Genomic DNA, 83,316 nt, shown 5'->3' on the forward strand with positions numbered 1-83,316 from the left:
CCCGGCGACCGGCGGCGCCGGTACGGCCGGTGCCGGCACCGCGGGCGCCGCGGGCGCCGCGGGCGGTGGCGCCGGCGGCGGCAAGCTGCCGCAGGCCGGCACCTCGGTGAAGTTCGGCCAGCCCGCGACCGTGACCTACGTCGACAAGACCTCGAACACCGACGCCAAGCTGGAGTTCACCGTCACCGGCGTCGCCCCGGGCTCGCTCAAGGACTTCCAGGACGCCAAGGCCAACACCGCCGGCCTGGACGGGCGCACGCTGTTCTACGTCAGCTGGTCGCTGAAGAACCTCGGGGACACCAAGCTGTCCTTCACCGCCCCCGACTCCAAGCTCAAGGTCTACGACGCCGCCGGCGGCACCGCGTCGTTCGCCAACCCGGTCGGCTCGACCCCGATCGCCAAGTGCACCACCCCGAGCTTCTCGGGCGCCACCAAGGGCGTCGAGTTCAAGGGCTGCGACATCGTCAGCTTCCCGGCCGGCGGCTCCCCGGCGATGGTCGGCTACGGCGACTCGGTCGACATCACGAAGGTCCAGGCCGCCTGGACCAAGTGACACCGCGCCGGCGCCGGACACGCGGACGGCCCCCGCCACCTGTCGAGGTGGCGGGGGCCGTCCGTACGAGCGGGGGGCTCAGTCCTCGTCGTCGTCGCTCTCGATGGCGGCCTGGCGGCCGCTGGCGAGCGCCTCGAAGGCGAGGAACTCGGCCTCGGCGGCGTCCCGGCCCTTCTGCTTCTCGCGGCGGCGGTCGACCGCCGGGCGCTGGGTCTCCATGCGGTGGTCCTCACCGCGGCGGCCGAGCATCTCGGCACCGGCGGCCATGGTCGGCTCCCAGTCGAAGACGACGGCGTTCTCGTCCGGGCCGATGATGACGGTGTCGCCCTCCTTCGCGCCGACCTTCCACAGCTTCTCCTCGACGCCGAGGCGGGCCAGCCGGTCGGCGAGGTAGCCGACGGCCTCGTCGTTGGAGAAGTCGGTCTGGCGGACCCAGCGCTCCGGCTTGACGCCGCGGATGCGGAAGTCGCCGTCCTCCTCGGTGATGGTGAAGCCGGCGTCGTCGACGGCCTTGGGCCGCAGCACGATCCGGGTGGACTCCTCGGTCGGCTTGGCGGCGCGCGCCTCGGCGACGATCTTCGCCAGCGCGAAGCTGAGCTCGCGCAGGCCCTTGCGGGAGGCGGCGGAGACCTCGAACACCTGGTAGCCGCGCTCCTCCAGGGAGGTGCGGGTCAGGTCGGCGATGTCCTGGCCGTCCGGCACGTCGACCTTGTTGAGCGCGACCAGGCGCGGCCGGTCCTCCAGGCCGCCGTACTCGGCGAGCTCGGCCTCGATGGTCTCCAGGTCGGTCAGCGGGTCGCGGCCGGGCTCCAGGGTGGCGGAGTCCAGCACGTGCACCAGCACCGAACAGCGCTCGACGTGCCGCAGGAACTCCAGGCCCAGGCCGCGGCCCTGGCTGGCGCCCGGGATCAGGCCGGGGACGTCGGCGATGGTGTAGACGATGTCGCCGGCGGTGACCACGCCCAGGTTGGGGATCAGGGTGGTGAACGGGTAGTCCGCGATCTTCGGCTTGGCGGCGGAGAGCACCGAGATCAGCGAGGACTTGCCGGCACTCGGGTAGCCCACCAGGGCCACGTCGGCGACGGACTTGAGCTCCATGACGATGTCACGGGCCTCGCCGGGCTCGCCGAGCAGCGCGAAGCCGGGGGCCTTGCGGCGGGCCGAGGACAGCGCGGCGTTGCCGAGGCCGCCGCGGCCGCCCTGGGCGGCGACGAAGCTGGTGCCGTGCCCGACGAGGTCGGCCAGCACGTTGCCCTGGCGGTCCAGCACCACGGTGCCGTCCGGCACCAGCAGGACGAGGCCCTCGCCGTCCGCGCCGGTGCGGTTGCCGCCCGCACCCGGCTTGCCGTTGGTGGCCTTGCGCTTGGGCGAGTGGTGGTACTCCAGCAGGGTGGTGACCTGCGAGTCCACGGTGAGGACGACGCTGCCGCCCTCGCCGCCGTTGCCGCCGTCCGGGCCGCCGAGCGGCTTGAACTTCTCCCGGTGCACGGAGGCGCAGCCGTGGCCCCCGTTACCTGCGGCGACGTGAAGTTCGACGCGGTCCACGAAGGTGGTCATGGGTGTGCCTCCAGTGCGAGAGTCTGCTTGCTACCTGCTAAAGCGTGAAGGGTGGACCGGAGAATTCCGGCCCACCCCTCACTGTGAGTCGTCACACGACTCGGGAGTCCGCGGGGACTCAGGCCTCGACGGCCACGATGTTGACGACCTTGCGGCCGCGACGGTTGCCGAACTGCACGGCACCGGCGGTCAGCGCGAACAGGGTGTCGTCGCCACCGCGACCGACGCCCGCACCCGGGTGGAAGTGGGTGCCGCGCTGGCGGACGAGGATCTCGCCGGCGGAGACGACCTGGCCGCCGAAGCGCTTCACGCCGAGGCGCTGGGCGTTCGAGTCACGGCCGTTACGAGTAGAGCTTGCGCCCTTCTTGTGTGCCATTTTTCGCTATCCCCTTACTTGCTGACCGAGTCGATGCTCGTGATGCGCACCGCGGTGTGCTGCTGACGGTGACCCTGGCGACGGCGGTAGCCGGTCTTGTTCTTGTAGCGCAGGATGACGATCTTGTCACCCTTGGTCTGGTCGACCACCTCGGCGTGAGCCTTGACGCCGGCCAGGACCCACGGGTCGGAGGTGACAGCGTCACCGTCGACGACGAGGAGGGTCGAGAGCTCGACCGAGTCACCCGGCTTGGCCTCGATGCGGTCGATCTCCAGCACGTCGCCGACGGCGACCTTGTGCTGGCGGCCGCCTGCGCGAACGATCGCGTACATGCGGTACCTGCTTTCCTTGCTCGGTCTGAACCCCCGACGCCAGCTGCCTGGGTACGGACACAGGAGCCTCCTCCCGATTCCCCGCGCGAACGCGGTGACCCGGGAAGGTGATGTGCTCGGGAGCATGGCGTAGACACGCCGATGGTCAAGAATACGGACCGGCCGCCCGGGGGGCAAACCGGCCCGTACGGCCCGGGGCGGAATGGCTCCCGCCCCGGGCGTGGGCACTACTCGGCCGCCGTATCACCCTCGGCGGCCGCGGCCTTCTTGGCCGCCGCGCTCGTCCGCTTGGTGGCGGTCTTGCGGGCGGTGGTCTTCTTGGCCGCCGTGGTGGTCTTCTTGGCGGCGGTCTTCTTCGCGGCGGTCTTGCGGGCGGCCCGCTTCTTCGGCGCTGGCGCCTCCTCGGCGTCGGCCTCCTCGACCGGGGCCTCGGCGGCGGGAGCCTCGGCGGCCTCCGCGGCCGGGGTCTCGACGACCACGGCCTCCGCGACCACGACCGGCTCGGCAGGCGCCTCGGCGGCGGCCTGGGCGGCAGCCTCCGCGACAGCCGGGGCGGCGGCCACCAGGGCCGCCTCCAGGGCCGCCTCGGCCTTCGCCTGGAGCACCACGATCTCGGCGGCGACCGGCGAACCGGCCGGAGCCGTCGCCTTGCGCACCGCGCGGCGGCGCGGACGGCCCGCCGGGGCGGCCGCGGGGGCCTCCACGACGACCGGCGCCTCGACGGCCGGAGCCTCGGTGACGGCCTCGACGCCCGGGACCTCCAGGGCCAGCTGGCCCTCGATCTCCTCGCGCACCGGCTCGGCCGGCAGCTCGTCGGCGGCCGCCACGGCGGCCCGCTCGACCGTCTCGACGGCCTCGGCCAGTGCCTCGGCGACCTCGGACCCGACGGCCTGCGGCTCGTCCTGGCCCGCACCGCCCTTGCCCCGGCGACGGCGCTTGCCGCCTGCGGCAGCCTCGCCCGCCGCGGCGGACGGGGTGTGGACGTGGGCGCTCGGCTGCTCCATGTGGACGATCACGCCACGGCCGTTGCAGTGCACGCAGGCCTCGGAGAAGGACTCCAGCAGGCCCTGGCCGACCCGCTTGCGGGTCATCTGGACCAGGCCCAGCGAGGTGACCTCGGCCACCTGGTGCTTGGTCCGGTCCCGGCCCAGGCACTCCAGCAGACGGCGCAGCACCAGGTCCCGGTTGGACTCCAGCACCATGTCGATGAAGTCGATCACGATGATGCCGCCGAGGTCGCGCAGCCGCAGCTGGCGCACGATCTCCTCGGCCGCCTCGATGTTGTTCCGGGTGACCGTCTCCTCCAGGTTGCCGCCCTGGCCGACGAACTTCCCGGTGTTGACGTCGATGACGACCATCGCCTCGGTGCGGTCGATCACCAGCGAACCGCCGCTGGGCAGCCATACCTTGCGGTCCAGCGCCTTCATCAGCTGCTCGTCGATCCGGTAGGTGGCGAACACGTCCACCTCGGAGGTCCACCGCTGGAGCCGCTGGGAGAGGTCCGGGGCCACGTTGGAGACGTACTCGTGGATGGTCTTCCACGCCTCGTCGCCGGAGACGATGACCTTGGTGAAGTCCTCGTTGAAGATGTCGCGGACGACCCGGACGGTCATGTCCGGCTCGCCGTACAGCAGCGCCGGGGCGTTGCCGGTCGCGGCCTTCTTCTTGATGTCCTCCCACTGCTGCTGCAGCCGCTGGACGTCGCGGGTCAGCTCGTCCTCGGAGGCGCCCTCGGCGGCGGTGCGCACGATGACGCCCGCGTCGTCCGGGACGATCTTCTTGAGGATCTGCTTCAGACGGGCGCGCTCGTTCTCGGGCAGCTTGCGCGAGATGCCGGTCATCGAGCCCTCGGGCACGTAGACCAGGTAGCGGCCGGGCAGCGAGATCTGGCTGGTCAGGCGGGCGCCCTTGTGGCCGATCGGGTCCTTGGAGACCTGGACCAGCACGGACTGGCCGGACTTCAGCACCGACTCGATCCGGCGCGGGCCGCCGTGGCCGCCCAGCGCGCCGAAGTTGACCTCACCGGCGTACAGCACCGCGTTGCGGCCCTTGCCGATGTCGACGAAGGCGGCCTCCATCGACGGCAGCACGTTCTGGACCTTGCCCAGGTACACGTTGCCGACGTACGAGGTGGCCTGCTCCTTGTTGACGTAGTGCTCGACGAGCACGCCGTCCTCGAGGACGCCGATCTGGGTCCGCTGGCCGTTCTGGCGCACCACCATGACGCGCTCGACCGACTCGCGGCGGGCCAGGAACTCGGCCTCGGTGATGATCGGCACCCGGCGGCGGCCCAGCTCACGGCCCTCACGGCGGCGCTGCTTCTTCGCCTCCAGACGGGTCGAGCCCTTGATGGACTGCACCTCGTCCGGGTCGAACGACGGCTCGGTCGAGCGGCGGCGCGGCTCGCGCACCTTCACGACCGTGCGGACGCCGTCCTCGGTGGTCTCGGCGGTCTCGACGGCGCCGGCCTCACCGCTGCGGCGACGGCGACGGCGACGGCGGCGCGACGAGGACAGGCCCGCGGCCAGGTCGTCGTCCTCGTCCTCGTCGTCCTCCTCGGCGACGGCCCGGGCCGACACCTCGGCGGCGGGCTGCTCGGCCTCGACGGCCTCGACACCCTCGACGTCCTCGGCCTCGCCACGGCGGCGGCGACGGCCGCCCCGGCGGCGACGGCGCGACGGACGGCCGTCCTCCTCCCAGTCGCCCTCGGTCTCCGGACCGGCGACGGGGGCCTCGACGACCGGAGCCTCGACGACCGGGACCTCGACCGGGGGCGCCTCGACGACCGGGGCCTCGACCGGGGCCTTGGCGGCCTGCTTGCGGCGGGACGACTGGGCCGGAGCCTCGGCGGCGGCCTGCCGGCGACGGTTCGGCTCGACCCGGGCGCGGACCCGGCGACGGCGGCCGACGCCGCTGTACTCGAACTCCTCGTCCTCGTCGCGCTCGGCGACGACCGGGGCCTCGACCGGCGCCGGGGCGGCGGCGGGCTGCTGCTGCGGCGGCTGCTGCGCGGCCGGCGCGGCGTAGGGGGCCGGCTCCTGGAAGACCGGGGCCTGGAAGACCGCGGTGGCCGGGCGGACCGCGCGGCGGCGCACCCGGTGGTGCGGCTCGGCCTCGGCGGCCGGCGCCGGAGCGGCAACGGCGGGAGCGGCGGCGGGGGCCTGCGCGGCGGCGGGGGCCTCGACGGCCTCCTCCTCGACGGGCTCCTCCTCGACGGCGGGCTCCTCGGCCACCGGCTCCTCGACCACCGGCGCGGCCTCGACCACGCGACGGCGGCGCGGGCGGCGGGCCGGAGCGGCGGGGGCCTCCTCGGCGGCCGGGGCGGCGGCGACGGGCTGAGCGGCGGCGGGCTGAGCCGCGACGGGCTCCTCGGCGGGGGCCTCGGCAACGGGCGCCTCGGCGGCGGGCGCGCCGGCCGGGGCCTCGGCACGCTTGCGTGCCCGGCGGGCCCGGGCGGGCTTCTCCGCCTTCTCGTCCTTGGGCTCGGCCGGCGCCTCGACGGGGGCCTGCGCCGGGGCCGCGGCGGCCTCCGGGGCGGTGACCACGATCGGGGTCGCCTCCGGCGCTCCGGCCGGGGCCTCGGCGCGCTTGCGGGTCCGGCGGGCCCGGACCGGCTTCTCGGCCACGGGCTCGGCGGCCGGCTCGGCGGCCGGCTCGGCTGCCGGAGCCGGTGCGGCCTCGGCCGCCGGCGCCTCGGCCGGGACGACCGTCTCGGCCGTCCCGGTGGCCGCGCCCTGCGGGGTGCCCGCCGGGCGGGACACCGCACGGCGGCGGCGGCGCGGCGGCGCGGCGGACGCGCCGTCCCCGGTGGTTTCGTTCGGTTCCGTGGCCGCGGTCTGCTGCGGATCGGTGTTATCGAGCATGCGGGTGGATCTCCCGTCAGGCCCCCGGGCTCCACATCCGGGCACGGCACGGTACCGGTGGGCGGCCGGCATCGCGAGGATGCTCGGGCCGGACCCTTTCACGGTGCCGCCGCGCGGACGCGAGGCCGCACAGGGGCTCGTAGTCTCGCTCGGCGCCCCGCACTCGGCGGGGTGTCGAAAGTCTTCTGGTCTGACCAGTCTTCTGAAGGTTTTCCCAAGCTGCGCCGGGCCCCAACCCCGGGTGGCTCCCGGACGGGGTCCCGGGCCGACCGGCCTTCCTGGCCGGCAGGCCCCGGAGTGGCAGGCCTGTGCTGCGACGACGCTCGCTCCCCTGGGGAGCCGCGGGAACCCTGGAAGACCGTGTCGGGTCCAGTGAAGGCACTGGACCCGGTCTCCGCCCGCTAGGCGGGCGCGGTAGCGCGCGGCCCGGCGCCCGGCTCCGAGCCGGCCTGGGCCGCGGCGCGGTCGAGCGCCAGCGGGTCGGTCACCGTGCCGGTCTCCTCGTCGAGCGGCCCCTGCGCCAGCCTGGTCACCTCTGCGGGGACCGGCGGCGCCAGGTCGGCCGTCACACGGAGACCGGACAATACGTCGTCGGGTCGTACGGCTGGTGTGGCGTGTCGTACTACCAGGCGCAGTATCGCACAGGGACGGCCGGTCCGAACATCGTGCCCGGTTCCGGCCTCCGTGTCCGCACCGCCGTCGACCTGGGACGGGACGATCTCGAGCGCCGCCACCGCGCCGCGCGCGTCGAAGACCCGCACGCCGTTCTTGGTGAGGCGTTCGACCTCGACCCGCTCCTCGGCGAGGAAGGCCGACGCCGCGCGGGCCGCCTCCTCGGGCTCGACGCCGTCGAGCCGGACGAGCCACTCGGAGGCCTCCAGGCGCTCCACGAAGTTGGGCGTCCGCACCTCGACCGCGTCGATCACGTCCAGGCCGGTCGGCAGCGACGCGTCCAGCTGCGCCCGCAGCTGCTCGGGGTCGCGCACGGCGGCCAGGCCGATCTCCAGGTACTCCGCCTCGCTCGCCACCCCGGTCGGGGCCGCGTTGGCGTAGGAGACCTTCGGGTGCGGGGTGAAGCCGGCCGAGTAGGCCATCGGAACGGCGGACCGGCGCAGGGCGCGCTCGAAGGCGCGCTGGAAGTCGCGGTGGCTGGTGAAGCGGAGCCGGCCGCGCTTGGTGTAGCGGAGACGAATCCGCTGCACCGTCGGCGCGGGCGGCGGACCGTCGGGCGTACGGCGTGCCAGGGTCGCTCAGTCCTTAGTCAGTTGTCCCCGTCCGGCGCGGCGCATTCCCGCCACTGTCCGGACTCTGTCACCTCAAAGGGTACGCGCCCCGCCGCCCCGCTCGTTCCGCCCCTGGTCAGCAGTGTGCCTGCGACCCCCGGCCGGGGGTCGCAGGCACACGGGAACCGCCTCGGTCGACGGCTACTTGTTGACGACCGTCAGGGGCAGCATCTTCTTGCCGGTGGGGCCGATCTGGATCTGGGTGTCCATCTGCGGGCACACGCCGCAGTCGAAGCACGGCGTCCAGCGGCAGTCGTCGACCTCGACCTCCTCCAGGGCGTCCTGCCAGTCCTCCCAGAGCCAGTCCTTGTCGAGGCCGCTGTCCAGGTGGTCCCAGGGCAGCACCTCCTCGTAGGTGCGCTCGCGGGTGGTGTACCAGTCGACGTCGACACCGGTGCCGACCAGGCCCTTCTCGGCGCCGGCCATCCAGCGGTCGTACGAGAAGTACTCGCGCCAGCCGTCGAAGCGGCCGCCGTCCTCGTAGACCGCGCGGATGACCGCGCCGATCCGGCGGTCGCCGCGGGAGAGCAGGCCCTCGACGATGCCCGGCTTGCCGTCGTGGTAGCGGTAGCCGATGTTCTTCCCGTACTTGCGGTCGCCGCGGATCGAGTCGCGCAGCTTGGCCAGACGGGCGTCGGTGGCCTCGGCGGACAGCTGCGGGGCCCACTGGAACGGGGTGTGCGGCTTGGGCACGAACCCGCCGATGGAGACGGTGCAGCGGATGTCGTTCTGGCCGGTGACCTCGCGGCCCTTCTGGATGACGTTCTTCGCCATCTCGCCGATCTGGAGGACGTCCTCGTCCGTCTCGGTCGGCAGGCCGCACATGAAGTACAGCTTCACCTGGCGCCAGCCGTTGCCGTACGCGGTGGCGACGGTGCGGATCAGGTCCTCCTCCGACACCATCTTGTTGATCACCTTGCGCATGCGCTCGCTGCCGCCCTCGGGGGCGAAGGTGAGGCCGGAGCGGCGCCCGTTGCGGGACAGCTCGTTGGCGAGGTCGATGTTGAAGGCGTCGACGCGGGTGGACGGCAGGGACAGGCCGATCTTGTCCTCGGTGTAGCGGTCGGCCAGGCCCTTGGCGATGTCGCCGATCTCGGTGTGGTCGGCGCTGGACAGCGACAGCAGGCCGACCTCCTCGAAGCCGGTGGCCTTCAGCCCGCGCTCGACCATCTCGCCGATGCCGGTGATGCTTCGCTCCCGCACGGGGCGCGTGATCATGCCGGCCTGGCAGAAGCGGCAGCCGCGGGTGCAGCCGCGGAAGATCTCCACGGACATCCGCTCGTGGACGGTCTCCGCGAGCGGGACCAGCGGCTGCTTCGGGTACGGCCACTCGTCGAGGTCCATCACGGTGTGCTTGGACACCCGCCACGGCACGCCCGGGGCGTTCGGCACGACGCGGCCGATCCGGCCGTCGGCCAGGTACTCCACGTCGTAGAACTTCGGGACGTACACCCCGCCGGTCCGGGCCAGGCGCAGCAGCACCTCGTCGCGCCCGCCGGGGCGGCCCTCGGCCTTCCAGGCGCGGACGATCTCCGTGATGTCGAGCACGGCCTGTTCGCCGTCGCCGACGACGGCGCAGTCGATGAAGTCCGCGATCGGCTCGGGGTTGAAGGCCGCGTGGCCGCCGGCCAGGACGATCGGGTCGTCGACGGTGCGGTCCCTGGCCTCCAGCGGGATGCCGGCCAGGTCGAGCGCGGTCAGCATGTTGGTGTAGCCGAGCTCGGTGGAGAACGACAGCCCGAACACGTCGAAGGCCTTCACCGGACGGTGGGCGTCGACGGTGAACTGGGGGACGCCGTGCTCGCGCATCAGCGCTTCGAGGTCCGGCCAGACGCTGTAGGTGCGCTCGGCCAGGACGCCCTCGCGCTCGTTGAGCACCTCGTAGAGGATCATGACGCCCTGGTTGGGCAGCCCGACCTCGTAGGCGTCGGGGTACATCAGCGCCCAGCGGACGTCGCAGGCGTCCCAGTCCTTGACGGTCGAGTTGAGCTCGCCGCCGACGTACTGGATCGGCTTCTGGACGTGCGGGAGGAGGGCCTCCAGGCGTGGGAAGACCGATTCGACAGTCATGTACTAGGAACCCTTACGACGTGATTCGGTGCCGCTGGTCGGCACAGGAGGGGTGACCCTCAAGGGTAGCCCAATCCGGGGATCGGGCTGTCTGCCCCGGTGCACGGGACGTCCGCGCTCCGGCGCGACCCGGCCGTCCGGTGCCCGCTCCGGTACGCGCAGTGCGCGCCCGCCGCCCGGCGCCGTCCGCCGTTGACACGCCCGGAAGGCCCGTGCGGTACTGACAGGGCTCCGCCAAAGCCGCCGGTACCCCTTCCGGACAGGGGAGTTGGGTCGTACGCTCGGCCCTCGTCGGAGTTCCCCCCGGCGTTGCCCTCTCCCCTCACGCACGGCCCCGTCCACCCTCACCAGGCCCGTCCCGTGTCCGCCCGGCCGCCGCCCCCGGCCCGCGGTGCCCCGTACCCCGCCCGCACCCCGTGCCCGGCGGCGCACCCGCGCACCCCCGCGCCCGCGCCCCGGCGGCCGTACGGGTCGCAGGACCGGCGCAAGGAGAACCATGACCGACACCGGTCGGCGGATCCGCCCGCTCCGGCCCCTCGACGTCCGGCCGGCCCGCTACCCCACGCCGGCCCAGGCGGAGTCCGCGGCCCGGCGGCTCGCCCTGCGCCACCCGGACCGCTGCCGGCTGCGCGAGGTGGGCCGTTCGCGGGCCGGGCGCCCGCTGCTGCTGCTCTCGGTGGACCGCGGGCCGCGCGCCGCGCTCGTGGTCGGCGGCCCGCACCCGAACGAGCCGATCGGCACCGCCGGGGCGGTCCGGCTGGCCGAGGTGCTGCTGGAGCGCCCCGCCCGTCCGGGCCTGTCCTGGCACCTGCTGCTCTGCCTGGACCCGGACGGCGCCGCGCTGAACGCCGGCTGGCTGGACGGGCCGCTCACCATGGGCCGCCACTACGAGCACTTCTTCCGCCCGGCCTTCGAGGAGCAGCCGGAGCTGCTGCCCGCTCCGGGCTCGGGCCGGCGGCCGATGCCGGAGAGCCTGGCGCTGACCGGCCTGATCGACGAGTTGCGCCCGTTCCTGCAGTGCTCGCTGCACGGGGTGGACTTCGGCGGTGCCTTCGTCCAGCTGACCGGCCCGGTCCCGGGCCTGTCCGAGCGCTTCGCCCGCTCCGCCGAGCGGGCGGGCCTGCCGCTGGACGTGGACTCCTACGACGCGATCGGCTGGGCGAGCCCCGCTCCGGGCACCTATCTGATGCCGGCGCCGGGCAGCCGCGAGGCGTCCCGGGCGCTGCCGGACGAGCCGGAACTGTCGACCTGGTCGCACGCCGCCCGGTACGGCGCGGTGACGGCCGTCCTGGAGGTGCCGATGTGGGCGGTCGACGCGGTGGGCGACGCCCGTCCGCACCCGGCCGGGCCGCAGGTCCTGGCGGCGGCCGCCCACGACCTGACCGTCCGGGCCGGGGAGCTCGCCGCGCTGCTCTCCCGGGTCCCCGCGCGCGGTCACGAGGCGCACGGCCCCTTGGTGCGCAGCGCCGAGTTCAATCTGGCGGTGGCTCCGCGGGTGGCCGAGGAGTGGCTGGACCGGTGGCGCTCCCAGCCGCTCTCCTGGTCCCGGGCGACCACGGCGGGGCTGGTCGCGGCCCGGGTGCCGCTGCGGGTCGCGTCGATCCTGCTGCGCCTGCTCGCGGACGTCCGCGGCCCGGGCGCGGAGGCCGCCCGGGAGCGGGCCCGGGCGGTCGTCGCGGACAGCCTGGACCGGCTGCGGCTCCGGTTCGGCGCCCGCTGGGTGCCGGTCCAGGAGCAGTTGGCGCATCAGACCCGTGCCGTCCTGGCGGCGGCGGACTGCCTGCTCCAGGCGACCTGACGACCCGGCCCCCCACGCCGGAGGGGCCGGCCCGGGAATCCCCGGACCGACCCCTCCGCACGACCGCGACCGCGACCGCCGACGCGCAGCGCCTAAGCCGCTATCGGCCGCTGGCTCCGCACCGCCTGGAGCAGCCCGATGGCCAGCCAGTTCGCGAACATCGACGACCCGCCGTACGAGACGAACGGCAGCGGGATGCCCGCGACCGGCATGATGCCCAGGCACATCCCTATGTTCTCGAAGGCCTGGAAGGACAGCCAGGCGATGACCCCGGCCGCCACGATCGTCCCGTACAGGTCGGTCGCCTGGCGGGCGATCCGGCAGGCCCGCCACAGCACCACGCCGACCAGCAGGATGATCGCCAGCGCCCCGACAAAGCCCAGTTCCTCACCGGCGACGGTGAACACGAAGTCGGTCTGCTGCTCCGGCACGAACTGGCCGGTGGTCTGCGTCCCGTGGAACAGGCCCTTGCCGGTCAGGCCGCCCGAGCCGATCGCGATCCGGGCCTGCGCGGTGTTGTAGCCGACGCCGTTCGGGTCCAGCTGCGGGTTGGCGAAGGCGGCGAAGCGGTCGATCTGGTACTTGCTCAGCAGCCCGAACTTCCAGATCGCCACGCACCCGCCGGTGCCGGCCACCAGCAGTCCGAGGACCCAGCGGTTCGCCGCGCCCGAGCCGAGCAGGATGCCCAGCACGATCGCGGCCATCACCATCACCGAGCCGGCGTCGGGCATCAGCAGCACTATGCACATCGGCAGTCCGGCCCAGACCAGGGCCCGGAACACGGCCCGGTGCGAGGGGAACTCCCGCTCCCCCGCGTCCACCTGGTCCGCCAGCACGACCGCCATCGCCAGCACGATCGCGAGCTTGGCGAACTCGGCGGGCTGGATCGAGAAGCCGCCGCCGAGCTGGATCCAGGAGTGCGCGCCGTTGATGGTGGAGCCCAGCGGGCTGAGCGTCGCCAGCAGCAGCAGGATCACGCCGACGTACAGGAACGGCACGATGGTGCGGAAGCGGCGACTCCCTATCGCTATCACCACCGCGCACAGCACCAGCCCGACCACGAAGTTGGTCAGGTGCCGGTAGAGGAAGTACTGCGGGTCCCCGTGGGTGAGCGAGTCGCGTCCGCGGGTGGCCGACCAGACCAGCAGCGAGCTGCCGGCCGAGAGGGTCAGCGCGGCCAGCAGCAGTATCCAGTCCAGCCGCCAGAGCGGGGAGTCCTTGGCGAGGGCCTTGGAGACCCCGCTGCGCTGCGGGGCCAGCCGCAGCTGCCGGTAGGAGCCGTAGGAGGTCATGCCCGTCCCCTTCCCGGGCCGCGGCCGGGTTCGAGCGCGGCGTCGGTCGCGGTGTACGACGTCGGGCGGTCGGTCGGCGGCGCCTGGTCGAGGAAGGCCGCTGCCGGAGCCGGTGCCGCCTCCTGGAGCGCCACCGGCACCAGAGCGGGGGCGGGGGCCTCCGCGCCGGGCGCCGGCTCGGCCGAGTACGCGGCCGGCTTGATGATCGCGGTGCCGTCCGGGTTGAACTTGGGCAGCTCGGCCTGCGGGGCGGGCAGCAGCGCCTTGCCGTTGTCGATGTTGCCCTTGTCGTCCACGCCGTACAGCGCCTGGTAGATCCGGCGGACGGAGTCACCGGAGCCGCCGGAGCCGGTGCCGCCCTGGCTGATCGTCATGATGATCGCGTAGTCCTTGCTGTACGTGGCCAGCCAGGAGGTGGTCTGCTTGCCCTCGACCTCGGCGGTGCCGGTCTTGGCGTGCAGCGCGATCTTGTCCTGCGGCCAGCCGGCCTGCGAGAACTTCCAGGCGGCGGTGCCGCTCTTCACGACGCCCTCGGTGGCCTGGTTGATGTAGCTCAGCAGCTTCTCGTCGCCGGGGAACTTGGCGTCGGCCTGCGGGGCGACCTCGCGGACGAGGTCCCCGCCCGGGCTTATCACCGCCTTGGCGATGGTCGGCCGGTAGAAGGTGCCGCCGTTGGCCAGCGCCGAGTAGATCCGGGCCATCTGGACCGGGGTGACGAGGGTGTCGCCCTGGCCGATCGCGAAGTTGACGGCGTCACCGGCGCGCATCTGGTAGCCGTCGACGCAGTTCTCCCGGGCGATCTGGTCGGAGAAGCTGTTGCCGCCCTTCTTGGCCTGCGCGCACCAGGCGTCCTTGTTGTTGTCGTAGAAGGACTGCTTCCACTGCCGGTCCGGCACCCGGCCGGCCACCTCGGCCGGCAGGTCGATGCCGGTCTTGGCGCCGAGGCCGAACTCGTGGGCGGTCTTGAAGAACCAGTCGCCCGGGTCCTTCTTCGGCTTGATGCCGCCGTCCTTCACCCACTGGTCGTTCGCCAGGCCGTAGAAGACGGTGTCGCAGGAGACCTCCAGCGCCTTCTCCAGCGTGATGGAGCCGAAGCTCTCGCTCTCGAAGTTCTTGAACTCGCGGCCGCCGATGGTCATGCTCTTCGGGCACGGGTAGGTGCCGTCGAGCGAGTAGCCGGCCTGGACGGCGGCGGTGGTGGAGATGACCTTGAAGGTCGAGCCGGGGGCGGACTGACCCTGTATGGCCCGGTTCAGCAGCGGGAAGTTGGACTCCTTGCTGGTCAGCGCCTGGTAGTCCTTGCCGCTGATGCCGCCGACCCACTGGTTGGGGTCGTAGGTCGGCGCGCTCGCCATCGCGATGATCCGTCCGGTGTGGACGTCCATCACGACGGCGGCGCCGGAGTCGGCCTCGTAGTTGCGGTTGGTGACCTTGTCGAAGGTGTTGCGGGCGTCGGAGATCGCCTGCGCCAGGTTGTCCTCGACCACCTTCTGCACCCGGGCGTCGATGCTGGTGACCAGGTTGTCGCCGGTCTGCGGGGCGACGGCGCCGGCGGTGCCGATCACCCGGCCGAGGTTGTCCACCTCCAGCTTGGTGATGCCGGCGGTGCCGCGCAGGTCGCGGTCGTACACCGACTCCAGGCCGGCCCGGCCGATCTGGTCGGCCGGCAGGTAGCGGTCCAGGCCGGTCTTGCCGGCGGTCTTGCCGACCTCCTCGTCGGTGACCGGCGAGAGGTAGCCGAGCACCTGGGCCATGTTGGCGCCCTCGGCGCCGGTGTAGCGGCGCACGGCGGTGGGCTGCGCGGTGATCCCGGGGAAGTCCTCGCGGCGCTCCATTATCTGCATCGCCTGCTGGGTGGTCGCCTCCTTGGTGACCGGGATCGGCTGGTAGGGAGAACCGTTCCAGCAGGGCTGCTGGGTCTTGGCGTCGCAGAGCCGGACCTTCTCCTGCACGTCCTTGGCGGGCATCCCGAGGACGTCGGCCAGCCGGGAGAGCACCGCCTTGCCGCCGTCCTTCTGCTGGAGCAGCGAGGTACGGCTGACCGAGACCACCAGCCGGGTCTCGTTGCCGGCCAGCACCCGCCCGGAGGCGTCCAGGATCTCGCCGCGGACGGCCGGTTCGACCACCTCGCGGATGTGGTTGCCGGTCGCCTTGGCGGTGTACTCCTTGGCGTTGCGGATCTGCAGGTACCACAGCCGCCCGCCGAGGGTGGCGAGCAGCGACAGCACCAGGATCTGCAGCACCACCAGACGGATCGTCACCCGCCGGGTACGGCCGGTCTCGGGGATGTTGCTCACGTCTCGTGCGCTCCAGGGTGCGGGGAGGTCGGGAGGTCGGGGCCGGTCCGGGTTACGGACGGCGGGCGAAGCCGGGCACGCGCCGCTTCTTGTAGGACGGCCCGGAGGAGACCTCGCGGGTGGTGCGGTAGCGGGCCAGCGAGCCGAGGCCCAGGCCGGGGCCGCTCTCGTCGTCGTCGGCGGCGGTCACCGGGTCGCGGCCGAAGCGGCGGCCGAGCATCATCACCAGCGGCACCACGAAGGGCGCCAGCAGCAGGTCGTACAGCAGGGCGCTGATCACCAGGCCGCCGAGGCCGACGTGCCGGGCGGCGGTGTCGCCGACGAGGGCGCCGACGGTCGCGTACAGCAGGGTGGAGGCGACCGCGGCGGCGCCGACGACCAGCAGCGCGCTGGAGACCGAACGCTGGCGGCCGTGGTCGGGGCGCAGCAGTCCGGCGGCGTAGCCCATCAGGCAGAGCACCAGCGCGTAGCGGCCGATGGCGTGGTCGGAGGGCGGTGCGAGGTCGGCGAGCAGGCCGGCCGAGAAGCCGACCAGGCAGCCGCCGGAGGGCCCGTAGACCATGGCCAGGCCGACCACGACGAGCAGCAGTATGTCCGGGGTGGCTCCGGGGAGCTGGAGCCGGCCGAAGACGCTGACCTGGAGGATCAGGCCGAGCAGGATCAGGCCGGCGGAGACGGGGATGCGGGCGAGGCGCATGGCTCAGTTCCCCCCAGTGGGCTTGGCGGGCGGGGCGGCGGGCGCGCCGGCCGGGGCCTGGCCCGGGGCGGGCGCGGCGGGGGCCTGGCTCTGGCCCGGGGCGGGGGCGGGCGGCAGGACGGCGTCGCGCGGGTCGGCGCGCGGCGGGACGACGACCACGCCGACCAGGTCGAGCCGGGTGAACTGGACGAAGGGCTCGACCAGGACGGTCTTGGTCAGCTGGCCGGCGTTGGCCTGGACCTCGACGACCTTGCCGACCGGGACGCCGGGCACGAAGGGGCGGCCGCTCTGCGAGCCGAAGGTGACCAGCCGGTCGCCGGCCTTGACCTGGGCCTTGCCGTTGAGCAGGGAGACCTTCATCGGGCTGTCGCCGCCGCCGGAGGCGAAGCCGATCTCGCCGGTGCCCTCCAGCCGGGTGCCGGCCGAGAAGCCGGGGTCGGAGGCGAGCAGCACGGTGGCGGTGGTCGGGGCGACGGTGGTGATCCGGCCGACCAGTCCCTGGCCGTTGATCACGGTCATATCGCGGGTGAGGCCGTCGTCGCTGCCGGCGTCGATGGTGATGGTCCAGGAGAAGCCCTGGGCCGGGCCGATCGCGATGACCTGGGCGGCCTTGACGGTGTAGCCGCCGGCGCCGGCGGTGCGCAGCAGGTCGTCCAGTTGCTTGGTGCGCCCGGTGGCCATGTCGGAGGAGGCCAGTTTCTGCCGCAGTTCGGTGTTCTCGCGGGCGAGCTGGTCGGTGCGGCCGCTGTCGGTGGCGGCGTCGCGGAAGGCCCGGACGGTGTCGGCGACCGGGTCGACGACGGTGGCGGCGCCGCGTTCGACCGGGCCGAGGACGCCGGCGGCGGCGTGCCGGGCGGGGCCGAGCGGGGAGTCCTCACCGCCCTTGATGTCGACGGTGATCAGCGCGAAGGCGACGGCCACCAGCAGGATGAGCAGCAGCCGGCTCTCTCGTGTGTCCCTCACGGTGCTGGTACTGCCCCTTCGTACCTGGCGGCCGCCCGGGGCTGTGGGGCCCGGGCGGCGGCCCGTTCAGTCGAGTGTCGGATGGGTGCCGCGGTGCTAGCGGCGCGGCTGTGCGTCGAGGACCTGCTGGAGTGCCTCGAACTCCTCGACGCACTTGCCGGAGCCGAGCGCGACGGAGTCGAGCGGGTTCTCGGCGATGTGGATCGGCATGCCGGTCTCGCGGCGCAGCCGCTCGTCCAGGCCGCGGAGCAGGGCGCCGCCGCCGGTGAGCACGATGCCGCGGTCCATGACGTCGCCGGCCAGCTCGGGCGGGCACTGGTCGAGGGTGGTCTTGACCGCGTCGATGATCGAGTTGACCGGCTCGTCGATGGCCTCGCGGACCTCGGCGGCGGAGATGACCACGGTCTTGGGCAGGCCGCTGACCAGGTCGCGGCCGCGGATCTCGGCGTGCTCGTCCTTCTCGCCCTCCAGGCCGAATGCGCTGCCGATGCTCATCTTGATCTGTTCGGCGCTGCGCTCGCCGAGGAGGAGCGAGTACTCCTTCTTGATGTGCTGGACGATCGCGTTGTCCAGTTCGTCGCCGGCCACCCGGATGGACTGGGCGGTGACGATGCCGCCGAGGGAGATGACGGCGACCTCGGTGGTGCCGCCGCCGATGTCGACGACCATGTTGCCGGTGGCCTCGTGGACGGGCAGGCCGGCGCCGATCGCGGCGGCCATCGGCTCCTCGATGATGTGCACCTGGCGGGCGCCGGCCTGCGAGGAGGCCTCGATGACGGCGCGGCGCTCGACTCCGGTGATGCCGGAGGGCACGCAGACGACGACGCGCGGGCGGGCGAGGTAGCGGCGGCGGTGGATCTTGAGGATGAAGTAGCGCAGCATCCGCTCGGTGATCTCGAAGTCGGCGATGACGCCGTCCTTGAGCGGGCGGATGGCGACGATGTTGCCCGGGGTGCGGCCGATCATCTTCTTGGCCTCGGCGCCGACGGCGAGGATGCCGCCGGTGTTGGTGTTCACCGCGACCACCGACGGCTCGTTCAGGACGATGCCCTTGCCCCTGACGTACACCAGCGTGTTGGCAGTTCCGAGGTCGATCGCCAAGTCGCGGCCGATGAACGACAGGTTGCTCGCCATGGGGTGTGGGTGCCTTCCCGGGCTCGGAGTTCTTGGGGGGTGGACGACTGCGCGCCCACGCATGGGCGGAGACCAGCTGAGCTGCCTTACCGGGCCCTTGAGTCGCGTCCATCGTAGTCACGCCGCGCGGTACGGACGTCGACGTGGGGCATACCGTCCATTGTCCGGAGCGTGATCGCTTCTCCCCGGATTGGGACGCCGTGTCGGCCCCCCCAGTTCCCTATTTCACGATAAGAATGCCCCGGCCGGGCCAATGGTCCCGACCGGGGCAGTACGAAGGTCCTCCGGGCGTGTCGCCCGGACCGGCTCAGGCGTGAGCCGGGAAGAAGATCTTGATCTCGCGCTCGGCGGACTCCGGGGAGTCGGAGGCGTGGATCAGGTTCTCGCGGGTGATCGTCGCGTAGTCGCCGCGGATGGTGCCGGCCCCGGCCTCCAGCGGGTTGGTGGCGCCGGCCAGCATCCGGATGCCGGGCACGACCTCCTCGCCCTCGACGATCAGCGCGATCGACGGGCCGGAGGTCATGAACTCGAGCAGCGGCTCGTAGAACGGGCGGCCGACGTGCTCCGCGTAGTGCTGCTCCAGCGTCTCCCGGTCGAAGGTGCGCAGCTCGACGGCGGCGAGGCGCCAGCCGGCCTTGCGCTCGATGCGGCTGATGATCTCGCCGGCCAGGCCGCGGCGGACGGCGTCGGGCTTGAGCAGGACGAGAGTGCGCTGGGACACGGTGCGTCTCCTGGGGATTCGGTTCGGCAGACAGTCGGGTCCGACGAGTGGGCCGACACGGCAGAGATTACCTTGCGTACACGGCGTGTCGGTGCGCCGGCCGGGGGCCTCAGACCTGTACCGCGACCGCCTCGGCGGCCGCGCGGGCGGCCTTGAACTCGTCCACCTTGCGGCCGTAGTGCACCGAGCACCACCACAGGCCGGCGAAGACCACGCCGAGGCCGAACATGGTCGGCAGGATGAAGCCGGTGGCGATCAGGCCGATCTGCAGGGCCCAGCCGATCTGCACCGCGCCGGGGCGGTTGATCATGCCGCAGAGCGCGATGCACAGGGCCATCGCGATGCCGCTGACGGTCCACACCGTGGCCGTCGGGACGCTGGAGAGCTGCATCGCGACCAGGGCCGCGAAGAGGATCAGCAGCGCCTCGCCGATCAGCGTCGAGGAACAGAGCGTCCTCATGTCACTTCCTCCCGAGCAGCAGGCGGGCCTCGCCCACCGTGATGACCGAACCGGTGACCAGCACCCCGGCGCCGCCGAGGTCGCCCTCCTCCTCCGCGATGGTGACGGCGGCGGCGATGGCGTCGTCCAGCCGCGGCTCGACCTGGACGCGGTCCTCGCCGAAGACCTCGACGGCCAGGGCGGCGAGCGCGTCGACGTCCATCGCGCGGTGGGTGGAGTTCTGGGTGATGACGACCTCGGCCAGGACCGGCTCGAAGGCCTCCAGCACGCCGGCCACGTCCTTGTCGCCGGAGGTTCCGATCACGCCGACGAGCCGGGTGAAGCCGAAGGACTCGTTGAGGGCGGCGACGGTGGCGCGGGCGCCGTGCGGGTTGTGCGCGGCGTCCAGGAGGATGGTGGGGCTGCGGCGGACGACCTCCAGGCGGCCGGGCGAGGAGACGCCGGAGAAGCCCTGGCGGATCTTGTCCACGTCGAGCTGTCCGCCGCGGGCGCCACCGACGCCGAAGAAGGCCTCGACCGCGGCGAGGGCGAGCGCCGCGTTCTGCGCCTGGTACTCGCCGTGCAGCGGGATGAAGATGTCCTCGTACTCCTCGCCGCCGAGCCCGCGCAGCGTCACCAGCTGGCCGCCGACGGCGAGTTCACGGCGGATCACGCCGAACTCCATGCCCTCGCGGGCGACCGTGGCCTCCACCTCGACGGCGCGGCGCAGGATCACCTGGGCGGCGTCCAGCTGCTGCTGGGCGACGACGGCGACGGCGTCGGCCTTGATGATCCCTGACTTCTCGCCGGCGATCTCGCCGGTGGTCTCGCCGAGCTTGTCGGTGTGGTCCAGCCCGATCGGGGTGATCACGGCGACGCCGGCGTCGATGACGTTGGTGGCGTCCCACGAGCCGCCCATGCCGACCTCGACCACGGCGACGTCCACCGGGGCGTCGGAGAAGGCGGCGTAGGCCATCCCGGTCAGCACCTCGAAGAAGGACATCGGCACCGGCTGCGCCGCGTCGACCATCCGCACGTAGGGCTCGATGTCGCGGTAGACCTCGACGAAGCGCTCGGGGCTGATCGGGGCGCCGTCCAGGCTGATCCGCTCGGTGACGGACTCCACGTGCGGGCTGGTGTAGCGCCCGGTGCGCAGCTCGAAGGTGTTGAGCAGCTGCTCGATCATCCGGGCGGTGGACGTCTTGCCGTTGGTGCCGGTGATGTGGATGGACGGGAAGGACCGCTGGGGCTGGCCCAGGATGTCCATCAGCGCCTCGATCCGGTCGAGCGAGGGCTCCAGCTTGTTCTCCGGCCAGCGCTCGGAGAGTGCCATCTCGACGTCCCGCAGGGGGTCGCCGGTGCCACCGTCGGCGGGGCGGATGGTGTACGGATTCGGGTCGGCCTTGTCGCTCACGACCACAGTCTACGGAGCGGCGGCGGGCCGTCCTCACAGGGTGAGGGCGGGGGTGAGAACGGCCACTTTGCCCCGCCTTCCCCCACACCTGCCGGTTTGCTCCCTTTACTATCCTTTTAGCGAACTTGAATCGCAATGAAGCATCGATTCGCAACTGACAGGAGCCGCCCGCCTTTGATGACGAGGAGCACCGCGCCATGCCCGACGCCCTGCACGACTGGATCGTGCTTCGCCAGGACGCCATCGTCTGGGTCGCCGGACTGATCTCCCTGGCCCTCGTCGGCTACATGGCGCTCGTCTTCGGGCGCTTCCTCGTGTACTGGGCCGGCTCCCGCCACGCCTTCCGGCACGACCGTCCCGCCGAGCCCGGCGACCCCGCCGCCTTCCGGTGGCACCTGGTGGTCCCCTGCCGCGACGAGGAGGCCGTGGTCACCCAGACCCTGGACGGACTGCGGGCCGCCGCGCCCGAGGCCCACCTGTGGGTGATCGACGACGACAGCGAGGACGCCACCCGCGACCTCGTGCTCGCCGCCGCCGACCGCGACCCGCGCGTCCACCTCGTCCAGCGCCGCCGCCCGCACGCCCGGATCGGCAAGGGCGCCGCCCTCAACGCCGCCTACCGGGAGATCTCCGCCTGGCTGCCCGAGGGCACCGACCGCTCCCGCGTGGTGATCGGCGTGGTCGACGCCGACGGCCGGCTCGACCCGGGCACCCTCGGCCGGGTCTGCAACGACAAGGCCCTCGGCCGCCCCGACACCGGCGCCGTCCAGATCGGCGTCCGGATGCGCAACGCCGACGACGAGCTCCCGCTGCCCGGCCGCGGCCGGGTCGCCAACGCCCTCGCCCGCGCGCTCGTCCGGATGCAGGACGTCGAGTTCCAGGCCAACAACGCCGGCATGCAGCTGCTGCGCCGCCGCACCGGCAGCGTCGGCCTCGGCGGCAACGGCCAGTTCGTCCGGCTCACCGCCCTCGACTCGCTCACCGCCGAGGAGGGCCGGGCCGGCCGCCCCTGGCCCGAGCGCGCGCTGCTGGAGGACTACGAGTCCGGCCTGGACCTGCGGCTGGCCGGCTGGCGGCTCACCCACGTCACCGAGACCCAGGTCTCCCAGGAGGGCCTGGTCTCGCCGCGCCGCTTCCTCACCCAGCGCACCCGCTGGGCCCAGGGCAACATGCAGTGCCTGCGCTACACCGGCCGGGTGCTGCGCTCCCCGCACTACACCTGGTCCGGCAAGGCCGAGGTGATGTACACCTTCCTGCAGCCCGTGGTCTGCGTGCTGCTGGTGCTGCTCTTCCCGCTCTCGCTCGGCATCACCACCGCCGGGCTGGTGCTCTTCCCCGCCGAGACCGCCGACTTCCAGCTCAGGTTCGGCCCGTGGATGCTGCTGGCCTTCGTGCTCGCCACGCTGCCGATGGTGTTCTGGGGCTTCGCCTACCGCAAGGCCGTCCACCCCGACCGCTCCCGGTTCACCGGGCTGCTCTGGGGCCTGCTGGTCTGGCTCTACACGTACCACCTGTTCGTGGTCGCCGCCCGGGCCGCCGTCCGGATGCTGCTCGGGCGCAACGGCTGGGCCAAGACCCGCCGCAACGCCGAGAAGGTCGCCCTCGGCGCCCCCACCGCGCTCGAATCCTGAGCCGCCGCCACCCCCGCGCCGCCGCGCCCCGCCCCTCCCGCCCCGCCGGTCACCGGAGTCCCGTCATGAGCACCTGCCTGCCCCCGTCCAGCGTCGCCGTCGTCCTCGGCACCCGCCCCGAACTGGTCAAGCTCGCCCCGCTGATCCACGAGCTCGGCGACGCCACCCGACTGGTGCACACCGGCCAGCACTGGGACGAGGCCATGTCCGGCCGCTTCCTGCGCGACCTCGACCTCCCCCGGCCCGAACTGCTCACCGGCGTCGGCGGCCGCCCCCGGGCCGGCCAGATCGCCCAGTCCCTGGGCCAGCTGGACGCCGCCTTCGCCGAGGACCGCCCCGCCGCCGTCGTCGTCCAGGGCGACACCAACGCCACCCTCGCCGGGGCCCTGGCCGCCAACGCCCGGGAGATCCCGCTGGTCCACGTCGAGGCCGGACTGCGCAGCTTCGACCGGGCGATGCCCGAGGAGCACAACCGGGTGATGGTCGACCACGTCTCCGACCTGCTCTGCGCCGCCACCGACGACAACGTCGCCAACCTGCGCGCCGAGGCCCTCGCCGACGAGCGGATCGAGCTCACCGGGAACACCGTCGTCGAGGTGGTCCGCCGCCGGCTGCCGGACCGGGCCGCCCGCGCCGCGCTGCTCGCCGCGCACGGGCTGCGCCCCGACGGGTACGTCCTGGCCACCGTGCACCGCCCGGAGAACACCGACACCGCCGAGGCGCTCGGCGCCGTGCTCGCCGAACTGGACCGGATCGCCCGGGCCGGCACCCCGGTGCTGTTCCCGATGCACCCGCGCACCCGCTCCGCCGTCGAACGCTTCGGCCTGGACGGCCTGTTGGAGCACCTGGCCGTCACCGGCCCGGTCGGCTACGCCGACTTCCTGGGCCTGGCGAGCCACGCGGCCCTGCTGGTCTCCGACTCCGGCGGCGTGCAGGAGGAGTGCACCGTGCTCGGCCGGCCGCTGCTGGTGGTGCGCCGCTCCACCGAGCGCCCGGAGGCCGTCGCGGCGGGCTTCGCCGCACTGGTCGGGCCGGGCGAGGAGTTGGGCGCACTGGCCCGCGACTGGCTCTCCGACACCCCCGAGCGCCTCGCCCGGCTCGCGGCCACCCCGAGCCCGTACGGCGACGGCCTGGCCTCGGCCCGGATCGCCGCACTGACCGCCGCGCTCGCCGGCACCGCCGGTGAGCAGGCCCTGCCGGCGGCCGCCTAGCGCCCAGGCGCCCTTGACAGCCGGATTGGTCTACTCCACCTTGTGAGGCAAGTCCCCTTTCCCGAAGTGGACTTGAGTCGTCGGTAGCTCCCGCACGCGCACCATCGACACCCCGGACGGCGCACCGCCCCCACGCGGCGCCGCCGGGCCTCCCCCACTGGAGACGGAGTCATGCCACCTGCCCGACACCGGCGCCCGCGCGCCCTGTACTCCCTGCTCGCCGGAGCGAGCGCCGTCGCCATCGGCCTGAGCGGACTCGTGCTCGCCGACAGCACCGGAGCCCATGCCGCCGACACCGACCTGATCGCCAACGGCGGCTTCGAGACCGGGGACCTGTCCGGCTGGAGCTGCACCGGCGGCACCGTCCAGAGCGCCACCGCGCACTCCGGCCGGTACGCCCTGCAGTCCGCCCCGGGCGCGGGCGACACCGGCGAGTGCACCCAGACCGTCCCGGTGAAGCCCTCCTCCGCCTACACGCTGAGCTCCTGGGTACAGGGCTCGTACGTCTACCTGGGCGCCCGCGGCACCGGCGGCACCGACCCGAGCAGCTGGACGTCCTCCACCGGCTGGACCCAGCTCAGCACGAGCTTCACCACCGGCCCGGGCACCACCAGCGTCACCGTCTACCTGCACGGCTGGTACGGGCAGCCGGCCTTCCTCGCCGACGACGTCTCGCTGCTCGGCCCCGGCGGCCGACCGTCCCCGAGCCCGACCGCCACCGCCTCCCCGAGCCCCAGCCCGACGGCCACCGCGACGGACACCGGCAGCCCCTCCCCCACCGGCACCGGCAGCCCGACCGCCACCGGGACCCCGACCAAGCCCCCGGGCCTGCCCAAGCACATCCTCACCGGCTACTGGCAGAACTTCGACAACGGCGCCACCGTCCAGCGGATCAGCGACGTCCCCGACGCCTACGACATCATCGCGGTCTCCTTCGCCGACGCCACCGCCACCCGCGGCGGGCTGAGCTTCACCCTCGACCCCGCCCTCTCCTCCCGCCTCGGCGGCTACACCGACGCCCAGTTCAAGGCCGACATCGCGGCCAAGCGGGCGGCCGGCAAACGGGTGGTGCTCTCGATCGGCGGCCAGAACGGCACGGTCTGGGTCGGCGACTCCGCCTCGGCCGCGACCTTCACCAGCACCGCCTGGGCACTGATGCGGAGCTACGGCTTCGACGGGATCGACATCGACCTGGAGAACGGCATCAGCTCCACCTACATGGGGCAGGCCCTGCACGCCCTGGCAGCACAGGCCGGCAGCGGATTCATCCTCACCATGGCGCCGCAGACCATCGACATGCAGTCGACCGGCATGGAGTACTTCAAGCTGGCGCTGACCGTGAAGGACATCCTCACCATCGTCAACATGCAGTACTACAACTCCGGCGCGATGAACGGCTGCGACGGGAACGTCTACTCGCAGGGCACCGAGAACTTCCTCACCGCGCTGGCCTGCATCCAGCTCAAGGGCGGGCTGCGGCCCGACCAGGTCGGCCTCGGGGTGCCGGCCTCGACCAGCGCGGCGGGCGGCGGGTACGTCGACGCCGGCACGGTGAACAACGCGCTGGACTGCCTGGCGACCGGCACCCACTGCGGCAGCTACAAGCCTGACACCACCTGGCCCGGCATCGGCGGGGCGATGACCTGGTCCACCAACTGGGACGCCAAGGCGGGCAATCCGGTCTCCGGCACCATCGGCGCGCACCTGCACGCCATGCCGTAGCGGCCCGGGCGGAAGGGCCGGCTACGGCAGGCCCTTCCGGAGCCCCGGCTCTGACGCCGGCTCGGGCTCAGGCCCCGGCCCGGGCCTCCGGCACGTGCGCGGCGCCGCCGTGCCGGCGGCGCAGCTCGGCGGTGATCTCGGCCAGCTCGCCCTCGGGCAGCAGCGGCAGCATCATCGCGACGCCCTGGAGCAGGCCGCCGAGCAGGAAGGTGGTGTCGGCCGTCGAGGCGACCAGGCTGCGGACCTCGGCCACCTCGCCCGCCGCCACCGCCTCGATCAGCCGGGCGGCGCTCGCGCTCTCCTCGTCCACCGCGACCGCGCCGGTGTCGGCCGGGGCGCGCCGGGCCAGCGCCCGCAGCACCTTGTCACCGACCTCGGGGGCGTAGGCCTTGCGGACGGCCTCGGCTGCGATCCAGGCGAGCAGGGTGGTCACCTCGCGCTCGGCCTGCTCGGCGAGCAGCAGGTCCAGCTCGTGGTCGAACGCGAGCTGGTTCCCGTGCCGGAAGGCGAGCAGCAGGGTCGCCGCCCGGCCCTTGGCCTCCTCGACCACCTCGGCAGGCAGTTCGTCGGCCAACTCCTCGGTCACCACCACGCCATGCCCTCCCGTCCGTCGCTCGGCTGGAACGCTCAGCAGAAACGCCCATTCGGAAACTCCGTGCACACCGTACACACCGGACCTGAAAACTTCCGCGAACGCGCGCGGGCAAGACCGGAATCAATTCGCTCGGAATAGGACCTCACCCGGTCCAGGATGAATATTCGCCAGAAGGGAGCAATGTTGCTGCGCTATTAGGCGTAACGAAAGCGGACCCGGAGCGGGAACCCGGAAAACGCCGAGGGGCCGCACCCCGCGTGTCGCGGAGTGCGGCCCCTCACGGGCCGGTGCGGGCTCAGCCCTGCGGCAGCGCCGCGAGCTGGGCGGTGATCCGGACGATGTCGGCCTCGGCGGCCTCCTGGCGGCCCCGGATCTTGGCGACCACCTCGTCCGGCGCCTTGGCGAGGAACGCCTCGTTGCCGAGCTTGGCGGTGGTCTGGGCCTTCTCCTTCTCGGCGGCCGCGAGGTCCTTGGCGAGGCGCTTGCGCTCCGCCGCGACATCGATGGTGCCGGAGAGGTCCAGCGAGACGGTGGCGCCGGCGACCGGCAGCGAGGCGGTGGCCGCGAAGCCCTCCTCGGGGACGGTCAGCCGCAGCAGCGAGCGGATCGCGTCCTCGTGGACCGGCAGCACGGTGCCGGCCAGCTCCAGCCGGGCCGGAACGCGCTGCGCGGGCTGCAGGCCCTGGTCCGAGCGGAAGCGGCGGACCTCGGTGACCACCTGCTGCAGCGTGGCGACCTCGGACTCGGCGGCCGCGTCACGGTAGCCGCTGTCCTTCGGCCACTCGGCGACCACCAGCGACTCGGCGCCGGTGAGCGTGGTCCACAGCGCCTCGGTGACGAACGGGACGACCGGGTGCAGCAGGCGCAGCGTGACGTCCAGGACCTCGCCGAGCACCCGGCGGGAGGCGTCGGCCTGCGGGCCGCCCTTGGCCAGGGTGGTCTTGGAGAGCTCGACGTACCAGTCGAAGACCTCGTCCCAGGCGAAGTGGTACAGCGCGTCCGAGCTCTTGGCGAACTCGTAGCCCTCGTACAGCCCGTCCACCTCGGCGACGGTGGCGTTCAGCCGCGACAGGATCCAGCGGTCGACCGCGGTCAGCTCCTCCGGCGCGGGCAGCGGGCCCTCGACGGTGGCGCCGTTCATCAGCGCGAAGCGGGTCGCGTTCCAGATCTTGTTGCAGAAGTTGCGCGCGCCCTTGACCCAGTCCTCGCCGATCGGCACGTCGGCGCCGGGGTTGGCGCCGCGGGCCAGGGTGAAGCGGACCGCGTCGGCGCCGTAGGCGTCCATCCAGTCCAGCGGGTCCACGGCGGTGCCGGAGGACTTCGACATCTTCTTGCCGAACTCGTCGCGCACCAGGCCGGTGAGGGCGACGGTCTTGAACGGCGCCTCGCCGTCCATCGCGTACAGGCCGAACATCATCATCCGGGCGACCCAGAAGAAGATGATGTCGTGGCCGGTGACCAGGACGTCGGTCGGGTAGAACTTCTCCAGGTCCGGGGTCCGCTCCGGCCAGCCGAGCGTGGAGAACGGCCACAGGCCGGAGGAGAACCAGGTGTCCAGGACGTCCGGGTCCTGGTGCCAGCCCTCGCCGGTCGGCGGCTGCTCGTCGGGGCCGACGCAGACGACCTCGCCGTCGGGGCCGTACCAGACCGGGATCCGGTGGCCCCACCAGAGCTGGCGCGAGATGCACCAGTCGTACATGTTGTCGACCCAGTCGAAGTAGCGGCGCTCCAGCTCCTTCGGGTGGATCTCCACCTTGCCGTCGCGGACGGCGTCGCCGGCGGCCTTCGCCAGCGGCTCGACCTTGACCCACCACTGCAGCGACAGCCGCGGCTCCACCACGGTGTGGCAGCGCGAGCAGTGGCCGACGGCGTGCATGTACGGGCGCTTCTCGGCGACGATCCGGCCCTGCTCGCGCAGCGCGCCGACGACGGCCGAGCGGGCCTCCAGCCGGTCCATGCCGAGGAACGGGCCGTGCACGGTGATCGCACCGCGGTCGTCCATGACGGTCAGGTTGGGCAGGCCGTGGCGCTGGCCGATCGCGAAGTCGTTCGGGTCGTGCGCGGGCGTCACCTTGACGGCGCCGGTGCCGAACTCCGGGTCGACGTGCTCGTCCGCGACGACCGGGATCTCGCGGTCGGTCAGCGGCAGCTTGATGGTCCGGCCGATCAGGTGCCGGTACCGCTCGTCCTCGGGGTGGACGGCCACGGCGGTGTCGCCCAGCATGGTCTCGGCCCGGGTGGTGGCGACGACGATCGAGTCGTCGCCCTCGCCGTAGCGGATCGAGACCAGCTCGCCCGGCACCTCCTCGTGCTCGACCTCGATGTCGGACAGCGCGGTGAGGCAGCGCGGGCACCAGTTGATGATGCGCTCGGCGCGGTAGATCAGGCCGTCGTCGAAGAGCCGCTTGAAGATGGTCTGGACGGCCTGGGACAGGCCCTCGTCCATGGTGAAGCGCTCACGCGACCAGTCCACGCCGTCGCCGAGGCGGCGCATCTGGCCGAGGATCCGGCCGCCGTAGTTCTTCTTCCACTCCCAGACCTTCTCGACGAAGGCCTCGCGGCCCAGGTCGTGCCGGGACAGGCCGGCCTCGGCGAGCTGCTGCTCGACCTTGTTCTGGGTGGCGATGCCGGCGTGGTCCATGCCGGGCAGCCAGAGCGTCTCGAAGCCCTGCATGCGCTTGCGGCGGGTCAGCGCGTCCATCAGCGTGTGCTGGAAGGCGTGGCCCAGGTGCAGCGCGCCGGTGACGTTCGGCGGCGGGATGACGATGGTGTACGGCGGCTTGTCGCTCTTCGCGTCCGCCGTGAAGTACCCACGCTCCACCCAGCGCTCGTACAGCTCGCCCTCTACGTCCGCGGGGGTGTAGGTCGTCGGGAGAGTCGCGGCTTCGTCCCCGGCAAAGGTGCTCACGGGGCGCTGGTTCGTCGTGTCGGTCACGACGCACAGTTTACGTAACCAGGGGGGCTGGTCACGAACCGCTTTCGGTCCGGGGGCCCGCCCCGCCCGGACGGGCCCCTGCCGGGCGCCGTGCGGTAGCGTGCGCGAACACTCGTCCGGTTCATTGGGCCGGACGGGCAGGGATCGACTCCACACCGAGACAGGCCGCGGGCGCGGCGGGGGAGCACAGACTCACATGTACGGCCAGGGACAGCAGTATCCGCAGGGCCAGCCGCAGCCGTACGGGGGCCAGCCGCCGTACGGCCAGCCGCCCCAGCAGCCCTACGGCGCCCCGCAGCCCCCCTACGGCCAGCCCCAGCAGCCCCAGTACGGCGCGCCCCAGCCCCAGTACGGCGCGCCGCCCCAGCAGCCCTACGGTGTGCCGCCGCAGGCGCCGTACGGGCAGCCCGGCTACCCGGTCGCGCCGCCGCCGAAGGGCAAGGGCGGCCTGGTCATCGGCCTGGTGATCGGCGCGCTGGTGCTGGGCGGCGGCGGTTTCGCCGCCTGGAAGTACCTCGGCGGCAGCGACGCGGGCGGCAGCTACAAGATCTCCACCCCGCAGAGCCTCCCGGACGGCTACACCCAGAAGTCGGCCAAGGAGGAGGCGGTCGACCCGTCCAAGTCCGACGCGAAGGACGCCGAGAAGTACGGCAGCAACCTGACCGTCGTCGTCGCGAGCTACAGCAAGAGCGCCGACCCGACGGACGGTCTCTCGGTGGCCGGCCTGTACGGGACGATCAACAACCCCGACCAGATCATCGAGGAGTCCAAGAAGGGCGGGGAGGGGCTCACCTGGGCCTCGCCGCTGACGGACTTCCCGGCCCAGGACAGCCACAGTTCCTCGGGCCGGCTCGCCTGCGGCGTCTACTCGATGCTGTCCGGCAAGACCCAGTCCACGGTCTGCATCTGGGCCGACAAGTCGACCTACGCCCGCGTGACCTTCACCAAGGTCAGCCTGAGCGGGGGCGGCAAGTCGGCGCTCACCCCGGCCCAGGCCGCCGAGAGCACCCGGGAGATCCGGGACGCCATGAAGGTCACCAAGTAGCGCCCGCCGTCATGCGAAGGGGCCCCGCACCGGATCGGATCCGGTGCGGGGCCCCTTCGTATGACGTCGTCTGACGGCGCGTGACTCCGTGCGGGTCCGCGTGACCGCCGTCGAGTCAGGCGCTCTTGTCGCGGCGCTCGCGCTTGATCATGTCGCGCGGGACCAGGGTGGGGATGGCGTGCTTGGACACCACGTCTCCGGTGACCACCACGCGGGCGACGTCCTGACGCGAGGGGACCTCGTACATCACGGACATCAGCACCTCCTCCATGATGGCCCGCAGCCCGCGCGCGCCGGTGCCGCGCAGGATCGCCTGGTCGGCGATCGCCTCCAGCGCGTCCCGGGAGAACTCCAGCTCCACGCCGTCCAGTTCGAAGAGCTTGCGGTACTGCTTGACCAGCGCGTTCCGCGGCTCGGTGAGGATCTGCAGCAGCGCCTCGCGGTCCAGGTTGTGCACGCTGGTGATGACCGGCAGACGACCGATGAACTCGGGGATCATGCCGAACTTCACCAGGTCCTCGGGCATCACCTGGCGGAAGTGGTCGCTGGCGTCCGCCTCCCGCTTGGAGCGGATGTTGGCGCCGAAGCCGATGCCCTTGGCACCCGCGCGGCCCTCGATGATCCGCTCCAGGCCGGCGAACGCCCCGCCGACGATGAACAGCACGTTGGTGGTGTCGATCTGGATGAACTCCTGGTGCGGGTGCTTTCGCCCGCCCTGCGGCGGCACCGACGCGGTGGTGCCCTCCAGGATCTTCAGCAGGGCCTGCTGCACGCCCTCGCCGGAGACGTCCCGGGTGATCGACGGGTTCTCGCTCTTGCGGGCGACCTTGTCGATCTCGTCGATGTAGATGATCCCGGTCTCGGCCTTCTTGACGTCGTAGTCGGCCGCCTGGATCAGCTTGAGCAGGATGTTCTCGACGTCCTCGCCGACGTAGCCGGCCTCGGTCAGCGCGGTGGCGTCGGCGATCGCGAACGGCACGTTGAGCATCCGGGCCAGGGTCTGCGCCAGCAGCGTCTTGCCCGAGCCGGTGGGGCCCAGCAGCAGGATGTTGGACTTGGCCAGCTCGATGGCGTCCTCGCGGCCGTTGCCCCCGCTGCGGCCCGCCTCGCCTGCCTGGACGCGCTTGTAGTGGTTGTAGACGGCCACCGACAGCGACTTCTTGGCGAGGTCCTGGCCGACCACGTACTGGTCGAGGAACTCGTAGATCTCGCGGGGCTTCGGGAGCTCCTCGAAGCGGACCTCGGAGGTCTCGGCGAGTTCCTCCTCGATGATCTCGTTGCACAGGTCGATGCACTCGTCGCAGATGTACACGCCTGGGCCGGCGATCAGCTTCTTCACCTGCTTCTGCGACTTACCGCAGAACGAGCACTTGAGCAGGTCGCCACCGTCTCCGATGCGTGCCACGAGGTGCTTCCCCTTCGCCAGGGGCCCCGCAGGGGTTCCGGGGCCTGGTGCTGTGGACCGTCAACGCCGACGGCGCTCGGTCTCGCTATCCGACGGTACTCTGCCGGGCCCGTGATTCCGTCCTCTTCGCCAGGTCTGCCCTACGCCCTGGGCGAATTGATACCGAACAGATGCCGTGGCACGGACCCGCCCCGACGGCCGCTCCCCGCCCGCCGGACGGCGGGGAGGAGGGAGCCGGCCTCAGGAGGTCAGCGAGGTCTTGCGGGTGGAGATGATCTGGTCGATCAGGCCGTACTCCAGGGCCTCCTCGGCGGTGAGGATCTTGTCGCGCTCGATGTCCTCGCGCACCTGCTCCACCGGCTTGTTGGAGTGCTTGGAGAGCATCTCCTCCAGCTGCTCGCGCATCCGGAAGATCTCCTTGGCCTGGATCTCCAGGTCGGACACCTGGCCGCGGCCGGTCTCGGTGTACGGCTGGTGGATCAGGATCCGGGCGTTCGGCAGCGCCATCCGCTTGCCGGGGGTGCCGGCGGCGAGCAGCACGGCCGCGGCGGAGGCCGCCTGGCCCATGCAGACCGTGGTGATGTCCGGCTTCACGTACTGCATGGTGTCGTAGATGGCCGTGAGGGCCGTGAACGAGCCGCCGGGCGAGTTGATGTACATCTGGATCTCGCGGTCCGGGTCCATCGACTCCAGGCACAGCAGCTGCGCCATGATGTCGTTCGCCGAGACGTCGTCGACCTGCGAGCCGAGGAAGATGATGCGCTCCTCGAACAGCTTGGCGTACGGGTCGTACTCGCGGATGCCCTGCGTGGTGCGCTCGACGAAGCGCGGGACGATGTAGCGGCCCTCGGCGCGCATGTCCTCGACGCGGGCCTGGGCGGCCGACAGGCTGGGGATGTTCATGGGGGTTCTTGTCCTCCGGGGCGTTGGGGCTGTGGTCTCGTGGGCCGGGCCGAGGCTCAGGCGCCCGTGCCGCCGCCGCCGGGGACGTCCGCGGCGCTGTGCATGATCGCGTCGATCAGGCCGTACTCCAGGGCCTCCTCCGGCGTGAACCAGCGGTCGCGGTCGGAGTCCTTGGTGATCTGCTCGAAGGACTGGCCGCTGTGGAAGGCGATCAGCTCGGACATCCGCTTCTTGGTGCGCAGGAGCTGCTCGGCCTGGATGCGGATGTCGGTGGCGGAGCCGCCGAGGCCCGCGGAGGGCTGGTGCATCAGGATGTTGGCGTTCGGCAGCGAGAAGCGCTTGCCCTTGGCGCCGGCGGTCAGCAGGAACTGGCCCATCGAGGCGGCCATGCCCATCGCGATGGTGACGACGTCGTTCTTGATGTACTGCATGGTGTCGTAGATCGCCATGCCGGCCGAGATCGAGCCGCCGGGGGAGTTGATGTAGAGGAAGATGTCCTTGTCCGGGTCCGCGGCCAGCAGCAGCAGCTGCGCGGTGATCTTGTTCGCGATGTCGTCGTCGACCTGCTGGCCGAGGAAGATGATCCGCTCGTTGAGCAGCCGGTTGTAGACCTGGTCGCCAAGGCCGCCGAGCACGTCGCCGGAGGCGGCGTGCGGCGCCATCAAGCCAGGCATCTGCATCTGCGGGAACGTCACTTAGCCACCTGCTCAGTCGGTTTCGACGGTCGATCCACGGCCGTCACGATGTCGCACAGCTTTCGGCTACCACGTCGTGACAGCCGCTGTCCAAGGACCCTAACGCGCAGGCCCGGCCGCAGAATCCCTCACGCAGAACTGTTCGCTGTGAGCGCAGGGTCGCGGCGCCCGGAGACGGGACGACGACGGGCCCGGACACCTTGCGGCGTCCGGGCCCGTTGCGTGCCTCAGGGGGTTACCGGGGCTCAGGCCTCGGTCTTCTCCTCGGCGGCCTCGGCGGCCTCGACGGCGGCGGCCTCAACGGTCTCGGCCGTCTCGTCCTCATCGTCGAAGTTGACCTCGTTGCCCTCGGTGTCGACGACCTTGGCGGCCTCGACCACGGTGGCCAGCGCCTTGCCGCGGGCGACCTCGCCGACCAGCAGCGGCACCTGGCCACCCTGGACGACCTGCTGCGCGAACTGGTCCGGGGTGAGGCCCGAGCCGGCGGCGCGGCGGATGAGGTGCTCGGTCAGCTCCTCCTGGTTAACACCCAGCTCCTCGTCGGCGACGATCTGGTCCAGGACGAACTGGGTCTTGATGCCCTTCTTCGCCTGGTCCTCGATCTCCGCGTCCCACTCCTCGCGGGTCTTGCCCTGGGTCTCCAGGTAGGCGTCGATGTTCAGACCCATCGGCTCCAGCTGGTGGTGCTCGACGTTGTGCTTGCGGGTCTCGACCTCGTCCTTGAGGAGCTTCTCGGGGTACTCGATGTCAACCAGCGCGAGGAGGGCGTCCAGCACCTTCTCCTGGGCCTGGGTGGCCTGGTCGTACTCCTTCATGCGCTCCAGGCGCTTGCGGGAGTCGGCGCGCAGGTCCTCCAGGGTGTCGAACTCGCTCGCGAGCTGGGCGAACTCGTCGTCCAGCTCCGGCAGCTCCTTCTCCTGGACGGCGGTGACGGTGACGGTGACCTCGGAGGTCTTGCCCGCCTGGGTGCCACCCTTGAGCTCGGTCTCGAAGGTCTTGACCTCGCCGGCCGACAGGCCGACGACGGCCTCGTCGATGCCGTCGATCAGACGGCCCGAGCCGATCTCGTAGCTCACGCCGGTGGCGGTGCCGTCCTCCGGCACCTCACCGTCGACCTTGGCCTCCAGGTCCACGACGACGATGTCGCCGGCGGCCGCGGCGCGCTCGACGTCCTTGACGGACGAGAAGCGCTCGCGCAGCTGCTCCAGCGACTTGTCGACGTCCTCGTCGGTGACGACGATCGGGTCGACGGTCACCTCGATGGAGGAGAACTCCGGCAGGGTGATCTCGGGACGGATGTCCACCTCGGCGGTGAACTTCAGGTCACCGCCATCGGCGATGGTCTCGACACCCTCGATGTTCGTGATGTCGGGCTGGCCGAGGACCTCGATCTTGCCCTCGTCGACGGCCTGCGTGTAGAAGCGCGGCAGGGCGTCGTTGACAGCCTCCTCCAGCACGGCGCCACGGCCGAAGCGCTGGTCGATGACGCGAGCCGGGATCTTGCCCTTGCGGAAGCCCGGAACCGTGACCTGCTGGTTGATCTTCTTGTACGCCGCGTCGAGGCTGGGCTTGAGCTCCTCGAAGGGCACCTCGACGGTGAGTCGAACCCGGGTCGGGTTCAGAGTCTCGACGGCGCTCTTCACGGTTAGGTCTCCTAGGGGCTTGCGGTCAGGTTGTCTCCGCCCGGCCCCGCCGCCCGGCCGGAGCCGTACGAGTGGGTCGGACGAGACGGGCGATGGGCGGTTGGAGCTGCATCTCCCGTGGGGTGGACGGTGAGCTTGACTCCTCGCCCTCGTGCGGTCGACCTGGGTTGACACCGCAGGGACTACCGCCAGCGCCCCATCCTACCGGTACCACGAAAGGCGGACGCCAGGCGCAACCGTACCCCCAACAGAACAGGGCCCCGCCCCGGTGGGCGAGACCCTGCCGCACTGTCGGGGTGACCGGATTCGAACCGACGGCCTTCCGCTCCCAAAGCGGACGCGCTACCAAACTGCGCCACACCCCGTGGTGCCGAGAGGAAGCGTACACGCCGGGCCTGTTCGGCTCACCGACCATTGCGCGCGGGCGCGGGGCGGGCGCGGAGGAGGGGTGCGCGGAAACGCGGTGTGCACACGGGCCGCCGGACCAGGTAGGCTGTCCCCCGAACTTCCGGCCGGTCACGGCTGGGGGATCGTGCGGGCGTAGCTCAATGGTAGAGCCCTAGTCTTCCAAACTAGTCACGCGAGTTCGATTCTCGTCGCCCGCTCTTTCGTCCGGCCCCGGCACGCGCTCAGCGTGCCGGGGCCGGCTGCGTTTCCGGGGATTTCCGGAGTTTTCCGGGGATTTCCGGGTTCCGGGCGCCCCGGGGCTACCTGGGCACCCCGGGGCGCCCCGGGCCCGGCTCAGAGCCCGAGCCTGGCGGCCCGGGCGGCGGCCCGGGCGAGCAGCAGGTGGATGTCGCCCTCCCGGGTGCCCGGGCGGTCGTTGAACTCGTCCGGGGAGCGCGCCGGGCGGCCGGTGCCGTGCAGCACCTCCATCAGCTGCACCCGTCCGGTGCGGACGGTGGCCGGGGTGCCGTAGCCGTACGCCAGCACGGCGGCCTGGGCGCCGAGCAGGCAGACCCGGCCGGCCTGGTCCCACATCGCGCCCTGCAGCCAGCCGTGGGCGCCGATGTAGCGCGAGGCGAGCCGGAGGTGGTCGGCCGCGCTGACCGGGACGGGGCGGGCCGGGCGGCGCAGCGCCCGGTCGAGCAGGGTGGCCCGGGGCTCGGGGTGGCCGGCCTGCCAGGGGCGCGGGGTGCTGCCGTACGGGCAGACGTAGGGCCCGGGGGTGCGGGCGGGGGCGGGCAGCGAGGCGAGGTAGGCCTCGATCTCGGCGACCAGGCCCGAGACCTCCGGGCGGACCGGCAGCGGCCGGGCCGACAGCGGAGGGGGCGGCGGGGCGGTGGTGCGGGGCATGCGGGTCCTCCGGGCGGACGGCCTTCAGGTTCCGCTGCCCAAAGTGGTGCATTCAGGACATTTCCGCGACCGGAGGGCCGGGATGCCCGGATGGTTTCCCGCTTGGGTGCCGGGCCGATAGCCTCGGCGGCGTTCGAGCGCAGTTCGAGCGCGGGCCCCGCCGCCGCGCTCCCCACGTGGAGGAGTCCCGGTGCATCCGCAGGAGCGACTGGCCGTCATACAGCGCTGCGTGGTCCGGGAGATGGCACGGCTGGGCCAGGTGTTCCGCCCGGACGGCGACGTGGTGCGCGGCCCGGGGACCACGGCGGTGGCGGTGCGCGACCACCCCGGCGACGACGGCGCCGGTCACGTCGACCTCGGCTTCGTGCTCCGGCTCGGCCGGGCGGACGCTCCGGTGGTGTGGGACTGCGCGGCCGGCCTCGGGAAGACCGAGGAGGAGAAGCTCGCCAACGCGGTGAAGATGTGGGCGACCACCACCGCCTCGGTGCTGGTGGAGCTCGCGGAGGGCCGCGGGGTGCACGCCGACCACGCGGACCTGCCCGAACTCCCGGGCTGGCGCGCCGTCCAGGGGCCCGCGGCGGTGTTCGGCTTCGGCAACGAGCGGCTGGCGGGCTGGCTCGCCGAGAACCGGGTGCTGCCGGCGCTGCTGCCCGCGCTGCGACCGGAGTTGACGGGGCCCGGACCGGTCGGGGTGAAGCTCTTCCTGGGCGGGAAGGCGGGGGACGACGTCGCCGAGGTCCGGGTGGGCGGCGAGGTCTCGGAGGCGGCTTCGGCGGCACTGCGCGCGCTGGACTGGCCGCGCGGCGAACGGCTGTGCTGGGCACGGCTGTTCGTCCTGCTGACGGCCGATCGGGCAACGCCGGAGGAGGGCGCGCCGACGGGTGCCCAGGCACCCGCGCCGATGCGCCTCCCGGCCCCGGCGGCGGCACGCCCCCGGGGACTGTTCGCTCGCTGGCGGGAGGCCAGACGGGCCGGCCGGTGACCCCTGGCCGGGGGCGCGGACGGCCCGGCCGGTTCAGCCTCCGGTGATGCTGGAGATGCTGTGCGCCAGGTTGGCCAGCAAGGAGTTGATCGAGGTCGCGACCGTGGTCTCGTGCAGCATGAAGCCGAACAGGGCGGCGACGATCGCCTGCGGGATCTTCAGCTGCTTGTTGCGGATGAAGATGATGCACAGGATCGCGAACAGGACCAGCGCGGAGACGGAGAGTGCCACCCGGACTCACTTCCTCGTTTTCATAGCGGGGTGCCACCACCCGGCGACACCAGCGAAAGCCGGACCCCGGCGACTCCGACGGTCCCGAGGCGGAATCGCGGACCGTCCGACACACCGCCGGTGAGGGAGCCCACGGTCGACCGCTGTCTGTCGTGCCGCACGTGACGCCCCCTATCCCCCGAATCCTGAACAGTCCCGCCCGGACTCAGTGTGGTCGACCGTGCCGATTGCGTAAAGGTCTGACAGTCAGCCCAACGCCGATATCCTGCGATGCGAGACGAGTTTCCGCCGACCGGGACGATAGCCGAGCCGCACTGACGAATCGTCGGCGGGGCCGGGCTGAGCGGCCGGGAAGCGGTCGGGGCCGGGGAACGGAAGCCGCTGGTCCGGTCAGTCGACGGGCCGTCCGATTTGGCCGAAGATCAGCTGCCAGGCTTGACAGTTGGTGCCTGCGGCATGTGCCGGACGGGCCACCCGCCGGACGGCCGCCGGCCGGGCCGGTCACGGCCCGCATCGCGTCCGGCGCCGCACGCCCGGTCGCGTGCGCTCGCGCCCGCCACCACGGCGGTCCCGCGCGGTCCCGCACGGCCGACTCCCGCGCAGCCGCGCCCGGTCGGGCCCGGTCAGGCCTGGTCCCCGGTCCGGCTCGGCCGGGCTCAGTCGCGCCAGAGCAGCAGCACCGCGCGGTCGTCGTTGATGTCCCGGGCCACCGTCTCGATCAGCGCCGCCGCGGCCCCCGCGCCCGCGCCCCCGCCGGGCACCAGCCGGTCCGCCTCGCCCATCAGCCGGTCCATGCCCTCCGTGAGGTCCCGTCCGGGGGCCTCCACCATGCCGTCGGTGCACAGCATCAGGACGTCGCCCCGGTTCAGCCGGCCGCGCACGCCCTCGAACTTGGCGCCGTCGTAGATCCCCAGCAGCGGGCCCTCGGCCTCCTTGACCTCCCAGCGGCCGGCGCCCGCGAGGCGCTGCATGCCCGGCAGGTGCCCGGCCGACAGCAGCTCGTACTCGCCGGTGTCCAGGTCCAGCACCAGGTGGACGGCGGTGGCGAAGCCCTCCTCCCAGGACTGGCGCAGCAGGTAGCCGTTGGCGGCGGGCAGGAAGTCGTGCGCGGGCAGCGAGCCGACCAGGCCGCCGAAGGCGCCGGAGAGCAGCAGCGCGCGGGAGCCGGCGTCCATGCCCTTGCCGGAGACGTCCGCGAGGACCACCTCCAGCAGCCGCTGGGCGGGACCGGTCCGGGCGGCGACCACGAAGTCGCCGGAGAAGGACTGCCCGCCGGCCGGGCGCAGCGCCATGTCCGCGTGCCAGCCCTCCGGCAGCGCGGGCACCCGGCTCTGCACCCGCAGGCGCTCGCGCAGGTCGAAGAGCATGGTGGAGCCGCCCCACCAGGGCACGCCCACCCGGGCCCGGAACTGGGCCAGCAGCAGGCCGCCCACCCCGGCGGCGCCGACCACCAGGGCCGCGCCCGGGGTCACGCCGTAGAGGTAGGCCTCCGGGTTGTCGCTGGCGACCCGCTGTCCGGTGTGGATCACGGACTCGGCGGACAGGCCGAGCGCGGCCAGCGCGTAGAGCACCACCAGGCTGCCGGGGCGCAGCAGCAGCGCGCCGGCCAGGATCGGCAGGACCAGGGAGGTGGGCGGGGCCCAGTCGGGCAGCCAGATGTTCAGCAGGATCAGCAGCGGCACCAGCAGGGCGAGGGCGCAGAGCACCGGCCAGTCGGCGGCGCCGCCGCGGAAGTAGTCCACCCCGGCCGTGCGCAGCCTTCGGCGGACCCGGCGGAGCCTCTTGCGCAACCGGGCCGTCACGGGGTCGGACGCCGGGGCGGCGCCGGGCCTCGTCGCAGTCGTCTGGGGCGGTGAGCCCGGCGGTCTGCCAGCCATGGGGACCGACCCTATCCACGGGTACGGCCCGGCGTCGACGGCTCGGACGCGGGCGGGGGCGCCGGGGTGCGGGGCGCTCGGCGGGTTTCGGCCGATCGGGGCGTTCGCGGGCACGTCGTCAGGAGGCGTGCGCCGGTTGGGCGTACGGGCCGGGCGGGGCGGCGTACACGCCCCGCGTGCGGTGATGCCCGCGCGCCGGGGCCTGTGGCCGATCCCACAGGGCGGGCGGGGCCGTGCGGGGTGTCCGGGGCCGTACGGGGTGTCCGGGGACGGCGGCGGCCGGCCGCACGCGAGCGTGCGACCGGCCGTGGGTGAGGGTGGGTGGCGGGATCAGCCCTGGGGGTGGTGGGCCGGGATCGGCGGGAGTTCGCCGGTGGTCTCGTACTCGCTGAGCATCTCGATCCGGCGGGTGTGCCGGGGCTCGCCGCTGTACGGGGTGGCGAGGAAGACCTCGACGAACTTGGTGGCCTCCTCCTCCGTGTGCATCCGGCCGCCGATGGAGATCACGTTGGCGTTGTTGTGCTGACGGCCGAGCTCGGCGGTCTGCGTGCTCCAGGCCAGTGCGGCCCGGACGCCCTTGACCTTGTTGGCGGCGATCGCCTCGCCGTTGCCCGAGCCGCCGATCACGATGCCCAGCGCCTCCGGGTCGGCGGCGGTGCGCTCGGCGGCGCGCAGGCAGAACGGCGGGTAGTCGTCCTCGGCGTCGTAGATGTGCGGCCCGCAGTCGACCGGCTCGTGGCCGGCCTCCTTCAGCCACTCCACGAGGTGGTTCTTGAGTTCGTATCCGGCATGGTCGGAGCCCAGGTACACGCGCATGCCATGAGTGTGGCATGCGGGTGCGCCCGGGCCCGACAACGGGGGCCGGGGTTCGGGGCCGGGGTCGGCTAGCGTCGGCCGAGGAGCTTCCAGGCCAGCGGCAGGGCGCCGGCCGCGAAGGCGGCCTTGAGGGCGTCGCCGACCAGGTACGGGTAGAGGCCGAGTTCGGCGGCGCGGGCGAGCGGCACGTGCAGCGAGAGGGCCAGGTACGGGACGCCGACGGCGTAGATGGCGAGGCTGCCCAGGACCATGGTGACGGCGGTGTTCACCGGGCTGCGGTCGGCGCCGCGGCGGGCCAGCGCGCCGGTCAGGGCCGCGGCGAGGACGAAGCCGAGCACGTAGCCGAACGAGGGCATCGCCCAGCCGGAGGTGCCCTCGGCGAACCAGGGCAGGCCCGCCATGCCGGCGAGCAGGTAGAGGGCGAGCGAGGCGACGCCGCGGCGGGCGCCGAGCGCGGTGCCGACCAGCAGGGCGGCGAAGGTCTGGCCGGTGACCGGCACCGGCGAACCGGGGATGTCGACCGACAGCTGGGCGGCCGCGCCGGTCAGCGCGGCGCCGCCGGCCACCAGGGCCAGGTCGCGGACCTGGGCGCCGAGGCGGGTGGACGCGGCGGGCAGCAGGTCGGCCAGGACGGCGCGGCGCGGTATCGGGGTGGTGGCAGTGGCCATCGGGGGCTCCTCGTGGGGGTCCAGGTGAGTGAACACCTGTGAACCTACGCGGTGATCCACCGCCCGACCTGCACGGTTTCGGACAAAGCACCGCCCTCGGCCGTTGTCGGAACCGTCCGGGAACGACACAGGGTTGCCCTGGCGTCACCCTGTGTCGCGGGGCGGTCCGCAATGTGGGCCCGGACCGGACATTCTTGGCATGAACAGAGGTGTCCCCGGATATTGGACAGCTCATGCCGCATACCGCACAGTCTGGATCCACCCCTATGGCCCCCACCTCCGCGCCCCCGGCGTCCGGGACCACCGACGCCACTCCCCCGGCACCCGGCGGCCAGCAGCTCTCGCACGGGCTGAAGCAGCGCCACCTGTCGATGATCGCCCTCGGCGGCGTGATCGGCGCGGGCCTCTTCGTCGGCTCCGGCGCGGGCATCGCGGCCGCGGGGCCGGCGATCATCCTGGCCTTCGTGCTCTCCGGCCTGCTGGTCATGCTGATCATGCGGATGCTCGGCGAGATGTCCGCGGCCCGCCCCGCCTCCGGCTCGTTCTCGGTGCACGCCGAGAAGGAGATCGGCCCCTGGGCCGGCATCACCGCGGGCTGGATGTACTGGGTGATGCTCTGCTGTGGCGTCGCCGCCGAGGCCACCGCCGCCGGGAAGATCGTCAACGGCTGGGTGCCGGGCGTCTCCTCCTGGGTGTGGGTCGCCCTGTTCATGGTCTTCTTCTGCGCCAGCAACCTCACCGCGGTGAAGAACTTCGGCGAGTTCGAGTTCTGGTTCGCCACCGTCAAGGTCGCCGCGATCATCGCCTTCCTGGTCCTCGGCGGGCTCGGCATCGCCGGGGTGATCGGCCCCGGCGCCCCCGGCACGGCCAACCTCACCGGCCACGGCGGCTTCCTGCCCACCGGTGTCAGCGGGCTGATCGTCGGCCTGCTCGCCTCCGTCTTCGCCTACGGCGGCCTGGAGACCGTGACCATCGCCGCCGCCGAGTCCGACGACCCCAAGAAGAACGTCGCCAACGCCGTGCGCACCGCGGTGTGGCGGATCGCGATCTTCTACATCGGCTCGATGGCGCTGGTGGTCACCCTGGTCTCCTGGAAGGACCCGGCGGTCGTCGCCGACGGCCCGTACGTCACCGTGCTGCGCCACCTCGGGGTGCCCGGCGCCGGGACGATCATGCAGGTCGTGGTGCTGATCGCGCTGCTGTCCGCGATGAACGCCAACATCTACGGCGCCTCCCGGATGGCGTACTCGCTGGTCGGCCGCGGCCAGGGCCCCAAGGCGCTGGCCAAGGTCAGCGGCGGGGTGCCGCGCCGGGCCGTGCTGGCCTCCTGCCTGTTCGGCTTCGGCGCCGTGCTGGCCTCGAAGTTCTGGCCGGACACCGTGTTCACCTGGCTGATGAACACCACCGGTGTGGCGATCCTGGTGGTCTGGCTGTTCATCTGCGCGGTCCAGCTGCGGATGCGCCGCCGGCTGGAGCGCGAGGCGCCCGAGCTGCTCACCGTCAAGATGTGGGGCTACCCGTACCTGACCTGGGTCGCAATGGCCGGCGTGGCCGGCATCCTCGCGCTGATGACCACCACCGAGGGCAACCGGCAGCAGTTGTACGCGGCCGGGGTGCTGGTCGCGGTGCTGGTCACCGTCGGCCTGCTCAAGCAGCGCCGGGACGCCGCCGCCGGCTGAGTCCCCGCACGCGAAGGGGCCCGGTACCGCGAGCGGTACCGGGCCCCTTCGCGTCGCCCTGCCGGGCGCCGGGACTACTCGAAGGACGGACCGTCCGTCCGGGTGCGCTTGATCTCGTAGAAGCCGGGGGTGGAGGCCACCAGCAGGGTGCCGTCCCACAGCCGGGCCGCGGCCTCGCCCTTCGGCGCCGGGGTGACGACCGGGCCGAAGAAGGCGACCCGCTCGCCGTCCACGCCCTCGACCGCGATCACCGGGGTGCCGACGTCCTCGCCGACCAGGGTGATGCCCTCCTTGTGGGAGGCGCGCAGGGCCTCGTCGTGGGCGTCCGTGCCGGCCGCGTCCGCCAGCTCCGCGGGCAGCCCCGCCGCCACCAGGGCGGCGGTTATGGTCTCCCGGTTCTGCGGCAGGCCCTGGTTGTGGAAGCGCAGGCCCAGCTCCGTGTAGAGCCGGCCCAGCACCTCCTCGCCGTGCTGCTCGGCGGCGGCGACGCACACCCGCACCGCGCCCCAGGCGTTGTCCAGCAGCTCGCGGTACTTCTCCGGGAGGTCCCGGTGCTCGTTCAGCACCGACAGGCTCATCACGTGCCAGCGCACGTCGACCGGGCGCAGCTGCTGAACCTCGATCAGCCAGCGGGAGGTCATCCACGCCCAGGGGCAGGCCGGGTCGAACCAGAAGTCGGCGGTCTTGCGCTCAGTGCCAGTGGTCACTGCGTGTCGTCCTTCGTGAGGTGATCCGGGGCAGGGGGGAATTCCACCCCCGAGCCCCAACACCCGCCCGGCACCGCTGATTCCGGAGGAGACGCGTCGGTCTGTGCAATGGTACCGGCGGCGAGGGGCGTGACAGGATGGCCCCGGGTGCGCGGCCGACACCGCGCCCCGAGACCGCACCACTCATCCGCGCACCACCGTGCGAGCCGGACAAAGGAGTACCGCCGTGCCGGGCAAGAACCTCAGCCGCGACGAAGCCCGACAGCGGGCCAGCATCCTGGCCGTGGACGGCTACCGGGTCCGGTTGAACGTGACCTCGGCCCCCGACCCGGCGGCCGCCACGTTCCGCTCCACCACCACGATCGCCTTCCGCTGCTCCCAGCCCGGCGCCGACACCTTCCTCGACCTGCTCGCCCCGGCCGTCCGCTCGGTCACCCTCAACGGCCGCGCCCTCGACCCGGCCGCCGCCTACGACGGCGCCCGGGTGCACGTCGACGGCCTGGCCGCCGAGAACGTGCTGACCGTCGAGGCGGACTGCGCCTACAGCCGCACCGGCGAGGGCCTGCACCGCTTCGTCGACCCGGCGGACGGCGAGACCTACCTCTACACCCACTTCGAGCCGGCCGACGCCCGCCGGGTCTTCGCGACCTTCGAGCAGCCCGACCTGAAGGCCCCGTTCACCTTCACCGTGACCGCCCCGGCCGCCTGGGACGTGTGGTCCAACGCCCCGCACGAGGACGTCACCGCGCAGGACGGCGCCCGCACCTGGGAGTTCGCGCCGACCAAGCCGATCTCCACCTACCTCACCGCCGTCGTCGCCGGCCCGTACCACGTCGCCCGCGACCACTACAGCCGCGAACTCGCCGACGGCAGCACCCTGGAGATCCCGCTCTCCGCGATGTGCCGCAAGTCGCTCGCCCCGCACTTCGACGCGGACGAGATCCTCGGCGTCACCAAGCTCGGGCTGGACTTCTTCCACGAGGCCTTCGACTACCCGTACCCCTTCGGCAAGTACGACCAGGCCTTCGTCCCCGAGTACAACATCGGCGCCATGGAGAACCCCGGCTGCGTCACCTTCCGCGAGGACTTCGTCTTCCGCTCGAAGGTCACCGACGCCGCCTACGAGAACCGGGCGAACGTCATCCTGCACGAGATGGCGCACATGTGGTTCGGCGACCTGGTCACCATGCGCTGGTGGGACGACCTGTGGCTGAAGGAGTCCTTCGCCGACTTCATGGGCTCCTACGGCCTGATCGGCGCCCGCACCCGCTACTCCTCCGCCTGGGTCACCTTCGCCAACCAGCGCAAGGCCTGGGCGTACCGGCAGGACCAGTTCCCCACCACGCACCCGATCACCGCGGACATCCGCGACCTCGAGGACGCCAAGCTCAACTTCGACGGCATCACCTACGCCAAGGGCGCCTCCGTCCTCAAGCAGCTGGTGGCGTACGCCGGTTCGGAGGCCTTCTTCGAAGGCGCCCGCCGCTACTTCAAGCGCCACGCCTTCGGCAACACCGAGCTCACCGACCTGCTGGACATCCTGGAGGAGACCAGCGGCCGCGACCTCAAGACCTGGGCCGCCGCCTGGCTGCAGACCGCCGGCGTCAACGCGCTCACCCCGCAGGTCACCACCGACGCCGAGGGCCGGATCACCGAGCTGGCCGTCCTCCAGGACGGCGATGTGCTGCGCCCGCACCGGATCGCGATCGGCCTGTACGACCGGGACGCCGACGGCGCCCTGGTGCGCACCGAGCGGATCGAGCTGGACGTCACCGGTGCCCGCACCGTCGTCACCGAGGCGGCCGGCCGCACCCGCCCGGCGCTCGTCCTGCTCAACGACGACGACCTGACCTACTGCAAGATCCGCTTCGACGGGGACTCGCTGGAGACCCTGCGCACCGGCCTCGGCGACATCCGCGACGACCTGGCCCGCGCCCTCGCCTGGTCCGCCGTCTGGAACATCACCCGGGACGGCCTGATGCCGGCCCGCGACTACGTCGCCCTGGTGCTGCGCTTCGCCGGCCAGGAGGGCAACATCGGCGTGCTCCAGTCGCTGCACGCCCAGTCCAAGACCGCCGTCGACTTCTACGCCGACCCGGCCTGGCGCGGCGAGGGCGGCCGGCTGCTCGCCGACGGCGCCCTGCGCGAGCTGCGCGAGGCCGTCCCCGGCAGCGACCACCAGCTGGCCTGGGCCCGCTTCCTGGCCCAGACCGCGGGCGGCGCCGAGCACCTCGGCCTGGTCCGCGGCCTGCTGGCCGGCAGCGCCCGGATCGACGGCCTGGCCGTCGACCAGGAGCTGCGCTGGGCGCTGTGGCTGGCCCTGGCCGCCGCCGGCCAGGCCACCGACGAGGAACTGGCCGCCGAACTGGCCGCCGACAACACCGCCGGCGGCAAGCGCCAGTACACCCAGTGCCTGGCCGCCCGGCCCACCCCGGAGGCCAAGGCCGCCGCCTGGTCGGCCGTGGTCGACTCGGACGAGCTGCCGAACGCCCTGGTCGAGGCCAACATCGCGGGCTTCGCGCTGCCCGCCCACCGCGACCTGACCGCCCTCTACGCGGCCCCGTACTTCAAGCTGCTGGAGAAGGTCTGGGCCGAGCGGACCATCGAGATCGCGATCCGGTTCGTCGGCGGCTTCTTCCCGAGCACCCGGACCGACGAGCAGACCCTGGCCGAGGCCGACGCCTGGCTCGACGGGCACCCGCAGGCCGCTCCGGCGCTGCGCCGCCTGGTGCTGGAGCGCCGGGACGACCTGGCCCGCGCGCTGCGGGCGCAGGCCTGCGACCGGGGCTGAGCCCCGAGGGGCCTCGCTCCCCGTGAGAGCCGAAGGGCCCGCCGTGTACCGTCACGGCGGGCCCTTCGGCGTCAGCCGCGGGCGTCGGCGCTGTGGGCGCCGGCGCTGCGGGCATCGGCGGCGCGGGCGTCAGCCGCGGCGCAGGCCGCGGTCCAGGGCGGCGATCGCGCTGCCCCGGTCGTCGTCGCCGTCCAGCGACCAGACCATCACGCCGCCCAGGTCGTTCCAGCGCGCGTACTGCGCCTTCTGGGTGAGCACCTCGGCGGTGTCGTAGCTGTAGAAGGTGGTGCCGTCGTACTTCCAGGACGCGCCGTGGTCGCGGTCCAGGTAGACCTTGCCCGGCAGCGCGTTGATCTCCCGGTACGAGTGGTCGGGCGCGGAGGCGGTGGCGCTCTGGAACAGGCCGCCGCGCTTGCCGGGGGCGACGCCCGTCCAGCCGTGGCCGTACAGCGGGGCGCCGAGGACGAGCTGCTCGGCGGGCAGGCCGCGCTCCTGGTAGTGCGTGACGGCCGTGTCGGCGCTGCGCCGGCGGGGGTCCGGGTCGGCCGGGTCGGAGTAGAGGTTGGCCTGGTGGTTGGCCGGGCCCTTGCCCTCCCAGGGGCCGTGCAGGTCGTAGGTCATCACGTTGAGCCAGTCCACCGACTCGCTCAGCTGGGGCAGTTCGAGCCGGTCGGCGACGGTCTCGTTGGCGGCCACGGCGGCGGTGAGCAGGTAGTGCTTGCCCTTCTTCCCGCTCAGCGCGTCCAGCTGGTCGCGGAACTCCCGCATCAGCAGGGTGAAGTTGCGCCCGTCCTCGGGGCGGACCACGTTGCCGGCGTCCCCGCCGCCGCCCGGGTACTCCCAGTCGATGTCGATGCCGTCGAAGACGCCCGCGGCCGCGCCCCTGCCGCCTTCCGGGGAGCCGGGCAGGACCGGCACGTCGCCCTTGAGGTAGAGGTCGATGCAGGAGGAGACGAACTTCTTGCGGGCGGCGTCGGTGGCGGCCGCGTCCGAGAAGTACTTGGACCAGCTCCAGCCGCCGAGCGAGATGACCGTGCGCAGCTGCGGGTTCTTCGCCTTGAGCTTGCGCAGCTGGTTGAAGTGGCCCTTCAGCTGCTGGCCGGGGGTGTCGGCCCTGCCGTCCACCGACTCGGCGGCGGAGAAGGCGCGTTGGTAGTCGTTGTGGGCGTCGCCCTGGCCGGATTCGTTGCTCTCGAAGCAGGTGCCGTCGGCGGAGACGTTGCCGAAGGCGTAGTTGATCACGGTGAGCTTGGCCGCCTGGCCGGATTCCTGGACCCGCTTGGCGGAGCTGTCGGCCCCCCACTGGGTGAAGTAGCCGACCCGCTGGCCCTTCAGCTTCGGGCCGTGCCTCCCGTCGTCGGCGTGGGCGGTGGCGGGGGCGGCGAGCAGCGCGGCGACGGTGGCGGCGGCGAGCAGGGCTGAGGCGCGAGTGGGCATACCGGACCTGTTCTCTGAAGCGGCGTCAAATGGTCTGGACCAGATGGGAAAGAGGTTTAGTCCATCTGCCGTTCACCGCACAAGAGGGCGGGCCTGGTCGGCGCAGCATGCAAAAGGGCCGGACCGCGGGTGCGGTCCGGCCCTTCGGCCCCGGGCGGGTGGGTTTCTGCCACCGTGCCCGGTCAGTCGATCAGCGGATCAGCCGATCAGCGAGCGCAGCACGTACTGCAGGATGCCGCCGTTGCGGTAGTAGTCCGCCTCACCGGGGGTGTCGATGCGGACGACCGCGTCGAACTCCTTGGCGGTGCCGTCGGCGCCGACCGCCGTGACCTTGACGGTCTTCGGGGTGCGGCCCTCGTTGAGCTCGGTCACGCCGGTGAAGGAGAAGGTCTCCTCGCCGGTCAGGCCGAGGGAGTCGGCGTTCTCGCCCTCCGGGAACTGCAGCGGCAGGACGCCCATGCCGATCAGGTTCGAGCGGTGGATGCGCTCGTACGACTCGGCGATGACGGCCTTGACGCCCAGCAGCGCGGTGCCCTTGGCGGCCCAGTCGCGGGACGAGCCGGAGCCGTACTCCTTGCCGGCCAGGACGACCAGCGGGACGCCGGCGGCCTGGTAGTTCTGCGAGGCGTCGTAGATGAACGACACCGGCGCCCCCCCGTCACCTTCGGCGGACCGGGTGAAGTCGCGGGTGTAGCCGCCCTCGGTGCCCGGCGCGATCTGGTTGCGCAGGCGGATGTTGGCGAAGGTGCCGCGGATCATCACCTCGTGGTTGCCACGACGGGAACCGTAGGAGTTGAAGTCGCGCTTCTCGACACCGTTGGCGGTCAGGTACTGCGCCGCCGGGGTGCCCGGCTTGATGTTGCCGGCCGGGGAGATGTGGTCGGTGGTGACCGAGTCGCCCAGCTTGGCCAGGACGCGGGCGCCGGCGATGTCGCTGACCGGGCTCGGGGTCTTGGCCATGCCCTCGAAGTACGGGGGCTTGCGGACGTAGGTGGACTCGGCGTCCCACTCGAAGGTGTTGCCGGTCGGGACCGGGAGCGACTGCCAGCGGTGGTCGCCCGCGAAGACGTCCTGGTAGCCCTTGTCGAACATGGCCTCGTCGATGGAGCCGGCGACGGTGTCGGCGACCTCCTGCTCGGTCGGCCAGATGTCGGCGAGGAAGACGTCGTTGCCGTCGGCGTCCTGGCCCAGGGCGTCCCTGGTGATGTCGATGTTCATGTTGCCGGCGAGGGCGTAGGCGACCACCAGCGGCGGGGAGGCCAGGTAGTTCATCTTGACGTCCGGGTTGATCCGGCCCTCGAAGTTGCGGTTGCCGGAGAGCACCGAGACGACCGCCAGGTCGGCCTCGTTGACGGCGGCCGAGACCTCCTCGGGCAGCGGGCCCGAGTTGCCGATGCAGGTGACGCAGCCGTAGCCGACCAGGTTGAAGCCCAGCTTCTCCATGTACGGGAGGAGGCCGGCCTTCTCGTAGTAGTCCATGACGACCTTGGAGCCCGGCGCCAGGGTGGTCTTGACCCACGGCTTGACGGTCAGGCCCTTCTCCACGGCCTTCTTCGCCAGCAGGGCGGCGCCCAGCATGACGGAGGGGTTGGAGGTGTTGGTGCAGGAGGTGATCGAGGCGATCACGACCGCGCCGTTGTCGATCTCGTAGGTCGAGCCGTCGGGGGCGGTGACGGCGGTCGGCTTCGAGGCCTCGGCGGAGTACGTCGGCAGCGCCTCGGCGAACCGCTCGGCGGCCTCGGCCAGGATCACGCGGTCCTGCGGGCGCTTCGGGCCGGAGATCGACGGGACGACGGTGGAGACGTCCAGCTCCAGGTACTCGGAGTAGACCGGCTCGACCGACGGGTCGTGCCAGAGGCCCTGCTCCTTGGCGTACGCCTCGACCAGGGCGAGCTGCTGCGCGTCGCGGCCGGTGAGCTTGAGGTAGTTGATGGTCTCGGCGTCGATCGGGAAGATCGCGCAGGTCGAACCGAACTCCGGCGACATGTTGCCGATGGTGGCGCGGTTGGCCAGCGGGATGGAGCCGATGCCGTCGCCGTAGAACTCGACGAACTTGCCGACCACACCGTGCTTGCGCAGCATCTCGGTGATGGTGAGCACCAGGTCGGTGGCGGTGGTGCCGGCCGGCAGCTCACCGGTCAGCTTGAAGCCGACCACGCGCGGGATCAGCATGGAGACCGGCTGGCCGAGCATGGCCGCCTCGGCCTCGATGCCGCCGACGCCCCAGCCCAGCACGCCCAGGCCGTTGACCATGGTGGTGTGCGAGTCGGTGCCGACGCAGGTGTCCGGGTAGGCCTGGCCGCCGCGGACCATGACCGTGCGGGCCAGGTGCTCGATGTTCACCTGGTGGACGATGCCGGTGCCCGGCGGGACGACCTTGAACTCGTCGAAGGCGGTCTGGCCCCAGCGCAGGAACTGGTAGCGCTCCTTGTTGCGGCCGTACTCGATCTCGACGTTCTGGGTGAACGCGTCCTTGGTGCCGAACTTGTCGGCGATGACCGAGTGGTCGATGACCAGCTCGGCCGGGGCCAGCGGGTTGATCTTGGCCGGGTCGCCGCCCAGCTCCTTGACGGCCTCACGCATGGTGGCGAGGTCGACCACGCACGGCACACCGGTGAAGTCCTGCATGATCACGCGGGCCGGGGTGAACTGGATCTCCTGGCTCGGCTGGGCGTTGTTGTCCCAGTTCCCGAGCGCGCGGATGTGGTCGGCGGTGATGTTCGCGCCGTCCTCCGTGCGGAGCAGGTTCTCCAGCAGCACCTTGAGGCTGTACGGCAGCCGCTCGGAACCCTCGACGGCGGAGAGCTTGAAGATCTCGTACGACTCGTCGCCCACCTGCAGCGAGCTGCGGGCGTCGAAGCTGTTCGCGGACACGACTGACTCCTTCTGGGTGCTTCGTGCGGTATCCGGCCGCCACGCGGTGGTAAGGTCAGCCTTACTTAGGCTTGCCTTGCCCGCATCGCCGGTGAGCGCCTCTCGGCAAGTATCTTGATGTCGAGATATATCGTAAAGGCCAGTTATCTCGATGTCGAGATAAACCATAGTGCATGCCGTGACTCACTGGTCGTCCGGGCCGCGCCGGGTGCATCAGCGCGGTTCCCGTCGCGGTTCCCATCATGGTTCCCCTCGCGCTCCCCGTCGCGGCCGCCCCGGAGTCCCGGCCGGGGGCGGGCCCGGGAAGCGGCCGGGGGCGGACCGGGAAGCGGGGGGCGGCGGCCGTCCCGGTACGGTGACGGGCGAATCGACGCACCGGGACGGACAGGAACCGACTGATGATCGTGGTGGACGCATCCGCGCTGGTACTGGCCCTGGCCGACGAGGGACCGCGCGGGACCGCCGCCCGGGCCGAACTCGCCTCCGACGGCGAATGGCTCGCACCCGAGCACATCGTGGTCGAGGTGATGCAGTCGCTGCGCGGCCTCTACCTCGCCAAGGAACTGACCGCCGAGCGCGTCTCCGAACTCACCGGCGAGCTGGCCGCAGTGGCGATCCGCAAGATCGAGGTGGCACCGCTGCTCGGCCGGATCTGGGAACTCAAGGACAACCTGACCCCGGACGACGCCGCCTACGTCGCGGTCGCCGAACGGTACGGGGCGCCACTGGTCACCGCCGACCTGCGGCTGATGCGGGCCAGCGGGCCGCGCTGCGAGATCCGCGGGATCCGGCGCGACCCGGCCTGAGGACGCGGTCCGAGGACGCGGCCGTCGAGGTGGACGGCGGTGTCCTTACCGGGCCGGCGCCGTTAGCAGGGTGACCGTCGCCCTGCCCCCGGAAGGCCCGACCGATGACCGCTCCGCTCGCCGCCGCCCTGCTGCCGCTGGCCCTGCTCACCCCCGCCGCCTCGCCGGTCTCCGTCGCCGACGCCGACTTCGACCCGGCCACCGCCTTCGTCGCGCCGGCCGCCATCAGCTACGCGGTCGACCTGGTGCCGTACGGCTCGCACGTCCGGGTCGTCACCGACCGCTCGGTGCCCTGGCGGACGGCGCTCACCCTGACGGCGTCCGGACTCGCCCCCGACCACGAGTTCCCGGTCCACCTGCACACCGGGAGCTGCGGGGCCGACCCGGCCTCCTCCGGGCCGCACTACCAGAACGCGGTCGACCCCGCGCAGCCGTCCACCGACCCGGCGTACGCCAACGAGCGCAACGAGCTGCGGCTGGTGCTGCGCACCGACGCCCAGGGCAGGGGCACCGCGACGACCGCGGTGGACTGGCAGCCGCGGCCGGGCGAGGCGCGCTCCCTGGTGCTGCACGCGGGCACCCCGGCCGGCCCGCACGCGGCGGGCGACCGGGTGGCCTGCGTCAAGCTGGAGCACTGACCCGAGGAGCCGGAACCGGGGACGGCGCGGGGCCGGGGGCGAGGGCGGGGACGGCCCAGGAGCGGGCCGCGGTCCCTCAGGAGCCCAGGGTGGCGACCAGGACCGCCTTGATGGTGTGCAGGCGGTTCTCGGCCTGGTCGAACACGATGGAGTGCGGCGACTCGAACAGCTCGTCGGTGCACTCCAGCTCGGTCATGCCGGTCTCCTCGTACATCTGCTGCCCGACCACGGTGCCGAGGTCGTGGAAGGCGGGCAGGCAGTGCAGGAACTTCACGGCCGGGTTGCCGGTGGCCCGGACGGTGTCCATGGAGACCTGGTAGGGCTTGAGCTGCTCGATCCGCTCGGCCCAGACCTCCTTGGGCTCGCCCATCGAGACCCAGACGTCGGTGTAGAGGAAGTCCGCGCCGGCGACGCCCTCGGCCACGTCCTCGGTGAGGGTGATCCGGGCGCCCGTCGACTCGGCCAGGGCCTGCGCCGACTTCTGCACGTCCTCGGTCGGCCAGAGCGAGCGCGGGGCGACGATCCGGATGTCCATGCCGAGCAGGGCGCCGGTGACCAGCAGCGAGTTGCCCATGTTGGAGCGGGCGTCGCCGAGGTAGGCGAGGGCGACGTCGGCGAGCGGCTTGACGGTGTGCTCGGTGACGGTGAGCACGTCGGCCAGCATCTGGGTGGGGTGCCACTCGTCGGTGAGGCCGTTCCAGACCGGGACCCCGGCGTGCGCGGCGAGCTCCTCGACGACCTCCTGGCCGTGGCCCCGGTACTCGATGCCGTCGAACATCCGGCCGAGCACCCGGGCGGTGTCCTTGATGGACTCCTTGTGGCCGATCTGCGAGGCCGCCGGGTCCAGGTAGGTGGTGGTGGCGCCCTGGTCGTGGGCGGCGACCTCGAAGGCGCAGCGGGTGCGCGTGGAGGTCTTCTCGAAGATCAGCGCGATGTTCTTGCCGCGCAGCCGGGGCTGCTCGGTGCCCGCGTACTTCGCCGCCTTGAGCCCGGCGGCGAGGTCCACCAGGAAGCGGAACTCCTGGGGCGTGAAGTCGAGCTCCTTGAGGAAGTGCCTGTTCCGGAGGTTGAAGGCCATGCCGGGCTCCTGGTGTGACGGGATGAGGGGGAAGGCTGGCAAGTATATACGACACTCGGAATTTCTATACAGAAGCCCGGCGGGTGAGGGGAGCCCCCGTCGGGACTCCCCTCCGCCGTGGTCCGGCCCTGGCGGTGCTCCGGGGCCGGGCGGAGCACCCCGAGGCCGGAGCACCCCGAGGCCGGAGCGCCCCGGGGCCGTCCGCCGCTACAGGCGCGGGTCCACCGGCTCGGACTCCAGCGCCAGCACCGCGAACACCGCCTCGTGCACCCGCCACAGCGGCTCGTCCGCCGCCAGCCGGTCCAGCGCCTCCAGGCCCAGCGCGTACTCGCGCAGCGCCAGCGAGCGCTTGTGGCCCAGCGTGCGCTGCCGCAGCCGGTCGAGGTGCTCCGTGTAGTCCGGTCCGTAGATGATCCGCAGGTACTCCCGGCCGCGCACCTTCACCCCGGGCTGCACCAGGCCGCCCGGCCGGCCCTCGCCGCGCGAGGTCCGCACCAGCGAGGCCAGCGGCTTGACCACCATGCCCTCGCCGCCCGCGCCGGTCAGCTCCTCCCACCAGGCGGTGGCGGCGGCCGTCGAGGCCTCGTCCTCGGTGTCCACCAGGATCCGCCCGGTGCGGTGCAGCACGGGCTCCGCCCCGTCGTCGGCCGCGACCAGGCGGTCGATCCAGGCCAGGTGCTCGTCGTGCGGGCGCACCGCCAGGTTCACCCGCTCGGCCGCCAGCAGCTGGAACGGCGCCAGCCGGATGCCCGACAGGCCCTCGGTCGGCCAGCAGTAGCGCCGGTAGGCCTCGGTGAACGCCCGCGCGTCGGCGGAGCGCTGCCGCTGGCGGGCGGTCAACTCGGCCAGGTCCAGGCCGCGGCTGGCCGCCCGGTCCAGCGCCGACAGCACCTCCGGCAGGACGGCGCCCGCCGCCGCGCCGACCGCCGCGTACTGGCGGCGCAGCAGCCCCACCGCCTTCAGCGACCACGGCATCAGCTCGGCGTCCAGCAGCAGCCAGCCGGTGCCCAGCTCCTCGAAGAGCCCGGCGCGCTCCGCCGCCGCCCGGACCCGGCCGAGCACGGCGGCGGTCAGCCCGTCGTCGTCGAGGAACGCGCGGCCGGTCCGGGTCCAGATCGCGCCGGGGCCGGCCACGCCGAAGCGCTCCTCCAGGGCGGCCTCGTCCCGGCCGACCAGCAGCACCGCGCGCGAGCCCATGTGCTTCTCCTCGCACACCAGGTGGCGCACGCCGTCCGCGCGGTATGAGAGGAAGGCCTCCTCCGGGTGCTCCAGGTAGCCGTCCCGGCGGGAGGTCGCGCTCGGCGCCATGGTCGGCGGCAGGTAGGCGAGCAGCCTCGGGTCCAGCGCGAAGCGGCTCATCACCTCCAGCGCGGCCGCCGCGTTCTCCTCCCGGACCGCGACCCGCCCGTGCAGGCCGGTCTCCACGGTCCGGCGCCCGGCCACGTCGGCGAGGTCCAGCGGACGGCCCTCGCGGGCGCCCGGCGCGTCGCTGATCAGCGGACGCACCGGGGCGTACCACTCGCGCTCGGCCTCGACGGACACCAGCTCGCGCTCCGGGTAGCGCAGCGCGGTCAGGCTGCCGCCGAAGACGCAGCCGGTGTCCAGGCAGATGGTGTTGTTGACGAAGCTCGCGGTCGGCACCGGGGTGTGGCCGTAGACCACCAGCGCCCGGCCGCGGTACTCCTCCGCCCACGGGTAGCGCACCGGCAGGCCGTACTCGTCGGTCTCGCCGGTCGTCTCCCCGTAGAGCGCGTGCGAGCGGACCCGGCCGGAGTTGCGGCCGTGGTACTTCTCCGGCAGACCGGCGTGGCAGACCACCAGGGCGCCGCCGTCCAGCAGGTAGTGGCTGACCAGGTCGCGCATGAACGCGCGCACCTCGGTCCTGAACTCCTCGCTCTCGCCGGCCAACTGGTCCAGCGACTCCTGGAGGCCGTGCGAGACGGTGACCTTCTTGCCGTCCAGCGCGCGGCCGAGCTTGTTCTCGTGGTTGCCCGGCACGCAGACGGCGTGGCCCGCCGCCACCATGCCCATCACCAGGCGCAGCACGCCCGGGGTGTCCGGGCCGCGGTCGACCAGGTCGCCGACGAAGACCGCGGTCCGGCCCCCGGGGTGCGCCGCGTCCACCGGGCGGCCCTCGGCGTCCCGGGTGAGGGCGTAGCCGAGGCGGGTCAGCAGGGTCTCCAGCTCGGAGCGGCAACCGTGGATGTCGCCGACGATGTCGAACGGGCCGCTGAGGTGGCGCAGGTCGTTGTAGCGCTTCTCCAGCTCGATCCCGGCCGACGCCACCTCGGCCTCGCCGCGCAGGATGTGCACCTTGCGGAAGCCCTCGCGCTCCAGACCGCGCAGCGAACGGCGCAGCTCGCGGTTCTGACGCGGGATGACGTGCGGCGGCAGCTGACGGTCCGGACGGGAACGGTTGCGCTCGGCGCACACCCCCGGCGGGACGTCCAGGACGATCGCGATCGGCAGCACGTCGTGCTCGCGGGCGATCCGCACCAGCTGACGACGGGCCTCGGGCTGGACGTTGGTGGCGTCCACGACGGTCAGCCGGCCGGCCGCCAGGCGCTTGCCGACGATGTAGTGCAGGAGGTCGAAGGCCTCGGCGGAGGCGGACTGGTCGTTCTCGTCGTCGGAGACCAGGCCTCGGCAGAAGTCGGAGGACACGACCTGGGTCGGCAGGAAGTGGCGGCGGGCGAAGGTGGACTTGCCCGCGCCGCTGGTGCCGACCAGGACGACGAGGGAGACGTCGGTGACCGGGAGGCTGCGGGGGGCCGCGGTGGGCTCGGTGGCCGCCGGGGCCGCGGTCGGCTCGGTGGTGTCGGTGGTCGCGGTGGTGTCGGTGGGCTCGGTGGTGTCGGTGGGCTCGGTGGTGTCGGTGGGCTCGGTGGTCCCGCCGGATGCGGCGTCGGTCATCGGGGTTCGCCTCCTTCGGGCGTCGTCGGGTCGGCGGTGTGCTCGGCGGCCGGCTCGGTGGTCGGCTGCGGGCCGGCGGTCGACTCGGCGGTGGCCAGGCCGGCGGTGTGCTCGGCGGCCGGCTCGGCGGTGCGGAACAGGGCGAGCTGGGTCGGCGCGCCGACCTCCTCGTCCTCCGGGCCGACCGGGCGCAGCACCACGGAGTAGCCGTAGGCCGCCGCGACCTTCTCGGCCCAGGCGCCGAACTCGGCCCGGGACCACTCGAAGCGGTGGTCGGCGTGCCGGACACTGCCCGCCGGCAGGGTCTCCCACCGGACGTTGTACTCGGCGTTCGGCGTGGTCACCACGACCGCCCTCGGACGGGCGGCGCCGAACACGGCGTACTCCAGTGCGGGCAGCCTCGGCAGGTCCAGGTGCTCGATCACCTCGCACAGCACCGCCGCGTCGAAGCCCTTCAGCCGGGCGTCGGTGTACGTCAGCGCACCCTGCGCCAGCTTCACCCGGGCCGCCTGCCGCTCCGGCAGCCGCTCCAGGCGCAGCTTGCGGTCCGCCGCCTGGAGCGCCCGCACGGACACGTCCACGCCGAGGATCTCGGTGAAGCGGGCGTCCTTCAGCAGCTCGCCGATCAGCTCGCCCTGGCCGCAGCCGAGGTCGGCCACGCGGGTGGCGCCCGACTCGCGCAGGGCGTCGAGGATCGCGGTGCGGCGCTGCTCGGCGAGGGAGGGGCCGCGGGGCTCCTTCTCCGCCGCCGGGCCCTGCCCGCCGCGGCCGGTGGCCCGGGCGGACTCGGCGGCCTCGGTGGCGGGCTCGGTGGCCCCGGTGGCGGGCGAGGCCGCGGTGGCCCCGGTCTCCTCCTCCGGCCGGTCGTCGACCGCGTTGTCGACCTCCTCGACCTCGCGGTCGTCCGCCTCCGCCAGCCGGGCCAGCTCCAGGCGCTCCATCGCGGTCCGGGTCAGCGACCAGCGCCGGGCGAGGTAGCGACGGGTGATCAGGGCGCGCTCCGGGTGGGCGGCCAGCCAGCCCTCGCCCGCGGCGAGCAGCTTGTCGACCTCGTCCGGGGCGACCCAGTAGTGCTTGGCGCCGTCCAGCACCGGCAGCAGCACGTACAGCTGCTGGAGCGCGTCGGCGAGCCGTACGGTCTCGGAGGCGAGCGCGATCCGCACGTACCGGGAGTCGCCCCAGTCCGGGAACGCCTCGTCCAGCGGGATCGCCGTCGCCTCGACCCGCCAGCCCAGCGGCTCGAACAGCCGGGCCACCATCGCCGGGCCGCCGCCCTCGCCCGCGCCGTTCGCGGGCACGGCGGGCAGCTCGATCCGCAGCGGGCGGGCCTGCCCGGGCAGTTCGGGGCGGGCCGGGCAGGCGCCCTTCATCGCGGACCTGAACACCGTCCGCAGCGCCACCGCGAGCAGCGAGGACGCGGCGTACGGGCGGTCGTTGACGTACTGGGCGAGCGCGAAGTCGGGCGAGCCGCCGCGGCCCTTGCCGTCGCCCCGGCCCTTGCGGACCAGCGCGACCGGGTCGATGTCCAGCAGCAGTGCCGCCGTGCAGGACTCGTCCTCCGCCTCGGGGTAGAAGACGTGGGCCTCGCCGTGCGACGTCGCGAACCGCTGGACCTTGCCGGGGTGCTTGTGCAGCAGGAACCCGAGATCCGTGGCCGGATTCTCGGCGCTGCCGGTGGTGGAGATCGACATGAACACCCGCCGAAGTATTGCCCAGGATTCGTGCCCTGAGCACCGGGTTTTCCCGTCCGGCCCCCGGCCTGCCGGGAGGTCCTCCGGGTGTGCCCGCGCCCTGGGCGCGTTCGCACGGTGGGCGTGTTCGGCAGCGGGGCCCCGCATTGGTTAACGTGCACGGTGTGACTGCTGAATCCACCTCGCTCGAATCCACCGCCCCGGCGAACGGCGCCGTGGCCGCCGGTCTGGCCACCATCGCCGCCGACGGCACCGTCCTCGACACCTGGTACCCCGCCCCCGCGCTCGCCGCCGAGCCCGGCCCGGCCGGGACCGTCCGCCTGACCGCCGAGCAGGCCGAGGCCGAGCTCGGCGCCGGCGCCGCCGAGGCGCTGCGCGCCGACGCGCGCCGCGGCGTCGAGGTGGTCGCCGTGCGCACCACCATCTCCTCGCTGGACGAGAAGCCGCTCGACACGCACGACGTGTACCTGCGCCTGCACCTGCTCAGCCACCGCCTGGTCAAGCCGCACGGCCAGAACCTGGACGGCATCTTCGGCCTGCTGGCCAACGTCGCGTGGACCAGCATCGGCCCCGTCCCGGTGGACAAGGTCGAGCAGGCCCGCCTCGCCGTGCGCGCCCAGGGCGGCCAGCTGGCCGTGTACGGGATCGACAAGTTCCCGCGGATGACCGACTACGTCGCCCCGACCGGTGTGCGCATCGCCCACGCCGACCGCGTCCGGCTCGGCGCGCACCTGGCCGTCGGCACCACCGTGATGCACGAGGGCTTCGTCAACTTCAACGCCGGCACGCTGGGCACCTCCATGGTCGAAGGCCGGATCAGCGCGGGCGTCGTGGTCGGCGACCACAGCGACATCGGCGGCGGCGCCTCGATCATGGGCACCCTGTCCGGCGGCGGCAAGCAGGTCGTCTCGGTCGGCGAGCGCTGCCTGCTCGGCGCCAACGCGGGCATCGGCATCTCGCTCGGCAGCGACTGCGTGGTCGAGGCCGGCCTCTACGTCACCGCCGGCACCCGGGTGACCACCCCGAACGGCACGGTGGCCAAGGCCGTCGAGCTGTCCGGCCAGGACAACCTGCTGTTCCGCCGCAACTCGCAGACCGGCGCGGTCGAGGTCATCGCCCGCTCCGGCTCCTGGGGCGGCCTGAACGCCGACCTGCACGCCCACAACTGACCTGCGGGCAGAGTCCGTCGGGGCCCGGTACCGGACGGTGCCGGGCCCCGCTCGCGTGACGGGCGGTCCGGGCGACGCGCGCTTCCGTACCATCCGCTCTCCTTTCCGTCTCACGAAGTCCCGTCCCGCCGGCTCCGTCCTTCTCGCTCCCGGCCCGCCGCTCCCCGCTCACGAACTCCGGAGCACCACGAGCCGCTGGGTCGCCCGGGTCATCGCGACGTAGCGGTCGACCGCGCCCTCGATGCCCTCGCCGAACGCGTCCGGGTCGACCAGGACGACCAGGTCGAACTCCAGCCCCTTCGACAGCCCCGGGGTCAGTGACCGGACCCGGGGCCGGGCCCGGAAGCCGGGGGCGCCGATCACGCACGCGACGCCCTCGGCGTGCTCGGCGAGCCAGCTGTCCAGGACCGTGTCCAGGTCGGACACGGACCCGTGCAGGACGGGGATGCCGGTGCTGCGGACCGAGGTCGGCACGTTGGCGTCCGGCAGCGCGGCCCGGATGGCCGGCTCGGCCTCGGCCATGACCTCCTCCGGCGTCCGGTAGTTGATGCTCAGCGAGGCGACCGTGCTCCGGTCGAGCCCGATCCGCTCCAGCCGCTCCTGCCAGGACTCCGGGAAGCCGTGCCGGGCCTGCGCGCGGTCCCCGACGACGGTGAAGCTCCGGGAGGGGCAGCGCAGCAGCAGCATCTGCCACTCCGCGTCCGTCAGCTCCTGGGCCTCGTCCACGACGATGTGCGCGAACGGGCCGAGCAGCGGCTCGGGGTCGGCGACGGGCAGGGCGGTCTCGTCGACCAGGGTGTCCTGGAGGTCGCGTCCGCTCAGCATCGTCACCGCGCCCTCGCCGTCGTCATCGGCCTGGAGCAGGCCGCCGATGACGTCGGACATGCGGGCGCGCTCGGCCGCGACCGCGGCTTCGCGGCGGCGTTGGCGCAGGCCCGCCTCCGGATCCCCGAGCCGCTGCCGGGCGGCGTCCAGGAGCGGCAGGTCGGACACCGTCCAGGCCTGCGGGGCGTCCTTGCGCCGGAGCCTGCGGACCTCCTCGGGGTCGAGCCAGGGCGCGCACATCCGCAGGTAGGCGGACACCGACCAGAGGTCGCCGACCAGGTCGGCGGCGTCCAGCAGCGGCCACGCGCGGTTGAGGACCTCCACCAGCGCCCGGTCCTGCCGCAGCGACCGGCGGAGCATCTCGGGCGACACCTCCGTGTCGTCCTCCGCGTCGGCCGCGTCCGCCAGGTCCAGCTTGTCCATCAGGATCGTGGTGAGCTCGTCCCAGATCTGCTCGCGGGCCTCGTTGTGCGGCGTCCCAGGGTCCGGCGCGGCGAAGGCGTCGGACCAGTCCTGGGCGCTCAGCCGGAGGTCACCCCAGTGGGTGGTGACCGTCATCCCCTCGGCGGGCGGCTCCTCATAGAACCGGACGGCCTTCTCGATCGCCTTCACCATCCCGACCGAGGACTTCAGCCGGGCCGCCTCCGGATCGGCCTCGTCCCCCGCCGTCGCCCCTTCGGCGACCAGGTCCCGCACGGTGCAGGTCCGCACCCCCTCCTCGCCCAGGCTGGGCAGGACGTCGGCGACGTAGGCCAGGTACGGCTGGTGCGGGCCGACGAACAGCACGCCGCCCCGCCGGTGGCCGAGCCGCGGGTCGGAGTACAGCAGGTACGCGGAGCGGTGCAGCGCGACGACCGTCTTCCCGGTGCCCGGGCCGCCGTCGACCACGAGGGCGCCCCGGGACCCGGCCCGGATGACGGCGTCCTGGTCGGCCTGGATGGTGGCGAGCACGTCCCGCATCCGGGCCGACCGGTTGGCGCCCAGGCCGGCGATGAACGCGGACTGGTCGTCCAGCGCGGCGTGCCCCTCCAGGGCCTCGGTGGTGAACACCTCGTCCCAGTAGTCGCCGATCCGGCCGCGGGACCAGCGGTACCTGCGGCGGCTCACCAGCCCCATCGGGTCCGCGTGGGTCGCCGCGAAGAACGGCTCGGCCGCGGGCGAGCGCCAGTCGACCAGCAGCCGGCGCCCCTCGCTGTCGGTGAGGCCGAGCCGCCCGATGTACAGCGGCTCGGGGTCGTCCGCGCCCACGACGTGGCCGAGGCACAGGTCCAGACCGAAGCGGCGCAGCGTGCGCAGGCGGCCGGTCAGCCGGTGGACCTCGATGTCCCGGTCCATCGCCTGGCGGCCGACACCACCCGGCTCCCGGCGCAGGGCGTCGAGGCGGTCGGACAGCTCGGCGATCGCCTGCTCCAGGCTCTCCGCGATGGCCGCGAAGTGCCGCTCGTCGCCGTCGATCAGCGCCGGGTCGGCCTTGGCGGAGAGACGCTCGGGAAGGTCGAACGCGCTGGTGGTGAGGGGGGTCATGGGCATCAGCTCCGATCTGAGGCCTGTGATTGTGCGCCACCAGGGGGGCCTTGCCGCAAGCCCCCCCTTGCGCTATACCTTGAAAGTGGCAAGGGGTGCGTTCTCCCCCTTCCGCACCTCCTCCGCTTCTCCCTCCGTCGCCCCGGGCTCCTCCGCCGGGCAGCCGTCGCCCGGACACCCGGTACCGCCTCCGCACCCGGCACAGCCCGGGCTCCCGCCGTCCGGCGGCCCGAGCCGGACGACGAGTAACGGCGAGCCGCAGTCGGCCCGTTCGGGCTCCGCGCCGCCGAGCGCCGAGCGTTCCTCTCCCCCGCCCCGACCGGCCGCCTCCCGCAGCCGCCCGGCCAGGTCCTTGCACTCCGACACCGCGTCGACGCCGTCGACGCACGTCCAGTAGAGGCTCTCGGTGTCGGCCCCGCAGGCCAGCACCACGAGCGTCTCCCCGACCTCCTGCAAGAGCCCGTCCAGCGCCCCCAGGGCCGGCGACAGCTCACCGAGGTCGGTGAGCCGCCCCGCCCGGCCGCCGCTCACCAGTGCGGCCCGCAGGACCGAGCGGTCCAGGCAGACCGCCGCGTGCGCCCCCGCCTCGGAGAGCTGCTGCCCCAGCCCGGTGAGCTCCTCGTCCTCCGACTCCGCCAGCCGGGCGCCCATCGCCTCGGTGAGCAGCGCGGCCTGCCGTGCCTCGGCCAGCACATCGGGTACGTGCCTGGCCTCGGCCAGGGCGTGCCGGGCCGTCCTGATCAGTCGCAGCGCCTCCATGGCCACCGCTCCTCTCGCTCGCTGTCGCCGTCGACCCGGCCGCGGAAGAGGCGGCCGAGTGGTCACGGCGACAGCGTGCGAGAAGCGGCGCGGACGCGCATCCGGCTTCCCGGGAGCTGTGGACAAGTGGGGGGCTGTGGATAACTTTCGTCCCCCACAAGGGTTATTCGCCCATGTCAGCGTTGACGTCGGCCGGTCCGTCCGGCACCGGGAAGCGGTGCTCGTTCCGCTCGATCTTGGCCGCGAGGGCCTCCAGCGGGTCCACCCCGACCGCCGTGCAGAACTGCAGCAGGTACGCCAGCACGTCGGCGACCTCGTCGCGCACCCGGTGCGCGCGTTCCGGTTCGGCCATCACCCCGGCCGCCTGCTCGGGCGTCAGCCACTGGAAGATCTCCAGCAGCTCCCCCGCCTCCACGCTCAGCGCCGCCGCCAGGTTCTTCGGCGTGTGGAAGGGCTCCCAGCGGCGGGCCGCCGCGAAGTCCGTCAGCCGCTGCCGCAGGGCTTCCAGGGTCGGCTCCCCCGGTACCGTCACTCGTTCGTTCACCCCTCCAGGTCTACCCCATCGCCGCCCGCCGCCGCAGCGCCCCCCGCCACCACCGGCCCGCGCCCCTCCGCCGACCCGTCCTCGCCCTCCCCGCGCCCGCCCTGGGCCGGCACCCGGGCCGTCTCCGGCCGCAGCACCGTGAACCCCGAATCCGGGTCCCGCCGGCACTCGACCACCGCCACCCCGGCCGCCGCCCGCGCACCGCCCGGGCCCAGGCCCCCCGCTCGAAAGGCCTCCCGCGCCGCCGCCGGCTCCTGCAGCGCCGCGACCACCCGCAGCTGGCTGCGCTCCGCCATCTCCCGGGCCAGCCGCAGCAGCGAGGCGGCCTGCTCGGTGGAGAGCCCGGCCCCCAGGTCCTCGGCGAGCACGGTGAGCTGCCGGTGCGCCCACGGCACCTCGGCGGCCACGTCGAGGTCGAGCACCCCGGCCCCGGTCAGCAGCACCGCGGCGAACGCGAGGTGGCGCAGCATGCCGTCGGAGGCCTGGTCGGCCCCGGTGCGCCCGAGGACGCCCTCGTCGAAGACCGCGAGCACGCGCCGGACGCCCGCGTGCTCGCGCTCGGCCAGGGTCAGCCCGAGCAGCGGGTGCGGGGCGGCGGACTGGACGACCCGCAGGAGCTGCCCGTACCGGCGCTGGCACTCGTTGCTCAGCCGGGCGATGACGGCGGAGATGTTGGCGGCGTTGCTGCGCAGCCTGGCCTGCGGGTCGGCCCGGGCCCAGCCTCGCATCAGGGCGGGGACGGGGTGCAGCGGGAAGACCTCGCGCAGTGCGGTGAGCAGGTCCTCGGTGGCGGCCAGGACCAGACACTCGCCGGCCGACGAGCCCGCGACCCGCAGCGGCAGCTGCGCGGTGATCATGGTGCCGCTGGGGAAGGGCGCCCGGATGTCGCCCTGGCGGGTGTCGTTGTGCCAGCAGACGTTGACCCGCCGGTTGCGGACGTCCTGCTCACCGGTGTCCACCAGGGTCCGGCCGTCGAGGGTGAGCGACTCGCGGGCGACCCGGACCGGCCCGTCGGTGCGGATCACCACGTCGAGTCCGATCCGGCCGTGCGGGGAGCGGACGGTGCAGCCGAGGATGATCGCGTCCCGCCCGTGCGGGACGCAGCCCTCCAGGCCGCCCCGGACGGGCAGGGCGAGCTGCCCGGCGCGGTCGGGCAGCCCGTCCAGCGAGTCGCCGATCTCCTCGCCGAGCGCCAGCCGGGACAGCACTGCCAGCGCGTCGAGGGCGTTGGACTTGCCGACCCCGGCGGGCCCGTGGAGCACCGTGAGGGGCGCGAGCGGCAGGACCGCGCGCCGGTAGGACTTGAACGAGGTGAGCCGGAGCTCCTCGACGGTGGGGCGCGGTACGGACGACCGGTCGGGGCCCGGGGCGTCCGGTCGGAGGGGGGCCGGTACAGCGGGCCTGGTGGCGTCGCGGTTCACCCGTCGGACGTTAGCCGCAGACCGACCGGCAGAAACGTGCCTGCGCCGCAGATTCATCCCAACGTGGCGCTCCACCCCGACCCGATGACCGCCCGTCCCAGCGCACACCGACGGCCACCCGCCCCGCACCGGCCCGAGCGCCCCCACGGGCCCGGGTGGCCGCCTCGACGGGCCCGGTCACCGGGCACGAGCCCGAACGCCAGGCCCGGACCGGAACCGAAGCGGCTCAGCGCCGGTAGGCCGCCACCGTCACCGAGGCGGTCACCTCGACCGGGTCCGGCAGCGCCGCGAGCGCGGCCCCGAGCCGCTCCGGGTCGGTGTGCCACGCGCTGGGCCCCATGCCGACGACGGTGCGCACGTCCTGCGGGCCGAGCCGCAGGGTGAACTCCACCTCCCGCCGCCCGGCGGGCGTCAGGTAGGGCCCGAGCTTCTCGTCGATCCGCCGCTGCTTCTCCTCGTCCACCGACAACAGGCCCAGGGCGTCGACCAGTCGGCGCAGGTGCCGGGAGGTGGGCGAGACCAGCAGCAGGGTGCCGCCGGGGCGCAGCACCCGGCGGATCTCGGGGCCGTTGCGCGGGGCGAAGACGTTGAGCACCAGGTCGGCGGAGGCGTCGCGCAGCGGCAGCGGGCGCCAGGCGTCGCAGACGACGGCGCCGATCCGCGGGTGCGCCCTGGCGGCGCGGCGCAGCGCGAACTTGGAGATGTCGAGGGCCGCGCCGACCCGGCCGGGCAGGGCGTCGAGGACGTGGGCCAGGTAGTGCCCGGTGCCGGCGCCGAGGTCGGCGACCAGCCCGTCGGGCCCCTCGGCGGACGCACCGGTGGGCTCCCCGGCGGACGCACCGGAGGACACCTCGACGGCGGCCTCGGCGAGGGCGTCCGCGATGGGCCGGTAGTGCCCGGCGGCGAGGAAGTCCGCGCGGGCGGCGACCATCTCGGCGGTGTCCCCCGTGCCGGTGTGGGCGTCACCGGCGAGGAGGCTGACGTAGCCCTGCTTGGCGAGGTCGAAGCTGTGCCCGGTGGCGCAGCGCAGGCTGCGGTCGTACCGGGTGAGGGCCTGTGCGCAGAGGGGGCAGGCCAGGTAGCGCTCGATGTCCTGCAGCAACGTTCCGTCTTCTCTCGCCGTACGCCCCGTCCGGTCGGGGCGCCAGCCAGCCTAACGACCCAGCCCGCCGGACGGCGCCAACCGGACCCGCGCCCCACCAGGCCTGACGCCCCCACTCCGGCACCGAAGCCCCTACGCCCCCGCCCCCGCCCCCACCGCCGCGACCCGCAGCGCGAGCGCGGCGAGCGCCTCGGGCGCGCCGTGTCGGCCCCGGATCCCCGGGAAGGCGTTGACGTCCACGATGACGGGCTCGGCCGGCCCGTCGAGCAGGTCGACCCCGTACACGTCGAGCCCGAACACCTCGCCGACGCGCAGCGCGAGCGCGGCCCGTGCGGCGGGTGGCTCCCAGTCCTCCGCGCGCCCCGACTCCCCTGACACGGTCGCGAGTTCGGACCGACGGCGGGCCGCGAACACCTGTCCGTCGACCACCCACAGCTTCTGGTCCCAGCCGGTCCCGGGAACGAACGGCTGCGTGACGACCGGTTCCTCGGACCAGCGCTCGGCGAGCGCGCGCAGCCGCTCCGGACCGTCGACCCGCGCGACCAGGTCGTGCCGCCTGCTGTGCCGGCTCTTGACCACGAACGGGTAGGCCGGATCGGCGAGTCCGCCCAGCGGCCCGGCGTCGACCGTCTCCGCGAAGGGCAGCCCGGCGGCGCGGGCGAGGTCGGCCATCCGTACCCGGTCCTGGCAGAGCCGGGTCGTCGCCGCCGAGTTGACGACCGGCACGCCCCGCCGTTCCAACTCGCCTGCCAGGTCGAGGGCTTGGGAATTGTGGGTCTTGAGCAAATAGACGTCCGCAAGCTCGCCCACCGGCCCGTCGGGCGCCACCACCGCCACCTCGTGGCCCTGCTCCGCCAGCAGCGCGGCGGTCGCCGCCAGCACCGGGTGCCCCGGGTCCCCGGTGATCAGTCCGACCCTCACAACAGCTCACCCTCGCCGAAACCGAGCCGCCCGTACGGATCCCCGCCCGCCGGCACCAGTGCGGCGGCGGGCCCGCCGGGCATCGACACGGCCGTCCCGGTGCGCGCGAGCCGCAGCACCGCCCGGGCGACCCGCGCCACGGCGTCCGGCACCTGCCGGAAGCTCGGGAAGTCGTTGATGTCGACCACCACCGGCCCGTCCGGTCCGAGCAGTACGTCGACCCCGTACAGGTCCAGCCCGAACACCTCGCCGACCTGTGCCACGATCCGGGCGACGCTCCCCGGCAGCGGCACCTGCCGCTCCCGCACGCCCTGCCCGGGGTGCAGCGGGGAGGAACGTTCCGTCGCGAAGAACTCGCCGTCGACGCAGTACACCTTGAGGTCGGTACCGGAGTTCGGCACGTACGGCTGCGCGATCAGCAGCCCCTCCCCGGCCAGCTCGGGCCCGACTTCGAGCAGCTGCTCCGGGCTGCGCACCAGCCGGACCGCGCGCCCGGAGCTGCCGTCGGCCGGCTTGACGACCAGCGGGTACTCGGCGGCCGGGATCTCCGCGAGCCGTTCCCAGCGCGCGGCCGCGTACGTCACCGGGACGGGCAGGCCCCGGGTGCGGCCGATCACCGCCGCGAGCGCCTTGTCCCGGACGCCCCGGATCGAGCGCACGTCGTTCACCGTGGTGAGGCCGACGGCTGCGGCCGCCTCCAGCAGGGTCAGCCCCGGCCCGCCGGAGACGGTCTTGAGCACCCAGGCGTCGTGGCTGCCGGCCCGTACCGCCTCGGAGATCGCCAGCAGCGAGTCCCCGGGGCGTAGCACGTCCACCCGGTGCCCCCATGCGGTGAGTTGGCGTACCACGTCGAGCGGCATGCCGTCGTGCCGGTAGTGCTCCTCCACCAGAAAGCAGAGCCTCATGGGCCTGTCTTCTCCCCTTGCCTCGCCGAGTGCAGACGTCCGCCGTCCCCCCGGCAGAGCTGTGAAGGCATCAGCATGCACGTTGTGTGCGCACAAGATCGATGCGGGCCGGTAAGCGTTCGGCAACAATCCCCGCCGAAAGCCCACCGGAAGCCCGCCGGGCGGCCCCGACGCACCCGCGCGAGCACACCCCCGAGCACTCCCCCACCGCCGCCCCGCCCCACCGCCGCACCGCGCACAAAGCGGTGGCGCCGCGCCCCCGCCCCTGCTTGGATGCACGCCGTGACCTCTGACGATCATGCTCCGGCCCGCCCCCTGCTCGACGAGATCGAGCGCTACTACGACGCCGTACCGCGCAGTGCCGCCCGCGCCGAGGACTTCGGCCCGCTGACCCTCTTCCTCCGCGAGGGAGACACCGGCTGGCACTACTACGCCCGCCCGACGCTCCGCCACGACGGCCCGGCCGCCACCGCCGAGGACGTCCGCCGGGTGCTGGAACGGCAGCGGGAGGCCGGCGCGCCGGAGGCCTTCGAGTGGGTGGCCGAGCAGAACCCCGAGCTGCGCGCGGCGGTCGAGGCGGCGGGCCTGACGGTGCACGAGCACCCGCTGCTGGTGCTGGGCCCGCAGGACGAACCGCTGCCGACGCCCGCACCGCCCGGCACCACGGAGGTCCGGGTGCTGGCCCCGGACGCGCCCGAGCTGGCGGAGGCGGTGGCCGTCCCGCACGTGGCCTTCGGGGCCCCGGGCACCGCCATCGGCGCCGCGGGCGCGGCCGAACTGGCGCGGGCCGAGGCGCAGTCGACGGCCGAGGGCGCGGTGGCGCGGGTCGCTCAGCGGATCACCGACGGCACGACCGTGCTGGCGGCCGCGCTGGACGGCGGCACGGTCCTGTGCTCCGGCCAGTACAACCCGGTGGGCGCGGTCGGCGAGGTGGTCGGCGTGGGCACCCTGCCCTCCGCCCGCCGGCGCGGCCTGGGCCTCGCGGTCACGGCGGCCCTGGTCGCGCACGCCCGCGCCGGCGGGGTGTGGACGGTGTTCCTGTCCGCCGCCGACGAGGACGTCGCCCGGATCTACCGCCGGATCGGGTTCCGCCCGTTCGCGACGGCCCTGATCGCGGAGCCCGCCCCGCCGGCCGCCTGAACCTGACACCGCGAAACCAGGACCCCGACGCCGACGGGGACGGGGACGCCGACGGGGACGACAGGAGGAACGGGGACGACGGGCACGGCGGTCAGTCCTCGTCCTCGTCCTCGTCGTCCGCCCCGGTGACCTCCTCCCCCTCGGCCTCGTCCACCACCCACGCCGCCAGCCGCTCGGCGACGCCGGACACCCCGAGCCGCCCCTCGCGGATGGCCCGGGAGAGGCTGCGCACCTCGCGGGCGGTGGTGGCGACGGTGCACCCGCTGGCGACGAGGTAGGCGTAGGCGACGGCGGTCGCGAAGAGCTCGTTGGTCTTCTCCAGGGCCGGCACCCGGATCAGCTGGTGCATCAGCGCGGCGGCGCGGTCCTGCGGTTCGGGGTAGACGGCGATGTCGAAGATCTCGGCCTGGTGCCGGGTGACGGCCGCGAGCAGCGAGCCGTAGTCGGTGACCTGCGGGTCACCGGGCGTGTACTGCTCGGCGGTCATGAGCAGCCACGAGAGGTCGACCTCCAGCTTCAACGGCGCACGTCCTGGAGGTCCGGCTCCCCGAACTCGGCGAGGAAGGCCGTCTCGTACTCCTTCATGAACTGCGCGGCCGCGTCGACGAAGGCCCGCCCGGACTCGCCCATGTCCTGCTGGACCAGGCGCTCGATGTACTGGTTCATGCTGATCCCCTGCTGCTCCGCCCGTTCCCGGGCCATCTCCGCCGTGGTGGCGTCCACGCGGACGTTCAGCTGCTTCTTACCCATGAATCTCAAGCTAGCGCTGAAGTGCTAGCACAACAAGGGCGCGCACACACCGCCCGAACACCTCCCGCACGCCCCCCTGCAACCTGCCCGCCATCTCCCCCGGCCAAGCCCGACCGCCCCGAGGCCGTGAAACCGAAACGCCGTAAGCCGTAACGCCGCGAAACCGAAGGGCCACGCCCGCGGCAGGCTGCCGCGGGCGTGGCCCCGAGGGGGCGGGACGGATCAGAACTGGGTGCTGACCGTCACGCCGCTGAAGTCGGTCTTCGCGTACAGGCTCACGTACCGGTAGCCGGCCGTCGGGTTGGTGACGGTGATGCTCTGGCTGGTGCCGGCGGCCGTCGACGAGGCCGTGAAGGCGCTCGGCGAGGCCCAGGTGCTGTCGCTGTAGTACAGGTAGGCGGTGCCGGTGCCCCCGGAGGTGGTGATCTTCAGGGTGCTGGTGCCGGCCGGCAGGTAGACGTACAGGTAGTCCAGGTTGCCGGCGGTGGCGGAGAGGTTGGCGCGGGAGCAGTTCTGGCCGAGCGCGTCGGTGCGCGGGTCGGTGCAGGTCGGCGGGGTGCCCCCGCCGGTGCCGCCGGTGGTGACGGTGACCGAGGCCGGGGTGCTGGCGGTCTTGCCGGTGCTGTCGGTGACGGTCAGCGCGACGGTGTAGGTGCCGGCGGCGGCGTAGGTGTGGGTGGGGTTCTGCTGGTCGGCCGAGCTGCCGTCGCCGAAGGTCCAGTGCCAGGCGGTGATCCGGCCGGGGCCGGTCTGGACGGACTTGTCGGTCAGGGTGACGGTCGGGCCGGTGACGGACTGGCCGAACAGCGCGGTCGGGCCGGCCGCGAAGCAGGCGCCGCCGGCGCAGCTGTCGAGCCAGGCGTCGAAGTCGGCGTCGTAGCCGGTGCCGATGCCGTTGTAGACCGCGTAGCCGCCCTGGTAGTCACCGGTGCGGAAGTGCCCGAGCATGGTGTCGATGTCGGCGCGGTGCTTCTCGAACATGTACCGGACGGCGAGGTAGCCCCACGGGTAGGTGCGCACCGTGTCCGAGTTGCCGTACGTGTTCTGGAAGATGGTGCTGAGCTTGTAGGTGTGCTTGGCGGCCTCGGCCATCGCCTGGGTGTCGGTGGTGCCGCGGTAGGCGTAGGACTCGTACTCGGCGACGCCCTCGATCCACCAGATGTCCGGGACGGAGATCTCGGTGGAGAAGTTGCCCTTCATGTCGTAGATGTTGTCGAGGTAGTGCGTGTACTCGTGGTTGAGGTTCCACACGTTGGCGGTGAAGCCGTCGTTCCACGACTTCTGGTACATCACGCACACGGCCCGGTTGTTCGGGTCGGTCGGGTCCATGACGGTCTGGCCGCCGTTGTCGGTGGAGTTGTTGAAGATCGCCCAGGAGTAGGTCAGGTAGTCGGCCTGGTTGGCGAAGACCGCCAGGGTGAGGTTCTTGTCGTACTGGCCGGGGATCGGGCCGTTGTCCTTCACCAGGTTGTGGAAGAAGGTGTCCTCGCCGCGCAGGCTGGTGCAGACGGCCGCCAGGTCCGCGGGCGACAGCGCCTCGGTCTGGATGGTGCGGTTGTCGCAGACCAGCTGGTTCGGCAGCACCGCGGCGGTCAGCTTCGCCGGCAGGTCGCAGGTGCCGTAGTACGAGCACTGGCCGAAGTCGTAGTAGTTGGCCTGGAACGCGGTGTGGACGTACAACGGGCCGGTGGCGCCGGTGATCTGGGCGCCGTCAAGCACCGCCTTGACCTGGCCCTTGAGCGCGGCCTCGACCGCGGGGCCGTCGCCGGCCATCCGGCCGAGGTCGTTGCCCGCGTTGACGTCCAGGTAGGCGTTGGGCGTGCCGAGCAGGTCCTTGTGGTTCAGCGCGAAGGCGCCCAGGGCGGTGCCGACGCTCGGGTCCGCGCTGACCGCGTTGACGAAGTCGGTGTTCCAGTTGCCGCGCCACAGCGGCGCGGACAGCACGGCGTTGACCGACTTGAGCATCTTCGGGAACGCGTTGTACGAGTTGTTGTAGCTGTTCAGCACCTGCTTGTAGACGCCCAGGTAACTGCCCTGCAGATTGGCGCTGTCGGTCAGCACCAGCACCTCGTTGAGCACGGTGCCGTTGTTGTCGGTGACGTCGGTCCAGTGCGAACTCGCGAAGAAGGCGTCCAGACCGGCCTTGGAGGCGCTGGTGAGCGCGGCGTCGTACGGGCCCACCGCGTCCGCGTTGTTGGACTGCACGTACCAGCCGGCCCGCAGGAAGAGCACCAGCTGCAGGATGCCGGTCGAGTTGTCGCCGGTGTAACTGCCCGCCTGCTGCTGGAAGGCGTTGGCGACGGCGAGCATCTTCGATTCCTTGAAGATGTTGCCCGCGTCGGTGCCGGTGACGTTGAACAGCGTGGAGACGCAGTCCAGGGTCGAGCCCTGGACGAAGGAGACCAGGTCGGCCCCGCTGCGGCTGCCGAAGTCCGCGGGGGGGCAGCTCGCCGCCGAGGCGGAGGCCGCGGCGGAACGGGCCGCGGGGACGGCGGCGGCGGGCTTGGCCGGGGCCGCCTTCGGGGCGCCCGGGCGGGGCGAGGTCTGCACGACGGTGCCGGCCGGCTGGCCCATCACGACCTGGCCGAGCAGCGCCGGCGGCAGCGGCTTGGCGACGGGGGCGAGGTCCTCGGACGGCGCGGCCGTGAGGAAGGCCCCCAGCGGCTTGGGGAGGACCGAGGCCGGGTCGGCCGGCGCCTGCCGGCTGTCGGCCGCGGGCCGGGCGGCCGGGCCGGAGGCGGCGAGCGCCGGGGCCGGCAGCAGGGTGGCTGCGGTGGCACAGCCGGCGACGAGGCCGGCCATCAGGGTGGGAAGGGGTATGCGAAGACGCACTGGTGTGGTCCTTCTCCTGTGGGGGGAGGTGCTGGACTGCTGCCGAGGCTCGGGGGAGGCGCCTCGATCCTGACAGCCGACGACCCGCCAGAACAATGTCACAGGTCATATGACATGTGCCCTACCGGCCATAACACCGACGCGGCCATGGCGGCCGGGCCGACCGCTCCCGCCGGACGGACCGGGCCGTCCACTCCCCCGGACGGACCGGGCCCGCCGGGCCCGCCGGACCCACCGCTCCCGCTACGACCGGGTCGGCCGGTAGGTCCGCGCGGCCCAGGCCTGGAAGGTCGGTGCGGCCGCGATCAGGTCCCGGTAGGCCGCCGCCGCCGCGCCCAGCAGCGTCTCCACCACGTCCCCGCCCACCGCCGCGGCGCGCCAGGCCAGCAGGTGGCGCACCCAGATCGGGGTGCCGGCCAGCGGCTTGACCACCACGTCGGCGAGCTGCCGGGTGGTCGCCTGGACGACGGAGATGCCGAGCCCGGCGGCGATCATCTCCTGGAGCTCCAGCCGCCCCCCGAGGAACTCGTGGACGGTGGCCGGCGTGAACCCGGCCGAGGCGCAGGCCCCGTAGAACACGCTGTGCCAGCCCGCCCCGTCGTCGGGGGTGAGGAACCAGTCCTCGTCCGCGAGGTCCGCCAGCGCGACCTCGGTCCGGTAGCGCAGCCGGTGCCCGGCCGGGAGGGCGACGAAGGCGGGTTCGGTGACGATCCCCCGGTGCGCGACGGACGGCGAGTGGCGCAGCTCCCGGCCCGGGTAGTCCACGGCCACCGCGGCCTCCGCCTCGCCCCGCTCCAGCAGGTCGACGATGTCCGAGGAGCGGTAGACGGACGAGACCGTGAGGCGCTGGTCGGGCCGCTGGTGCCGGGCCCGGGTGACCAGCCCCGGCAGGATCGGCGAGATGGTCACGGCCAGCCGCAACTCGCGGCGGACCGGCCCGTCAGCGGGCTCCGGCGGGCGGCCCAGGCAGTCGGCCCGGGTCAGCAGGTCGCGCGCGGCGGCCACCACCTCGACCCCGAAGCAGGTCGGCGCGACCCCGCTGGCCGTCCGTTCGAACAGCGGGGCACCCAGGTGCCGTTCGATCCGGCGCAGCTGGGTACTGGTCGCCGGCTGCGAGGCCCCGAGCAGTACGGCGGCCCGGCCGACGCTCCCGCTGTCGGCGATGGCGCACAGCACCCGCAGGTGCCTCAGCTCCAGCTCCATGGCCCTCCCCCTCACGCAACGGCCGGGCCCTCCCGGCCGACGACGCCGACAGGCCGCCACCGAGGGCGGTGCAACAGCACACATGACATGTCAGCGGCTTACCTTCGACCCCCGCGAATTGCCCCGTCAAGCCCCCTCCCGGGGCCGACCGGCAGCGGCGGCACCAGGTTTTACCTGCTCATTGCGCCCGCCTGACCCCCGCCTGACCCGGCCCGGCCGACCCCCCGCTGGCGCGACGAGCGAGACTTGAAGAGTCCTTCACCATCCGCGACGCTGAACTCCCCTGAGCGTTCCACCGATCGGCACCGACCCCGTGTGGAGGCCGGCTATGACAGCCATGTTCGACCAGGAGCTGCGCGAGCAGCTCGCCCAGGCCCGACGGGACCTCGCGGCAGCACGGGCCGAAGGGGACGCCGACGGCGTCCAGGCGTACGAGGGCCGGGTGTCCTCGCTCCTGCGGCTCGCCGCCCAGCACGGCATCGACCTTCCGCACCGCGCCGACGAGGAGGAGCACAACGGGCCCTGACCGGCCCGGCCCCGCGACGACAGGAGGCGGCACCCGCAGCGCGGGTACCGCCTCCTCCGTCACTCATCCGAACGGCCGAACGCACCGCTCGGACCGGTCAGGCCGATCAGGCCGATCAGGCCGATCAGGCCGACCAGGCCGACCAGGCCGTGGTCACTCCCCGGCCGGCTCCAGGATCGCCACGCACTCGAAGTGGTGCGTCATCGGGAACAGGTCGAACGCCCGCAGCGACACCAGCCGGTAGCCGCCCTCTCCGAAGAACTTCAGGTCCCGGGCGAGCGCCGCCGGGTCGCAGGCCACGTAGGCGATCCGGCGGGCGCCCAGGCCCACCAGGTGCCCGACGGTCTCGCGCCCGGCGCCCGCGCGGGGCGGGTCCAGGACGATCAGGTCGGTGGCCTCGATGCCGGTGCGCGGCAGCAGCGTCTCGACCCGGTCGCACTCGATCCGCACGTTGTCCAGCACGGCCAGGTTGTGCCGGGCGTCGACCACGGCCTGCTTGGAGGACTCGATGCCGAGCACCGCGCCCTCCTCGCCGACCCGGTCGGCCAGCGCGCCCGCGAACAGGCCGACGCCGCAGTACAGGTCGAGCGCGTTCTCGCCCCACTGCGGGTCCAGGCCGTCCAGCACCGCGTCGACCAGGGTGTCGGGCGCCTCCGGGTGGATCTGCCAGAAGCCGCCGTTGCTGATCCGCCAGGTCCGCCCGGCGGCCCGCTCGCGCACGAAGGAGCGCCCGTGCACCTTGTGCACGTCGCCCTGGTCGTCGATCCGGGCGATCGACACCGGCTTGTCCAGCTCGACCAGCGGCAGCTGGGCGCCGTCGCGCGGGGTCAGCACGATCTGGCGGTCCGAGGAGCCGCTCGCGGCGATCACCTCGACGGTCGCCACGCCCGGCCAGTCGCGGGCCTCGATGCCCAGCTCGCTGACGCCCTCGGCGGCGATCAGGCAGCGGTCGACCGGCTGCAGGTCGTGCGAGCGGTGCTTGCGCAGGCCGACCTTCCCGGTCGCCGGGTCCACCGCGTACTGGACGCGGGTGCGCCAGGCCGGCACCTGCCCGGGCGCCAGCTTGCCGCCGACCGGCTCGACGCTGCCGTCCCAGCCTGCCTCGGCCGGGGTGAGCCCGGCCAGCTTGGCCAGCTGCTCGGTCAGCACCGCCGCCTTGAGCTTGCGCTGCCCGCCCGGGGTGACGTGCTGCCAGTCGCAGCCGCCGCACTTGCCGGGCCCGGAGAACGGGCACGGCGCCTCGATCCGCTCCTTGGCGGCCTCCAGGACCTCCACGGCGTCGGCCCGCAGGAAGCGGGAGGTGGAGGTGCCCTCGGTCACCAGCGCGACGACCTTCTCACCGGGCAGCGTGTGCCGCACGAACAGCACCCGCCCCTCGTGCCGGGCCACGCAGTGCCCGCCGCCGTGGGCGACCGGGCCGACCTCGACCTCGTAGCGCTGCCCGACCAGCGAGTCGCCGGACGGCGTCTCGGGCCGCGGCGAGCGCACGGCGGTGCGCAGCGCCTTGGGCGGCCGAACCGCCTGCTTGCGCGGCGCCTTCCGGCCCGCACCGCCGTCACCGGCGGCACCCGCGGCACCGGCGCCGCCCTGGTCGGCCGCACCCTTGCCGGGCGCCTTGCCGGCCGTCTTCCCGGCAGCAGCCTTCCCGGTCGCCGACTTGCCTACAGCAGCCTTGCCTGCGGCAGCCTTCCCGGCGGCCGGCTTCCCGGTCGCAGCCTTCCCGGCGGCCGCGCCGCGGCCCGGCTGCCGGTCGTCCGACGGCGTCGGCTCCGCGGGGACGACCGGCGCGGTGCGCGCGGTCAGCCCCTCGCGGTCGGTGGCCTCCGGGCGGGACGGCCGGCCCCAGCGCGGCCGGGAGACCTGCCCGGGCTGGGAGCCGCCCCGGCGGGCGCCCTTGCCGGAGGAGCCGGAGGAGCCCGAGGAACGGGGCGGGTTGTTGCGCGTCACTGGGAGGAGTCCTTGCTGCGGTCGGCGGTGCCACCGGCGCTCGTGCCGGTGGAGACGGAATCCTTCGACTTTACGGCCTTCGGGGCCCGAGGCTCGCCACGCCGGACGGCACCCGGCGCCGACCAGGCCTTCTGCGGCTTGCGGCGCTCCGAGGACTCCAGCTGCCAGGGCACCGAGGTGACCATCACACCGGGCTTGAACAGCAGGCGTCCCTTGAGCCGCAGCGCGCTCTGGTTGTGCAGCAGGTGCTCGTACCAGTGGCCGACCACGTACTCGGGGATGTAGACCGACACCACGTCGCGCGGGCTGCTGCGGCGCAGGTTCTTCACGTAGTCCAGCACCGGGCCGGTGATCTCGCGGAACGGCGAGTCCAGCACCTTGAGCGGCACCTCGATGCCGCGCTCGTCCCACTCCCGCCGCAGCGCCGCCGTGTCGGCCGGGTCCACGTTGACCGTGACGGCCTCCAGGGTGTGGGCGCGGGCCAGCCTGGCGTAGGCGAGGGCGCGCAGCGCCGGCTTGTGCAGCTTGGAGACCAGCACGATGGCGTGCACCCGGGTGGGCAGCACCACGTCGTCCGGCTCCTCGGCGGCGATGAGCTCCTCGGAGACCCGGTCGTAGTGGCGCCGGATGCCCTTCATCATCACGAACAGCACGACCATCGCCGCGATCGCGATCCAGGCGTGGCTGATCTTGGTGACCAGAACGACGATCAGCACGGCCATGGTCATCACCAGGCCGAAGGTGTTGATCGCCCGGCTGCGGTGCATGTGGCGGCGCTTGGCCGGGTCGGTCTCGGTGCGCAGCAGCCTGGTCCAGTGCCGGATCATCCCGGACTGGCTCATGTTGAAGGAGACGAAGACGCCGACGATGTAGAGCTGGATCAGCCGGTTGGGGTCGGCGTCGAAGGCGATGATGAACAGGATCGCGGCGATCGCCAGCAGGATGATGCCGTTGGAGAAGGCCAGCCGGTCGCCGCGGGTGTGCAGCTGCCGCGGCAGGTAGCGGTCCTGGGCGAGGATCGAGCCGAGCACCGGGAAGCCGTTGAAGGCGGTGTTGGCGGCCAGCACCAGGATCAGGCCGGTGACGGCGGCGACGAAGTAGAAGCCGGGCGTGAAGCTGCTGAACACGGCCTCGCTGATCTGGGCCAGCGCGGTCTTCTGGTGGTAGCCGGACGAGGCGCCGCCGAGCTGCTCGGCCGGGTTCTCGGCCATCTGGACGCCGGTCAGCCGGGCCAGCCAGATGATGCCCATGAACATCACGACGGCGATGCTCGCCATCATCAGCAGCGTGGTGGCGGCGTTCTTGCTCTTGGGCTTGCGGAAGGCGGGCACGCCGTTGGAGATGGCCTCCACGCCGGTGAGCGCGGCACAGCCGGAGGAGAACGACTTCAGCAGCAGGAACACCAGCGCGAAACCGCCCAGCGACGCGTTGCCGGGGGTGGCGGCCAGCGTGAATCCGGAGCTCTCGGCGGGCATGTCCTGGCCGAGCACGAAGTGCCGGAAGAACCCGAAGCCGACCATCCCGATCACGCCGATCATGAAGGCGTAGGTGGGAACGGCGAAGGCGGTACCGGATTCGCGCACACCGCGCAGGTTGATCGCCATCAGTACGACGACCACGATGACCGACACGGTCAGTTCGTGGCCGCGCAGCGCGGGAACGGCGGACACCACGTTGGCGACGCCCGAGGTGGTGGACACGGCCACGGTGAGCACGTAGTCCACCATCAGCGCGCTGGCGACCACCAGACCGGCGGCCGGCCCGTGGTTGACGGTCGCCACCTCGTAGTCGCCGCCACCGCTGGGATAGGCGTGCACGTTCTGCCGGTAGGAGGCGACGACGGCGAGCATGACGACCGCGACGACGACGCCGATCTGCCAGGAGAAGTGGATCGCCGAGGCACCCGCGATGGAGAGCGTCAGCAGGATCTCCTCGGGGGCGTACGCGACCGAGGAGAGCGCGTCCGAGGCGAACACGGGCAGCGCGATCCGCTTGGGGAGAAGTGTTTCGCCCAGTTTGTCGCTGCGCAGCGCGCGCCCGATCAGGATGCGTTTCGGAAGGTCTTTCGGCATAGGCACGTTAAGGAATCGTAGGGGCTCCCCGGACAAGGCTCCGCCGTTTGTCCCCCCCTTCGTCGCGACTGCGTTCTACGGACCGGCTAGCGTGTCGGATACGAGTCGGCGGGCAACACTCGTGATGTCAGGTGTTGCCGGGGCCGGCGCCCCACGAGAACGCTCGCCCGGACGACCGGGCGGGAAAGGGAGATGAACGGTGTTTGCGCAGGTCAGTACCCCGACGGAACGGGTGAGGTAGCGCCGGTGCACATCGTCATCATGGGCTGCGGCCGGGTGGGGTCGGCCCTCGCCAGAGCCCTGGAGAAACAGGGCCACTCGGTGGCCGTGGTCGACCAGGACCCGACCGCCTTCCGTCGGCTGGGCGCCGGGTTCAACGGGCGCCGGGTGACCGGTGTCGGCTTCGACCAGGACACCCTGCGCGAGGCGGGCATCGAGGAGGCCGGCGCGTTCGCCGCGGTCTCCAGCGGTGACAACTCCAACATCATCGCCGCGCGGGTGGCCCGGGAGAACTTCGGCGTCGAGAACGTCGCCGCCCGGATCTACGACCCCCGCCGCGCCGAGGTGTACCAGCGCCTGGGCATCCCGACCGTGGCGACGGTCCGCTGGACCGCCGACCAGATGCTGCGCCGGCTGCTGCCCAGCGGCGCCGAGCCGCTGTGGCAGGACCCGAGCGGCGGCGTCCAGCTGGCCGAAGTGGCGTACGACCCGCGCTGGGTCGGCCACCGGATCAGCCTGCTGGAGGAGGCCTCCGGCACCCGGGTGGCGTTCGTCACCCGGCTCGGCGAGGGCGTCCTGCCCACGTCGCAGATGGTGGTGCAGGAGGGCGACCTGGTGCACGTGATGCTGCGCCGGGCCGACCTGACGGCCGTCGAGGCCGCGTTCGCGCAGGGGCCGAAGGAGGAGGGTCACTGATGCGGGTCGCCATTGCCGGGGCCGGTGCCGTGGGCCGCTCGATCGCGGGCGAGCTGCTGGAGAACGGCCACGAGGTCCTGCTGATAGACAAGAACCCCAACTCCATCTCGGTGGAGCGGGTGCCCATGGCGGAGTGGCTGCTGGCCGACGCCTGCGAGATCACCTCGCTGGACGAGGCGGCGCTGCAGCGCTGCCACGTGGTGATCGCCGCGACCGGTGACGACAAGGTCAACCTGGTCGTCTCGCTGCTCGCAAAGACCGAGTACGCGGTGCCGCGGGTGGTCGCCCGGGTGAACAACCCCAAGAACGAGTGGCTCTTCAACGAGTCCTGGGGCGTGGACGTGGCCGTGTCCACCCCGCGCCTGATGTCCGCCCTGGTCGAGGAGGCGGTCAGCGTCGGCGACCTGGTCCGCCTGATGCGCTTCAGCCAGGGCAACGCCAACCTGGTCGAGCTGACCCTGGCCTCCGACACCGAGCTGGTCGGCACCCGGGTCGGCGACGTGGCCTGGCCGCAGGACACCGCGCTGGTGACCATCATCCGCGAGGGCCGGGTGCTGGTGCCGGGCAAGGACGACACCCTGGAGGGCGGCGACGAGCTGCTCTTCGTCGCCGCCCAGGAGCGCGAGGAGGAGCTGGAGGAGCTGCTGTCGGCCACTTCCGGCGCCCAGTAGCACCGGCGGAACGACCGAGGGCCCGCACCCCGGCTGGGTGCGGGCCCTCGGTCCTGCCCGGGCACGTGCCCGGGCACGTGCCCGGGGCGGGGCGGGGAGCGGCTACTTCGCCGGCTCCTCCTCCTCGTCGTCCAGTTGCGCCTTGATCGGCGGCGGCGCCTTCAGCAGGATCTGCCAGGTCACGTACATCGCCAGCAGCAGCGGCGGGATGCCGAGGGCCACCTTCAGCCAGCCCAGCAGGTTGACGTTGTGGGTGAAGTACAGCGGGAAGAGGATCAGGGGCTTGAGGCCCATGATCACCACCCAGGCCCAGGTCGCCCTGGTGTAGGCGGCGAGCCGGCCCGGGTTCTCCTTGCGCCAGGTGAACATCTCACCGGTGATCGGGCCGAGCATCACGCCGATCATCGGCCAGCGCGCCAGCGCGGAGGCCGCCAGGGCGATGCAGTAGCCGACGTTCCAGAGCAGGCCGGGCAGGTAGAAGTCCTCGGCCTTGCCGCTCTTCATCGAGATCCAGGCGCCGAGGGCGACGCCGAACACCCCGCTGAAGGCGTGCTGGATGGTCTCCCGCTTCGCCAGCCGGGCCACCACCAGCAGCCCGCTCAGGCCGAGCGCGGCCCAGGCCGAGGTGCTGACCTGGTGGGTGAGGTTGTACGTGACGATGAAGACCAGGCCGGGCAGCGTCATGTCGATCATGCCGCGCACGCCGCCGAAGGCCTTCAGGACGGTGTCGGCGGCCTCCTTGGAGGCTGCCTTGCGGGCGGCCTCCTCGGCCGCCGCGTCGTGGGCCAGGTCGAGCTGGGCGGCGTCGCCGCCGGGCTGGTTGCTCACGCTGATTCGCTCCCGTGTCCGACCGGACGCAGCTCGTAGCGGGGGTTGAACAGCACGCGGCGCCCGCGTGCGTGACTGATCCGGCCGCTGGCGACCAGCCGGCGACCCGGCTCTATGCCCGCGATCGAGCGGCGGCCGAGCCAGACCACGTCCAACGCCTCGGTGCCGTCGAAGAGTTCGGCCTCCAGGGCCGGCACCCCGGCCCGCGGCCGGAGCGTCACCGTGCGCAGCGTGCCCGCGACGGTCACCAGCTCACGGTCCCCGCAGCCCGCGATCGGCGTGCATCCCGACTCCGCGGCGGTCTCCTGGCGCAGTTCCTCCGCGTCCAGCTCCTCGGCCGAGGAGGTCAGCCGGCTGAGCATGCGGCGGAACCGCCCCTGCGGCTGGCCGCTGCTGTTGTCACCACTCATGTCGGAAGGGTACCGGTTTCCGGGCCCCCGGCGGCAGGTCGTTCAGCCACCGGGGGCAACCGCGGTCAGCTCTCGAACCGGTATCCCATTCCCGGCTCGGTGATGAAGTGGCGCGGGTGCGAGGGGTCGTGCTCCAGCTTGCGGCGCAACTGGGCGAGGTAGACCCGCAGGTAGTTGGTCTCGGTGCGGTACGCGGGGCCCCACACCTCCTGGAGCAGCTGGGTCTGGCTGACCAGCCGCCCGGCGTTGCGGACCAGCACCTCCAACAGGTGCCACTCGGTCGGGGTGAGGCGTACGTCGACACCGTCCCGGTTGACCTTCTTCGCCGCGAGGTCGACCGTGAAGCTCTCGGTGACGACCAGCGAGTCCGCCTCCCCCGCCACCGGCTCGGCCCGCCGCACGGCGGCCCGCATCCGGGCGAGCAACTCGTCCATGCCGAACGGCTTGGTGACGTAGTCGTCGGCGCCCGCGTCCAGGGCCTCGACCTTCTCGTCCGAGGCGTGCCGGGCCGACAGCACGATGATCGGCACCCGGGTCCAGCCGCGCAGGCCGCGGATCACCTCGACGCCGTCCATGTCGGGCAGGCCCAGGTCGAGGACGACGACGTCCGGATGGCGGGCCGCGGCCAGTTCCAGGGCGCTCGCGCCGTCATGGGCCGCGTCCACCTCGTACTTGCGGGCCTTGAGGTTGATCACCAGCGCGCGGACGATCTGCGGTTCGTCGTCCACGACGAGGACCCGGGTCATTTACGGGCTCCGCCTTTCGGGGCTGTCTGACTTGAGGACTGTGGGACTGGCTTTCGGTACGACGTACGACGTACGGCACCGGTCGGCGACGGGCCCGGCCGGTGCGCGTCCGCTTCTCACGTGATCAGCTCCGAGAGCGGACCGCTCCCGTCGCCGCGCGGCTCACCCGGCTCGTCCGGTTCCGGCGGCCGTTCGACGGCCGGCAGGCTGACGACCATGGTGAGGCCGCCGCCGGGGGTGTCCTCGGCGGTGACGCTACCGTCCATCGCCTCGACGAAGCCCCGCGCCACCGCGAGCCCGAGGCCCACACCGGCACCGCGCGGCGCGTCGCCGTAGCGCTGGAACGGCGCGAAGATCTTCTCCTTGGCGTCCTCGGGCACCCCCGGCCCGCGGTCGACGATCCGCAGCTCGACCCGGCCCGGCTGCCCCGGCTGCTCCAGCGCGTCGGCCTTGACCAGCACCTTGACGCCCTCCGGGCTGTACTTGACGGCGTTCTCGACCAGGTTGGCCAGCGAGCGCTCCAGCAGCCCGCCGTCGGCCCGGATCATCGGCAGCGTCTCCGGGACGTCCAGCCGGACGGACTCCGGCGGCACCCCGCCGAGCGCGTAGGGCACCACCTCGTCCAGGTCGGTCTCCTGGATCAACGGGGTGACCGTCCCGGTGTGCAGCCGGCTCATGTCGAGCAGGTTGTTGATCAGGTGGTCCAACCGGTCGGCCCCGGCCTCGATGCCCTCCAGGAGCTCGGCCTCGTCCTCCGGGTCCCACTGGACGTCGGCCGACCGCAGCGAGCTCACCGAGGCCTTGATGCCCGCCAGCGGGGTGCGCAGGTCGTGCGAGACGGCGGCCAGCAGGGCGGTCCGGATCCGGTTGCCCTCGGCCTCCCGCCGGGCCGAGGCGGCCTCCCGGGACAGCCGGCGGCGCTCCAGCACCACCGCGGCCTGCGCGGCGAAGGCCCCGAGCAGGCGCCGGTCCGCCCCGGGCAGCACCCGGCCGCGCAGCACCAGGGCCAGGCTGTCGCCGACCGGGACATCCACGTCGGCCTCCTCCGGGCGCTCCGGCGGCCGCGGCCCCGCGGAGGCCACCGGCACCCAGGGGCCGAGCGGGTCGGGGCGCTCCAGCAGCGCGGCGCTCTCCTGCCCGAAGGTCTCCCGGACCTGTTCCATCAGCGCGGTCAGCACCCCGTCCCCGTTCGGCGCGCCGCGCAGCACCGTGCCGGCCAGCGCGCTGAGCGTCTGCGCCTCGGTCTGGCTGCGGGCCGCCTGGTGGGTGCGCCGGGCCGCCAGGTCCACCACGGAGGCCACCGATATGCCGACGATGGTGAATATCGCCACCGCCATGATGTTCTGCGGCTCGTTGATCGTGAAGGTGTGCAGCGGCGGCGTGAAGTAGTAGTTCAGCACCGAGGAGCCGACCAGCGCCGAGCCGATCGCCGGCAGCAGGCCCCCGACCAGCGCCGCGCAGACCGTCAGCGACAGGAACAGCAGCATGTCGGTGGAGAGCCCCAGCCCGCCGATCGCGGTCAGCACGATCGCCAGCAGCGGCGGACCGGCCAGTCCGACCAGCCAGCCGCCGACCGTCCGGCTCCGGCCCAGGTCGGTGGTCCGGCGGACGGGCCGCTTGCCGCTGCCGTGCCCGGCGTGCTCGTGGGTGACCATGTGGACGTCGATGTCCCCGGCCTCCCGGGTCACCGTGGTGCCCACGCCGGGCCCGTACAGGTACTGCCAGCCGGGCCGGCGGCTGGTGCCGAGCACGATCTGGGTGGCGTTCACGCCCCGGGCGAAGTCCAGCAGACCAGCGGCGGGGTCGTCGCCCAGCACGGCGTGGAAGGAGCCGCCGAGGCTCTCCACCAGTGCGCGCTGCTCGATCAGGGTCTGCGGCGAGCCGGTGCCGGACAGGCCGTCCGAGCGGGAGATGTGGACGGCGAGCAGTTCACCGCCGGAGACCCGGGCCGCGATCCTGGCCGCCCGACGGATCAGCGTCGCCCCCTCGGGGCCGCCGGTCAGGCCCACCACGATCCGCTCCCTGGCCTGCCAGGTGCCCTCGATGCCCTGCTCGGCCCGGTACTTCTGGAGGTACTCGTCCACCCGGTCCGCGGTCCACAGCAGCGCCAGCTCGCGCAGCGCGGTCAGGTTGCCCGGGCGGAAGTAGTTGGCGAGCGCGGCGTCGATCTTCTCCGGCATGTACACGTTGCCGTGCGCCAGCCGCCGCCGCAGTGCCTGCGGGGACATGTCCACGAGCTCGATCTGGTCGGCCCGCCGGACCACCTCGTCCGGCACGGTCTCGCGCTGGCGCACCCCCGTGATGCCCGCGACGGCGTCGCCCAGCGACTCCAGGTGCTGCACGTTGACGGTGGAGATCACGTCGATCCCGGCCGCCAACAGCTCCTCGACGTCCTGCCAGCGCTTCTCGTTGCGGCAGCCGGGGACGTTGGTGTGCGCCAGCTCGTCCACCAGGGCGACCTGGGGGCGGCGGGCGAGGACGGCGTCCAGGTCCATCTCGGAGAACCTGGCACCCCGGTGCAACACCTGCTGCCGCAGCACGACCTCCAGCCCGGCGACCATCTCCGCGGTACGCCGACGGCCGTGGTCCTCCACGAACGCCACCACGACGTCCGTGCCACGCTCCTGCCGGCGGTGCGCCTCCGCGAGCATGGCGTACGTCTTGCCGACCCCGGGGGCGGCCCCGAGGTAGATGCGCAGCCTTCCGCGTCCCATGAGCACCATTCTTGATCCGGCCATGCCCGGGAGCTACCCCCGGACACCTGTTCCCCTTCCCTTCGAGACTACGGCGTGACCAACGATTTTCCGCTGATCAGTCCGCTGATCAGGCGGTTTTAGCGGCATATTGACGGTGTACCAGCCACTCGGCGGGGGTCGTTCGGCAGGTACCGGGTCGGCGCCCGACCGCCCTCCGATCGAATTCCGGTCGAACCCCGAAGCGGGCAGGAGAAGGCCCCGGAAATGCGAAAAACCCCCATCCGGATACCGGATGGGGGTTTTTCTGAATGATTGTTCGGCGGCGTCCTACTCTCCCACAGGGTCCCCCCTG

Annotated in this window: 63 protein-coding genes, 2 tRNA genes and 1 pseudogene; 17 read left to right on the forward strand and 49 right to left on the reverse strand. The window is 72.8% G+C overall.

The window, feature by feature from the left end; genetic code table 11:
• The coding region (locus ACFQ6N_RS22070) for a hypothetical protein (protein ID WP_380651479.1) at positions 1–553 on the forward strand (553 nt) is incomplete at its 5' end.
• A gap of 78 nt (positions 554–631) precedes the next feature.
• On the opposite strand, the gene obgE is transcribed toward ACFQ6N_RS22070, so the two are convergent.
• From obgE to ACFQ6N_RS22100, 6 genes are all read right to left on the reverse strand, one after another.
• The gene (gene obgE, locus ACFQ6N_RS22075) at positions 632–2,110 is read right to left on the reverse strand and encodes a GTPase ObgE (protein WP_380651481.1); all 1,479 of its coding nucleotides are present in this window, start codon (positions 2,108–2,110) and stop codon (positions 632–634) included.
• Positions 2,111–2,228: 118 nt separating this feature from the next.
• Positions 2,229–2,486, reverse strand: coding sequence for a 50S ribosomal protein L27 (gene rpmA, locus ACFQ6N_RS22080; RefSeq protein WP_030058248.1), 258 nt, complete (start codon positions 2,484–2,486; stop codon positions 2,229–2,231).
• Between the two features lie 14 nt (positions 2,487–2,500).
• Positions 2,501–2,818, reverse strand: coding sequence for a 50S ribosomal protein L21 (rplU, locus tag ACFQ6N_RS22085; protein ID WP_189923681.1), 318 nt, complete (start codon positions 2,816–2,818; stop codon positions 2,501–2,503).
• Between the two features lie 227 nt (positions 2,819–3,045).
• A complete protein-coding gene (locus ACFQ6N_RS22090; RefSeq protein WP_380651484.1) occupies positions 3,046–6,681 on the reverse strand; it encodes a ribonuclease E/G in 3,636 nt (1,211 codons plus the stop codon).
• Between the two features lie 401 nt (positions 6,682–7,082).
• Positions 7,083–7,883, reverse strand: a complete 801-nt coding sequence (locus ACFQ6N_RS22095; protein WP_380651487.1) for a TIGR03936 family radical SAM-associated protein — start codon at positions 7,881–7,883, stop codon at positions 7,083–7,085.
• A gap of 222 nt (positions 7,884–8,105) precedes the next feature.
• Complete coding sequence (locus ACFQ6N_RS22100) at positions 8,106–10,034, reverse strand: TIGR03960 family B12-binding radical SAM protein (RefSeq protein WP_380651490.1); 1,929 nt, start codon at positions 10,032–10,034, stop codon at positions 8,106–8,108.
• Positions 10,035–10,530: 496 nt separating this feature from the next.
• Here ACFQ6N_RS22100 and ACFQ6N_RS22105 point away from each other — a divergent pair, with 496 nt between their 5' ends.
• Entirely contained in the window at positions 10,531–11,832 is a 1,302-nt protein-coding gene (locus tag ACFQ6N_RS22105; RefSeq protein WP_380651493.1) for a M14 family zinc carboxypeptidase, read from the forward strand.
• Positions 11,833–11,924: 92 nt separating this feature from the next.
• On the opposite strand, the gene rodA is transcribed toward ACFQ6N_RS22105, so the two are convergent.
• The 8 genes from rodA to ACFQ6N_RS22145 form a co-directional block, all read right to left on the reverse strand.
• Positions 11,925–13,124, reverse strand: a complete 1,200-nt coding sequence (rodA, locus tag ACFQ6N_RS22110) for a rod shape-determining protein RodA (protein ID WP_380651496.1) — start codon at positions 13,122–13,124, stop codon at positions 11,925–11,927.
• A complete protein-coding gene (mrdA, locus tag ACFQ6N_RS22115) occupies positions 13,121–15,421 on the reverse strand; it encodes a penicillin-binding protein 2 (protein ID WP_380651499.1) in 2,301 nt (766 codons plus the stop codon). The genes rodA and mrdA overlap by 4 nt, the downstream gene beginning before the upstream one ends.
• A 52-nt stretch (positions 15,422–15,473) precedes the next feature.
• A complete protein-coding gene (mreD, locus tag ACFQ6N_RS22120; protein WP_380651502.1) occupies positions 15,474–16,118 on the reverse strand; it encodes a rod shape-determining protein MreD in 645 nt (214 codons plus the stop codon).
• A 3-nt stretch (positions 16,119–16,121) separates the two neighbouring features.
• Complete coding sequence (gene mreC, locus ACFQ6N_RS22125; protein ID WP_380651505.1) at positions 16,122–17,081, reverse strand: rod shape-determining protein MreC; 960 nt, start codon at positions 17,079–17,081, stop codon at positions 16,122–16,124.
• A gap of 96 nt (positions 17,082–17,177) precedes the next feature.
• Entirely contained in the window at positions 17,178–18,203 is a 1,026-nt protein-coding gene (locus ACFQ6N_RS22130) for a rod shape-determining protein (RefSeq protein ID WP_030256393.1), read from the reverse strand.
• A gap of 319 nt (positions 18,204–18,522) precedes the next feature.
• A complete protein-coding gene (ndk, locus tag ACFQ6N_RS22135) occupies positions 18,523–18,936 on the reverse strand; it encodes a nucleoside-diphosphate kinase (RefSeq protein ID WP_380651508.1) in 414 nt (137 codons plus the stop codon).
• Positions 18,937–19,045: 109 nt separating this feature from the next.
• The gene (locus ACFQ6N_RS22140) at positions 19,046–19,396 is read right to left on the reverse strand and encodes a DUF4233 domain-containing protein (protein WP_380651511.1); all 351 of its coding nucleotides are present in this window, start codon (positions 19,394–19,396) and stop codon (positions 19,046–19,048) included.
• 1 nt (position 19,397) lies between these two features.
• Positions 19,398–20,708, reverse strand: coding sequence for a bifunctional folylpolyglutamate synthase/dihydrofolate synthase (locus tag ACFQ6N_RS22145; RefSeq protein WP_380651645.1), 1,311 nt, complete (start codon positions 20,706–20,708; stop codon positions 19,398–19,400).
• 278 nt (positions 20,709–20,986) lie between these two features.
• Here ACFQ6N_RS22145 and ACFQ6N_RS22150 point away from each other — a divergent pair, with 278 nt between their 5' ends.
• From ACFQ6N_RS22150 to ACFQ6N_RS22160, 3 genes are all read left to right on the forward strand, one after another.
• Complete coding sequence (locus tag ACFQ6N_RS22150; protein WP_380651514.1) at positions 20,987–22,420, forward strand: glycosyltransferase; 1,434 nt, start codon at positions 20,987–20,989, stop codon at positions 22,418–22,420.
• Between the two features lie 65 nt (positions 22,421–22,485).
• Positions 22,486–23,631, forward strand: a complete 1,146-nt coding sequence (wecB, locus tag ACFQ6N_RS22155) for a non-hydrolyzing UDP-N-acetylglucosamine 2-epimerase (protein WP_380651517.1) — start codon at positions 22,486–22,488, stop codon at positions 23,629–23,631.
• A 171-nt stretch (positions 23,632–23,802) separates the two neighbouring features.
• Positions 23,803–25,353 carry a chitinase gene (locus tag ACFQ6N_RS22160; RefSeq protein WP_380651519.1) on the forward strand — a complete coding sequence of 517 codons (1,551 nt, stop codon included), beginning with the start codon at positions 23,803–23,805 and terminating at the stop codon, positions 25,351–25,353.
• Positions 25,354–25,420: 67 nt separating this feature from the next.
• On the opposite strand, the gene ACFQ6N_RS22165 is transcribed toward ACFQ6N_RS22160, so the two are convergent.
• Both ACFQ6N_RS22165 and ACFQ6N_RS22170 read right to left on the reverse strand, forming a co-directional pair.
• Positions 25,421–25,945: a hypothetical protein gene (locus ACFQ6N_RS22165; protein WP_380651522.1), complete on the reverse strand. Its 525-nt coding sequence runs from the start codon at positions 25,943–25,945 to the stop codon at positions 25,421–25,423.
• 298 nt (positions 25,946–26,243) lie between these two features.
• Positions 26,244–28,883, reverse strand: coding sequence for a valine--tRNA ligase (locus ACFQ6N_RS22170; RefSeq protein WP_380651526.1), 2,640 nt, complete (start codon positions 28,881–28,883; stop codon positions 26,244–26,246).
• A 196-nt stretch (positions 28,884–29,079) separates the two neighbouring features.
• Here ACFQ6N_RS22170 and ACFQ6N_RS22175 point away from each other — a divergent pair, with 196 nt between their 5' ends.
• Positions 29,080–29,928, forward strand: a complete 849-nt coding sequence (locus ACFQ6N_RS22175; RefSeq protein WP_380651529.1) for a hypothetical protein — start codon at positions 29,080–29,082, stop codon at positions 29,926–29,928.
• A gap of 115 nt (positions 29,929–30,043) precedes the next feature.
• Here ACFQ6N_RS22175 and clpX read toward each other — a convergent pair whose 3' ends face one another.
• The 5 genes from clpX to ACFQ6N_RS22200 all read right to left on the reverse strand — a co-directional run bounded on the left by clpX (position 30,044) and on the right by ACFQ6N_RS22200 (position 34,939).
• Complete coding sequence (gene clpX / locus ACFQ6N_RS22180) at positions 30,044–31,333, reverse strand: ATP-dependent Clp protease ATP-binding subunit ClpX (protein ID WP_380651531.1); 1,290 nt, start codon at positions 31,331–31,333, stop codon at positions 30,044–30,046.
• Between the two features lie 240 nt (positions 31,334–31,573).
• Complete coding sequence (locus tag ACFQ6N_RS22185; protein ID WP_380651534.1) at positions 31,574–32,236, reverse strand: ATP-dependent Clp protease proteolytic subunit; 663 nt, start codon at positions 32,234–32,236, stop codon at positions 31,574–31,576.
• A 56-nt stretch (positions 32,237–32,292) separates the two neighbouring features.
• Positions 32,293–32,910 (reverse strand): ATP-dependent Clp protease proteolytic subunit, encoded by a 618-nt coding sequence (locus ACFQ6N_RS22190; RefSeq protein ID WP_380651648.1) that lies wholly within the window; start codon positions 32,908–32,910, stop codon positions 32,293–32,295.
• A gap of 266 nt (positions 32,911–33,176) precedes the next feature.
• Positions 33,177–34,574: a trigger factor gene (gene tig, locus ACFQ6N_RS22195; protein ID WP_380651537.1), complete on the reverse strand. Its 1,398-nt coding sequence runs from the start codon at positions 34,572–34,574 to the stop codon at positions 33,177–33,179.
• Between the two features lie 291 nt (positions 34,575–34,865).
• Positions 34,866–34,939: transfer RNA gene (locus tag ACFQ6N_RS22200), tRNA-Pro, on the reverse strand.
• Positions 34,940–35,108: 169 nt separating this feature from the next.
• On the opposite strand from ACFQ6N_RS22200, the gene ACFQ6N_RS22205 reads away from it, so the two are divergent.
• Positions 35,109–35,179 (forward strand) — tRNA-Gly (locus ACFQ6N_RS22205).
• A gap of 136 nt (positions 35,180–35,315) precedes the next feature.
• Here the strand turns inward: ACFQ6N_RS22205 and ACFQ6N_RS22210 are convergent.
• A complete protein-coding gene (locus ACFQ6N_RS22210) occupies positions 35,316–35,870 on the reverse strand; it encodes a hypothetical protein (protein WP_380651540.1) in 555 nt (184 codons plus the stop codon).
• Between the two features lie 190 nt (positions 35,871–36,060).
• Here ACFQ6N_RS22210 and ACFQ6N_RS22215 point away from each other — a divergent pair, with 190 nt between their 5' ends.
• Positions 36,061–36,852, forward strand: a complete 792-nt coding sequence (locus ACFQ6N_RS22215) for a DUF6348 family protein (protein WP_380651543.1) — start codon at positions 36,061–36,063, stop codon at positions 36,850–36,852.
• Between the two features lie 33 nt (positions 36,853–36,885).
• Here the strand turns inward: ACFQ6N_RS22215 and ACFQ6N_RS22220 are convergent, their stop codons facing one another.
• From ACFQ6N_RS22220 to ACFQ6N_RS22235, 4 genes are all read right to left on the reverse strand, one after another.
• Positions 36,886–37,083, reverse strand: a complete 198-nt coding sequence (locus ACFQ6N_RS22220) for a hypothetical protein (RefSeq protein WP_380651546.1) — start codon at positions 37,081–37,083, stop codon at positions 36,886–36,888.
• Positions 37,084–37,739: 656 nt separating this feature from the next.
• On the reverse strand, positions 37,740–38,873 hold the full coding sequence (locus tag ACFQ6N_RS22225) for a PP2C family protein-serine/threonine phosphatase (protein WP_380651549.1): 1,134 nt from the start codon (positions 38,871–38,873) through the stop codon (positions 37,740–37,742).
• 417 nt (positions 38,874–39,290) lie between these two features.
• On the reverse strand, positions 39,291–39,776 hold the full coding sequence (locus ACFQ6N_RS22230; RefSeq protein WP_380651552.1) for a ribose-5-phosphate isomerase: 486 nt from the start codon (positions 39,774–39,776) through the stop codon (positions 39,291–39,293).
• A gap of 68 nt (positions 39,777–39,844) precedes the next feature.
• Positions 39,845–40,444 carry a biotin transporter BioY gene (locus ACFQ6N_RS22235; protein WP_380651555.1) on the reverse strand — a complete coding sequence of 200 codons (600 nt, stop codon included), beginning with the start codon at positions 40,442–40,444 and terminating at the stop codon, positions 39,845–39,847.
• Between the two features lie 266 nt (positions 40,445–40,710).
• Here ACFQ6N_RS22235 and ACFQ6N_RS22240 point away from each other — a divergent pair, with 266 nt between their 5' ends.
• Entirely contained in the window at positions 40,711–42,123 is a 1,413-nt protein-coding gene (locus tag ACFQ6N_RS22240) for an amino acid permease (RefSeq protein ID WP_380651558.1), read from the forward strand.
• 74 nt (positions 42,124–42,197) lie between these two features.
• On the opposite strand, the gene ACFQ6N_RS22245 is transcribed toward ACFQ6N_RS22240, so the two are convergent.
• Positions 42,198–42,830: a DsbA family protein gene (locus ACFQ6N_RS22245; RefSeq protein ID WP_380651561.1), complete on the reverse strand. Its 633-nt coding sequence runs from the start codon at positions 42,828–42,830 to the stop codon at positions 42,198–42,200.
• 226 nt (positions 42,831–43,056) lie between these two features.
• Between ACFQ6N_RS22245 and pepN the strand changes: the two genes are divergently transcribed.
• Positions 43,057–45,621, forward strand: coding sequence for an aminopeptidase N (pepN, locus tag ACFQ6N_RS22250; protein WP_380651564.1), 2,565 nt, complete (start codon positions 43,057–43,059; stop codon positions 45,619–45,621).
• Positions 45,622–45,750: 129 nt separating this feature from the next.
• Here the strand turns inward: pepN and ACFQ6N_RS22255 are convergent, their stop codons facing one another.
• Together ACFQ6N_RS22255 and acnA are read right to left on the reverse strand one after the other, a co-directional pair.
• Positions 45,751–47,058, reverse strand: coding sequence for a glycoside hydrolase family 18 protein (locus ACFQ6N_RS22255; protein ID WP_380651568.1), 1,308 nt, complete (start codon positions 47,056–47,058; stop codon positions 45,751–45,753).
• 198 nt (positions 47,059–47,256) lie between these two features.
• Positions 47,257–49,932, reverse strand: coding sequence for an aconitate hydratase AcnA (gene acnA / locus ACFQ6N_RS22260; protein ID WP_380651571.1), 2,676 nt, complete (start codon positions 49,930–49,932; stop codon positions 47,257–47,259).
• A 398-nt stretch (positions 49,933–50,330) separates the two neighbouring features.
• On the opposite strand from acnA, the gene ACFQ6N_RS22265 reads away from it, so the two are divergent.
• Together ACFQ6N_RS22265 and ACFQ6N_RS22270 are read left to right on the forward strand one after the other, a co-directional pair.
• Positions 50,331–50,738: a type II toxin-antitoxin system VapC family toxin gene (locus ACFQ6N_RS22265; protein WP_380651574.1), complete on the forward strand. Its 408-nt coding sequence runs from the start codon at positions 50,331–50,333 to the stop codon at positions 50,736–50,738.
• Positions 50,739–50,842: 104 nt separating this feature from the next.
• Positions 50,843–51,376, forward strand: a complete 534-nt coding sequence (locus tag ACFQ6N_RS22270; protein ID WP_380651576.1) for a superoxide dismutase family protein — start codon at positions 50,843–50,845, stop codon at positions 51,374–51,376.
• Positions 51,377–51,452: 76 nt separating this feature from the next.
• Here the strand turns inward: ACFQ6N_RS22270 and argF are convergent, their stop codons facing one another.
• The 3 genes from argF to ACFQ6N_RS22285 all read right to left on the reverse strand — a co-directional run bounded on the left by argF (position 51,453) and on the right by ACFQ6N_RS22285 (position 57,064).
• A complete protein-coding gene (argF, locus tag ACFQ6N_RS22275; protein ID WP_380651579.1) occupies positions 51,453–52,454 on the reverse strand; it encodes an ornithine carbamoyltransferase in 1,002 nt (333 codons plus the stop codon).
• A 207-nt stretch (positions 52,455–52,661) separates the two neighbouring features.
• On the reverse strand, positions 52,662–55,367 hold the full coding sequence (locus tag ACFQ6N_RS22280) for a polynucleotide kinase-phosphatase (RefSeq protein ID WP_380651582.1): 2,706 nt from the start codon (positions 55,365–55,367) through the stop codon (positions 52,662–52,664).
• Complete coding sequence (locus ACFQ6N_RS22285; RefSeq protein WP_380651585.1) at positions 55,364–57,064, reverse strand: 3' terminal RNA ribose 2'-O-methyltransferase Hen1; 1,701 nt, start codon at positions 57,062–57,064, stop codon at positions 55,364–55,366. The genes ACFQ6N_RS22280 and ACFQ6N_RS22285 overlap by 4 nt, the downstream gene beginning before the upstream one ends.
• Before the next feature lie 158 nt (positions 57,065–57,222).
• Here ACFQ6N_RS22285 and dapD point away from each other — a divergent pair, with 158 nt between their 5' ends.
• The gene (gene dapD, locus ACFQ6N_RS22290) at positions 57,223–58,227 is read left to right on the forward strand and encodes a 2,3,4,5-tetrahydropyridine-2,6-dicarboxylate N-succinyltransferase (RefSeq protein WP_380651587.1); all 1,005 of its coding nucleotides are present in this window, start codon (positions 57,223–57,225) and stop codon (positions 58,225–58,227) included.
• A 168-nt stretch (positions 58,228–58,395) separates the two neighbouring features.
• On the opposite strand, the gene helR is transcribed toward dapD, so the two are convergent.
• From helR to ACFQ6N_RS22325, 7 genes are all read right to left on the reverse strand, one after another.
• Complete coding sequence (gene helR / locus ACFQ6N_RS22295; RefSeq protein WP_380651651.1) at positions 58,396–60,576, reverse strand: RNA polymerase recycling motor ATPase HelR; 2,181 nt, start codon at positions 60,574–60,576, stop codon at positions 58,396–58,398.
• A gap of 72 nt (positions 60,577–60,648) precedes the next feature.
• A complete protein-coding gene (locus ACFQ6N_RS22300; RefSeq protein WP_380651590.1) occupies positions 60,649–61,335 on the reverse strand; it encodes a DUF6099 family protein in 687 nt (228 codons plus the stop codon).
• 163 nt (positions 61,336–61,498) lie between these two features.
• Positions 61,499–61,879: a nucleotide pyrophosphohydrolase gene (locus tag ACFQ6N_RS22305; RefSeq protein WP_380651598.1), complete on the reverse strand. Its 381-nt coding sequence runs from the start codon at positions 61,877–61,879 to the stop codon at positions 61,499–61,501.
• On the reverse strand, positions 61,876–63,300 hold the full coding sequence (locus ACFQ6N_RS22310) for an AAA family ATPase (protein WP_380651601.1): 1,425 nt from the start codon (positions 63,298–63,300) through the stop codon (positions 61,876–61,878). Before ACFQ6N_RS22310 ends, ACFQ6N_RS22305 begins: the two co-directional genes overlap by 4 nt.
• Before the next feature lie 226 nt (positions 63,301–63,526).
• A complete protein-coding gene (locus ACFQ6N_RS22315) occupies positions 63,527–64,402 on the reverse strand; it encodes a putative RNA methyltransferase (RefSeq protein WP_380651604.1) in 876 nt (291 codons plus the stop codon).
• 132 nt (positions 64,403–64,534) lie between these two features.
• The gene (locus tag ACFQ6N_RS22320; RefSeq protein WP_380651606.1) at positions 64,535–65,323 is read right to left on the reverse strand and encodes a RimK family alpha-L-glutamate ligase; all 789 of its coding nucleotides are present in this window, start codon (positions 65,321–65,323) and stop codon (positions 64,535–64,537) included.
• Positions 65,320–66,228, reverse strand: coding sequence for a RimK family alpha-L-glutamate ligase (locus ACFQ6N_RS22325; protein ID WP_380651609.1), 909 nt, complete (start codon positions 66,226–66,228; stop codon positions 65,320–65,322). The genes ACFQ6N_RS22320 and ACFQ6N_RS22325 overlap by 4 nt, the downstream gene beginning before the upstream one ends.
• A 273-nt stretch (positions 66,229–66,501) precedes the next feature.
• On the opposite strand from ACFQ6N_RS22325, the gene ACFQ6N_RS22330 reads away from it, so the two are divergent.
• Complete coding sequence (locus ACFQ6N_RS22330; protein ID WP_380651611.1) at positions 66,502–67,368, forward strand: GNAT family N-acetyltransferase; 867 nt, start codon at positions 66,502–66,504, stop codon at positions 67,366–67,368.
• Positions 67,369–67,459: 91 nt separating this feature from the next.
• Here the strand turns inward: ACFQ6N_RS22330 and ACFQ6N_RS22335 are convergent, their stop codons facing one another.
• From ACFQ6N_RS22335 to ACFQ6N_RS22350, 4 genes are all read right to left on the reverse strand, one after another.
• Positions 67,460–67,888 carry a fic family toxin-antitoxin system, toxin component gene (locus ACFQ6N_RS22335; protein ID WP_380651614.1) on the reverse strand — a complete coding sequence of 143 codons (429 nt, stop codon included), beginning with the start codon at positions 67,886–67,888 and terminating at the stop codon, positions 67,460–67,462.
• Complete coding sequence (locus ACFQ6N_RS22340) at positions 67,885–68,118, reverse strand: toxin-antitoxin system HicB family antitoxin (RefSeq protein ID WP_380651617.1); 234 nt, start codon at positions 68,116–68,118, stop codon at positions 67,885–67,887. Before ACFQ6N_RS22340 ends, ACFQ6N_RS22335 begins: the two co-directional genes overlap by 4 nt.
• A 222-nt stretch (positions 68,119–68,340) precedes the next feature.
• Positions 68,341–70,950, reverse strand: a complete 2,610-nt coding sequence (locus ACFQ6N_RS22345) for a collagenase (protein ID WP_380651620.1) — start codon at positions 70,948–70,950, stop codon at positions 68,341–68,343.
• A gap of 243 nt (positions 70,951–71,193) precedes the next feature.
• Positions 71,194–72,153, reverse strand: a complete 960-nt coding sequence (locus ACFQ6N_RS22350; RefSeq protein WP_380651623.1) for a LysR family transcriptional regulator — start codon at positions 72,151–72,153, stop codon at positions 71,194–71,196.
• Positions 72,154–72,481: 328 nt separating this feature from the next.
• Between ACFQ6N_RS22350 and ACFQ6N_RS22355 the strand changes: the two genes are divergently transcribed.
• Positions 72,482–72,679 (forward strand): hypothetical protein, encoded by a 198-nt coding sequence (locus tag ACFQ6N_RS22355; protein ID WP_380651626.1) that lies wholly within the window; start codon positions 72,482–72,484, stop codon positions 72,677–72,679.
• A 153-nt stretch (positions 72,680–72,832) separates the two neighbouring features.
• Here ACFQ6N_RS22355 and ACFQ6N_RS22360 read toward each other — a convergent pair whose 3' ends face one another.
• Together ACFQ6N_RS22360 and ACFQ6N_RS22365 are read right to left on the reverse strand one after the other, a co-directional pair.
• Positions 72,833–74,167, reverse strand: coding sequence for a class I SAM-dependent RNA methyltransferase (locus ACFQ6N_RS22360; RefSeq protein ID WP_380651654.1), 1,335 nt, complete (start codon positions 74,165–74,167; stop codon positions 72,833–72,835).
• A 455-nt stretch (positions 74,168–74,622) separates the two neighbouring features.
• Positions 74,623–76,698, reverse strand: coding sequence for an APC family permease (locus tag ACFQ6N_RS22365; RefSeq protein ID WP_380651629.1), 2,076 nt, complete (start codon positions 76,696–76,698; stop codon positions 74,623–74,625).
• 177 nt (positions 76,699–76,875) lie between these two features.
• On the opposite strand from ACFQ6N_RS22365, the pseudogene ACFQ6N_RS22370 reads away from it, so the two are divergent.
• Together ACFQ6N_RS22370 and ACFQ6N_RS22375 are read left to right on the forward strand one after the other, a co-directional pair.
• Positions 76,876–77,613, forward strand: a pseudogene (locus ACFQ6N_RS22370) (potassium channel family protein); the annotation flags it as partial.
• Positions 77,613–78,284, forward strand: a complete 672-nt coding sequence (locus ACFQ6N_RS22375; RefSeq protein WP_030060763.1) for a TrkA family potassium uptake protein — start codon at positions 77,613–77,615, stop codon at positions 78,282–78,284. The pseudogene ACFQ6N_RS22370 and the gene ACFQ6N_RS22375, both read left to right, overlap by 1 nt.
• A gap of 102 nt (positions 78,285–78,386) precedes the next feature.
• Here the strand turns inward: ACFQ6N_RS22375 and ACFQ6N_RS22380 are convergent, their stop codons facing one another.
• The 4 genes from ACFQ6N_RS22380 to ACFQ6N_RS22395 all read right to left on the reverse strand — a co-directional run bounded on the left by ACFQ6N_RS22380 (position 78,387) and on the right by ACFQ6N_RS22395 (position 82,982).
• Positions 78,387–79,112 (reverse strand): DUF3159 domain-containing protein, encoded by a 726-nt coding sequence (locus tag ACFQ6N_RS22380; protein ID WP_380651634.1) that lies wholly within the window; start codon positions 79,110–79,112, stop codon positions 78,387–78,389.
• The gene (locus ACFQ6N_RS22385) at positions 79,109–79,522 is read right to left on the reverse strand and encodes an OB-fold nucleic acid binding domain-containing protein (RefSeq protein ID WP_380651637.1); all 414 of its coding nucleotides are present in this window, start codon (positions 79,520–79,522) and stop codon (positions 79,109–79,111) included. The genes ACFQ6N_RS22380 and ACFQ6N_RS22385 overlap by 4 nt, the downstream gene beginning before the upstream one ends.
• 65 nt (positions 79,523–79,587) lie before the next feature.
• Positions 79,588–80,268, reverse strand: coding sequence for a response regulator (locus ACFQ6N_RS22390; protein WP_188300851.1), 681 nt, complete (start codon positions 80,266–80,268; stop codon positions 79,588–79,590).
• Positions 80,269–80,384: 116 nt separating this feature from the next.
• Positions 80,385–82,982, reverse strand: a complete 2,598-nt coding sequence (locus ACFQ6N_RS22395; RefSeq protein ID WP_380651642.1) for an ATP-binding protein — start codon at positions 82,980–82,982, stop codon at positions 80,385–80,387.
• Positions 82,983–83,316 lie beyond the last annotated feature (334 nt).

The organism is Kitasatospora sp. NPDC056446 (assembly GCF_042796115.1).
Taxonomy (GTDB): Bacteria; Actinomycetota; Actinomycetes; order Streptomycetales; family Streptomycetaceae; genus Kitasatospora.

What these genes read in the sequence shown, in the direction of transcription:
- wecB (WP_380651517.1), top strand. Translation starts at nt 22,486, where the DNA reads ATGAGCACCTGCCTGCCCCCGTCCAGCGTCGCCGTCGTCCTCGGCACC.
- ACFQ6N_RS22105 (WP_380651493.1), top strand. Translation starts at nt 10,531, where the DNA reads ATGACCGACACCGGTCGGCGGATCCGCCCGCTCCGGCCCCTCGACGTC.
- ACFQ6N_RS22255 (WP_380651568.1), bottom strand. Translation starts at nt 47,058, where the DNA reads ATGCCCACTCGCGCCTCAGCCCTGCTCGCCGCCGCCACCGTCGCCGCG.
- ACFQ6N_RS22265 (WP_380651574.1), top strand. Translation starts at nt 50,331, where the DNA reads ATGATCGTGGTGGACGCATCCGCGCTGGTACTGGCCCTGGCCGACGAG.
- ACFQ6N_RS22145 (WP_380651645.1), bottom strand. Translation starts at nt 20,708, where the DNA reads ATGGCACTCTCCGAGCGCTGGCCGGAGAACAAGCTGGAGCCCTCGCTC.
- obgE (WP_380651481.1), bottom strand. Translation starts at nt 2,110, where the DNA reads ATGACCACCTTCGTGGACCGCGTCGAACTTCACGTCGCCGCAGGTAAC.
- ACFQ6N_RS22355 (WP_380651626.1), top strand. Translation starts at nt 72,482, where the DNA reads ATGACAGCCATGTTCGACCAGGAGCTGCGCGAGCAGCTCGCCCAGGCC.
- ACFQ6N_RS22270 (WP_380651576.1), top strand. Translation starts at nt 50,843, where the DNA reads ATGACCGCTCCGCTCGCCGCCGCCCTGCTGCCGCTGGCCCTGCTCACC.
- argF (WP_380651579.1), bottom strand. Translation starts at nt 52,454, where the DNA reads ATGGCCTTCAACCTCCGGAACAGGCACTTCCTCAAGGAGCTCGACTTC.
- mreD (WP_380651502.1), bottom strand. Translation starts at nt 16,118, where the DNA reads ATGCGCCTCGCCCGCATCCCCGTCTCCGCCGGCCTGATCCTGCTCGGC.
- ACFQ6N_RS22150 (WP_380651514.1), top strand. Translation starts at nt 20,987, where the DNA reads ATGCCCGACGCCCTGCACGACTGGATCGTGCTTCGCCAGGACGCCATC.
- ACFQ6N_RS22090 (WP_380651484.1), bottom strand. Translation starts at nt 6,681, where the DNA reads ATGCTCGATAACACCGATCCGCAGCAGACCGCGGCCACGGAACCGAAC.
- ACFQ6N_RS22240 (WP_380651558.1), top strand. Translation starts at nt 40,711, where the DNA reads ATGGCCCCCACCTCCGCGCCCCCGGCGTCCGGGACCACCGACGCCACT.
- helR (WP_380651651.1), bottom strand. Translation starts at nt 60,576, where the DNA reads ATGACCCCCCTCACCACCAGCGCGTTCGACCTTCCCGAGCGTCTCTCC.
- ACFQ6N_RS22340 (WP_380651617.1), bottom strand. Translation starts at nt 68,118, where the DNA reads ATGGGTAAGAAGCAGCTGAACGTCCGCGTGGACGCCACCACGGCGGAG.
- ACFQ6N_RS22300 (WP_380651590.1), bottom strand. Translation starts at nt 61,335, where the DNA reads ATGGAGGCGCTGCGACTGATCAGGACGGCCCGGCACGCCCTGGCCGAG.
- ACFQ6N_RS22160 (WP_380651519.1), top strand. Translation starts at nt 23,803, where the DNA reads ATGCCACCTGCCCGACACCGGCGCCCGCGCGCCCTGTACTCCCTGCTC.
- rpmA (WP_030058248.1), bottom strand. Translation starts at nt 2,486, where the DNA reads ATGGCACACAAGAAGGGCGCAAGCTCTACTCGTAACGGCCGTGACTCG.
- rodA (WP_380651496.1), bottom strand. Translation starts at nt 13,124, where the DNA reads ATGACCTCCTACGGCTCCTACCGGCAGCTGCGGCTGGCCCCGCAGCGC.
- ACFQ6N_RS22140 (WP_380651511.1), bottom strand. Translation starts at nt 19,396, where the DNA reads ATGAGGACGCTCTGTTCCTCGACGCTGATCGGCGAGGCGCTGCTGATC.
- ACFQ6N_RS22100 (WP_380651490.1), bottom strand. Translation starts at nt 10,034, where the DNA reads ATGACTGTCGAATCGGTCTTCCCACGCCTGGAGGCCCTCCTCCCGCAC.
- ACFQ6N_RS22325 (WP_380651609.1), bottom strand. Translation starts at nt 66,228, where the DNA reads ATGAGGCTCTGCTTTCTGGTGGAGGAGCACTACCGGCACGACGGCATG.
- ACFQ6N_RS22390 (WP_188300851.1), bottom strand. Translation starts at nt 80,268, where the DNA reads ATGACCCGGGTCCTCGTCGTGGACGACGAACCGCAGATCGTCCGCGCG.
- ACFQ6N_RS22235 (WP_380651555.1), bottom strand. Translation starts at nt 40,444, where the DNA reads ATGGCCACTGCCACCACCCCGATACCGCGCCGCGCCGTCCTGGCCGAC.
- ACFQ6N_RS22385 (WP_380651637.1), bottom strand. Translation starts at nt 79,522, where the DNA reads ATGAGTGGTGACAACAGCAGCGGCCAGCCGCAGGGGCGGTTCCGCCGC.
- ACFQ6N_RS22375 (WP_030060763.1), top strand. Translation starts at nt 77,613, where the DNA reads ATGCGGGTCGCCATTGCCGGGGCCGGTGCCGTGGGCCGCTCGATCGCG.
- ACFQ6N_RS22190 (WP_380651648.1), bottom strand. Translation starts at nt 32,910, where the DNA reads ATGCCTGGCTTGATGGCGCCGCACGCCGCCTCCGGCGACGTGCTCGGC.
- ACFQ6N_RS22395 (WP_380651642.1), bottom strand. Translation starts at nt 82,982, where the DNA reads ATGGGACGCGGAAGGCTGCGCATCTACCTCGGGGCCGCCCCCGGGGTC.
- ACFQ6N_RS22185 (WP_380651534.1), bottom strand. Translation starts at nt 32,236, where the DNA reads ATGAACATCCCCAGCCTGTCGGCCGCCCAGGCCCGCGTCGAGGACATG.
- ACFQ6N_RS22330 (WP_380651611.1), top strand. Translation starts at nt 66,502, where the DNA reads ATGCACGCCGTGACCTCTGACGATCATGCTCCGGCCCGCCCCCTGCTC.
- rplU (WP_189923681.1), bottom strand. Translation starts at nt 2,818, where the DNA reads ATGTACGCGATCGTTCGCGCAGGCGGCCGCCAGCACAAGGTCGCCGTC.
- ACFQ6N_RS22280 (WP_380651582.1), bottom strand. Translation starts at nt 55,367, where the DNA reads ATGACCGACGCCGCATCCGGCGGGACCACCGAGCCCACCGACACCACC.
- ACFQ6N_RS22230 (WP_380651552.1), bottom strand. Translation starts at nt 39,776, where the DNA reads ATGCGCGTGTACCTGGGCTCCGACCATGCCGGATACGAACTCAAGAAC.
- ACFQ6N_RS22175 (WP_380651529.1), top strand. Translation starts at nt 29,080, where the DNA reads ATGTACGGCCAGGGACAGCAGTATCCGCAGGGCCAGCCGCAGCCGTAC.
- ACFQ6N_RS22350 (WP_380651623.1), bottom strand. Translation starts at nt 72,153, where the DNA reads ATGGAGCTGGAGCTGAGGCACCTGCGGGTGCTGTGCGCCATCGCCGAC.
- ACFQ6N_RS22210 (WP_380651540.1), bottom strand. Translation starts at nt 35,870, where the DNA reads ATGCCCCGCACCACCGCCCCGCCGCCCCCTCCGCTGTCGGCCCGGCCG.
- ACFQ6N_RS22365 (WP_380651629.1), bottom strand. Translation starts at nt 76,698, where the DNA reads ATGCCGAAAGACCTTCCGAAACGCATCCTGATCGGGCGCGCGCTGCGC.